Source organism: Thermoanaerobaculia bacterium (assembly GCA_018057705.1).
Lineage (GTDB): Bacteria > Acidobacteriota > Thermoanaerobaculia > Multivoradales > JAGPDF01 > JAGPDF01.
In genome coordinates, this window is record JAGPDF010000014.1 from 1 (window position 1) to 84,262 (window position 84,262).

At 69.7% G+C, this 84,262-nt stretch carries 73 protein-coding genes; 41 read left to right on the forward strand and 32 right to left on the reverse strand.

Annotated features, from left to right (window positions below; all coding sequences use genetic code 11):
- Nucleotides 1–1,388 (forward strand): hypothetical protein (locus tag KBI44_06490; protein MBP9144112.1); only part of this gene is annotated, 1,388 nt, incomplete at its 5' end.
- A gap of 9 nt (nucleotides 1,389–1,397) precedes the next feature.
- Here the strand turns inward: KBI44_06490 and KBI44_06495 are convergent.
- A complete protein-coding gene (locus KBI44_06495) occupies nucleotides 1,398–3,881 on the reverse strand; it encodes an immune inhibitor A (protein ID MBP9144113.1) in 2,484 nt (827 codons plus the stop codon).
- Nucleotides 3,882–3,924: 43 nt separating this feature from the next.
- The gene (locus tag KBI44_06500; GenBank protein MBP9144114.1) at nucleotides 3,925–4,650 is read right to left on the reverse strand and encodes a sensor domain-containing protein; all 726 of its coding nucleotides are present in this window, start codon (nucleotides 4,648–4,650) and stop codon (nucleotides 3,925–3,927) included.
- 227 nt (nucleotides 4,651–4,877) lie between these two features.
- Between KBI44_06500 and KBI44_06505 the strand changes: the two genes are divergently transcribed.
- On the forward strand, nucleotides 4,878–5,858 hold the full coding sequence (locus KBI44_06505) for a malate dehydrogenase (protein MBP9144115.1): 981 nt from the start codon (nucleotides 4,878–4,880) through the stop codon (nucleotides 5,856–5,858).
- A 60-nt stretch (nucleotides 5,859–5,918) separates the two neighbouring features.
- Nucleotides 5,919–6,488, forward strand: coding sequence for a hypothetical protein (locus KBI44_06510; protein MBP9144116.1), 570 nt, complete (start codon nucleotides 5,919–5,921; stop codon nucleotides 6,486–6,488).
- A gap of 42 nt (nucleotides 6,489–6,530) precedes the next feature.
- Here the strand turns inward: KBI44_06510 and KBI44_06515 are convergent, their stop codons facing one another.
- Genes KBI44_06515 through KBI44_06540 form a run of 6 tightly spaced genes read right to left on the reverse strand, consistent with a single transcriptional unit; the run spans nucleotide 6,531 to nucleotide 14,249 of the window.
- The gene (locus KBI44_06515) at nucleotides 6,531–9,017 is read right to left on the reverse strand and encodes a serine/threonine protein kinase (GenBank protein MBP9144117.1); all 2,487 of its coding nucleotides are present in this window, start codon (nucleotides 9,015–9,017) and stop codon (nucleotides 6,531–6,533) included.
- 20 nt (nucleotides 9,018–9,037) lie between these two features.
- Nucleotides 9,038–10,270 (reverse strand): carotenoid 1,2-hydratase, encoded by a 1,233-nt coding sequence (locus KBI44_06520; GenBank protein MBP9144118.1) that lies wholly within the window; start codon nucleotides 10,268–10,270, stop codon nucleotides 9,038–9,040.
- Between the two features lie 2 nt (nucleotides 10,271–10,272).
- The gene (locus KBI44_06525; protein ID MBP9144119.1) at nucleotides 10,273–12,903 is read right to left on the reverse strand and encodes an ABC transporter permease; all 2,631 of its coding nucleotides are present in this window, start codon (nucleotides 12,901–12,903) and stop codon (nucleotides 10,273–10,275) included.
- A 25-nt stretch (nucleotides 12,904–12,928) separates the two neighbouring features.
- The gene (locus KBI44_06530) at nucleotides 12,929–13,663 is read right to left on the reverse strand and encodes an ABC transporter ATP-binding protein (GenBank protein ID MBP9144120.1); all 735 of its coding nucleotides are present in this window, start codon (nucleotides 13,661–13,663) and stop codon (nucleotides 12,929–12,931) included.
- A 43-nt stretch (nucleotides 13,664–13,706) separates the two neighbouring features.
- Nucleotides 13,707–13,970, reverse strand: a complete 264-nt coding sequence (locus tag KBI44_06535) for a type II toxin-antitoxin system RelE/ParE family toxin (protein ID MBP9144121.1) — start codon at nucleotides 13,968–13,970, stop codon at nucleotides 13,707–13,709.
- A 6-nt stretch (nucleotides 13,971–13,976) separates the two neighbouring features.
- The gene (locus KBI44_06540) at nucleotides 13,977–14,249 is read right to left on the reverse strand and encodes a type II toxin-antitoxin system Phd/YefM family antitoxin (protein MBP9144122.1); all 273 of its coding nucleotides are present in this window, start codon (nucleotides 14,247–14,249) and stop codon (nucleotides 13,977–13,979) included.
- Nucleotides 14,250–14,447: 198 nt separating this feature from the next.
- On the opposite strand from KBI44_06540, the gene cyoE reads away from it, so the two are divergent.
- From cyoE to KBI44_06555, 3 genes are read left to right on the forward strand one after another with little or no spacing between them, the layout of a single operon-like run.
- A complete protein-coding gene (gene cyoE, locus KBI44_06545) occupies nucleotides 14,448–15,332 on the forward strand; it encodes a heme o synthase (protein MBP9144123.1) in 885 nt (294 codons plus the stop codon).
- Between the two features lie 8 nt (nucleotides 15,333–15,340).
- Nucleotides 15,341–15,952 carry an SCO family protein gene (locus KBI44_06550; protein MBP9144124.1) on the forward strand — a complete coding sequence of 204 codons (612 nt, stop codon included), beginning with the start codon at nucleotides 15,341–15,343 and terminating at the stop codon, nucleotides 15,950–15,952.
- 58 nt (nucleotides 15,953–16,010) lie between these two features.
- The gene (locus KBI44_06555; protein ID MBP9144125.1) at nucleotides 16,011–16,439 is read left to right on the forward strand and encodes a DUF420 domain-containing protein; all 429 of its coding nucleotides are present in this window, start codon (nucleotides 16,011–16,013) and stop codon (nucleotides 16,437–16,439) included.
- 268 nt (nucleotides 16,440–16,707) lie between these two features.
- Here the strand turns inward: KBI44_06555 and KBI44_06560 are convergent, their stop codons facing one another.
- Together KBI44_06560 and KBI44_06565 are read right to left on the reverse strand one after the other, a co-directional pair.
- Entirely contained in the window at nucleotides 16,708–17,082 is a 375-nt protein-coding gene (locus KBI44_06560; protein MBP9144126.1) for a hypothetical protein, read from the reverse strand.
- Between the two features lie 3 nt (nucleotides 17,083–17,085).
- Entirely contained in the window at nucleotides 17,086–18,138 is a 1,053-nt protein-coding gene (locus KBI44_06565; protein MBP9144127.1) for an HD domain-containing protein, read from the reverse strand.
- A gap of 112 nt (nucleotides 18,139–18,250) precedes the next feature.
- On the opposite strand from KBI44_06565, the gene KBI44_06570 reads away from it, so the two are divergent.
- Together KBI44_06570 and KBI44_06575 are read left to right on the forward strand one after the other, a co-directional pair.
- Complete coding sequence (locus tag KBI44_06570; GenBank protein ID MBP9144128.1) at nucleotides 18,251–20,896, forward strand: VWA domain-containing protein; 2,646 nt, start codon at nucleotides 18,251–18,253, stop codon at nucleotides 20,894–20,896.
- Nucleotides 20,897–20,900: 4 nt separating this feature from the next.
- Nucleotides 20,901–21,614 carry a hypothetical protein gene (locus tag KBI44_06575; GenBank protein ID MBP9144129.1) on the forward strand — a complete coding sequence of 238 codons (714 nt, stop codon included), beginning with the start codon at nucleotides 20,901–20,903 and terminating at the stop codon, nucleotides 21,612–21,614.
- A gap of 3 nt (nucleotides 21,615–21,617) precedes the next feature.
- Here the strand turns inward: KBI44_06575 and KBI44_06580 are convergent, their stop codons facing one another.
- On the reverse strand, nucleotides 21,618–24,563 hold the full coding sequence (locus KBI44_06580) for a tetratricopeptide repeat protein (protein ID MBP9144130.1): 2,946 nt from the start codon (nucleotides 24,561–24,563) through the stop codon (nucleotides 21,618–21,620).
- Between the two features lie 221 nt (nucleotides 24,564–24,784).
- Between KBI44_06580 and KBI44_06585 the strand changes: the two genes are divergently transcribed.
- Genes KBI44_06585 through xseB form a run of 3 tightly spaced genes read left to right on the forward strand, consistent with a single transcriptional unit; the run spans nucleotide 24,785 to nucleotide 26,839 of the window.
- Nucleotides 24,785–25,330, forward strand: a complete 546-nt coding sequence (locus KBI44_06585; protein MBP9144131.1) for a hypothetical protein — start codon at nucleotides 24,785–24,787, stop codon at nucleotides 25,328–25,330.
- Nucleotides 25,254–26,597: an exodeoxyribonuclease VII large subunit gene (gene xseA, locus KBI44_06590; protein ID MBP9144132.1), complete on the forward strand. Its 1,344-nt coding sequence runs from the start codon at nucleotides 25,254–25,256 to the stop codon at nucleotides 26,595–26,597. The genes KBI44_06585 and xseA overlap by 77 nt, the downstream gene beginning before the upstream one ends.
- Nucleotides 26,594–26,839, forward strand: a complete 246-nt coding sequence (gene xseB / locus KBI44_06595) for an exodeoxyribonuclease VII small subunit (GenBank protein ID MBP9144133.1) — start codon at nucleotides 26,594–26,596, stop codon at nucleotides 26,837–26,839. Before xseA ends, xseB begins: the two co-directional genes overlap by 4 nt.
- Nucleotides 26,840–26,853: 14 nt before the next feature.
- Here xseB and KBI44_06600 read toward each other — a convergent pair whose 3' ends face one another.
- Both KBI44_06600 and KBI44_06605 read right to left on the reverse strand, forming a co-directional pair.
- Nucleotides 26,854–27,480: a hypothetical protein gene (locus tag KBI44_06600; GenBank protein ID MBP9144134.1), complete on the reverse strand. Its 627-nt coding sequence runs from the start codon at nucleotides 27,478–27,480 to the stop codon at nucleotides 26,854–26,856.
- Between the two features lies 1 nt (nucleotide 27,481).
- A complete protein-coding gene (locus KBI44_06605) occupies nucleotides 27,482–27,781 on the reverse strand; it encodes a hypothetical protein (protein ID MBP9144135.1) in 300 nt (99 codons plus the stop codon).
- A 174-nt stretch (nucleotides 27,782–27,955) separates the two neighbouring features.
- On the opposite strand from KBI44_06605, the gene moeB reads away from it, so the two are divergent.
- From moeB to KBI44_06625, 4 genes are all read left to right on the forward strand, one after another.
- The gene (gene moeB, locus KBI44_06610; GenBank protein ID MBP9144136.1) at nucleotides 27,956–29,107 is read left to right on the forward strand and encodes a molybdopterin-synthase adenylyltransferase MoeB; all 1,152 of its coding nucleotides are present in this window, start codon (nucleotides 27,956–27,958) and stop codon (nucleotides 29,105–29,107) included.
- Nucleotides 29,108–29,288: 181 nt separating this feature from the next.
- Nucleotides 29,289–29,708 (forward strand): response regulator, encoded by a 420-nt coding sequence (locus KBI44_06615; protein ID MBP9144137.1) that lies wholly within the window; start codon nucleotides 29,289–29,291, stop codon nucleotides 29,706–29,708.
- On the forward strand, nucleotides 29,702–30,553 hold the full coding sequence (locus KBI44_06620) for an EAL domain-containing protein (GenBank protein MBP9144138.1): 852 nt from the start codon (nucleotides 29,702–29,704) through the stop codon (nucleotides 30,551–30,553). The genes KBI44_06615 and KBI44_06620 overlap by 7 nt, the downstream gene beginning before the upstream one ends.
- 48 nt (nucleotides 30,554–30,601) lie before the next feature.
- Complete coding sequence (locus KBI44_06625; GenBank protein MBP9144139.1) at nucleotides 30,602–31,618, forward strand: PAS domain-containing protein; 1,017 nt, start codon at nucleotides 30,602–30,604, stop codon at nucleotides 31,616–31,618.
- A gap of 6 nt (nucleotides 31,619–31,624) precedes the next feature.
- Here the strand turns inward: KBI44_06625 and KBI44_06630 are convergent, their stop codons facing one another.
- Nucleotides 31,625–32,776 (reverse strand): response regulator, encoded by a 1,152-nt coding sequence (locus tag KBI44_06630; protein ID MBP9144140.1) that lies wholly within the window; start codon nucleotides 32,774–32,776, stop codon nucleotides 31,625–31,627.
- The gene (locus tag KBI44_06635) at nucleotides 32,773–34,170 is read right to left on the reverse strand and encodes a sigma-54-dependent Fis family transcriptional regulator (GenBank protein MBP9144141.1); all 1,398 of its coding nucleotides are present in this window, start codon (nucleotides 34,168–34,170) and stop codon (nucleotides 32,773–32,775) included. Before KBI44_06635 ends, KBI44_06630 begins: the two co-directional genes overlap by 4 nt.
- 157 nt (nucleotides 34,171–34,327) lie before the next feature.
- On the opposite strand from KBI44_06635, the gene KBI44_06640 reads away from it, so the two are divergent.
- The 4 genes from KBI44_06640 to KBI44_06655 all read left to right on the forward strand — a co-directional run bounded on the left by KBI44_06640 (nucleotide 34,328) and on the right by KBI44_06655 (nucleotide 40,046).
- Nucleotides 34,328–36,139 (forward strand): insulinase family protein, encoded by a 1,812-nt coding sequence (locus tag KBI44_06640; protein MBP9144142.1) that lies wholly within the window; start codon nucleotides 34,328–34,330, stop codon nucleotides 36,137–36,139.
- Nucleotides 36,136–37,653 (forward strand): insulinase family protein, encoded by a 1,518-nt coding sequence (locus tag KBI44_06645; protein ID MBP9144143.1) that lies wholly within the window; start codon nucleotides 36,136–36,138, stop codon nucleotides 37,651–37,653. Before KBI44_06640 ends, KBI44_06645 begins: the two co-directional genes overlap by 4 nt.
- A 4-nt stretch (nucleotides 37,654–37,657) precedes the next feature.
- Nucleotides 37,658–38,815, forward strand: coding sequence for a hypothetical protein (locus KBI44_06650; GenBank protein ID MBP9144144.1), 1,158 nt, complete (start codon nucleotides 37,658–37,660; stop codon nucleotides 38,813–38,815).
- A 217-nt stretch (nucleotides 38,816–39,032) separates the two neighbouring features.
- On the forward strand, nucleotides 39,033–40,046 hold the full coding sequence (locus KBI44_06655; protein MBP9144145.1) for a hypothetical protein: 1,014 nt from the start codon (nucleotides 39,033–39,035) through the stop codon (nucleotides 40,044–40,046).
- Between the two features lie 11 nt (nucleotides 40,047–40,057).
- Here the strand turns inward: KBI44_06655 and KBI44_06660 are convergent, their stop codons facing one another.
- On the reverse strand, nucleotides 40,058–40,561 hold the full coding sequence (locus KBI44_06660) for a molybdenum cofactor biosynthesis protein MoaE (protein MBP9144146.1): 504 nt from the start codon (nucleotides 40,559–40,561) through the stop codon (nucleotides 40,058–40,060).
- A gap of 11 nt (nucleotides 40,562–40,572) precedes the next feature.
- Nucleotides 40,573–40,827 (reverse strand): MoaD/ThiS family protein, encoded by a 255-nt coding sequence (locus KBI44_06665; protein ID MBP9144147.1) that lies wholly within the window; start codon nucleotides 40,825–40,827, stop codon nucleotides 40,573–40,575.
- 76 nt (nucleotides 40,828–40,903) lie between these two features.
- On the opposite strand from KBI44_06665, the gene KBI44_06670 reads away from it, so the two are divergent.
- Both KBI44_06670 and KBI44_06675 read left to right on the forward strand, forming a co-directional pair.
- The gene (locus KBI44_06670; GenBank protein ID MBP9144148.1) at nucleotides 40,904–42,568 is read left to right on the forward strand and encodes an acyl-CoA carboxylase subunit beta; all 1,665 of its coding nucleotides are present in this window, start codon (nucleotides 40,904–40,906) and stop codon (nucleotides 42,566–42,568) included.
- A gap of 125 nt (nucleotides 42,569–42,693) precedes the next feature.
- Nucleotides 42,694–44,766 carry a hypothetical protein gene (locus KBI44_06675; protein ID MBP9144149.1) on the forward strand — a complete coding sequence of 691 codons (2,073 nt, stop codon included), beginning with the start codon at nucleotides 42,694–42,696 and terminating at the stop codon, nucleotides 44,764–44,766.
- Between the two features lie 35 nt (nucleotides 44,767–44,801).
- Here KBI44_06675 and KBI44_06680 read toward each other — a convergent pair whose 3' ends face one another.
- Nucleotides 44,802–45,404 (reverse strand): sigma-70 family RNA polymerase sigma factor, encoded by a 603-nt coding sequence (locus tag KBI44_06680; protein ID MBP9144150.1) that lies wholly within the window; start codon nucleotides 45,402–45,404, stop codon nucleotides 44,802–44,804.
- 74 nt (nucleotides 45,405–45,478) lie between these two features.
- Between KBI44_06680 and KBI44_06685 the strand changes: the two genes are divergently transcribed.
- The gene (locus KBI44_06685; GenBank protein MBP9144151.1) at nucleotides 45,479–48,253 is read left to right on the forward strand and encodes a serine/threonine protein kinase; all 2,775 of its coding nucleotides are present in this window, start codon (nucleotides 45,479–45,481) and stop codon (nucleotides 48,251–48,253) included.
- 25 nt (nucleotides 48,254–48,278) lie between these two features.
- A complete protein-coding gene (tsaA, locus tag KBI44_06690) occupies nucleotides 48,279–48,758 on the forward strand; it encodes a tRNA (N6-threonylcarbamoyladenosine(37)-N6)-methyltransferase TrmO (GenBank protein MBP9144152.1) in 480 nt (159 codons plus the stop codon).
- Here the strand turns inward: tsaA and KBI44_06695 are convergent.
- The 4 genes from KBI44_06695 to KBI44_06710 form a co-directional block, all read right to left on the reverse strand.
- On the reverse strand, nucleotides 48,755–50,137 hold the full coding sequence (locus KBI44_06695) for a hypothetical protein (GenBank protein ID MBP9144153.1): 1,383 nt from the start codon (nucleotides 50,135–50,137) through the stop codon (nucleotides 48,755–48,757). The two genes, tsaA and KBI44_06695, sit on opposite strands and share 4 nt — an antisense overlap.
- A 48-nt stretch (nucleotides 50,138–50,185) precedes the next feature.
- Complete coding sequence (locus tag KBI44_06700; protein ID MBP9144154.1) at nucleotides 50,186–51,832, reverse strand: hypothetical protein; 1,647 nt, start codon at nucleotides 51,830–51,832, stop codon at nucleotides 50,186–50,188.
- Nucleotides 51,833–51,947: 115 nt separating this feature from the next.
- The gene (locus KBI44_06705; GenBank protein ID MBP9144155.1) at nucleotides 51,948–53,144 is read right to left on the reverse strand and encodes a hypothetical protein; all 1,197 of its coding nucleotides are present in this window, start codon (nucleotides 53,142–53,144) and stop codon (nucleotides 51,948–51,950) included.
- 77 nt (nucleotides 53,145–53,221) lie between these two features.
- Nucleotides 53,222–53,836: a hypothetical protein gene (locus tag KBI44_06710; GenBank protein MBP9144156.1), complete on the reverse strand. Its 615-nt coding sequence runs from the start codon at nucleotides 53,834–53,836 to the stop codon at nucleotides 53,222–53,224.
- 179 nt (nucleotides 53,837–54,015) lie between these two features.
- Between KBI44_06710 and KBI44_06715 the strand changes: the two genes are divergently transcribed.
- Nucleotides 54,016–56,184 (forward strand): TlpA family protein disulfide reductase, encoded by a 2,169-nt coding sequence (locus KBI44_06715; protein ID MBP9144157.1) that lies wholly within the window; start codon nucleotides 54,016–54,018, stop codon nucleotides 56,182–56,184.
- A gap of 101 nt (nucleotides 56,185–56,285) precedes the next feature.
- Here the strand turns inward: KBI44_06715 and KBI44_06720 are convergent, their stop codons facing one another.
- Together KBI44_06720 and KBI44_06725 are read right to left on the reverse strand one after the other, a co-directional pair.
- Nucleotides 56,286–57,023 (reverse strand): SDR family oxidoreductase, encoded by a 738-nt coding sequence (locus KBI44_06720; GenBank protein ID MBP9144158.1) that lies wholly within the window; start codon nucleotides 57,021–57,023, stop codon nucleotides 56,286–56,288.
- The gene (locus KBI44_06725; protein ID MBP9144159.1) at nucleotides 57,020–57,775 is read right to left on the reverse strand and encodes an SDR family oxidoreductase; all 756 of its coding nucleotides are present in this window, start codon (nucleotides 57,773–57,775) and stop codon (nucleotides 57,020–57,022) included. Before KBI44_06725 ends, KBI44_06720 begins: the two co-directional genes overlap by 4 nt.
- 75 nt (nucleotides 57,776–57,850) lie before the next feature.
- Here KBI44_06725 and KBI44_06730 point away from each other — a divergent pair, with 75 nt between their 5' ends.
- From KBI44_06730 to KBI44_06750, 5 genes are all read left to right on the forward strand, one after another.
- Entirely contained in the window at nucleotides 57,851–58,858 is a 1,008-nt protein-coding gene (locus tag KBI44_06730; GenBank protein MBP9144160.1) for a DUF1028 domain-containing protein, read from the forward strand.
- A 144-nt stretch (nucleotides 58,859–59,002) separates the two neighbouring features.
- Complete coding sequence (locus KBI44_06735) at nucleotides 59,003–59,188, forward strand: hypothetical protein (protein MBP9144161.1); 186 nt, start codon at nucleotides 59,003–59,005, stop codon at nucleotides 59,186–59,188.
- Nucleotides 59,189–59,392: 204 nt separating this feature from the next.
- The gene (locus KBI44_06740; protein ID MBP9144162.1) at nucleotides 59,393–59,689 is read left to right on the forward strand and encodes a nucleotidyltransferase family protein; all 297 of its coding nucleotides are present in this window, start codon (nucleotides 59,393–59,395) and stop codon (nucleotides 59,687–59,689) included.
- A complete protein-coding gene (locus KBI44_06745) occupies nucleotides 59,676–60,020 on the forward strand; it encodes a DUF86 domain-containing protein (GenBank protein ID MBP9144163.1) in 345 nt (114 codons plus the stop codon). The genes KBI44_06740 and KBI44_06745 overlap by 14 nt, the downstream gene beginning before the upstream one ends.
- A gap of 23 nt (nucleotides 60,021–60,043) precedes the next feature.
- Entirely contained in the window at nucleotides 60,044–60,625 is a 582-nt protein-coding gene (locus KBI44_06750; GenBank protein MBP9144164.1) for a DNA-3-methyladenine glycosylase I, read from the forward strand.
- Nucleotides 60,626–60,647: 22 nt separating this feature from the next.
- Here the strand turns inward: KBI44_06750 and KBI44_06755 are convergent, their stop codons facing one another.
- The 3 genes from KBI44_06755 to KBI44_06765 form a co-directional block, all read right to left on the reverse strand.
- Complete coding sequence (locus KBI44_06755; protein ID MBP9144165.1) at nucleotides 60,648–62,303, reverse strand: PD40 domain-containing protein; 1,656 nt, start codon at nucleotides 62,301–62,303, stop codon at nucleotides 60,648–60,650.
- Between the two features lie 91 nt (nucleotides 62,304–62,394).
- Nucleotides 62,395–63,813 (reverse strand): hypothetical protein, encoded by a 1,419-nt coding sequence (locus KBI44_06760; protein ID MBP9144166.1) that lies wholly within the window; start codon nucleotides 63,811–63,813, stop codon nucleotides 62,395–62,397.
- Nucleotides 63,814–63,918: 105 nt separating this feature from the next.
- A complete protein-coding gene (locus KBI44_06765; protein MBP9144167.1) occupies nucleotides 63,919–64,809 on the reverse strand; it encodes a polyphosphate kinase 2 family protein in 891 nt (296 codons plus the stop codon).
- A gap of 123 nt (nucleotides 64,810–64,932) precedes the next feature.
- On the opposite strand from KBI44_06765, the gene KBI44_06770 reads away from it, so the two are divergent.
- Entirely contained in the window at nucleotides 64,933–68,025 is a 3,093-nt protein-coding gene (locus KBI44_06770) for a hypothetical protein (protein MBP9144168.1), read from the forward strand.
- 71 nt (nucleotides 68,026–68,096) lie between these two features.
- On the forward strand, nucleotides 68,097–70,019 hold the full coding sequence (locus tag KBI44_06775; GenBank protein MBP9144169.1) for a cytochrome b/b6 domain-containing protein: 1,923 nt from the start codon (nucleotides 68,097–68,099) through the stop codon (nucleotides 70,017–70,019).
- A gap of 128 nt (nucleotides 70,020–70,147) precedes the next feature.
- On the opposite strand, the gene KBI44_06780 is transcribed toward KBI44_06775, so the two are convergent.
- Nucleotides 70,148–71,662 carry a NapC/NirT family cytochrome c gene (locus KBI44_06780; GenBank protein ID MBP9144170.1) on the reverse strand — a complete coding sequence of 505 codons (1,515 nt, stop codon included), beginning with the start codon at nucleotides 71,660–71,662 and terminating at the stop codon, nucleotides 70,148–70,150.
- 129 nt (nucleotides 71,663–71,791) lie between these two features.
- On the opposite strand from KBI44_06780, the gene KBI44_06785 reads away from it, so the two are divergent.
- Complete coding sequence (locus tag KBI44_06785) at nucleotides 71,792–73,183, forward strand: NAD(P)/FAD-dependent oxidoreductase (GenBank protein MBP9144171.1); 1,392 nt, start codon at nucleotides 71,792–71,794, stop codon at nucleotides 73,181–73,183.
- Here the strand turns inward: KBI44_06785 and ada are convergent.
- The gene (gene ada / locus KBI44_06790; protein MBP9144172.1) at nucleotides 73,089–74,183 is read right to left on the reverse strand and encodes a bifunctional DNA-binding transcriptional regulator/O6-methylguanine-DNA methyltransferase Ada; all 1,095 of its coding nucleotides are present in this window, start codon (nucleotides 74,181–74,183) and stop codon (nucleotides 73,089–73,091) included. The genes KBI44_06785 and ada overlap by 95 nt on opposite strands.
- A gap of 267 nt (nucleotides 74,184–74,450) precedes the next feature.
- Here ada and KBI44_06795 point away from each other — a divergent pair, with 267 nt between their 5' ends.
- The 5 genes from KBI44_06795 to KBI44_06815 are packed head-to-tail and all read left to right on the forward strand — an operon-like array spanning nucleotide 74,451 to nucleotide 78,690.
- The gene (locus tag KBI44_06795; protein MBP9144173.1) at nucleotides 74,451–75,818 is read left to right on the forward strand and encodes a DUF1446 domain-containing protein; all 1,368 of its coding nucleotides are present in this window, start codon (nucleotides 74,451–74,453) and stop codon (nucleotides 75,816–75,818) included.
- A gap of 8 nt (nucleotides 75,819–75,826) precedes the next feature.
- Complete coding sequence (locus tag KBI44_06800) at nucleotides 75,827–76,156, forward strand: hypothetical protein (GenBank protein MBP9144174.1); 330 nt, start codon at nucleotides 75,827–75,829, stop codon at nucleotides 76,154–76,156.
- A complete protein-coding gene (locus KBI44_06805) occupies nucleotides 76,153–76,977 on the forward strand; it encodes an enoyl-CoA hydratase/isomerase family protein (protein MBP9144175.1) in 825 nt (274 codons plus the stop codon). The genes KBI44_06800 and KBI44_06805 overlap by 4 nt, the downstream gene beginning before the upstream one ends.
- 34 nt (nucleotides 76,978–77,011) lie before the next feature.
- A complete protein-coding gene (locus KBI44_06810) occupies nucleotides 77,012–77,695 on the forward strand; it encodes an HAD hydrolase-like protein (GenBank protein MBP9144176.1) in 684 nt (227 codons plus the stop codon).
- Nucleotides 77,692–78,690 (forward strand): folate-binding protein YgfZ, encoded by a 999-nt coding sequence (locus KBI44_06815; GenBank protein MBP9144177.1) that lies wholly within the window; start codon nucleotides 77,692–77,694, stop codon nucleotides 78,688–78,690. The genes KBI44_06810 and KBI44_06815 overlap by 4 nt, the downstream gene beginning before the upstream one ends.
- A gap of 40 nt (nucleotides 78,691–78,730) precedes the next feature.
- Here the strand turns inward: KBI44_06815 and KBI44_06820 are convergent, their stop codons facing one another.
- On the reverse strand, nucleotides 78,731–79,057 hold the full coding sequence (locus KBI44_06820; protein ID MBP9144178.1) for an iron-sulfur cluster assembly accessory protein: 327 nt from the start codon (nucleotides 79,055–79,057) through the stop codon (nucleotides 78,731–78,733).
- 196 nt (nucleotides 79,058–79,253) lie between these two features.
- Between KBI44_06820 and KBI44_06825 the strand changes: the two genes are divergently transcribed.
- Entirely contained in the window at nucleotides 79,254–79,952 is a 699-nt protein-coding gene (locus KBI44_06825) for an HAD family phosphatase (GenBank protein MBP9144179.1), read from the forward strand.
- A 27-nt stretch (nucleotides 79,953–79,979) separates the two neighbouring features.
- On the opposite strand, the gene KBI44_06830 is transcribed toward KBI44_06825, so the two are convergent.
- A complete protein-coding gene (locus KBI44_06830; GenBank protein MBP9144180.1) occupies nucleotides 79,980–80,327 on the reverse strand; it encodes a DUF2203 family protein in 348 nt (115 codons plus the stop codon).
- A gap of 68 nt (nucleotides 80,328–80,395) precedes the next feature.
- Here KBI44_06830 and KBI44_06835 point away from each other — a divergent pair, with 68 nt between their 5' ends.
- From KBI44_06835 to KBI44_06845, 3 genes are all read left to right on the forward strand, one after another.
- Nucleotides 80,396–80,950, forward strand: a complete 555-nt coding sequence (locus tag KBI44_06835; GenBank protein ID MBP9144181.1) for a thymidine kinase — start codon at nucleotides 80,396–80,398, stop codon at nucleotides 80,948–80,950.
- A gap of 151 nt (nucleotides 80,951–81,101) precedes the next feature.
- Nucleotides 81,102–82,262, forward strand: a complete 1,161-nt coding sequence (locus KBI44_06840; protein ID MBP9144182.1) for a hypothetical protein — start codon at nucleotides 81,102–81,104, stop codon at nucleotides 82,260–82,262.
- Between the two features lie 67 nt (nucleotides 82,263–82,329).
- Nucleotides 82,330–82,908 carry a sigma-70 family RNA polymerase sigma factor gene (locus tag KBI44_06845; GenBank protein MBP9144183.1) on the forward strand — a complete coding sequence of 193 codons (579 nt, stop codon included), beginning with the start codon at nucleotides 82,330–82,332 and terminating at the stop codon, nucleotides 82,906–82,908.
- A gap of 21 nt (nucleotides 82,909–82,929) precedes the next feature.
- Here KBI44_06845 and KBI44_06850 read toward each other — a convergent pair.
- Nucleotides 82,930–84,262 (reverse strand): hypothetical protein (locus tag KBI44_06850; GenBank protein ID MBP9144184.1); only part of this gene is annotated, 1,333 nt, incomplete at its 5' end.

The window sequence follows — 84,262 nt, forward strand, 5'->3', positions numbered from 1 at the left end:
CGCGCGCCCAGCGCGACTCTGCCCTGACCAAGCTCGAGCAGGCCCAGCTTCCCAACGGCGGCTTCCCCTGGTTCGCCGGCGGACCGGCCTCGCCCTACATGACGCTCTATCTCATGGGCGGCATGGCTCGCGCGGCGGAGTTTGCGGTTCCGGTGCCGAAAGAGATGGTGCAGCGCGGATGGCAGTATCTCGCCCGCGAGGCGAAGGAGGATTGGCTGCCGAGGGCGATCGCCGACGACTGCTGCTGGGAGCTGCTCACCTATCTCAACTACGTTGCGTCGTCCTATCCCGATCCCTCCTGGACGGGCGATTTCCTCTCGGCGGACGACCGCCGGACGATCCTCGACTTCTCGTTCAAGCACTGGCGCGAGCACCAGCCGCTGCTCAAGCTGCAGCTCGCCTCGACGCTCGAACGGATGGACCGGCACCAGGATGCGGTTCTGGTCCTCGCGAGCGTCATGGACTCGGCGCAGACGACGCGCGACGAGGGGACGTTCTGGCAGCCCGAGGACCGCGCCTGGCTCTGGTACAACGACCGCATCGAGAGCCACGCCTGGGCGCTGCGTACCCTCATGGAAGTGACCCCCGCCGACCCGCGCCGCGACGGGCTCGTGCAGTGGCTCTTCCTCAACAAGAAGCTCAATCACTGGAAGTCGACGCGCGCTACCGCCGAGGTCCTCTATTCGCTGGCGGCCTATCTCAAGGCCACCGGCACGCTCGCGGTGCGCGAGGAGGCGACCGTGAAGGTCGCCAACCAGACGACGACCTTCGTCTTCGAGCCCGACAGCTTCACCGGCAAGAAGAACCAGATCGTGGTTCCTGGAGGGAAGCTCGACGCCGAGCGGCGTCCGAAGGACGCTTCGGTCATCGTCGAGAAACAGACTCCGGGCCTCATGTTCGCCTCGGCCACCTGGCACTTTTCGACCGAGGAGCTGCCGGCCGAATCGCGCAGCGACCTCTTCGGCGTCGAGCGCCGCTACTTCAAGCGCGTCAAAACCGGGAGCGAAGTGACGCTGCTGCCGATCGGCGGGGGAACCACCCTCGCCGTCGGCGATGAGGTCGAAGTTCAGCTGTCACTACGCGCCAAGGCGGCAGCGGAATACGTACATCTGCGCGATCCCCGCCCGGCAGGGCTCGAGCCCGACCGGCCGGAGTCCGGCTGGAAGTGGGATCTCGGCATCTCGCGTTACGAAGAGACGCGCGACAGCGGTGCGAATTTCTTCTTCGAGAACCTGCCGGCCGGCGAGTACACCTTCAAGTACCGCCTGCGCGCCAACCTCGCCGGCGAGTTCCGGAGCGGCCCGGCCCAGGTGCAGTCGATCTACGCCCCGGAGTTCGTCGCCTACTCGGCGGGCGAACGGCTCGAGATCGAGGCCGCGCCGCGCTGACGCCGCCGGTCAAGGTGCCGAGGCGGACCACTGTCCGACGCCGCCGCTCTCGAAGCCGTCGGCAAAGAGCGCGGTCGGCGGCGGGAGGACCGCGCTGAGCACGATGTCGTCGAGATGCCAGCCGTCGAAGGTGGCCGAGACATCGGAGGTCAGCCGGAAACGCAGGCGGGCCTGACTGCTGCCGGCGAGAGCGGGGAGCGCGAGGTGGTTCGCCTCCCAGGTGACGTCGTGGTCCTCGCCGGCGGCCCGCGCGACCTCGGTCCAGCTCGTGCCGCCGTTGGTGGAGATCTCGACGCGGCCGTAGTCGTAGCCGTCCTCGAGGTCGTAGAGCTGCTTCCAGTCGAGAGCGACGTCGGTCGCCAGCGAGAGATCGAGCAGCGGCGAGGTGAGCGAGGTGTCGGCGAAGTTGCCGTAGGTCCCGCCGGGGCTGTCGGTCCACGAGTGCGTGGGGCTCGCGGCGCTCTCGGTCGTGCGGGCCCAGGGGCTCTGGGTGGTCCAGCCGGGGTTCGCGACCTCGGCGTCGTCGGCGAGCACGCTGGTGATTGCGGGCAGCGCGAAGTCCTGCGTCACGGTGGCAAACGGTGCCGCGACGACTCCCGCAACTGTGCGCGGCGCATGTCCGGCGGCGCTCGCCCGGATGTCGTAGGTGCCCGGCGGCACCTGCAGCGAGTAGGCGCCGGTCCCCGGCGTCGTGGCGACGGCGAACGGGCCGACGGTCACGGTCGCGGCGAGCGCCGCCGTCGTGCCGGCCTCGCGCACCACGCCTTCGACGAACGGCGCCGAACCCGGGTCGAGGACATCGAGGAAGTGCGCCGACACGGGGCCCCAGTCGCCGCCGGCATCCTGGCCGCGCACGTAGACGAGATGGCGGCCCGCAGCGAGAGCCGTGGTGTCGAGGGTCGCGCCCGCCACCTCGATCGAGCTGTTGAAGAGGCCGTCGTCGGCCGAAAGCGCCACCGCAGCGGCACCGGGTTGCCAGGGGGCGAGGTCGAGGTAGGCCTCGGCGGCGCTCACCGCCTGCACCGGCTCGCTGCCGTTGGCGTTCGAGAAGCGCGTGTCGTCGAGGGTGACGTGGAGCCCGGCCGGTTCGCCGGAAGCGACCACGGCTGGGGCCAGCGTCAGGTCGCGAGCCTCGGGCCCGCCGGGCGTCAGATAGGGTGTGCGCACGACTTTCGCGGCGTAACGCAGCGCCTGGAGATTCGCCGGCAGGATGGTGTTCTCGAACGCGGAGCAGGCCTCGAAGAAGTTGCTGCCGAGCTCGAAGGTGAAGCCGGCGACGCCGAGGTCGCCGTAGGCGAAGTCGTCGGTGGTGCCGTCGGTGGGATAGAGGCCGATCGATTGTTCCGGCCAATGTCCGTTGAGGAAGGCGAAGCGGCGACCGAGGGTGGTGAGCGCAGCGGAGTTGTCGCTGGGTGTCGAGGTCGCTCCCCACGGCCAGAGCACGAGCTCGCCGAAGCTGTGGAGGTCGATGTAGACGCCGGTCGCGTCGTCGGGAGCGGCGCCGCCGGGATAACTGTCGCCGCGCTGGTCTGGGAAATGGGCGCGCAGATAGTTCTGCACCGCCTGCACTTCGGGTTCCGAGGCCGGCTGAGGTCCGTGGTAGTCGAGAGCACAGGGGCTCGAGCTCGAGCCGCCGCAGCAGTTCCACTGGAAAGCGAAGTTGCGGTTGAGGTCGGCGCCGCGGCTGGTGGAGTTGGCGCAGTAGTTGTTGTCGACGTTCTTGCGCCACGAGACTCCGGCCTCGGCCTGCTTGCGCCCGTCCGGGTTGGTCTGCAGCAGGAGATGGATCTCGTGCTGGTCGAGGAGCCAGGTGGCGTCGGCGTCGACACCATGGCCGCCGACCAACTGCTCGGCGAAGCGCAGCGCGAGCTCCGCCGTGGCGTACTCGCGGGCATGGATCGCCGCCGTTACGAAGAGCCGTGGCTTCGGGCCGGGAACCGCCGAGTTGGTGAGCGCCAGGACCATCATGTCGTAGCCGGCGGGGCCGCCCGCGGCCGCTTTGTCCCAGCTGTCGCCGGCATCGCTCCAGGTGGCGAGAGCCGGGTGGGCCGCGACCATCGTCTGCGCCGCAGCGAAGGTCTCCTCGACCGTGCGGTAGCAGGGAAAGCTCGGAATGCCGGCTTCGGGCGCCTCGCCCCGGGCGCGGGCCTCGGCGGCACGCCGGCCGCCCTCTTCGGCCTGGCGCAGGAGCGCCGTCCCCGCGGCATCGACCTCGACGTAGAAGCCGAGGCCGCGCAGACGATCGACGGTTTCGGGGTCGGCGAACAGGCGCAGGAGGTTCTGTTTGCGGTCGTAGCCGAAATGGTCGCCCCACGAGGCGACCTCGCGCCGGGCTTCCTCGGTGCCGAACCAGGCGCGCACCATCCAGGGTCCGGAGCCGGTGAACGGATCGTCGGGAAGGCCGAGGCCGAAGGCGAGCGCGGCCTGGGCCGCGAGGAGGAAGAGGGCGATCAGCGGCAGGCGGCGGGAGAGATTCCGGACTTGGGTTTCCACAAAGGGAAGTATGAACCCCGCCCGCCGCGAGCGCCAGAACCGCTCAGGCGGCCGGCGTCGGCACCCCTGCCGGCTGCTGGACCGGCACCTCCAGGACCTCGCCCCCGGGCGCTCCGAGCGCGCTCGGCGCGCTCGGAGCGCCCGACCCGAGCATCCACTCCGCGAGGCGGGCCCAGAACCAGCCCATGCCGTTCTGCAGATGGAGGGCGACGAGGAGGCCAAGCACCCCGGCAATGCCGAACGGCAGGGTGCCGAGGAAGCTCTCCGGCTGCCAGAGGCCGATCCCGATATGGATCTCCTCCGGGTTCACCAGCCAGGCTACGGGCACGAGCACGAACGCCAGCGGCACGACGAGTGACACCAGCGAGACGACCCAGGTGGCGAGCGCGATGGGGAACTTGAAAAACAGGAAGGCCATCCCCTTCCAGAGCGCCGCAGAAGAGAGCAGAGCGCCGAGCCGGGGGAGCAGCCGGTCCGAGGCCGGGTGGGTCACCCGCTCCGGTACGTGGGCGCCGAGCAGGTGGATCGCGAGCTGCCGCTCGAGGCCAGCGGCACCCCAGGCGGCCAGGAAGGTGACGAGAAGCACCAAGAGACCGATCCAGATGATCGTGAGCGGCACCCCGGCCGAGATTCCGACCGTCAACCCGACGAAATAGGCGAGGCCGAGCGGGAACCCGAGCCAGAGGTAGAGGAGGCTGCCGTAAGTCCGCGGCCGCACCGCGACGGTGAAGAAATCGGTCCAGGAGAGCTGCCGGGTCGCGCTGTTCATGACGATCACCTCAGACCGTCCTACGACGGACGCGTCTGGCGGTTTCGCTTGCCGCGCGGCCGGCAGGTCGCCGTCAGCCTGTAATAGGCCGCGATCGGCTTACCCTGGAGGGCGTGGGCTGGAAGCGCCAGTCTCGGACACCCTCCAAGGCAGACCCGCCTCGCTTGGGGGCCCGGCCGAACGGGTAGCACGGACGATCTTTCCTTTCCCGTAGAATCCCGGATGCCATGAAAAAAGCCCAACATGTAGCCGTCACCGGCGCCGCCGGGAACATCGGATACGCGCTCCTCTTCCGCATCGCCGCGGGCGATCTCTTCGGACCGGACCAGCCGGTCGTCCTGCACCTCATCGAGATCGCGCCGGCCCTGCCGGCGCTCGAGGGGGTGGCGATGGAGCTCCGCGACTGCGCCTTCCCGTTGCTCGACGGGATCGTCGCCACGGCGGACATCGAAGAGGGCTTCAGCGACGTCGACGCCGCTTTCCTGGTCGGCGCGCGGCCGCGCGGTCCGGGGATGGAGAGGAAGGACCTGCTCTCCGCCAACGGCGCCATCTTCGGGCCGCAGGGCAAGGCCATCGCCGCACGCGCCGCGCGCGATGTGCGCGTGCTGGTGGTCGGGAATCCGGCCAACACGAACTGCCTGATCGCGGCCTCGAACGCCCACGGTCTCGATCGCCGGCAGTTCCATGCCATGACGCGCCTCGACCACAACCGGGCGCTGTCGCAGCTCGGCGAGAAGTGCGGCGCGCATGTCAACGACATCCGCCGGATGACGATCTGGGGCAACCACTCCTCGACCCAGTACCCCGACCTCGCAAATTGCACCGTGGGCGGGAAGCCGGCGCTCGGGCTGGTCGAAGAGAGCTGGTATCGCGAGACCTTCATCCCGACCGTGCAGCAGCGCGGGGCCGCGATCATCAAGGCGCGCGGCGCCTCCTCGGCGGCCTCCGCCGCCTCGTCGGCGCTCGACCACATGCGCGACTGGGTGCGCGGCAGCGCGGCCGGCGACTGGGTGTCGATGGCGGTGCCGTCGGACGGCAGCTACGGCATCCCGGAAGGAGTCGTCTACTCCTACCCCTGCGTCTGTAAGGGCGGCGACTACGAGATCGTGCAGGGCCTGGCGATCGACGAGTGGAGTCGCGGCAAAATGGACGCCAGCGATCGCGAGCTGCGCGAGGAGCGCCAGGCGGTCGAGGAGCTGCTCGGCTGAGCCTGCCGGCCTGCGGGCCGCGTTTTTGTCAAAACAGCATTTTTCCGCTAGACTCGCGACGTGCGCGGGCGACTCGGGACTTCTTCCGGCAGGGCTTCGGCGGGCGCGGTCGCGCTCGCCGGCTGCTGCCTGCTGAGTCTCCTGCACGCTCCTGCAGCGGCGGAAGCGACGGCAGCGCCCGGTTCGCCGGCCTCCCTGAACGGGCCCGGCAGCCTGCTCGAGATGCGGCTGGCGCTCGGCGATCTGACCCTCGGCGCGTCCACCGGCTGCTCGGTCGCCTACACGCTCCAGGTGCTCACCGAGGTGGCTCCGGGGAGCGACGACTTCGAGCTCCAGGTCTTCGATGATGGCGCCCTGACGCAGATCGTGGCGCTCAGCGCACCCTCGGACGGCCTCCTCCACAACCTCTCGGGGACGATCGTGCTCGGCCAGCCGGTCTCGCAGGCGAGCCCCGGGATCGGCGTCTATCTGGTCGACTCCGGGACGATTCTCGATTTCGTCGATCCGGTGCCGGTGACCTGCGGCGCCGTTGAGATCCCCACGCTGGGGTCGGTCGGCGCCTGGATCCTGGGCGGACTGCTCATGGCCAGCGCCTTCGCGGTCCTGCGCCGGCCGCGCCGCACCTTCTAGCTTCAGCCCAGCTTCAGGCCGAGCCGTTTTGCTCGCCAGATTTCAGATGCCCGCGCGCTCGCAGGCGGCCTCGATCCGCCGCGGCCGGTAGCCGATCGCGCGCAAGCGCTCGATGATCGCGCGGGCCTCCCCGGCGCGCCGGTCGGCGAGGAGGAGCATCGCGTACGCTGCCTGGAACCCCGGATTGGAGTCCGGGCCGGAGAACTCGACGAGCAGCGTTGCGGCGCGCCGACGCAACACTGCCGCCTCGGCGCTGCGCCCGTCGAGCTCGGCGATCGCGGCCGCACCGGTGAGGGACTCGCCGAGCCGCGCGACGATCGTCTCGTCGTCCGGCCTCTCGCGAGCCAGCTCATCGAGCAGGGCGAGAGAGCGCTCGTTCTCCCGTCGCGCCCGGCCGATCTCTCCTGCGGTGAGCGCGACGACGCCCAGGCGGAAGTGCGTGACCGCGAGCATCCGGTTCCACGTGCGGTGCGCGGGGTCGAGACGGCGGAGCTCTTCGAGACCGAGGCGACCCTGTTCGAGCTCGGCGATCGCGCCGGTCGGGTCGCCGACGTCGGCCAGGATCCAGCCGAGATTGAGGTGAGCCACGGCGGCGCTGCGGGCCCAGTCGCTGTTCTGCGGGTCGAGCCCGGCCAGTCGAACGAAGGTCTGCAATGCGAGCCGCTGCTGCACGGCGGCCTCCTCCGGTTGGCCCATCGAGAGCAGAAGGCGGGCCAGGAAGTCGCGCGCCGTGGCAAGGTCGTTGTGGGCCACGGGATCGTCGTTCTCTCGCGCCAGCCGCTCGAGCAGGAGGAGATTCTCGCGCCGCGCCGCGGTCGCTTCCGACAGCCGCCCCGACTCCTCGAGCGCCGAGCTCAACCAGGCGAGCGTCGTCGCGAGCTCCGAGACCGTCGCCGACTCGGCGGCGGTGTCGGCCGCAGCCGCGTGTGCCGCGAGCAGGCGCCGCAGATGGCTCTCGCCCTCGACGAAGCGCGCGATCGCTTCGTCCGGTCGGCCCAGCGCTTTGAGTCCGACGCCGGTGTCGCTCAGAGTGGCAGCGAGGAGACGCTCGAACTGCGGCTCGTCGGGAGCGAGCTCCACCGCGAGCCGCGCTGCGGACAGGGCCTCCGCGAAGGACTCGTAGGCCCTTTCCGGGGAGTCGAGATCGTTCCAGATGGCTGCGACCATCGTCGCTGCGAGCGCCCGCGCCTTTTCGTGCGCGGCCTGCGGGTGGTCGCTGGCGAGAATCCTCGCGAGCGCGAGGGCGCGCCCGGCGACCTGGCGGGCCGGCTCGAGCGCACCCTGGGCGAAGCGCACTTCGGCGACCTGCCGCAGCGCTTCGATGCGTCGCTCGAGCTCGAGGGGCGAGAGCTCACTCTCGGGCACGGCCTCGAAATGCTCCAGGGCTCGATCCCCGACGGCATCGAGGAGGTCGAGTCTTCCGACCTTCTCCAGTTTCGGACGGAGATCTTCGAGCATGAATCCGATGAGATCCTCGGCCTGCCCCTGACGGCGCTCGGCTTCGCGCCTCGCCCGGCGCGCCTCGAAGGCGAGAAAAGAGACCACCACCAGCCCGACGATCAGGCTCGCGACGCCCGTGGCGCCGGCTGCGATCCACCGCCGCCGGCGCGCCAGACGTGCCGGCTTGTCGATCAGCCCGGCGAGGCGCTGGGCGGCCTCTGCGGCGGTGGGGCGGGCGCTGGGCTCGAAGCTCTTGGCCTCTTCGATCAGCCGCGCCAACTCGGGGTCGAGTCCGGTCACGAGCTCCGTACGCCCGCGCTGCACGGCCTTCAGGAGATCGGCGAGGGGGGCGTCTGCATAGGCGGGTCGGCCGGTGAAGAGCTCCTGGAGCAGGATGCCGAACGAGAACAGGTCGCTCGCCGTGGAGACCGACCGTCCCAGCGCCTGCTCGGGGCTCATGTACTGCAGCGTTCCGACGATGGTGCCGAAGCGGGTCTGAAACTCGGGCAGGGCGAGCGTCGCGTCGTCGCGCTGGGCTTCGGCATTGCGGAGATAGGCGGCCGACGGGTCGTCCGCGTCGGTCTCTCCCGGCGAGCTCCGGTGGAGGAAGTCGGACTCGGCCACCCGGGCGATGCCGAAGTCGAGAATCCGGACCCGGTCGCCCTGGGCCACCATGACGTTCTCGGCCTTGAGGTCGCGATGGATCACCTTCGCGTGATGCGCCGCCTGAAGGCCATCGGCAATCTGTCGGGAGATGGCCAGCAGACGCTCGAAGGAGGGTCGCTGACGCATCAGTTGGCGAAGGGTCTGGCCCTCCACGTATTCGAGAACGAGGTAGTCCGCGCCCTCCTCTTCGATCAGGTCGTGGATCTGGCAGATCGACGGATGACCGAGCTTCGAGAGCAGGCGGGCCTCGCGCAGGAACCGGGCCTTGCCTTCGCGATCGAGAAGCTGGCTCGAGCGCAGCGTCTTGACGGCGACGCGGCGCTGGAGCTTCTCGTCGTAGCCGAGATAGACCTCGCCCATGCCGCCCTCTCCGATCGGGCGCTCGATCCGGATGCTGCCGATCTGGCGACCGACGAACGACATGGTTGCGCGGCAGTCTAGCCTCAGCGCGGAGGATTCGGGCTGTACCCGGTCATCTCCACGAAGCCGTGGCCGGCGAGGGGGTTCCCGCGACTCGTTCCTTTCACCGCGACCGCTCCTTCCCAGTAGCGGACGGTGACGGCGAGCTCCTGGCCGGCAACCCTTGGGGTGAGCACGAGGTCGAGGGCCTCGCCGGGGACGGTCAGGCGCCAGTTCGCGGGGTAGGTGGCGCCGGTCGGGCTGCGCCAGGTCGAGAGGACTTCGAGCCCGACCTCGGTCGCGGCGAGACTGCGCGACGTGCCGTCGGCGGCGACGAGGCTGCCGCGGCTCCACGGATCGGCGGCGCCGTCCTTCCTTCGCAGGCGGTAGAACATCAGCTCGCGGCCGTCGCCGAGCTGCAGGGCGAACCAGTCCCAGCCGGCGAGGTCGGGTCCGAGGGCGCTGGTCGACCACTCGCGGTCGAGCCAGGCTTCGCCGGTCACCGCGATCGTCTCGCCGTCGACGCTCACCGTGCCGCGCGTCGGCAGCCGGGTCATCGAGTAGTAGTAGGAGGCGTTGCCGGGTTCCGGACCTTTCTGCGAGAGGCCCCGTTCGCCCTGGAGGACCGGCGGCTTGCCGGCTTCGAGCGCCAGGTCGACCGCGAAGCCGTCCTCCCTCGCCCGCAGGCGCAAGGGCGAGAAATCGGCTGCGGAGGGGGCGGTCGAACCGATCGACCAGTCCTCGAGGGCGACGCGAAAGGACCCGTACGGGGGGGCGGTGCCGCCGGCGAGGCCGATGGCTTCGCGCGCGAAGCGTTCAGCGTACCGGAAGGTGCCCGCCGCGGAATCGGAGAGCGCGAAGTGCGCCATCCAGACGTGGGCACTCCGCCAGCGCGACGGGCTCGCTGCGGGAATCGCGGCTTCGGCGACCTCTGCGACGTCCGGGACTTCTGGGATCAGCGCGTTGCGGAAGAAGGTCAGCTGGACGCCGAAGGCCCGGCCGTCGGCGGCGAAGAGGTTGCCGGTGACGTACCACCACTCGGTGCGAAAGCCGTCGTGGGCACCGTGATCGGCGGGGAAGACGAACTCGCGCGGTGCGGTGGCGCGCGCGAAGCGCTCGTCGTCCTTGCCGAGTCCGCCGCCCAACGCCTCGGCGACGTCGAGCTCGGCGGAGATCTTCGCCGGCCGGCGGGCGCGGCGCTCGAGCGCGACCGCCAGGGCCGTCACTGCGATGACGCAGAGCAGCAGGGCGACAATGAGACGGCGCGGGGTGCGCATCTTCACTCCTGCTTCAGGGCGAGAGCCGGATCGGTCCGCCCGAGGCGCCAGGCGGGAATGAGCCCGGCGAGGAGCGCCGCACCGAGCGCGAGGACCATCGCCTCGACGAACGGCCGCGCCGTCCAGGCGATCTCCATCGACCAGCCGAACGAGCGCCGGTTGATGACGTGCACCATGAGGGCGGCGAGGAGCGCGCCGAGCGGCAGCGAAAAGAGCCCGGCAGCGAGCCCCATCCAGCCGGTCTCGGCGGCGACGAGCCGGAGGAGCTGCCGGCGCGTCAGGCCCTGGGCGCGCATCACGGCGAATTCCCGGCCGCGTTCGAGCTCGAGGGCCGCGAGCGCCGCCAGGATGCCGAGAAAGGCGACTGCGATCGCCAGCAAGCGCAGCACACCGGTAATACGGAAGGTGCGGTCGAAGATCTCGACCGACATCTGCTTGAGCAGGCGGCTCGACTGCGCGGCGAGCTCCCCTTCGGGTGCGGCCCCTTCGACCGCGGTCTTGAGCTGCTCGAGGTCGGCTCCGGCCTCGGCGAAGACCGCCAGCACCGCCACCCCGGGCTCATCGAAATGGGCGCGGAAAGTGTCCACCCCGAGCATCACGACGCCCTGGTCCGAGCCGTAGTCGTAGTCGATCCCGGCGACCCGGAACGACTGGCGGCCGTTCGCGGTCTCGAGCTCGAAGCGGTCGCCCAAGTGGAGGTTGCGGCGATAGGCGAACGGCTCGGCGAGGATCGCTGCGTCGGGAGTCGTCGTGAGCTCGCGCCAGACGCTCTCGAGGTCGCCCTCCTTCCAGTGCATGGCGGCGAGGCTCTTGCGGTCGAGGTCGATGCCGACCACCCGCGCCGGGAGCTCTCCGGGGCTCTCGACCTGGGTGATGCGCAGGGTGTTGATCCGTTCGACGCCGGGCAGGGCGCGAATGCGCTCGACCGCCTCGGGCGAGATGCGCAGGTGGGCGCGGCTCGGTACCTGCGTCGGCGTGCTGACGTAGAGGTCGCCGATGAGCGCCCCTTCGAGCCAGATCTGGACGGTGGTGCGGAAGCTCCCGATCATCACCGCGATGCTGATCGAGACGGCGACCGCGAGGGTCAGGGCGGCGACCGCGACCCCCGTGCGCGAGATCGACGCCGCCACCGCCCGCGCGCCCATCCGGCCGAAGAGGCCGATCGCGGCGTAGAGGCGCCGCCACCTCCGCGGCACGGCGGCGACGGCGCGCAGGCTGACGGCGAGGGCGCGCGGCACCAGCAGTGAAAAGCCGACCAGGACGAGAAAGAAACCGCCGAGCGAGAGGGGAAGGGAAGCGGTCGCCAGAGCGAGGAGGAGGCCGCCGGCAAGGCCGAAGAGAAGTCCGAGTCCGACCGCGCGCCCGGAGAGCCTCCCGGCCCGGCTCTCGAGCTCGGAGCGCAGGAGCGTCGCCCGCGGCGGGGCGTTGGCGGCCTCGAGCGCCGGCGGCAGCGCGGCGGCGAGCGACGCGCCGAGGCCGAGCAGGCCGCCCTTCAGGAGTGAAAGCGGCGAGAGCGCGAAATTGCCGGCGGCGAGCGTGAAGTAGAGGTCGCGGATCGTCTGCAGGACGAGCCCCATGAGTCCCCGGCCGAGCACGATGCCGACGAGCAGCCCGAGCGCGCTGCCGACGATGCCGAGGACGGCCGCCTCGGTGAGGACGAGGGTCAGGATCTCGCCGCGCCGGACGCCCAGGGCGCGCAGGCGCCCGAAGAGCTCGCGGCGCTGCACGACCGAGAAGGTCATCGTGTTGTAGATCAGGAAGGTGCCGCACAGCAGGGCGAGGAGCGACAGGGCGCGCAGGTTGAAACGGAACGCCCGCGTCATCTGCTCGAGCGCTTCGGGTCGCGCGCTCGCGCGCGCCAGATGGACGCCCGGCGGCAGCAGTGTCGCGATCTCCCGGCGGGCCCGCTCGCCCGCTTCGCCTTCGGGCAGGGCGAGGTCGATGCGGGTGAGCCGCCCTGGCAGATCGAGGATCTCCTGTGCGGTCGCGATATCGACGAGAGCGAGGTTCGCGAGCGCCTCGCGGGCGGCGGCGTCGGTCGGCTTCAGGATTCCGACCAGCAGAAGCCGTTCCTCTCGCGCCCCGACGCGGACGGGGAGCGTGTCGCCGATCTCGAGCCCCAGCCGCTCGGCGGTCGCGCTCTCGAGGAGTGCCGCGCCGGGGGTGGTGAGGAATCGGGTGAGGTCCTTGCCGGCGGCGAGCGCTCCGCCGAGATAGCCGCGGAACGGCGCCTCGCTCCACGGATCGAGGCCGAGGAGCCGCAGGACAGGGGCGGAGCGGGAGATCGACCCGCCGTTGGCGGGCGCTGCCGCTGCGGATTCCTGCGTTGGCGCGAGGACGACGAAGTCCTCGACCACCGGCGCCGCGGCGCGCAAGCCCGGGATCTCGTCGGTGCCGGAACGGAGGCGGGCGAAGAGCGTTTCGTCGAAGCCGTTCGAATCGCCGGTGATCTGATCGGTCGCAGCGCCGGCGGTCGCGTCGGTCGCCACCACGAAGGCACGCCGGGCGCTCTCGTTGGCGAGGTCGATCGCCACGACGACGGCGACGCCCAGCGCCACGCCGGCGAGCGCCAGCCCGAACTGCGCCGGATGGCGCAGGTGATAGCGGCGGCTGGCGCGCCCGAGAAGGCTCAAGCCGGACTCTCCACGGCGTCGGGCTTCAGTCCGCCGGTGCCGCCGCCGGTACCGGTGTCGGTGTCGGTGATGGCGAGCGCTCGACCAGCCGGCCGTGATCGAGGGTGAGCACGCGGTCGGCGATCCCCATGACCTCGGGGCTGTGGGTCACCATGAGCATGGTCTTCCCGGCCCTCCGCGTGAGCCGGTCGAGGAGCTCGAGCACCTCGAGCCCGGTCTCGATATCGAGATTTCCGGTCGGCTCGTCGGCGAGGACGAGCGCCGGATCGGCGGCCAGAGCGCGCGCCACGGCGACCCGCTGCTGCTCGCCACCCGAGAGCCGGTCGGGAAACTGCCCGCCACGGTCGGCGAGACCGACCTCCTCGAGCAGCGCCAGCGCCCGCTCGCGGTTCGCGCCGCTCGCCCGCCCGGCAAGCTCGAGCGGCAACAGGAGGTTCTCTTCGACGGTGAGGGTCGGGACGAGATTGAAGAACTGGAAGACGAAGCCGATCCGGTCCCGCCGCGCCACCGTCCGCTCGTCCTCGGTGAGCCGCCCGAACTCCCGCCCCTCGAGCAGCACCTCGCCCGAGGTCGGCAGGTCGATGCCGGCGATGAGATTCAGCAGCGTCGACTTCCCCGACCCGCTCCTGCCGAGAAGAACGACCAGCTCCCCCGGCGCAATCGCGCACGAAACCCCGTCCAGCACGACGCGCGGCCTCCCCGCCTCGACAAAACTCCGCCGCACCTCGCGCAGCTCGATGACGGGAACCGGATCGGACACCACTCCACTCTACGGCAGCGCTCGAAATTCCGATGAACCGGTCTCAGCGCTCGCGATAGGCCTCACGCCGATGCGCGACGCGGACCACGAGGACGACGAGTCGGCGGTCTTCTATCTCGTAGAGGACGCGGTAGTCGCCGACGCGGATGCGGTAGGCGTTCTCCGTCGCGGAGAGCTTCTTGCACCCGCTCGGCCGTGGCGTCTCGCCGAGAGCGTCGATCGCGAGACGGATCCTCCGCCGCGCTGCGGCCTCGAGCTTCTCGAGTTGACGCGCCGCCGCGGGGACGATGAAGACGTTGTGAGCCACCGCTCTCTACTTGGCGCGCAGCTTCGCCTGCACCTGGCGCCAGGGAATGGCAGCTTCGCCGCTCGCCTCGAACTCCAGCTTCGCGGCGCGGAAGGCCTCGAGATCCGCGGCGTCCTCGAGGCTCTCCAGGAGCGCCGCATCCTCGACCGAAACGACGTAGGCGATCGGCTTGCCATGCCGATGAATCGCCACCCGCTCCTTCGCGAACGCCGCGCGATTCAAGACCTCGGAAAAATTCTCCCGCGCGGATCGGGATGTCAGAAGTGCGTTGTCGGACATGGCGTCGTCTCCCATGGGGAAGGATACGCTAGGTACCTTGTGTACGCAAGCGCCGGAATGTCCGACTCGTCGGAGGACGATGAGGAGTGATCCGGAGTCGGGCCGTAAGGAAGAGTGCGCGTGGGTGCCGAGAGATGCTCCAGGGTGCGCAGGCATCCCCTCCGAGGGCGAGTTCGGAATTGGCGATAAACTTCGCCGGTGTCGTCGGAAGCAGTCGCCTTTCCCCGCCCGAGAGACTGGGTCGAGCTCACCAAGCCCCGGATTACGCTCCTCGTTACGTTGACGACGGCGGCGGGGTTCGCGCTGGCGAGTGAGCGGCCGCTCGATTGGCCGCGTTTTGTTGCGACGCTGATCGGGACGGCGCTGGTCGCGGCGGGGTCGGCGGCGTGGAACCAGTTCGTCGAGCGTGAGACCGACAAGCTGATGCGGCGCACGGCGACGCGGCCGTTGCCTGGCGGGCGGATGCACCCCGGGCAGGCGCTCGCCTTCGGCGGGCTATTGTCGGTCACCGGCCTCCTCGTGCTCTCCCTGCTGGTGAATCCGCTCACCGCGGCGATCGGCTTCGCGACGCTCGCGGCCTACGTCCTGGTCTATACCCCGATGAAGCGCCGGAGCTCGCTCGCGACCCTGGTCGGCGCGATCCCCGGCGCCGCGCCGCCGGTCATGGGCTGGACCGGCGCCTCGGGCGAGCTCGATCTCGGCGGCTGGCTCCTTTTCGCCATTCTCTTTCTCTGGCAGCTGCCGCACTTCCTCTCGATCGCCTGGCTCTATCGCGACGACTACCGGCGGGCGGGGATGCCGCTCCTCACGGTGAACGATCCCGACGGCCGGGCGACCGGCCAGCAGGCGGTGCTCTATGCGGTGGCGCTGGTGCCGGTGTCGCTCATGACCTCGGCCGTAGGCATCACCGGCGCGGTGCATCTCGCCGGCGCGCTGCTCTTCGGCCTCGCCTTCCTGACCAGCGCGGTGCTCTTCGCGCGCGAGCAATCCGTGACCACAGCGCGGCGGCTCCTGCTCACCTCCGTCTTCTATCTGCCGGCGGTCTTCGGGGTCGCCGTCGCCGACCATCTGTTCCTGCGATGAACGTCCGGATGCGCAGCGCGGCTGTTCGCCGGAGTGGTGGCGGCTGGCTCACCGGCTTCGCCGGGCTGGCGCTTCTTGCCGTCGTCGCCTGTCGTGCCCCAGAGCCGCTGCCGGTGCTCTCCGAGTTGCCGGAGTTCGCGCTCGTCGAACGCAGCGGGGCGACCCTCGACAAGGCAGCCCTGGCCGGCCGGCCGGCGATCGTCGACTTCATCTTCACGCGCTGTCCGGCCTCCTGTCCCATGCTCACCGCGCGGATGAAGGAGCTCGAGAAGCGCATCCCGGAAGGCTCGACCGTACGGCTGCTGTCGATCTCGGTCGACCCCGAGCACGACCGGCCGGAGGTGCTGACCCGCTACGCCGAAGGCTGGCAAGTGGGACCGCGCTGGCTCTTTGCGACCGGCGAGCGGGCGGCGATCTGGGAGCTCGTGCGCAAGGGGTTCCTTCTGGCGGTCGAGGCGACACCCGAAGACACCAGCTCGCCGATTCTGCACAGCAACCGGTTCGCTCTGATCGACGGCGAAGGCCGCATGCGCGGCACCTACCAGGCGCTCGAAGAGGATGCGCTCGACCGCATCCTGGAGGATCTCGCGGCGCTGGAAGCCAGCGCAGCAGGCGGCTGAAGCCTCGACAGGGCCGGATGCCGAAGCGACCGATGAGCCAGCAGCGGAGGACCCAGCGATGGAACTGACCGTACGCGACCTGCCGACCCTCAACGCGGCGCTGAACGCGACCTCGGGTGTACTCCTGGTGCTCGGCTGGCTGCTGATCCGGCTCCGGAAGATCGAAGCCCATCGGCGCGCCATGATTTCGGCGTTCGGCTGCTCGATCGTCTTCCTGGTGTCCTACCTCGTCTACCACTTCCAGGTCGGCTCGGTGAAGTTCCAGGGCACCGGCACGGTGCGGACCGTCTACCTCGCGATCCTCCTCACCCACACCGTACTCGCCGCCGCCGTGCCGTTTCTCGCGGTGATGACCCTCTCCCGCGCCCTCGCGCGGCGCTTCGACCGCCACAAGAAGATCGCCCGCTGGACCCTGCCCATCTGGCTCTACGTTTCGGTCACCGGTGTGGTGGTTTACTGGATGCTCTACCAGATGCGCTTTGGCTGAGTCGCGAGCTGGGGCCGGGAGCCTGGCTAGCCCGACCTTCTCACCAGCGTTAGCCGCGAGACGCCGCAGATGCCCATGGCTGCAAGGCGTCGCGACCGAGGCCCGCGCAGACGTACTTGCAGTACGTCGAGCAGGCCGACCGAGCGCAACGCAGCAGACGTGGGCGTATGTGGCGTCGTAGCCGAAGGTTGGTGAGAAGGTCGGGCTAGAGCCCCGGTGCGGTCGCCGTGTCCTCTGCCATGAGCGGAGGTGCCTAATCTGCTTCTCCCTAGACGAGGCGCATACCGCCTGGGCGGGGGCGGCTGGGAGGTGGGGAGGGCGTGGACGGGGCCGCCGGCGTCGCTCCTGGCACGTAGCCGCCCGGGAACTGAACGGCGACAATCCGGGTCCAGGGGATGCGCAGCTGGCGAAAGCCGCCCAGAAGACGGACGAAGGCGAGCTCTGCGGTGACGCCGAAGTCGTCCACGGTCGCGCCGGACTTGAGCTTCTCCGGGTCGAGGGCACAGACCAGCTCTTTGGGAAACTGCGCCAGGAGGTCCGGCGGGATCTCGTCCGGCGGCGCATCGACGGTCGAAACGACCAGCACAACCGGCCAGCCGGCTTCGATCAGTCCGGCGAGCGCGTCGCGCAGAGCGGCGTACATCGTCTAGAAGATGGTCCGCTGATCGCTGTTGGCCGGCGCATCGTCGAGCGGCGCAGCGCTCGCTCCGCGGTTCTCCCCCTCTTCGCCGGCCGCGGGCGCCGCCGCCTCGCCCAGCCAGACGAAGCGTTCGAGGCTCCTTGCCCAGACGAAGCCCTGGCCGCTCTCTTTCATGCCGCGCAGCACGGCGAGCTTCGAGTCGATGTCGTCGATGGCGTGGAGGACGAACGCTTCGGCGGTCATCGGTTCGACCGGGGAGGAGAACTCCTTGCGCCCCTGATGCGAGAGAACGAGGTGCTCGAGCTGCAATCTCAGGTCGGGCGGAAAACCGGGGATCGCGGCGGTGCGCTCACGGACGAGGTCGCGGCCGATGACGATGTGGCCGACGAGACGCCCGACCGGGGTGTACTCGTTGTCGGGCATCGCGCCCAATTCCTGGAGCTTGCCGAGGTCGTGGAAGAGGACACCCAGGACCAGCAGGTCGCGGTCGAGCTCGGGGTAGTTGTCGGCGAAGCGCACCGCGAGCTCCATCATCGAGACCACATGCTCGAGCAGGCCGCCGCGGAAGGCGTGGTGGATCGCCTTCGCCGCCGGATGCACCCGCAGGGCCGCGCCGTAGACCGCCATCGTCTCGGACGCCAGGCGGCGCATCTCCGGCCGCTTCACTTCGCGGTCGAGTGTCCCCTCCAGGCGACGCATGAGGTCGTCGATGTCGAACTTCGTGGTCGGGACGAGCAGGCTCTCGTCGAAGCCCTCCCGGGCGTCGTCGGGGACGATCGCCCGGCACTGGTCGACCTTGATCTGCAGCTGGTCGCGGTAGCTCTGCACCTGGCCGCGGAACTTGACGAAGCCGCGGGCCGCGAAATCGTTGGCGAGGGCCGAGCTGTCCGACCAGGCGCGGCCGGTGATCGCGCCCGAAGCGTCGGCGAGCTCGAGGTCGAGATAGTCCTTGCCGCTCTTGTCCTGACGCAGCTCCTTGCGCTTCAGAAAAGCGAAGCCCTGCACGGAGTCGCCGGCGTTCCAGGTGGCGATCGGCTGATTCTTGACGATTGGAGACATAGTCTGGGGCACCCGCCGTTGAGAAGAGGGCCGAGTATAGTCGCCGGGCGCCGGGCTGGTACACGGCTTGCTGCTGGTCGTTCCGAAGATGGTCGAAGCCCGAGGACTGCTCATGCGCCCGAACGTCGTCTGCTGCACCCTGATGCTGGCCTTCGGCGGCGCCCTGGCGGGCCCGGCGGGCGCCGCCCCAACTCCCGATCCGGCCCCCGTGGCCGCGGCGATCCCTTCGACTTCGCCGGCTCCGGCGCCCTCGCCGGCTCCGGTTCCAGCGGCCCCCGCGCCGCCAGCGCCGCCGACAGCCAGCGAAACCGAAGAGGCGGAGCGCGAGCTGCTGCGCAAGTTCCTGGAGGAGGGCCCGGCGCTGCTGCTGCCGGCCGAGGAGCGCGCGCGCATTGCGGCGCTGCCGCTCGCCGGGGCGCTCGCCGAGGCGCGCGAGTTCCTGGCGCGGGACCCCCTGCCCGACACGCCCGAGAACGAGCTCGCGATCGGCCTCGATCGCCGGCAGCGCCTCGTCTGGAGCGAGAGTCTGTCGCTGCGCGATGCCCGCGGCCGGATGCTCTTCCTGCTCGGCGCACCTCGCGAGAGGCAGAAGATCGACTGCGGCGACACCTTCCATCCGCTCGAGATCTGGAGCTACGGCACGGTGGAGGCGCCGCGGCACGCCGTCCTCTATCGTCCGCGCGCCGACGGCTACTTCCTGCTCTGGCGGCCGACCGAGTCCAAACGGGCGCTCTACATGCCCGAGATGGAGTACTACCTCGAGCAGTGGGAAGAGCTCAAGGGCTTCGTTTCGGGCAAGCGCCCGGACCGGGTGATGTGCAAGTCGAGCGAGACCGTGGACGAGGTCACCGGCGTCACGGGACTTTTCGGCTTCAAACAGAATCGGCCGACCGACGCCATGATGGACGCCCTGGTCGCCCCGCCGGCCGAGCTCGCCCCGTGGGCGCGCGTGGCGGCGGCCACGAAGCTCGACCAGCTCGCCCCGGAGTTGGCGATCGAGTCGGCGCGCGTGACCTTTCCGGAGCGCCGCGACCAGCGCCTGCTCGCGCGGCTGCGCATCGTGCTGCCGGCCGGCGTCGGGCTGGCGGTCGCCGGCGACGAAAAGGCACCCGAGTCCCGACTCACCGTGGCCGGCCGGCTCGAGGTCGCGGGGGCGCCGTTCGAAGAGTTCCGCAACCGCTTCGTGCTGCCGCCGCCCGCGGCGACGACGCCGGTCGTGCTGGTCGCCGAGCGCCTGCTGCGCCCCGGCGGGCCCTACGTCGTGCAGCTCGAGCTGCGGGACGAAGTCTCCGGGCGGACCAGTTGGCTCTCGCTCGGCTTCACGGTTCCGAAGCAGGCCGTGCCCGAGCCCGAGTCGATTCCCGCTGGGGCCCAGGTGGTCGTCGGCAAGGAGACCGGAATCACCCGGATGGGCGGGCGCGACGCCCTCGTCCTCATGCCGCCGCTCGCCGATGTCGTCTTCGGGCTCTGGCGCGCCGAGGCGATCGTGGTCGGCGAGCGCATCCGCAAGGTCGCCTTCTACGTCAACGGCCAGCGCCAGCTGGTGCGCGCCGCCGCCCCCTGGACGGCCGAGCTCCGCCTGCCGAACATTCCGGCGGAGCTCGTCGTGCGGGCGGAGGGTCTGGACGAGAACGACGCCGTCGTCGTCGCCGACGAGGTCTTCCTCAACGAACCGCAGGGCGAGGCCAAGGTTCGCCTCCTCTCGCCGCCGCGCGGCAAGCGGGTCGTCGGCCCCACCGTGGCGCGCGCCGCGGTCATGGTGCCCGAGGGCAAGCGGGTCGAGTCGGTCGAGTTCCGCTTGAACGAGGAGGTGCTCGCGACCCTCACCCAGCCACCGTGGGAAACCTCGTTCGTCGCGCCGTCGGGCAGTGAGCCGGTCTATCTCACGGTCTCGGCGATCTACGTCGATGGCACGCGCGTCGAGGACTTCCGCGTCCTGAACGGCGGTTCGACGTTTCTCGAGCAGCTCGAGGTCGACCTGGTCGAGATCTTCGCCACCGCCTACGACAGGAACGGGGCGCTCAGCGAAAACCTGACCGAGAGCGATTTCGAGCTCTTCGACCGCGGCAAGCGGCAGAAGATCGAACGGTTCGAGCTCGTGAAGGACCTGCCGCTCGCCGTCGGTCTCGTGCTCGACACCTCCGGGTCGATGCGCGAGTCGATCGGCGAGGCGAAGCACGCCGCGAGCGACTTCCTGGCCGAAGTCGTGCGTCCGACCGACCGCTGTTTCGCGGTCGGTTTCTCGGATCGGCCGCGGCTGCTCATGCAGCTCACTCCCGACGTCCAGGCGGTGCAGATCGCCTTCCGCGAGCTGCCGGCGGTCGGCAACACGGCGCTCCACGACGCGATGGTCTTCGCGCTCTACCAGCTGCGGGGCGTCCGCGGCAGGAAGGCGATCGTCCTGCTCTCCGACGGCGACGACACTTCGAGCCTGGTCTCCTACGATGACGCTCTGGAGTTCGCCCGGCGCAGCGGCGCGGCGGTCTACGCCATCGGCCTCGATGTCGGCTCGACGAAGATGTCGATCCGCAACAAGCTCGAGAAGCTCGCCTCGGAAACCGGCGGGCGCTCCTACTTCGTCTCGAAGGCCGACGAGCTCGACGGCGTCTACAGCGAGATCTCGCGCGAGCTGCGCAGTCAGTACCTGCTCGCCTTCGCGCCGGACCCGCCGGGAACCGAGGGCGTCTTCTCGACGGTCGAAGTCAAGGCGAAGGGGGGCAAGCTGAAGACACGAGCCCCCCGGGGGTACTATCCATGACACCATGGCGGACGTGAAGAACCTCGTGCCCCCATCCGGATCCCACTCGGTGATCGCTGCCGCCCTGGCTCTTGCGGTGTTCCTCAGCCTGCCGGCCGGTCTCGCCGCCGCTGGAGCGCCCGAGGCGTTTCGCTTCGAGAAGCTCAACCGCGCCTACAGCGATTTCGTGGAGGAGTTGGCGCCGATCGGCGAGGAGGGGATGTCGATCCAACTGACCTCGCCGTCGCAAACGATGATCCTGCGCGATCACCGGATCCGGCTGAGCCCCCTCGGTCCCGCGAAGGACGGCGCCTTCTCCGGCGAGGTCGAGCTCGACATCCAGGGCAAGGGGGCGCTGATCGCCGATGTGGTCATGGGCCCGATCGTGCGCCAGTTGACCGACGAGATCGTCGTGCCGCCGCAGACCCTGCGGCTGGCCGGCAAGGTCCGCATTCGACGGGTCGCCGACGGCTACGAGATCACGCCCGATCAGCTGCCGTCGCGAATCGAAGTCGCGGTGCAGTCGCGCACCATCAACCAGATCCTGGCGCTCTGCGACCAGGCGGCCACGCTGTCGCTCGGTGCCGTCGACTGTTCGGGCCTCGATCGCGCCCTGACGAAGCCGGCGGTGCCGATTCCGGGCGGCGGCGCAGCGATCTTCCTCGGCGACGAGAACCTGAGCGGCGACGACCGCGTCCGGCTCGACGCTCTGCTTCCCCCGCCCGCCGCCGCGCCCTGAAGGTCAGGTCGTCGGCAGCGAGAGGCCGTGACGTGTCGCGGCCTCGACGATCGCCGAATGGAGCGGCACCTGGAAGAGGAACCGCTGGCGCATCGCCGGCGCGAGAAACCCGGTCTGGCGCATGAGCTCGCTGTAGCTGCGCTGCAGGGGAACGAGCGGTTCGCATCTGCGGGCTTTGCGCTCCTCGAGCCACAGGCCGCCCAGGTAGAGATGGTAGTCCGACAGTTCGCGCAGCGGTGCCGTGTCGAGCAGCGGACGCTCCGCGGCGAGGGTCTCGTAGGCGGTGAGAACGGTGTCGGCGCGGCCGCGCGCGATCTCCACCTCGATGCGATAGGCCAGGTCGGCGAGCAGGCTCGCGCCCTTACCGAGCTCGCGATGCAGGCGCGCCGCATCTTCGAGGTTGGCGAGCGCGGCGTCGTGGCGGCGCAGGCGAAGCTGAATGCGGCCCATCAACTGCTCGGCGTCGGCGCGCGCCTCCCCGGGCGGGACCAGACTGAGCGCGAAATGAGCCTTGCGGGCTTCGATCAGCGCCTGGTCGGGTTGGTCGAGCTGCAGGAGATTCTCGGCCACCGACAGGCGCGCGATCGCTTCGCCCACGGTGTCGTCGCGGCCTTCGCGCAGCGCGAGCGCCCGGCGCAGCATCGGCGCGGCGCCGGCAAAGTCTCCCAGCCGGCTCATTGCCTTGCCGACGCCGACCAGCGCGTAGGCCTCTTCGGCTTCGGACTTGTCCCGGGCGAGGATCTCGCGTGCCTCTTCGAAATAAGCGAGGCTGACGGGGAAGTTGCCCTGCGCCAGCGCCACGGCGCCCAACGCCGAGAGCGACGTCGTGACCTGGGTGCCCTTCTCGCGACGCACCGCCAGGGCTTGCAGATGCAGTGCCGTCGCGTCGTCGAGCCGGAACTCGTGAAAGGCGATGTTGCCGAGGAAGTAGCGGCAGTTCGCGGCCAGGCCTCTCCTGCCCTGGTGCTCGGCCACGGTGAGCGTCCTCGAGAAGAGCTCGCCGGCCTCGGTGGTCTTGCCCTGGCGGACGAGGACGCGCCCGAGCTCGAGCAGGAGCATCTCCTTGCGGCGCGGGTCGCCGCCCTTCTGACCCGCCAACGCCTGGCGGAGAACCCACTCCGCTTCGGTGTGGCGCCCGGCCATCTGGGCGAGCTCGGCGCGCAGGGCGGCGATGGCGAGGAAGCGCTGCGGGTTCTCCCGCGAGAGCTCGAAGCCGCGTTCGAGCGCCCCCGAGAGCTCGTTCAGCCGCCCCATCCGCCGGGCGAGCGGCAGCAGGATCCAGAGCAGGTCGATCTCGAGCTGCGTGTTGGCGGAGCCGTCCGCGGCATCGGAGCGATCGGAGGGTTCGGCGCGCTCGCGCAGCGCGGCGAGCTCATGGCGCAGCGCCGTGAAGAGCTGCTCGCGCGGGATCTTCGCTGCGGTCGCTGCGGCGCCGAGCAGCGCGCGGGCGCCGGGCTCGGTGCCGCGCAGCAGTTCGTAGGAGGCCCAGAGCTCGTCCACCGAGCTCGAACGCGCCGCCAGGAGCTCGCCCAGCACGCTGCGCAGAGTCGCCGCCGCATCGGGGCGCAGCGTGTCGGAGAAGGCCGTGCGTAGCGCCAGGGAAGCGAAGGTGAGTCCTTCGCCCCAGGGGCCGTCGGCGTCGACGATGAGGCCGGCTTCGCGAAAAGGCTCCTCCCACTGGCGCGGCGGACTCTCGCCGCCCAGGGCGAGCGCCGCCGACCGCAACTCTCCAGCCGGCACCGGGGCCTCGATCTGCGCCAGGAGGCGCAGCGGCAGCGCCGTTCCGAGTCGCATCGCCTCGGACTCGGCGTGGGCGAGAAAGCGCCGGCTCGGTTGAAAGCGGGTCTCGGTTCCTTCGCTGCCGCTGAAGAAGAACGAACCAAAGACCTGCCTCAGTCTCCGGTCGCGGACCAGGAAGTGCAGGGCCTCTTCGAGCGCGAACGGGTTCCCGCCGGCGCCGGTGGCGAGCGTCTCGGCGACCGCCTCGGGGAGCGAGAGCCCGCGGAAGAGCTGCGAAGCGCAGCGGCTCCAGGCTTCGCCGGCGAGCGCGTCCACCTCGATCTGCGGCGTGGTCGAGAGCTCCTCGGGCCAGGGCGTCGCCGGCCGGGCGAGCAGCAGCAGACGGATCTCGTCGCCGAGGCGCGGGTGCTTCTGCAGCTCTTCGATCTCCGACCAGATCTGCGGCGGAGCGGCATCCAGATGGTCGTAGACGATCCAGACCGGTCGCGCCGGCTCGGCGGCCAGTTCGCCGACCAGCGGCGCCAGCATCGAGCCGTTCTGCAGCCGGGCGAGCGCCGCGTTCCGCCAGACTGCCGGCTCGCCGCTGGCGCGCATGACCTCCCAGGCGAGGCGCGTCTTGCCGACGCCCAGGGGGCCCGTCAACCGGACGACCGGCTCGGCGAGCCGTTCCGAGAGCCGATCCTCGAGCTCCGGCCTGGGAACCCACTTCGCAGACCGCGAGAGGACCTCAGGGTTGCGCCAGGTGGGCATGGCGACGGCGCGCGGCTGCACGGCCGCGAGGGGGATCAGCCGCCCGCCGCCGAAGGAGAGATTGCCGGCCGGCTCAACCGTCCAGAAGGCCTCCAGGTGGTGCACGGCATGGGTCGTGAGCAGCACCCTGCCGGCTTCGATCGTCGGCCGCCGTTGGGCGATCTCCTCGAGGAGCGGCTCCTCGAGCAGGGTGACCAACTCGCCCACCGCCGCTGCGGCGGGCGTGATCAACACGCAGGCGGCGCTCGCGGGGCGGCCCTTGGGCGTGGCGTCGAGCACCGCTCGACCCAGCGCGACGGCGCGGTCGAAGATCGCGGCGTCGCCGGCGAGTGGCAGGACGAGCCACCGGTTCGGACCTGCCGGAAAGATGCCTTCGGCCCGGGCTGCGGCGGCTTCGAGGCGCGCCGTCGCCGCCGGGTCCTTCTCCGCCCAGAGATGCAGGAGCGCGGCCGGTAGCACTCGTTCGATCGGCTCTGGAGGCGGAAACGGGCGCATGGAGGGGGGCGGGTGCGGGATGGGAAGGTGCAAACGGGGGTCGGCGCTGCCTATGGTGTTGAATCTACTACTTCGCGGGCGAGGAGTGGGCACTTGCAGGTCGTCCCGGGGCGCCCTGAGACGGGGTGGCAGGGGGGAAACGGCCCCGATTTTGATATAAGGGTCCGTTCGGAGGGACGAAAACCATGGCATCACGCCGCCTGTTGAATCGGATCTACTACTTCACGGTCGAGGATGAGGGCATCCTCGGCGAGGCCTTTCCCAAGTTCGAGCAGCAGAGCTTCTGCCTCGCCTACAAGGTCCTGGGCACGGACGACGTCTTCGTGACCTCGTCCGAGACCAAGGAGGCGATGGACCGCCACGACGTGCCGTACAACCTCCTGGCGGAGGAGGAGGCGGGGAAGATCGCCCTGCTGCACACGCCCCAGTCGAAAGAAGAGCTGGCCGACCACGAGGACGCGCTGAAGGCGCTGATCCTCGCCCATCGGTCGATCGCCGCGGCCTGTGTCGGCGTCAACGGGGACCTCGACCTCGGGTTCAACCTCTCGACCGGCGCCCAGGACTTCACCTACTTCACGGCTCCAGCCGGGCACACCTTCATCTTCAGGCTCTTCGGCGACCGCAAGGAGGCCGTGCAGTTCATGAAGAAGCGCGGTGCCGACAAGAAGAGCGTGGAATGGGCGGAGACCCTCCCGCTCGCCTCCGCCAAGGAGTTGCAGAGCTATCACTGAGCCGACCTACTCCGTCTCCCAGCTGGGCAGGGAGATCAAGGATCTTCTGGCCGAGGCCTTCGCGTCGGTGTGGGTGGTCGGCGAGATCCAGCGCCTCCGGCCGAGCGCCGCCGGGCACCAGTACTTCGATCTCGTCGAGAAGGGCGAGGGCGGGGCGCGCGACCAGGTGGTCGGCGTAATCTCGGCGGTGATCTGGAAGGGCGAGTTTCTGCGCCTTCGCCCCGTGCTCGAGCGCGCCGGCGAGTGCCTCGCGGACGGGCTGCGCATCCGTTGCCGGGTGAGCGTCGACTTCTACCCCCCGGGAGGCCGTCTGCAGGTCCAGATCCGGGAGATCGACCCGACGTTCACGCTGGGCGACCTGGCGTTGCGCCGGCAGGAGACCCTGCAGGCCCTCGCCGCGGCCGGTCTGCTCGAGCGCAACCGGTCCCTCCCGCTGCCTGCCCTGCCGCTCGCGATCGCCCTTGTGACCTCGGCCGGAAGCGCCGCCTACCACGACTTCCTCGCCACCCTGAAGGAGAGCGGCTACGCTTTCCGGGTCTTCGCCGTGCACTCCGCCGTGCAGGGGGCGGAGGCCGAGCGTTCGTTGCCGACGGCGCTGGCGCTCGCCGCCGCCACCGACTGCGACTGCATCGTGCTCATTCGCGGCGGCGGGTCGAAGAGCGATCTCGCCGTTTTCGACAGCCAGGCCGTGGCCGAAGCGGTGGCGCGCGCGGCGAAGCCGGTCTGGACCGGCCTCGGCCACGAGATCGACGAATCGGTCGCCGACCTGGTGGCGCATCAGTCCTTCAAGACGCCGACCAAGGTCGCCGAAGAGCTCGTCGCCCGGATCGCCAATTCCGAAATCGCCGTCGCCCGGCTGCGCGAACAGCTGACGCGTCAGGCGCGGCTCGCCATCGCCGAGGCCGGCGGCCGTCTGGCGCGTGCCGAGCGCCGCGCGGTGGCCGCCCGGGTGCGGCTGGCCCAGGTTTCCCTGCGACTCGCCGCGCTCGCTGAAGGCCTGCGGCGCGTCGCAGTGCATCGCCTGCGCTCCGCCGACCAGCAGCTGGCGGGCTGGGCGCGGCTGGTGGGCGAGCTCGCGCCCGCGCGCACGCTGCGCCGCGGTTTCAGTATCACGCGCGATCCGGCCGGCGTGGTGCTCCGCGACCCGGCCGCCGTCGCGCCCGGGACGGCGATCGAGACCGAGCTCGCCGGGGGTCCGCTGTGCAGCAGGGTCGAGACCGCAAGCCGCCCGCCATCCGGCGCGCTGCCGGTCGGGGAGAAGCGATGAGCCAGAAGAAGACGGAGCGTGAGAGCGGCCCGGAAGTCGGGGCGGAGGCCGAGCCGGGATTCACGGTCGCGATGCGTGAGCTCGAGACGATCCTGCACCGAATCGAAGGAGACGAGCTCGACATCGACCGGCTTGCCGAGGAGCTGAAGCGCGCCACAACGCTGCTCGAGCTCTGCCGCGGCAAGATCCGCCGCGCCGAGCTCGAAGTCACCGAGATCGTGCAGAAACTCGAACAGACCTGAGGGCAGGCGGCGCCTCAGCCGTGAACGGTCGGGGCGACGCCGGCGTGTGCGGCGAGCTCGCGGTCGAGCTCGAGCCAGGCGGCGAAACGCTCGACGAGTGCGGCTTCGTCGACGTCCCGGCCGGCGAGGCGATAGAACAGCTCCCAGTGGCGCTTCTCGGCCGGCCCCAGATCGGCGAGCAGGCGCGCGACTTCCGGGTCGCTCTCGTGCACGATCTCGAGCAACCGGGTGAATCGTTCGCAGCTGCGGGCCTCGACGATCGCCCCGAAGAGGAGTCGATCGACCTTGGTCCAGGGCCCCTGTCGGGGCTCGATCCGGGCGCGCAGAGCCTGCACCCAGCGGTTGGTGCGCCGGCCGCCGGTCGGCAGCTGGCGACGGTTCAGAATGGCCACGACGCGCCGGAAGTGCTGGATCTCCTCGGCGGCGAGGTTGGCCGCCGCCTCGACGAGCTCGAAGTCGTCCGGATACCAGCCGGCGAGCGCCAGGGCGTACTGCGCCACCTGCTGTTCGCAGACGGCGTGGTCGGCGAGGAAGACCGGGAGGTTGGCGGCGGCGAGGCGGGCCCAGTCCGGAGAGGTCGCCACCAGCAGCGGGAGGTCGCGCGCCACCTCGTCGTAGCTGACCCTCGGAACGGGGCGCAAATCAGTTCTTTCTGGCCGCATCGACTTCGAAGGCGACCGGCCTCATCGGCTTGGCGTCCGGGCGCGCGACGCCATCCTCACGCAGGTCCTCGCGGATCAGGAGCTCGAGGAAGAGCTCCCGCACACCGGTCCGGCCGCGCTGTTTGAAGACCCGGCGAATCTCGCGCGGCGTCACCGCGATGCCGGTCATGGCACGCAGGTACTGGCTGAACACCCGGGGCCGCGAAGCGAAGCTCACCACGAGCAGAAGCAGCAGGACCACGGCGCAGCCGAGCAGGATGAAGGTCGGATTCCAGAGCATGAGTCATTGCATCCTAACGCTTTCCCGCGCCCGCGAAGGGACGCCCCCCTGGCCCACGCGGGATCGACCGGGGCAGCCGGTGGCGGCGCTGGCAGCGGTGCCAGGTGCGGCCGCGGGGCGTGCCGTGGCTTCGGTGCCTGCGAGCGAACGCCTCGACGGGGTAGCATCGCGCCGATGAACGGCCTCTCGACCGAGCAGCTGCGCCGCTACGCCCGGCATCTTTCGCTCCCCGAGGTCGGCGTCGCCGGCCAGGAGAGGTTGGCGGCGGGGAGCGTCCTCATCGTCGGGATGGGAGGCCTGGGCTCTCCGGCTGCGCTCTACCTCGCGGCGGCGGGAGTCGGGCGGCTGGGCCTGGTCGATTTCGACGTCGTCGACCGTTCGAACCTGCAGCGCCAGATTCTCTACTCGGAGTCCGATGTCGGGCGGGGCAAGCTCGAGGCTGCGGCCGAGAGGTTGCAGGCTGCCAATCCCGGAGTCGTGCTCGACCTGCACGGCACCCGCCTCGACCGGACGAACGCCAGCGGGTTGGTGGCCGGCTACGACGTGGTGGTCGACGGTACCGACAACTTTCCGACGCGCTATCTGGTGCACGACGCCTGCTATTTCGGCGGCCGGCCCTACGTCTACGGCTCGATCTTCCGCTTCGAGGGTCAGGCTTCGGTCTTCGCGCGCGGCCGCGGACCCTGCTACCGCTGTCTGTTCCCGGAGCCGCCGCCGCCCGGCTCCGTGCCGTCGTGCGCCGAGGCCGGGGTTTTGGGCGTGCTGCCCGGCATCATCGGATCGATCCAGGCCAACGAAGCCCTCAAACTGCTGCTCGGCGCCGGCGAGCCGCTGCTCGGCCGCCTGCTGCTGTTCGACGCCTTGGGCATGCGCTTCCGCGAGCTCGCGCTCCGCCGCGATGCCCGCTGCCCGCTGTGCGGCGACCAGCCGACGCAGCACGAGCTGGTCGAGTACGACGACGCCTGCGCGCTGCCGGCGGCGGACCCGCCAGCTGGCGGCAGCGAGAGCGCTTTCGAGATCGCAGCGACCGAAGTCGCGCGGCGGCGCGCCGCGGGCGAGAGGTTCACCCTGCTCGACGTGCGGCTCGAACACGAGCTGCGTCTGGCGCGGCTTCCCGACATTCTCTGGATCCCGCTGCACGAGCTGCCGCAGCGTCTGGGCGAGGTCCCGCGTGACCGCCCGGTCTACGCCCTCTGTCACAGCGGAATCCGCTCGGCCGCGGCCACGACACTGTTGCGCGAGCAGGGTTTCGCCGCGGCCCGCAACCTCGCCGGCGGTATCGACGCCTGGAGCCGCGAGGTCGACTCCAGCCTGCCGCGCTACTGAGCGGGGCTTTTCCACCACCGGCTCCTGCTTCGTCCAGACCCCGGACGGACTCCAGGAGTCAGACCCGGACGAGCGCGCAACCGCGCCGCCGCGGAATGACCTAAGTCAAGCAGCTACAGTTCTTTAGGCCGCTCCTCCTGGATCGGGATGGATTGGCAGCGGGCTTGCGATAGTGCCTGGCATGACCCAGGCAACCGCCCTTCACGCAGCCGCCGCTCCGCTACCGAACGTTCTGGTCGTCGACGACGATCAGGCGACCCGGGAGCTTCTGGCGACGGTACTCTCCCGTAGCGGTTGCCGGGTCACTTGTGCCGAAGAGCTCGAGGAGGCGGCCGCCATCCTCGAGTACCGCGACTACGACGCACTCTGTGTCGACCTCGACCTGCGCGGCCTCTCCGGCCTCGAAGGACTCGAGCTGGTCGGGCAGGCGCACCACCGCTGGCCCCAGCTCAACATCGTGGTCCAGACCGGCAACGGCGACCCCGAGGTTCATCGCGCCTGCTTCCGCTTCGGCGCGCGTTCCGTCTTCGTCAAGGGCCGCCCGATCGTCGAGTTCCTGCACCTGATCCAACCACAGAAGGAGGAGGTCGCGTCATGTTGAAGTCGCTGATGGAGCGTGTCATCGAGCCCGGAGCGATCACGGCGTTGTTCCAGCCGATCGTACGCATCCTCGAGGGCGACTCGAAGATCGTCGCCGTCGAGGGCCTGGCGCGCGGACCGAGGGGTTCGACGCTCGAGGCGCCCGACATTCTCTTCGAGTTCGCCCGGCGCAAGAACGAAGAGTCGGTCGTCGATCGGGCCGCGATCTCGTCCATCCTGCGCGAGGCGCGAAAGCTCCCCTCCGACCTCGCCCTGCACCTGAACGTCCACGCTTCGACGCTCGGTCGCGACGGGCGTTTCGTCGATTTCCTGATCAAGACCAGCTCGAGCCTCGGGATCGAGCTCAAGCGCCTCACGCTCGAGATCGTCGAGCACTCGAACTTCGTGGAGGAGGACAACTTCCTCGCCGCGCTCGCCGAGCTGCGCGCCGCCGGATGCAGTGTCGCCCTCGACGACGTCGGAATCGGTACCTCGAACTTCCGCATGATGCTGATCACGCGTCCGACGATGCTGAAGATCGACCGCTATCTGGTCACCGGCATCGCGAACGACACCTACCAGCAGGCGACGATGCGCGCCATTCGCCTGCTCGCCGATCAGGTGCACGCCGACCTGGTGGCCGAGGGTGTCGAGACCGAAGAGGACCTCAAGGCACTGCGCACCCTCGGCATCGAGTTCGCCCAGGGCTACCTGTTCTCGCGCCCGCGCGCCGCCGAAGACCTGATGGCGACCCTTCTGCGACCGCTCCAGGCGGTGGCCCCTGCGGCCGCGATCCCGGCGAGCGCTCCGCGCGCCGCGGCGTGGTCCAGCCATGGCGGCCTCTCTCTGGTGGCGCAGGCGAGCTGAGCCCGATCTCGAATTCCTCATGAAAGACCGCACCGACGGGAGCCGACAATGATCGAAAGTCTCTGGGCGCGCCGCAGCAAGACCTCCGAATCCTCCAGCGAGAGTCGACAACGAAGATCTGGCGCGGCGCAGAAAGTCCGGCCCGGACAGGGCCGCAAGGAGCCGGCGGACCCGACGGCCTGCCTCCAGGCGATGTTCGCCTCCCGCAACCTCCTGGTCGCGATCAAGGATCTCGACGGGCGCTACCTCGAGGTCAACGAAGCCTACGCCGGCGCCCTGGGGCTCGACCCGGTGGCGGTACGTGGCCGGCTCGATCGCGACCTGCTCACTCCGGACGTCGCCGGCGAGATGGCCCAGCGCGAGCGTCTGGCGATGCGCGGCGTGGCGCTCAAGCCCGGTCTCGAGGCGTTTGCCGCCGACGCTCCCGTCTACCTGGTCGAGCGTCTGCCGATTCTCGACAGCCGGGGCGGGCTGGCTGCCGTCTGCCTGATCGCGATGGCATCTCCGGTGGTGATCGGGGATGCCGCAGTGGTGGAGAGGATGCCTGCCGTGGAGGCAGAAGCCCCATCCGGGCCGCTTCCCGGCAACCCGCCGTCACCCGAAGGCTGCGCAGCGGAGACGCCGCCGCCCGGCGGCTGGCTAAGGGTCTCCTCGGCTTCGAACCAGCTGGAGTGGGATGCTGCCCTCTACCGGTCGCTCCTGTCCCTGTTCTGCCAGCGCTACGAAGGCTTCGGCGTGCGGCTCGCCGAGCGCCTCGCCGCGGGCGAGATCGGAGATCTGGCGAAGGACCTCGGCCGGCTCGCCTCGGGAGCGCGCAACCTCGGCGCGATTCCTCTCGCCGGACTCGCGGCCGGGCTGCTGGCGATCGTCGAACGGGGCGAGATCGAAACCCTCGCCGGGCAACTCGGCCAGTTTCGCCGCGCTCTCGACGCGACGATCCTCGTCATCGAGTGCCGGATCCGCTCGACCGCCGAGCCTTTCGAGTGGCCGGCGGCCAGGGAGGCCGCCAGCGGAAACGGGGCGTTCAGCGCGACGACCCTGGTGTCCGCGCTCGCGGTCGCCTGACGGCGCTCAGGCGGGAGCGGCCGCCGACTCTGGGGTCGGCAGCTCGATCCAGAAGGTCGAACCGCCGGCGCCCGAGTCGAAGCCGATCGTGCCACCGTGAGCCTCCACCGCCAGACGGCAGAAGGGAAGGCCCAGGCCGACCGCGCGCCGATGCGGGCCGCGGTCGCCGGCGCGGGTGGCGTACTTCTCGAACACCCGCGGTCGAAAGTCGTCGGGAATGGCCGAGCCGGTGTCGTGTACCTCGAGTCGCGCGCGGGCGCCATGCGTCGAAGCGACGATGCGCACCTTGGCGTCGTCCTCGGAGTTGCGCAGCGCGTTGGCAACCAGGTTGGCGATGACGCGGCGCAGAACCTCGCTGTCGGCATGCACGACGATGCGTCCTGGCGTTGCCGTTTCGAGGACCAGCCGGCGGACGCTCGCCGGGCCGAGTGAAGCGAGCGCCAGGTCGAGGATGGCACGCAGGTCCCGGTCGGCGAGCTGAAGCGGGAGCTTGCCCGACTCCAGGCGATCGGTGTCGAGCATCGCGTCGACCAGGCGAACCAGGCTGCGGGCGCCGTCGAGCGCCTGTGCCACGTAGTCGCGATGGTCCTCGCCGAGCCGGTCGCCGTCGAGATCGAGAAGTTCGAGGTAGCCGCTCACGGCCATGAGAGGCGACCGCATGTCGTGGGCCACCATGTGCACGAGGTCGTGCCGGAAGTGCTCGACCTCGTGCAGTCGCGCGAGGTTCGCGTCGAGCTCGCGCAGGTGCAGCTCGGCCGCCCGGCGCAGGCGCTCGATCTCGAGGTGGGTTGCGACACGCACCCGAACCTCCTCGAGGAAGAACGGCTTGGTCACGTAGTCGACGCCGCCGGCGGCGAAGGCCTTCATCTTGCCTTCGATGTCGCCGAGGCCGGACAGGAAAATGACCGGGGTGGAGGCGAACCGCTCTTGCTCCTTCAGCCGGCGGCAGGTCTCGTAGCCGTCGATGCCCGGCATGTCGATGTCGAGGAGCACCAGGTCGGGAGGACGCAGGTTCGCCGCGGCAATCGCCTCGAGGCCGCCCGCCGCCTCCTCGACCTCGAAGCCCGCTTCCTGCAGCGCGCGGGCGAGCATCTTCCGGTGGGCGGGCTCGTCGTCGACGACGAGCAGGCGGTTACCGGCCGCGGGGGGTTCGTTCACAGGGGCTCCGAAGCGGACTCTTCGCGCTCGCTGCGGTAGTCCGTAGGTCGCAACCCCCAGGATTTCAGGCGCTGGTAGAGCGTGCTGCGCGGAATCCCGAGCCGGTCCGCGGCGCGATCGACCTGGCCGTTCTCGAGCCGCAGGATCTGCTCGACGTAGCGCCGCTCGACCTCATCGAGCGATCCCTGGTAGATCTCTCCCGCGGATCGTGCCTCCGGTCGGGTGCCGGACCGGCGCTCGAGGGTCAGCTGGCCGGCCTCGATCTTCCCGGTGCGGGCGAGGAGCAGCGCCCGTTCGAGAACGTTGTGGAGCTCCCGGATGTTCCCCGGCCAATCGTAGCGGCGCAACTCATCGACGGCGCCTGGGGCGAGCTTGAGGTGCTTTCCGGTCTCGAAGCCGAGACGGTCGAGAATCGACTCGGCAAGCGCGGGAATGTCCTCCGGACGCTGGCGCAGCGGGGGCAGGTGGAGCGTGAGCGTATTGATCCGGTAGTAGAGGTCGGCGCGAAAGCGCTTGTCGGCGACCGCCTCGGCGAGATTCATGTTGCTGGCCGCCACCAGACGGATGTCGACGCGCCGCTCGACGACCTCGCCGAGGCGGCGAAAACGCTTCTCCTCGACGACCTTGAGGATCTTCGGTTGCAGGGTGACTTCCGTATCGCCGATCTCGTCGAGAAAGAACGTTCCGCGGTCGGCGGTCTCGAAGAGGCCGGGCTTGGCGGCGAGCGCGCCGGTGAAGGCGCCTTTGGCGTGGCCGAAGAGCTCGCTGTCCAGGAGCTCGCGCGACAGGCCGGCGCAGTTCAGGTCGACGAAGGCCTGTTTGGCCCGGGGGCTGTTGGCGTGCAGCCATCGCGCCAGGAGGCCTTTTCCCGTTCCGGTCTCGCCCTGCAGCAGCACCGGACTCTCGGCGCCGGCGACGGTCTTCGCCTCGCGCTCGAGGTTGCGAATCAAGGCCGACTCGCCGAGGAAGGGCTCCGGTTCGTAGCGTGCGCGACGCACTTCGCCGGCGCGATCCCGGCGCACGAAGAGCCGCTGCTCGATGAGCCGCCGCACCATCGTGCGCAACGCCGCGAGCTCGATCGGCTTGGTCAGGAACTGCTCGGCACCGGCCTTGATCGAGGCCACCGCGACGTCGATCTCGCGATGCCCCGTCAGCACGAGGACGGGAACATCGGGCGCCCCCTCCTTGAGGTAGGGAAGCAGGTCGAGAGCGGTGCCGTCGGGGAGCTCGTAATCGAGGAGAACGATCTCGGGCCGGAAGTCGACGAAAACAGCTCGCGCGGCGGCCAGGCTCGAGGCGTCCTGGACTTCGCAATGGTCCGCCTCGAGCAGATGCCGCAACTGCGAGCGGATCATCGGATCGTCATCGACGACGAGAATGCGGGAACCTTCCATGCGCCGGCCAGTGTAGCGCAGCCCGGACCGCATCCCTCGCCGCGCCCTCGCGGGCGCCGCTCCGGGAACTTTCCCGGGCTTCCCGTCGTATCCTTGGCAGATCGGGCGCCGGAGCACCTCTCATCCGGACGCTTTCTCTTCGAGGATGGTGCAGATCATGAAGCAACGAAGCAACCCGCCGCGACCCGCCGGACGCCCAAGCTCCATCGCGATTCTGACGCTGTTTCTGCTGGTGATCGGCGTGCCGGTTCTGGGCGCCTCCGGGCAGAAGGCCGAGGTGCCGGTAGCCGAGTTCACCCTCGCCAATGGCATGAAGTTCCTGGTCGTCACCCGGCCGGCGCAGGCCACCGTCATGGGCGGCTGGGTGGCGCACGTCGGCTCGGCCAACGAGCGCCCGGGCATCACCGGCGTCGCCCACTTCTTCGAGCACATGATGTTCAAGGGCAGCCGCGTCATCGGGACCCGGGACGCAATGCGCGATCAGGAGATCATCGCGGACCAGGAGAGGCTCCAGGAGCAGATCCGCACCGAGTACTCCCGCCAGCGGGAGCGCTACCGCAAGGGCGAGATCGACGATCCGTTCTCCCCCGCGAACCGGACGCCCGAGCTCGAGAAGCTCGAGGCCGAGTTCCAGAAGCTGGTCGAAGAGCAGCGTGGCCTGATGGTGAAGGACGAGTTCGACAAGATCTACACCGAGGCCGGGGCGTCGGGCATGAATGCGACCACCAACTCGGATTCGACGATCTACTTCATCACCGTGCCGGCCAACAAGATCGAGCTCTGGTTCTGGATGGAGTCCGAACGCCTCCTGCAGCCGGTCTTCCGCGAGTTCTACTCCGAGCGCGACGTCGTCCAGGAGGAGCGCCGGATGCGCGTCGAGTCCACCCCGACCGGGCGCTTCGACGAGCAGCTGAACGCGATGTTCTGGACCGCGCATCCCTACAAGTGGGATGCGATCGGCTGGATGTCCGACCTGAAGACGCTGTCGATGGCCGACGCGCAGGACTTCTTCAGCACCTACTACGCCCCCGGCAACCTCACCGCGGCGCTGGTCGGCAACATCACGGTGGACGAGGCGAAGGCGCTGGCCGAGAAGTACTTCGGCCGGATTCCGCCTTCGGCGAGACCGGTGCCCGACATCGTGACGCTCGAAGAGCGGCAGCTCGCCGAAAAGCGCATGAACGCCGAGTGCGACTGCCAGCCGCAGGTCTCGGTGCAGTTCCACACCGTGCCCTTCGAGCACAAGGACCAGTACGCGCTCGACGTCGTGCAGAGCCTGCTCAACGGCCAGACCGGGCGCCTGCGCAAGAGCCTCGTGCTCGACCGTCAGATCGCGTCGTCGGCCTCCGCCGGGCAGCAGTCCCTGCGCTGGAACGGTTCGTTCTACCTCCAGGCGGAGACCAAGGGGGAGTCGACGCCGGCCATCCTCGAGGCGGCGCTCTCGGCGGAGCTCGCGAGGCTCCAGAACGAGCCGGTGCCTGCCGACGAGCTCGCCAAGGTCAAGAACCAGATCGTCGCCGAGTCGTACCGCAACCTGGAGAGTCCGTTCTATCTCCTGTTGCAGCTGCTCTTCTACGACGGCTGGGGAAACTGGAAGTATCTGAACCAGTGGTCCGAGAAGACGCTCGCGGTGACCGCCGAGGATGTGCAGCGGGTCGCGAAGCAGTACTTCACCACCGAGAACCGCACGGTCGCCTCCTACCAGCGCAAGGCCGGCACCGCGGCCGAGGAGATCCCCGCGGAGCTCGCCGGACTGCCGCCCGAGATGCAGCAGCAGGTGCTCTCGCAGCTCCGCCAGATCCGCCAGATCGAGGATCCGGCGATGCTCGAGCAGCTTCTCGCCGGCGTCGAGCAGCAGGCGGGGCAGGTCCCGCCCGAGGTCAAGCCGGCGCTCGACGCGATCGTCGAAGCGGCGCGGGAACAGCTCGAAAAACTGAAGAGCCGCGCCAGCGCGGGAGGTGGACGATGAGAATCATGCACCCGATCGCAGGGGTCGCAGGCGCGGCCGCACTCACCGTGGCGTTCGCCCTTCCCTTTCCGGCCCTGGCTGAGGCCAGCGGGATTCCGGCGCGTCCCGAGCAGCTCTCCTACAAGCCGTTCGTTTTCGACGCGCCCGACGGCGACAAGTACCGGCACGAGCTGCCGGGAGGCGTCGTGGCCTACGTGGTCGAGGACCACGCCCTGCCGCTGGTCAAGCTCCAGGCCACCTTCCGCACCGGCGCCTTCCGTGAAGGAGCGAACGAGACCGGTTTGGCTGCGATGACCGCCGCGATGATGCGTCAGGGCGGCACCGCGAAGCTCACCCCCGAGGAGTTCGACCAGAAGGCCGACTTCCTCGCCGCGATGGTCTCGAGCTCCGCCGGGCCGACTTCGGCGACGGCGGCGCTCGACGTCATCACGCCGGCCCTGGGCGAGGGACTCGACCTCTTCTTCGACATGCTGCGCAATCCGCGCTTCGACGCCGCGCGGCTCGACGTCCAGAAGAGCACCGCGCTCGAGGAGATGAAGCAGAGAAACGACGACGCCGAGGACATCGCAGGCCGCGAGTGGAGCTTCCTCACCCGCGGCGAGACGCATTACTCGTCGCGCCGCATGACGCAAAGCAGTCTCGAGGCGATCTCGCGCGAGAAGCTGATCGAGTTCCATCGCCGGACCTGGGGGCCGGAGCACCTCGTTCTCGCTGTTTCCGGCGACGTCGACACGGCGAAGATTCTCGGCGAGCTCCGCAAACGGCTTGCCGGCTGGAAGTCCGGAGACCCGAACGCCCCCTGGCCGCCTGCCGGACCGGGGGTCACCCCGCCGTCCGGGCTGTTCCATGTCGAGAAGGATATTCCGCAGGGCAAGGTGACGATCGGCGAGCTCGGCATCCAGTGGAAGAGCTACTCCGATCCGGAGCCCTATGCCCTCATGGTGATGAACGACATCCTCGGCGGCGGCGGCTTCACCGCCCGGCTCATGAAGCGGGTGCGCTCGGACGAAGGGCTGGCCTACGGCGTCTATTCGCAGTTCGGCATCGGTACCTTCTGGCCCGGGCTGTTCGAGATCGGCTTCGCTTCGAAGAACCCCACCGTCGCCCTGGCGACCCGGATCGTGCTCGAGGAGGTGGACAAGATCCGCACCGGAACGGTGTCGGAAGAGGAGCTCAGGGTCTCGAAGAGCTCGTTCATCGACACCTTCCCCCGCACCTTCGAGTCGCCGGCGGCCACCGCCCGGACGTTCGCCAACGACGAGGTGATCGGCCGCCCACACAGCTACTGGACCGACTACCGTCGGCAGATCGAAGCGGTGACGGCCGGCAATGTGCGCGCGGCGGCGGCGAAGCACCTGGATCCCGCGCAGCTCGCCATGCTGGTGGTCGGAAAGTGGAGCGAGATCGAGCCGGGCGACGCCGATGGGCGGGCGAAGATGGCGGAGCTCTTCGACGGCAAGGTGACGCACCTGCCACTGCGCGACCCGCTGACGCTGGTGCCACTCGCCAAGTGAGGCCGTGTCGCTGCCGGCGCCCGCCCGAAGGCGTCCTGCCGCCCGCGTCCTGGCGTTTCTGACGGCGCTGGCCGCAGGTGCGCCGGCTGGGGGCGCGCCCGACCGCCTCGCGGCCTCCTGGTTCTCCGGGGCTTCGGCGGCGTCGGCGGCGTCGGCGGAGGGCCCGGAGGTCACCCAGAACGACCCGCCGCTCGGCCGGGCCGTCGTGCCTCCGGTACCGCTGCTGGCGCGGTCTCCCGATCCACTCCGCCTCGCAGAGGCGCGGGCGATTCTCGCCGGCTCGTCCGCAGCGGGCGGAGTGGCCGGGGGGAGCGCCGGGGGCGTCGGGCGCAGCGTTGGCGATCCCTATCTGGGCGGATATCTCTTTCTGAGCGATCTCGAGGAGCCCGCGCTGGTCGAGCGCGCCGGGCGACTCGTGGAGGCCCTCGAAGCGCTCTACTTCGAACGCTTCGGCCGCCGTCCCGTCGGGGTACCCGGCGAGGCGATCGTGATCTTCTCCGCCGAGGCGGACTACCGGGAGTTTCAGGCCGGAGATTCCCGGCTGGCCGGGCTGGCCGGTTCGACAGGGTTGGCGGCGCGGGGGATCGTGGCGACCTACCGCGGCGGGCGCTCCGATGACGAGCTCCTCGGCACCCTGGTGCACGAGCTCGCTCACCTGCTCAACCGGCGGGCCCTTGGACCGTCTCTGCCTTCCTGGCTGGACGAGGGGATCTGCGACGACCTGGGAGCGAGCCGGATCACCCTCGACGGCCGTCTTCTGCCGGGAACCTGGTCGCGCAACCTCGACCCGCGCCCCGGGGAGGTCCGCATCTCCGGCGGCGAGGCGGCGCTGCGCAACCTCGCCGCCGTTTACGGGCCCGATGGCAGCGCACGGGGGCGTCTCGACCTGGGCGCGATCCTGGCCCTGGAGTGGGAGGAGTTCGTCGCTCCACAGGGAGCCGAGATCCACTATGCCGCAGCGGCGGCCTTCATTCGCATGCTGCTCGCCGCGCCGGCGAGGAGTGCGGTGTTTCGCGGCTGGCTCGCTCAGGTTTCCGAGGGCGGCTCGCCGGCCGCGGAGGCGCTTCGCGCGGCGCTCGACCGGCCCTGGGAGGAGCTCGACCACGACCTTGCGCTCTGGACGCGCGGCGAGCTCGCCCGCCTGCCGCCGCTCGGCCCCTGAACCTCGCCGATCCGAGCGGGCGACGCCTGCGTGGCCTTCGAGGGCCGACCGCCGGGTCAACGGGTGACATTTTTCGGCAGAGACCGAAGGGGACGGCGGTCGCAAGAAGGAGAATTTTTGCCAGTCGCGGAGTGCCGTGGGCAGGCACCGGCTGTGTGCGACGCGCGTCCCGAGCCCCTCGGCCGTGTGGCGCGAAAGGTGCAAGAGTCTCAGGCGCGTGATTCCGCGGTCCTCTCCTCCGTCTTCCCTGGAGCTCTTCGACGTTCTGGGCGACCTGCTGATCGCCGTGCAGGAGCCCGGCCTCTGGCCGGTGGCGCTGTCGCGCATCGCCGGCATCCTGGGCTGCCAGCAGGTGATGATCCTGCGCGGAGACGGTCCGCGCCGGGCCGTCCTCGCCACCAACAGCCTCGATCCGGTGGCGATCCGCCGCCTCGCCGGGCGGCGCAGCGACCTCGATGCCACCTGGCCGGCCTGTCCGCCCGAGTATCGCGAGTTCGCGCTGCCGGGGGAGGGGCGCCTGTCCCTGCTGCTCGATCGCTCGGACCTCGACAGCGAAACGATGCCGATCGTCGAGAAGATCGCTCCCCTCCTCGGCCGCGCCTGGCGCCTCACCGACGCGCTGGCGGCCTCCGAGCGCCAGCAGGCCTGGAGCTCGCGGGTGCTCGAGCCGCTCGCCACCGGCACGCTCATCCTCGGGCGCGACGGCACGGTCCTGCAGACGAACGCCGCCGCGCGTGCCAAGCTCGCGGCGCAGAGTGAGCTCAAGATCGACGCCGGCCGGCTGCGCGGCGCGAGCCAGGCGCTGGATCGCATGCTCGCGGCCTTGCTCGCTGCAGGCAACCCGTTGGACGAACGCCGTGTGGCGACGGAGTCGATCCTGATCTCCCGCGGCGGAGACGGCGCGCTCGAAGCGCTGGTCATCGCTTCGCCGCGTTTCGCCGACTCCATGCCGACGGCGGTCGCGGTGATCCTGCTGTTCGATCCCCATGCCGACGGCGAAGATCCGGCGGTGGCTCTCGCGGCGCGCTACGATCTGTCGTTCGAGCAGACCCAGGTCGTCGGGCACCTGCTGCGCGGGCGGAGCATCCCGGAGGTTGCGACCGAGCTGGGGGTGCCCACGGCGGTGATCTCCTCCTGTCTCGGCGGGATCTACCAGCAGGTCGGCACCACCCGCCAGGTCGAGCTCGTCAAGCTCCTGCTCGCCGGTCCAACCCGGCTGCCTGCGGCCTGAGCTCTTGCGGTTCAGCCCGCGCCGGGCTCCGGCGGGCGCGGCGCGAGCGGCTCGATCTCCCGCCAGCCCGTAGTGCCATCGGCGTAGATCTCGCGCTTCCAGATCGGGGCTTCGGATTTCACCCGCTCGAGCGCCGCACGGATCGCGCCGAGCGCGCCGTCGCGTCGCGGCGACGCCGCGACGATGGCGATCGCTGCCTCGCCGACCGCGAGCTCGCCAAGCCGGTGGCGGAGGACGACGCGGAGGTCCGGCGTCGCCCTCTCGAGCTCGTGCACGATCCGCTGCAGCACGCGCTCGGCCATGGTGGGGTAGGCGCTGTAGTCGATTGCGACCACTTGCCGGCCGTCGTTGTGGTTGCGCACCGTGCCGAGAAAGACCGCCTGCGCGCCACAGGCCGGATCGGCGACCGCGGCGAGGAGCGGCGCGAGGTCGAGCGGCGCGCGGGTGAGGAAGCGTCCTTCAGGCGGTGCCGCAGGCACACCGGGTGACGCGGGGAGCTCGGGAATCGCCGGCATCTCGGGCTGCCTCAGCCACCGGAGACCGGCGGCAGCAGGGCGATCTCGGCGCCGGGGGTGAGCTCGCGGTCGCCCGCGACGATCTCCCCGTCGACGGCGATGGCGAGCCGCGGCAGGAGCGCTGCGAGCCCCGCGTGGCGCGCCAGAAGCGCGCGGCGCAGATCGCCCAAGCGGGCGCCCGGAGGGAGATCGAGAAAGCTCTCGGCGGCGCCCAGAGCGTCGCTGGCCGAGGCGAAGGCGAGGATCCGGAGGCGCATCGAAATCATGGTAGCACCCGGGCCCGGAGGGCGCCGCATCGGATAGATTCCGGAGGCAATTTCGCTACGCCCCAAGGAGGCCTCGTTGACGGTTCTGGAATCGGAGCTCAAGCAGGACGATCTGTTCGCGAGCCGGCGTGCTCACTGGCTCACCGAGCTCGAGAGACTCGCCGCTGACGAGGCGGCGCTGCGCAACGGCGGCGGTCCGAAGGCGCAGGCCCGCCAGCGCGAGCAGAACAAGTACACGGCCCGGGAGCGGGTCGCAGCACTCTGTGATCCGCAGAGCCCCTTCCTCGAGATCGGCCTCTGGGCGGCCTACGGCATGTATGCGGAGTGGGGTGGGGCGCCCGGCGGCGGCGTCGTTGCCGGGGTCGGCCGGATTCACGGTCGCGATGTCCTGGTCGTCGCCGATGACGCCACGGTGAAGGCCGGCGCGAAGTTCCCGCTCGGCATCAAGAAGGTGTTGCGCGCGCAGGAGATCGCGCTCGAGAACCGCCTCCCCGTGATCTACCTCGTCGACTCCGCCGGAGTCTTCCTGCCGATGCAGGACGAGATCTTCCCTGACCGCGAGCACTACGGGCGGATCTTCTACAACAACGCCCGGCTCTCGGCGGCCGGCGTCTTCCAGATGGCGGCGATCGTCGGCTCCTGTGTCGCCGGGGGCGCCTATCTGCCGATCATGAGCGACGAGACCCATATCGTCGAGGGCACCGGCTCGATCTTCCTCGCCGGCTCGCATCTGGTGGCCGCGGCGATCGGCGAACGCATCGAGAACGAGGCCCTGGGCGGCGCTGTCGTGCAGGCCGACATCTCGGGGGTCGTCGACCATCGTCACCCCGACGAGGCCGCCTGCTTCGCGAAGCTCCGTTCGCAGTTCGAACAGTTGGCCAGGGGCGAGCGGGCGCCGTTCGCGCGGCGGGCGCTGCGGGCGCCGCTCCACGACCCGGAGGAGCTCCTCGGCATCCTGCCGGTCGAGCGCACGCGGCCGTACGACGCCCACGAGCTCCTCGCCCGGCTCCTCGACGGCTCGGAGTTCGACGAGTTCAAGGAGACCTACGGCCGGACGCTGGTCTGCGGCACCGGCTGGATCGGCGGGCACGCGGTCGGCATCGTCGCCAACCAGCGTTCGGTGGTGGACCGGCGGACCGGCCTCGAGCCGCGCGACAAGGAGCTCCAGATCGGCGGCGTGATCTACAGCGACTCGGCCGACAAGGGGGCGCGTTTCGTCGAGTTGTGCAACCAGAAGAAGATCCCGCTGCTGTTCCTGCAGGACGTCACCGGGTTCATGGTCGGCTCGCGCTCGGAGCGCGGCGGCATCATCAAGGACGGCGCCAAGATGGTGAACGCGGTGGCGAACTCCGTGGTGCCGAAGATCACGATCTTCGTCGGCAACAGCTACGGCGCCGGCAACTACGCGATGTGCGGCAAGGCCTACGGCGCGCGTTTCCTCTTTGCCTGGCCGTCGGCGTCGATCGCTGTGATGGGCGGCGAACAGGCGTCGAAGACCCTGCTTTCGATCCAGCTCAAAAATCGCGGCGAAGAGGTCTCGGAAGAGGAGAAAAAAGAGCGTCTCGCCGACATCCAGAAGCGCTACGCCGACGCCATGAACCCGCGCTACGCCGCGGCCCGCCTCTGGGTGGACGGCATCATCGATCCCCGCCAGACCCGCGAGGTCGTCGCCCACGCCCTCGAAGCCTGCGCCAACAACCCGGAGGTTCCCGAGTTCAAGACCGGCGTCCTGCAGACCTGAGGGTCGTCGACGTCGGCTGGGCCGGTCTCCGGCCGTGGCGCCCTTGCGAGCTCAAATCCGTTCTCCCATGGGAAGTGTCCCCGCTCCGTCGCCGGTGCGGGGGTCCACGACTGCCGGGGAGAGTGATGAGCGACCCGCTTCCGACCCTTCTCACGCCTGGGCGCCGGCTCGCCGGCGGCGCGCTGTTGCTCCTGCTCGTCGCCCTGGGCGTGTTGCGGTCGGCGGTGGGCACGAAACTCGACAGTCTCACTGCCGACGAACCCTGGCACATCGTCGCCGGCACGGAGTACGCGCGGGCGGGAGAGTTCCAGCTCAACCCCGAGCATCCCCCATTGGTGAAGCTCTGGGTCGGCGCGGCGATGCCGGCCGATTTCCGGATCCAGCCGGCAGCGGCGCTGCGTGAAAAGGCGCAGGAACGCAAGTGGGCCGAAGAGACGCTGTTCAAGGAGAACGATCCACAGAGGGCGCAGACGAGGGCGCGCAGGGCGATGTGGGTCTTGAACGGGCTTCTCCTGTGGCTGCTGGGACTGGTCGTCTGGCGTGCCTGCGGGTGGGCGTGGGCGGCGGGTACGCTCGCCTTCCTGGCGATCGAGCCGACCGTGGGTGCGCATATGCCAGTGGTCATGACCGACCTGCCCCTGGCTCTCACCCTGATGATCGCCCTCGTCACATCGGGTCTGCTCGCAGCGACCTGGAGCTGGGGCTGGGTCGTGGGCGCCGGCGTCGCGATCGGGCTCGCCCTCGCGGCCAAGCACTCGGCGCTGCCGGGCCTCGTCGGTCTCGCCGCAGTCCTGTTCCTCGCCGCCGCGCTCGGCTGGCGCGAGGGGCGTTGGCGCGGCTTACTCGGTCGTTTCGGCAAGCTGAGCGTCGCCGCGGTCCTGGCGCTCGTCGTGCTCTGGTCGCTCTACGGCTTGCGCTTCCATGCCGGGCGGGAAGGCGGCGATGCCTTCAATCGCCCGATGGCCGACAAGATCGCGGAGCTCAAACTCGGTCCCTGGCGCGAAGGCATCGCTTTCGCGGACCGTTGGCACCTCCTGCCACGGGCCTACCTCTGGGGCCTCGCCGACACGGTGCGCACCGGCGTCGAAGGCCGCGGAATCAGCCAGCACTTCATCTGGGGGGAGACGTACTTCGGCAGGGCGCCGTGGTTTGCCTGGCCCGCGATCGTCCTGTCCAAGTTGCCGCTGGCCCTGATGGGGCTCGCGGCGCTCGGGCTGGCGCTGCTCTGGCGCTCGCGCCTGCCGGCAGGCGCGAGTTGGACGCTTCGGATGCTCCTCGGCGTGGGCGCCTGCCATCTCCTGGCGCTCGCGGGTTCGGGGGGCGTGTGGGGTGGCGTACGACATGCCACTCCGTTGCTGACGGCGGCGGCGATCCTCGCCGGCCTCGCCGTCAGCCAGGGCTGGCAGCGACGATCCCGTGTCGCGCTCGCCGGCGTCACCGCGCTCCTCGTCGCAGCGCTCGCGATGACCGTCCGTGAGCCGCGGCTCTGGGAGTACCACAACGAGCTCGTCGGCGGCAGCGAGGGTGCCTATCGCTACTTCGCCAACGAGGGCCTCGACCTGGGTCAGCGCTTCGCCGAGATCCGCGCCTTCCATGACCGCGAGATCGCGCCCAGCGGACTGCCTCTCTTTGCGTCGTACTGGATGATCGAGGAGCAGGTGCGCGGGGCGCGGCTCAACTACCGCCGGCGCGTCGAGAGTCTCGACGACGCCAACGTCGAAGGGCGCTTCGACGGCTACTTCGTCTACACCATGTCCGACACCCTGCCCTGGCCGAGCTGGGACTGGGATCCCGAGGAGGTCTTTCGCGAGCTCGAGCTCGTGGCGCGCTTCGGCTATATCGGTATCTGGAAGGGCGTGCAGGTGCGACCGCAGACCCGCGCCAGCAGCCTTTCCGCGAAAGTCATGGACTACATCTACGAAGAGGGCGGCAGCGATTGGGCGCTCGTGGCCCGGAGGCTGGAAGAGGTCGCCGCGTTGCTGCCGCAGAAAGTCGATACGGGTGTCGAGCTGGGCAACGCCTACCTGCGCCTAGGAGAGGGTGGACGAGCGGTCGCGGCCTATCGCCGGTTGCTCGAGCAGGACAAAGTGCCGCTCGACGCTCTGATTCGCCAACAGGTCGAGACGCAGATCGAGAGCATCGAGACGGCCACCCATCTCGCGGCGGTCGAGCCCATGCGCAATCCGTGGCTGGAGTAGCCCGCGCTGCCGGCTGCCTGCAGGAGCTTGCGCTTCTACGCTTCGGTCGAGGCGAGCTCGAGGTGGAGGAGGGCGCGGGCGGCGCGCCAGTCGCGCTGCACGGTGCGGCGGGAGACATCGGTCGCGTCGGCGATCTCGGCGAAGGTGAGGCCGCCGAAGAAGTGCCATTCGACGGTCTGGGCGAGTCGGGGCGCCTCGCTCTCGAGGCGCGAAAGCGCGTCGTCCAGAGCGAGCAGGTCCTCGACGGGCGCTGATGCCGCCGGCGCCGCTACCTGAATGGCCTCGAAGTCGACATCGGCCTGGCCGCCGCCGCGCTTCGAGGCCTTCCGACCGCGGGCGTCGTCGATCACGATCTGGCGCATGGCGCGCGAGGCGACCGCGAAGAAGTGGGTGCGGTCGTGGTACGGCAGGTCGCCGCGCTTGGCGATGCGCAGGAACGCCTCGTGCACCAGCGAGGTCGCCGACGGCCCGGAGTTGCGCGCTCCTCGCACGTGGCGCCCGGCCAGCGCGCGCAGATCGTCGTAGACGATCTCGAAGAGTTTCCCCGGGGCGGCGCTGTCGCCGCCGCGTGCCGCGGCCAGCAGGCGCGTGACGGCGCCGGCGGCGGGCGCCTCGTCGGACGGGTCGAAAGCGGACATTTCCTTGCACATTGTAGCGCCCGTTCGGAAAGCCGGGCACCCGGGAGAGCGGCGTGGCAGAATCGCGCCTCGCGATGAGAGCGCCCGAGACTCCGGTCGAACGCCGCGCCCGCCTCTTCACCGAGCTCTGCGAGCTGGGCGAGCCGGAGCGGCGCGCGGCGCTCGCGCGTCTCGCCTCCGAGGACCCCGCGCTCGCCGCCGACGTCGAGCGCATGCTGGCGCTGGATCGCGAGTCGCAGGGACCGATCGAAGGGTTGCGCGGCGAGGTGGCGGAGGCGGCCGGCAGGCAGCTCCTCGCCAGCGAGATCGCCGAGCCCCCGCCGCCCGAACGGCTCGGCGCCTGGCGGCTGGGCGAGAAGCTGGGCGCGGGAGGGATGGGCGAGGTCTGGGCCGCCGAGCGTGTCGAGGGCGGTTTCACCCAGCGCGCGGCGGTGAAGCTGGTGCGCTCCGGCATGGCGAGCCGCGAGGTCGTCGCGCGCTTCGCCGTCGAGCGCCAGCTCCTCGCCCGCCTCGAGCACCCCGCCATCGCTCGCCTCCTCGACGGCGGCATCGCGCCCGACGGTCGCCCCTGGTTCGCGATGGAGCGCGTCGACGGGCGGTCGGTGACGCGCTTCGCCGAGGATCGTGGCCTCGACGTCGACGCCCGACTGCGCCTGTTCCTCGCGATCTGCGAGGCCGTCGACTTCGCGCACCGCTCGCTGGTCGTCCATCGCGATCTCAAGCCGTCGAACATCCTGGTGACCGGGGAAGGGAAACCGAAACTGCTCGATTTCGGTCTCGCCAAGCTACTCGAGCCAGCGCTCGAAGACGGCGCGGATGGCGGCGCCACGCGCACCGAGCTGCGCGCGCTGACCCCTGCCTACGCCGCGCCCGAGCAGATTCTCGGCGAACCGGTCACCACGACGACCGACGTGTATTCTCTGGGAGTCATCCTCTTCGAGCTGCTGACCGGCGTTCTGCCCCACCGCCGGCGGTCGAGCAGCTCGGCCAGCACGCTCGCAGCCGATGTGGCGCACGAAACGATCGAGCGCCCGTCGCTGCGCCTGCGCCGGCTCGCCTCGGGGAGGCCGGGCGAGACTCGCCTGCGCCAACGGCTCGAGGGCGATCTCGACACCGTCGTTCTCAAGGCGCTTTCGCGCGAGCCTGAGCGGCGCTACGTCTCGGTGGCGGCCCTGTCGGCGGATCTCCTCGCGCATCTCGCCGGTCGGCCGATCGCCGCCCGCCCGGATACGGCCGGCTACCGCCTTTCGAAGTTCGTCCGCCGGCATCGACTTGCCGTCGCGGCAGCAGGACTCGTGGTGGCGTCCCTCGTCGGCGGCCTGACGGTTTCGCTCGTCCAGACGAAGCGGGCGAACGCCGCGGCGGCGAAGGCCGAGCTCGAAGCCCGGCGCGCCGGGCGCGTCAAGGACTTCCTCATCTCGGTCTTCGAACAGGCGGATCCGAACCAGTCGAGGGGAGCCGAGATGCCCGCCCGCCAGATCCTCACCGAAGGAGTGGAGCGGCTGACGACTGACCTGCGCGACGAGCCCGAGGTTCGCGCCGAGCTCTACGATGCGGTGGCGCACATCCAGGGAGGCCTGGGACTGCTCGACGAGGGGCTGGCGAGTGCGGAGCTCGCCGCAGCGGAGCGTGCGCGGCTCTTCGGCCCGCGCTCGCGCGAGCATGCGCTGAGCCTGGTGACGATGGGAAGAGCGCTGCTCGCCCTGGGGCGCGTCGAGGAGGCAGGCAAGCGCTTCGAGGAGGCGGTAGCGCATTTCGAGAGCGCGGGCGAAGCGCGCTCCATCGATTGCGCCGCCGCCCTTTCGGGCCGCGCCGAGGTGCACATGTTGACGGAGAACCTCCCGGGTGCAATCGCCGACGAGCGCCTCGCTTTCGAGATCACAGCTGCGACGCTGGGCGAGACCGATCCCGAGACCCTCGAGCATCTCTCCAACATCGCCGTGCTGCAGACCGAGTCCGGAACCTTTGCCGAAGCGGTGAGGACCTTTCGGGAGATCCTCGCCGTACTCGAGCCCGCCGAAGGCGCCGATTCTCCGAAAGTCCTGAACGTCGTGCTCAATCTCGCCACGGCGCTCGACTCGGCGGGCGAGACCACGGAGGCGCTGCCCTACTTCGAGCGCGTGGTCGATGGGCGTCGGCGGATCTACGGCACGCGGCATCCGGCGCTCGGCGAGGCCCTGGTCATCACGAGCTTGCGCCTTTCGCGCGCCGGACGCAGCGACCAGGCGCTCGCCGCGCTCGCCGAGGCGCGGGCCATCTACCAGCCGCTCGACCATCCGGAGCTCGGATCGGTCGACAACTACACCGGTCTCGCGCTCACCGACCTGGGCCGTTTCGTCGAGGCCGAGCGCGCCTTCGAGCACGCTGCGGCGCGCTTCGCGAAGAACCTGGGCGCCGACAGCATCCTGGCTGTGAATGCGCTGGCGAACGAGGCCTTCACGGTGAGCGAGCAGGGGCGCATCGTGGAGGCGCAGGCAATGTTCGAGCGCGCCATTGCCGCTACGCGCACGCTGGGAGAGTTCGACAACCCGCGCCTCCTGCGAAGCCGCCTCTCCTGGGGCGCGAACCTGCGCAAGCTCGGCCGCTTCACCGCTGCGCGCACGGTGCTCGAAGAGGCCTGGGAGCTCGCCCGCGCCAAGCTCGACGCCGGTCACCTGCGCATCGCCGAAGCGGAGGTCGAGCTCGCGCGCCTCGAGCTCGCCGAAGGTGGCTCCGGCGCCGCCGGCCGCGCTCGTGAGCGGCTCGCCGCCGCCGAAGCGATCGCTGCGAAGAAGGCCCCCAGCCCCGTCTTCGCCCGCAATCTCGCCGCTGCGCGGGCCGAGCTCGCGGCCCGAGCGGGGACCGGATGAAGCTTCCCGGAGGAAGACAAACACGATGACGGTCGAGGCGCCTGCAGCTCCGATTCTTCTGCATCCGATTGGCGTCGTGCATTCGCCCTACCGGACGAAGGACGATGTGCCCAAGGGGCTTGGCGCGAAGCACGCGGCTCCCGGCGCGATCGAGATCTTCCCCGAGTTCGCCGCCGGGCTCGCCGACATCGAGGGTTTCTCCCACCTCTACGTGCTGTGGATCTTCGACCGCGCCGGCGACTACGAGCTCCTGGGCACCAACCCGACCGACGGCCGCGAGCACGGCGTCTTCGCCACACGCTCGCCGCGGCGGCCGAATCCGCTGGCGCTGTCCGTGCTGGAGCTCCTGGGCCGCGACGGAGCGACGCTATCGGTGCGCGGCGTCGACATGCTCGACGGTTCGCCGGTCGTCGATCTCAAGCCCTACCTCTCGAGCATCCCGCCGGAGAAGCTCCGCCGCGGCTGGCTCGACGCCGCTGAGGCGGCCGCGAAGACTCCAGACTAGAGCGTGCTCGCCGACCAGAGCAGGGTGTGCCCAGCCTCGAAGCCGTCGGCGAAGATGTAGGAGTTCTGGATCCGCAGGAGCGCCATATCGCGCTCGTCGTTGCCATCGACGGCAAAGCCGGCCCCGACCGGCTTGCCCCCCGAAAGCGTCAACGCCAGGGCGTGATCGTCGCCGTTCGTCGCGCGGTCGAATTCGTAGCGCGCGACACCGTTGCCGTCGAAGGAGGCGTCGGGAAGTCCCTCCCCATCGAGCCGGGCGAGGAAGAAGCCGCCCGCCTGCGCGCCCGTGGCGTTCATCTTGCCGGCGACGATGAGCTTGCCGTCGCCCTGCAGGAGGGCGTCCTCGAGCTCGATCCCCTCCTCGAGAATGAAGCTCGCGATGCCCTCCACGCCGTAGCTTCCGTCCTCGGTGCCGAAGGTCGAAATTCGCATGACGTAGGCGAGCTCGAGGGTGGAGAAGGTGCCGGAGAAGACGACATGGATCTTGCGCGTCGCCGGGTCGATCGCGAGCGCCGTGATGTCGTAGAGGCCCAACTCGGTGACGAGATCGACGAAGCCGTCGCCGCCGAAGGCGCTGTCCAGACCGCCCATCGCATTGAGCCGCGCCAGCCGGACGTTGTCATCGGCGTTGAAGGCGATCACGATCCTGCCCTGACTGTCCGGCGCGAACGCAGTCAGCGAGTCGTTGGTGGTGCCACCGTCGCTCACGACCGCCCAGCCGTCGAACGACCAGCTCGCATCCGGTGAGCCGTTCTCGAGGAGCCGGAGCACGAAGGGGTTGTAGTGCGTCGTGTTCGATGGGCAGCGCAGGCAGTGTCCGGCGAGCAGGAGCCTGCCGTCGAGCTGGCGCTCGGCGGCGACGAACTGGAGCTGCGGATCGGTCCAGGGGGTGCCGAGGTAGAGATGGCCGACGTCGCCGAACGCCGGATCGCCGTCGCCGCTGGGCAGCAGGCGCACGACTGCCGGTACCTGCGTCGCACCGTCGTAGGTCGAGCCGATGGCGAAGATCGACCCGTCCGGGTCGGCGAAGACGCCGTAGAGAACATCTCCTCCTCCTTCCACCAGATCGAAAGCGATCCGTTTGCGGCCGCTTTCGCCCCACGATGTATCGAGAATGCCGGTCCGGGTGAGTTTGGCCAGCACCCAATCGAACGTGAACGGCGCAGCCGGGGGGGTCCAGATCATCGTCCCGCCGACCACGAGCGAGCCGTCCGCGAGCGCCGCGACGGCGCTCGCTTCGGCCTGGGTCGTCCCCGACTCCTGCCAAAGCACCGTCGCCCTGCCGTCGGCGGAGAAGGTCGGGTCGAGGTCGCCGTCGGCGGCGAGAAGCGGCGCTGCAAGCAGGCAGGCGCAGACGGCGGGAAGCCCGAGCGGTCTCATGACCCTAAGAACGGCAAGCACCGCCGAAAGTCGACAGGCGGTCGGCGGCTACGGCGCGTCGGGCCAGGCGGCGGTCGTGCCCTCCTCGAAGCCGTCGCCGAAGATCCGGCTGTCGACGGTGAACAGGTGCCAGCGCTCATCGATGAGCTCGTCGGAGAAGTAGATCGTGCCGGCGCTGTCGGGGAAAACCGCGAAGGAGAAGATCCGCCCCCCGGCGACCGGGTCGCCGTTCAGCTGCGCATCCTGGATATAGCGCGGCGACAGGCGCTGCTCGCCCAGGCCGCGCGAGTCGCCCGGAGCGCTTTCGTCGAAGATGTAGGCGACGCGCGCGCCGTCGGGATGGAGGCGCCAGGAAGAACCCACGGCACGGATCGGGCCCGGAACCGAGCTGTCGTTGGTGATCTGATCCTGGAATGCCGAACCGTCGGCGGGAACCGAGTAGAGGTCGAACCGCTCGTCCTCGGCGAAGTCGGCGCGGAAGACGACGGTGGCGGAGTCGGGCGTGAACTCGAGACTGGTCACGTCGCGGTTCAGGGGGAGGATGCCGCTCACCAGCGAAGTTGCGGAGCCTGATGGGCCGGAGATCGGTACCGACCAGGCGCGAAAGGTCTCGTCCGTAGTCTGGTCGGCGACGTAAGCGACGCGCGACGAGTCGGGCGAGATTGTGTAGCGTGAGGTAACGTCGCCACTTCCGACGAGCAACGGGTTCAGGCGGACGAGCTCGGCCAGCGGCCCGGCGAGCGGGACGCTCCAGAGGTCGAACTGGTCGTCGACCGACTTGTCGGCGCGGAAGACGAAGAACTCGCCGTCGGAAGAGAACGCCGCCGACGCGATCGCGCCGCCGGCGACGAAGCTCCCGGCGAGCGAGACAGCGGCGGCCGCCGGTCCGGCGAGCGGCACGCTCCAGGCCTGGTTGATGCGGTTCCCCGAAGGCGTGTCGCAGCTGAGGAGATAGAAGAAGCGGCTGGATCCGGACGGTACCGCGCCGCCGGTGGCGAAACAGCTGGTCGAGCTCTCGTCGAAGAGAAAGAGTCCCGATCCGATCGGTCCGTCGATGGGTGCGCTCCAGATGCGCGAGGTCTGGCCGGCGATGTCGCCGAGGACGAGGAAGGCGCGCGCGCCTTCCGGGCTGATCGCCGTGCCGACGAAGCTCTCGCCCGGAGTGAGACCCGGGTCCAGGCGCACGCTCGCGGCGGCAGGTCCGGCGAGCGGCACGCTCCAGAAGCCGTATTCCTCGACGCCTTCCGCGGCGTAGACGAGACGTTCTCCGGACGCCGGCACGGACCAGTGCTCGACGCCTTGGCCCTGGACGGCGACGTTGAGCTTGACCGCACTTGCCGGAGTTCCCGGGATCGGAGCGCTCCAGAGCTCGTTCCGGCCGTCGGTCTCGAGGTCGCCGAGGTAGAAGACGCGGCGCCCGTCGCCGCTCAGCAGCAGCTCCGCGATCGATCCCGGCGCCCCGTAGGCCGAAAGGCGATGGAGGGCCGCTCCGTTCCGGCGCATGGCATAGACCGCCTCGGCGCCGGCGTTCTCGACGTCGCCCACGAAGACCACCCATTCGCCGCGTGGATCGATCTTCCAGAGGGAGCGCACCGAAGAGCCCACTTCGCCGGGCGGCGAGAGCTGCCGCCAGGCGTAGTCCGGCGGCAGGGAGAGTTGGGCGCGGGCGGCTCCGACAGTGAGGAGAAGCAGCATCGCGAGCGCCAGAGGCGCACCTGCAGCGCAAGGCTTCGATCCCGGGGAGTAGGGGGTGCTCATGCCCAAGAGAACGCAAAGGCGCGGCGAGGGGTGACAGCCGACAGCGGTTGTGTCAGGGAAGATCGGGCCAGGCGGCGGTTGAACCCTCTTCGAAACCGTCGCCGAAACGGCGCAGGTCGGCGGTGAACAGCTCGAACTTCTCGTCCACGATCTCGTCGGCGCGGTAGACGAGTCCGGCGCCGTCCGGGAAGAGCTCGAAGAAGGTCACTTTGCCGCCGGCGACCGGGACACCGTTCAGGCGTGCATCCGCAATGTACGGTCCGACGAGGCGCTGCTCGCCGATGCCGCGCTCGTCGAGCGCTGCAAACTCGTCGAACTGGTAGAGCACGCGCTCGCCGTCGGGGTGAACGTACCAACGGAAGGCGACCGAACGTTCCGGCGCCGGGTTCGAGCCGCGATTGGTGATGCGCGACTGCGCGGCCGATCCGTCGGCGGGGGCCCAGTAGAGGTCGAAGCGTTGGTCGACGGCCAAGTCCATGCGAAAGACGACGCGCGCGCTGTCGGGCGTGAAGGCGAGGTCGAGGGCGTCGCCGCCGGTCATGAGGATGCCCTGGTAGAGCGTCACCGCCTCGGTGGACGGGCCTGCGATCGGCACGGAGTAGGGGAAGAAGCGTTCGTCGGAGATCTGGTCGGCGATGTAGGCGACCCGCGTCGAATCGGGCGAGATCCTGAAGCTGTTCTTGACGTCGCCGTTCGTGACCAGCGACGGATGGAGCTGCACGAGCGCCGCCGCCGGACCCAGGATCGGTACGCTCCACAGATCGATGCGCTCATCCACGAGCCGATCGGCGCTGAACACCACCCGCTGGCTGTCAGGAGAGATCGCCAGTCCCTGAACCGTTCCGCCGGTGGTGAAGCTGCCGGCGAGCGACACCGCGGCGGTGGCGGGACCGGTCGCCGGCACGCTCCAGAGCTGGGTGAACACCGATCCGGGCGGGCAGAATCCGGCATAGAGAAGGCGGGTCGAATCGGGAGTGAGATCGGCGGCGAATGCCGTGCAGCCGCCGGGTGTCTCGTCGGCGAGCAGGATGGCCGCGGTCGCCGGGCCCGCGACAGGTACCGTGAAGGCCCGGGCGGTAGTCGCGACCTGGTCGAGGAACTGGATGAGGAGGTGCTCACCGTCCGGCCTGAGGAAGGCGTTCAGGATCGTCTCGTCTCCTGCCGCGGGCGGATCGAGCCGCACGCCGAGCGGGCTGGGACCGGCGACGACCAGAACCACGGCGCCACCGACGGTGCGGAAGATTCGCATGACTTCCCCCTCACCCTTCTACCGGCTTTTCCGGACTCCGGGGGACAGGCGAAGCCGTGCACGAAGCTCGACCTTCCCTACCGCGCACCTTTGTACAGCAGGTATTCGATCAGGGCGGCGTTCTCTCTGCGACGGGCGGCTTCGAGGACGCTCACCTCGCCGAAGCGGTTGCCGCCCGGTTGCGACCAGCCGTTGACGTCGGCGCCTGCTTCGATGAGGAGGCGCGCCATCGGCTCGTCGTCTTCTGCGATGGCGTAGACCAGGGCGTTGGTCACCCCCTGGCTCCGCAGGTCGAGTCCGGCGTCGATCAGCACCTTCAAAGCTTCGACGCTGCGCTGTCGAGCGACATGCTCGGCCGTTGTGGGGGCGTAGCAGGGGGTGCGCCGGCAGTTGAGGGAGAAGGTCTGATGCAGGAAGGCGGGGCGGTCCGGCGCGGCGGCGACGAGCAGCCGGAGGATCTCGACCGACTCCGGCGACGAGGCGCTGACGTGCACGATCGCCAGCTTCCCAGGCGGCAGGAGCTCGGACCAGGAGCTTCCGAGAGAGACCCCAGCCGCCAGCAGCCGCTCGACCGCTGCGGCATCGTGGGCCTTGATGGATCTCTGCAACTCCGTCTCGAAGAGGGCGCCACAGGCGGGGAGCGTCGCCGCCGAAAACGCCAGGAGGAGAGCGCGCAGAGAGGCCGGTCTCATACCCTGGAAGAACGCTAAGCGGCGCTGCGGAGCGCCAGAGGAGCACTGCGGCACGAAGCTCCGATCCCGGGAACGGGGCGCACTCTGCCCCCGAGAGCACCCGGGGGCGATGAGAGGCGACAGCCCTGACTGGCGAGGCGTGCGGGAGCCGGGCGCGGGCTGACATATTCTGCGGCGCGATGAGAAACGGCCTGAGAGAGCTCCGAGCTGCACCCGCATTGGTCGTCCTGATCCTCCTCGCCGGCTGCGGTGGCAAACCGATCCGGAATCTGGGCTGCGAAGGCCCCCCTGCGGTCGAAGAGGGCCTGCGAGCCGCAGAGGGGCTGCGGGATCGGTGCTTTCTGGACGAGGCCTGCTGGGAGAGGGGGCTCGCCGAGGCGCGAGCCCTGCGGGATCGCTTCCCGGAGGAGCTCGCCGCGCACCGCGCCTATGTGCTCTCGCGCTTTCGCGGGCCGCGCGGTGAATACGGAGTCTCGGGGCAGGCGGTGGCGGAAGAGTATCGGCATCGCCTCGAGCGCCAGCCCGACGACGCCGGCCTGCTCTATCTGAACGCCCTGCTGACCGAGAATCGGATCGAGCGCCGCGACCTCCTCCGGCAGTCGATCGCGCGCGCGGACGCGTTTCCCTGGTCGCGCTACGCCCTGGCGCTCGAGTACGGGTGGAATCCGGACGTGGAGGATAGAGCGGTGGCGCGGGCGGAGGGCGCCCGATTCGTTGCCGCCTGTTCGGATCGGCTCGGGGAGATCCAGCGCCTGGCGGGCGCGCTCGACGACGCCGCGCTCTTCGACCGCTACCGCGATCGCTTCGTCGAGGGCTTCGAGCCGGTTCGCGAGCGCTTCTCCGAGCTCGCAACGCTCTGGCACCAGATGTTCCAGTTCGCGAAGCCCGACCGGCACCCGGAGATCCGCGCCGAGGTCGCGGCGGCGGTGGCGAGGACGGCGGCGCTCGAGCGCGGCACGGATCGCGCCTGGCTGCGCGCCCTCGAGGTCGGCTACCGCATGACGGGGGATAGCGCCGGCAGTTCTCGCGTCGAGGAGCTCGTCCTGGCTGCCTTCCCCTGCGAGACGCAAGCGATGTCGATCCACGAACGGCGCTTCCGTATGTCGCGTCCGAAGCCGAAGCGCGACGAGGCGGCCTTCGACGATTGGCGCCGGGCACAGATCGCTTCGATCGACGCGCTGCTCGCATCCTGTCCCGCGAGCGGGTTGCTCCGGATGCGGGAAATGAGCGCGCTCGCGGAGCTCGACGTGCTGCCGGCGGCGCGGTTCATCGAGGCCGGAAGAGTCCTCGCCGCGGCGCGGGACATCTATGCCCCACCGTCGAATCCGGCGGCGGTCGCGAAGCGCTTTCTCGAACAGAAAGTGGGCCTCGAGGAGGTTGCCGCGCTCGTCGAGCAGGATCGCGAAGAGATGGAGCTCACGCACGCGCGTGCCCTCCTGTTCGTCCTCGACGACGAGGACCGGCAGCGTGTCCGGGTCGAACGGCTCCTGCGGAGTGCGAGCCATCTGGCTCTGCAAAGCGAGCTCGCGCTCCGCGAGCTCCGGATCGAGGAGGCCGGGCGGCTGCTGGGGGAGAGCCACGCCCAGATCGCGGCCGTCGCCGGTGCCGGCGAGGTACGCGACGACGTGCAGAGGCAGAACGTGGCCGCGGTGCGCGCCGATGCCTGGCGGCTCTCCGCGGAGCTCGCGGAGGCGAATGAGGATTCCGCCGCCGCGCTCGCCGCGTACGGACAGGCGATTGCCAGCGCGCCGCCCAGCGAAGCTCTCAGGAAGGCGGCCGCGGCGGCCTATCTGCGGTTCTACGGCAACGAGCTCGAGTTCCCGGCCTGGATCGCCGGCGCGGAACGGGCCCGCGAGGCGGCGCTCGCGGCCGCTGCCGCGCAGGCGACGGGCGCGGTGCAGGCGAGCGGTGGCCTGCCGGACTTTCGCTGGACCGATCTCTCCGGCCGCGAGTGGACGCCTTCCGACCTCGCGGGCAAAGCTGTCCTGTTGAACTTCTGGGCGACCTGGTGCGGCCCGTGCGTCGCCGAGATGCCCTACCTGACGAAGCTCGCGCGGCGCTTCCGCGACGATCCGCGTATCCTGATCCTCGGCGTGAGCGTCGACGAGAGCCCGGGGCCCGTGCAGCCGTTCGTCGAAAGGCTCGGCTGCGACTACCCGATTCTCCTGGGCGGCGCCGCGGTCTGGACGCAGTGGCGGCTCGCCGCCATCCCCAAGAACCTGATCCTCGACCCGTCGGGGAGCATCGTCACGAGCGAGGTCGCCTTCAGCGCGGACGGCGACCGCTGGATGGAGACGATGGCCGCGCGCCTCCTCGAGGCGGCGGGTCCGGCGCCGACGAACCGCTAGCGCGACGGGAGGTGGGGCGGGTCTCGCGCCGCGGGCGAAGGTGAAGCGCGCTCCGTCCGTGACCGCGGCGCTCCCCGGGCGACTCGGGCGGCGGGAGTCTTCTAGCCGACGAGGCCGCCGTCGACCGGGACCGCCGCGCCGGTGACGAAGGCGGCGTCGTCGGAGGCGAGGAAGAGGCAGACGCGAGCGACGTCGTCGGCCGTCCCCAGGCGGCGGAGCGCCGTCCGCGCGACGATCGCCTTCCGGAACTCGACCGCGGCGGCGCTGTTCATCGCCGTGTCGATGTAGCCCGGAACGACGGCGTTGACGGTGATGCCGGCCGGCCCCAACTCGCGCGCCCAGACCCGGGTGAGACCGAGGAGCCCGGCCTTGGCGGCGGCGTAGGCGGTCTGGCCGGGGAAGCCGGCGACGGCGAGGATCGAGGAGAAGTTGACGATCCGTCCGCCGCCGCGCCGGCGCAGGAGGGGCAGGAGGGACTGGGTGCAGTGCAGCGCGCCGGAGAGATTGACGTCGAGCACGCGGCGCCACTCCTCGGCTGTCACGTCCCCGACCGCCGGCGAACGGGCGAGATTGATCCCCGCGTTGTTGATCAGGATGTCGACGCCCGGCAGTCGCTCTCCGAGCGCCGCCGCTGCTGCCGCGACGGCGAGCGCGTCGGCGACATCGACACGTTCGATGCAATTTGCGCCATCGGCCGGATTCTCCGCCGATCCGGCATCGAGGTCCCAGACGACGACCTCGGCCCCTTCGGCGCGAAAGCGTTCGACCGTCGCGCGACCGATACCGCGCGCGCCGCCGGTGACGACGGCGATCTTGCCGGCGAGCCGTCCGTCACTCATCCGTTCGCTCCCGGAGGAGTCGCCTGAGCCGGTCGCTTCGCCGGAAGCAGGTCGAGCTCGGCGAGGTCGGCTCCTGGCGGCAGCTCGAGCGCGAAACGGACCGTCGCCGCCACTTCCTCGGCCTCGAGCATCGCTTCGCGCCCCGAGAGCGCGACGCCGGAGGCGGCGAAGAAGCCGGTGGCGGTGAGATCGGGGCAGACCAGAACGACGCGCACGCCGCTCTCGCGCATCTCCTGGCGCAGGCATTCTGTGAAGCCGCGCAGGGCGAACTTCGACGCGACGTAGGGCGTCCCCTGTGCCCAGCCGCGTTTCGAGGAGACCGAGCCGATGTTGACGATGGCACCGTGCCCCTGGCCGGCGAGGATCGGCACGACGTGCTTCGCCATGAGGATCGCGCCGCGCACGTTGACCGCCCACACCCGGTCGAGGAGCGCCGCGTCGAGCTTGTGTACCAGCCCGAAACCGCCGATGCCGGCGGCGTTGACCAGAATGTCGAGCCGGCCGAAGGCGCCGATGGCGCGAGCGACGAGCCGCTCGATCGCCCTTTCGTCGGCGACATCGGTGGGCACCGCGATGGCGCTGCCCGGGCGATCCGCGAGCTCCGCTGTCGCGGCCTCGAGCTCCGCGGGGCGCCGGGCCGCGAGCACGACGTGCGCTCCGGCGCCGACGAGCTCGCGGGCGACCGCCCGTCCGATCCCGGAGCTCGCGCCGGTGACGATCGCGACCTGGCCCGCGAGGGAAGCGGTTCGCATTCGGCGCAGTCTATGCGAGGGAACCTCTCCGGGTATGCATAAGATGACCATCGTTGTTCGAGGAGGTCGATCCAGATGAGGATTCGGGAAAGTCGTAACCGTCTCGCGTGGGTGGGGTGTGCGTTCCTCGTCGTGGCGTCAGCCTGGCAAGCCGCAAACGTGCCGCCCGCTTTCGCTGAGCCGCCTCGCCCGTCGACCTTCTCGATCGTCGCCGCCGATCCGGCGACAGGCGAGGTCGGCGTTGCCGTGGCGAGCCGGTTCTTCGCCGTCGGTTCGGTGGTGCCGTACGCGCGCGCCGGCGTCGGCGCCGTGGCGACCCAGGCCTCGGCCAACACCGCCTATGGCCCGGGAGCGCTCGAGCTCCTGGCGCGCGGCGCTTCGCCTTCCGAGGCGCTCGCCATCCTCACCCGCGCCGATTCCGGCCAGGGTCAGCGCCAGGCCGGCGTCGTCGCCGCCGACGGCAGCGCGGCGACGTTCACCGGCCCGGGCTGCAACGCCTGGGCCGGCGGACGCAGCGGTCCGGGTTACGCCGTGCAGGGCAACATCCTCACCGGCGAACCGGTCGTGGCCGCGATGGAGCAGGCTTTCCTCGCGAGCGCCGGGAAGCCGCTCGCCGAGCGCCTGTACGCCGCGCTCGCGGCCGGCGACGCCGCGGGCGGCGACAGCCGCGGCAAGCAGTCGGCGGTGCTCCTCGTCTCGCGCGCCGGCGGCGGCTACGGCGCATTCGACGACCGGGCGATCGACATCCGGGTGGACGACCACAAGGAGCCGATCGTCGAGCTCGGCCGGCTGGTCGGCCTCGCCCTGGTCAACGATCTCTGGAACCGCGGTTGGGCGGCGTTCCGCAATGGCCAGCGCGGCGAGGATCTGAAATGGCAGGAGATGACCCTCGCCCGGGCCGAGGCGACCCGGGCCGAGATCCTCCCCGAGGTCCTCTACGACACCGCCGTCATCCGCCTCGCGAACGGCGACCTGCCGGGCGCCCTCGCCGCCCTCGCCCGCGCCCTCTCCCTGAACCCCAAACTCGCCCAGCAGGCCGCGGCCGACACCGATCTCGCCGGGTTGCGGGAAGCGAAGCCGTAGATTCCTCGTCCGAATCCCATTCGGCGCGCGGGAAGCACACCGGCGCTCGCCCGCGCGAAGGGAGGTTGCCCCGCCAAAAGGGAGGTTGACCCGCCCGAAGGGCGGTTGAAAAACCCGCAAGGGCCGGCCACGATGCGAAGCACCATGACCCCGACCTGTCTCGCCTGTGGCCGCAGCGACCAAGAAACTCCGCTCGTGCGACTCCTCCATCGCGGCGTCGAGCGCTACATTTGCCCGCAACACCTGCCGATCCTGATCCACAACCCGGCCGAGCTCGTGGGCAAGCTCGAAGGGGCCGAACAGTTGCGACCCGCCGATCATCACGACTGACGGCAAGGGCGCGGTGGTGGCGGTCGACTCGACTCGCCCGCCTCCTGCGGCATCTCGGAGTCGCGCCGGAAAGAGCTCCGACCTCCGTTGGGCCTCGTCGTCGCCTCCGGCGCAGGCTCGACCCGGAGTTGGTCGAAGGCACGGTAGCGGGCCGTGCGTGCGACAATCTCTCCCGGAGGCAAGACCGTGAGCCCCAAGATCGCTATCGACCAGCCTCGGATCGCCGCCTTTTGCCGCGAGTGGAGAATCGCCAAGCTCGAGCTTTTCGGCTCGGTGCTGCGGGACGACTTCGGGCCCGAAAGCGATGTCGATGTCCTGGTCAGCTTCGAGCGTGGATCGACATGGTCCTACCTGGATCTCGTCCGCATGGAAAACGAGCTGTCGGAGAAGCTGGGTCGCCGGGTGGACCTCGTAGAACGCGCGGCAGTCGAAGCGAGCGACAACTACATTCGACGCAGAGAGATCCTGCGATCTGCGGAGGCGCTCTATGCGGCGGGATGAATCCTACCTGCTCGACATGCTCCTGCGATCGCGGGATGCGCTTCGGTTTGCGAAGGAAGCCGAGCCGCTCGGGCTCGGTGAGAACACCATGGCGCAGTTCGCTGTGCTGCACGCGCTTCAGATTGTCGGCGAGGCAGCTGGAGGCGTCTCCGAAGAGGCCCGGAGTGCCAACCCCGGTATTCCCTGGGTGGAGATCGTCGGCATGCGCCATCGCATCGTCCACGACTACGGTCGGGTCAACATGGAAGTCGTGCGACAGGTCCTCGAACGCGATCTTCCGGCCCTGATCCTGCAGCTCGAGGACCTCGTCCCGCCGGACGACGAAGCCTAGTGCCAGCTGAGCTCGAAGGCGTCATCCGCTGCGCCTGGGCGGGGAGTGATCCGCTCTATCAGGCGTACCACGACACCGAGTGGGGCGTCCCCTCGTTCGACGAGCGCCACCTCTTCGAGATGCTGAACCTCGAGGGGGCACAGGCGGGGCTGTCCTGGATCACGATCCTGAAGAAGCGTGAGAACTACCGCGCGGCGTTCGATGGCTTCGATCCGGAGAGAGTGGCGCGCTACGACGAGGCGAAGGTCGCCTCCCTGCTCGCGGATGCCGGCATCGTGCGCAACCGGTTGAAGGTCGCGGCGACGATCGGCAACGCCAAGGCTTATCTGGCGTTGCGCGAGAGCGGCCGGACCCTCGCCGACGTCGTCTGGAAGCCCTACGGCGGCAAGCCGCGGCAGAACCGGATTGCGTCGATGGGCAAGGTGCCGGTGAAGACGGCGGAGTCCGACCGGTTGTCGAAGGAGCTCGCGAAACTGGGCTTCAAGTTCGTCGGCTCGACGATCGTCTACGCCTACCTACAGGCGGTCGGCTGCGTGAACGACCATCTGATGACCTGCTTCCGGCACGACGAGGTCGCCCGTCTCGCCTTGCGGCCGGCGCGCTGAGCGGGCGCCCTGAATGGGCGCCCTACGGCACGCTGGACGACCAGGCCGAGCGGTCGCCCGACCCGAAACCGTCGACGAAGAGCGCCTCGTCGACGAGGTGGACCTCCCGCCGGTCACCGGCCGCAAGTACCGCGTCGCCCACGAGGCCCCGCGAGTCGGACGCATAGCTCAGGAAGTAGTCCCCCTCGTCCGCGCCGGCGACCTCGAGCAAGGTCTCGGCCGTCGTCAGCGGATCGAGGAGCCGCTGCTCCATGGCAACGCCGTCCCAATTGGCGTCCGGTGTGACGATGAAGGCGACCCGCTGAGAGTCCGGAGAGACGACGTAGGCGCGGACGCTGTAAGGGTTCGGCGCCAGGATATTCCGGTTGGTCAGCTGGACGTGGCTGGTGAGGCCGAATGTGGTGGTCGTGTGAAGGTCGTAGCGGTCCACGGGTCCGAGGTTGGCGCGATAGACGAGGCGGCTCCCAGAGGGGGTGAACCGGAAGCTCGTCACGTCCCGGCCGGCGGGAACGGTGTCGGATCGCCGGGTCGGCGCCGCGTGCCCGTCGGCCGGCACGCTCCACAGCTCGTCCCGGGCATCGACCGCCGCGTCGGCGATGTAGGCGGCCCAGTCGCCGGCGACGCGGAGACCCCGGACGTCGCCGCCGGAAACGAGCGTTCCGGAGAGCTTGACCGGTTCCGCGCTGTCATCGATCGGGGCGCTCCAGAGCTCGAAGCGCTCGTCGACCTGGGCGTCGGCCAGAAAGACGGCGCGGCCGTCGCTCGAGAGCTCGAAATCCACCACGTTGCCGCCGCCGACCAGCGCCTGGTTGAGCTTGTGGAAGCTGTTGGCGCTGTCGGTTCGAATCGACCAGAGCTCGTCGACCTCGTCGGCCTGAATGTCGGCCTCGAGCACGACCGTGTCGCCGTCGGGCGCGAACGTGAGCGAGCCGATGTTCGTCCAGGTCGGGAGCTCTCCGGCCCAGAGCGGAAAGGGGAGTGTCGACGAGAGGTAGATCGTCAGGGTCTCCAGCTGATCGTCGCCGTCGGTGTCGATGAAATAGAGCAGGCGCGGATTGCCGCTCGCCGCCGGAAAGAGATAGGGCCGAATCGAGTCGCCCTCGTCGAGATTCGAGACGCCGCCGACGCCGTCGATCGCGACCCGCAGCAAGACGTCGGCACCTGGACGGGTGAGCTCGATGACGACCTGCTGGCCATCGTCGGTGACCAGGTAGTCGTTGATCGATTCGTTGGTCAGAAGGGCCGGGTTGAGGCGCACCGGTGCGGACGAACCATCGATCGCCACCGACCAGAGGTCGTTCGGGGCATCGGGCTCGGTCGACGCCTCGTAGACCACGCGCCGGCTGTCGCCGGTGATCTCGAAGTCGATGCCGGCTCCGAGGAAACTGAAGCCGTGTACCGGACCGGCGAGCTCGAGAGGCGGATCGCCGGGCTCGCCGAACCGGCGGCTGCTGGCCAGCCAACACTCGTCGGAACTCTCGCAGGCGACGAAGACGATCCACCGGCCATCGGGAGAGACCTCGGGCCCGGATTCGTCCGAGACGCTGCCGGCCGAGAGGAAGTCCGCCGAGATCACTTTCGCGCGGTGCTCTGCAACGGCCGGCGAAGCGCCGGCGAGGAGGGTCAGCAGGGCGAGGCTCGCCGCGCTCCGCGGGCAAGAGCCAGGGAATGGAACCACGCACGGAGCTCTCAGGGTGAAGTGTCTGGCCATCGTCGATCTCCCTCTGCTACAGGAGAACGACGCAACCGATCCGGTGGCGACATCCGCCTCAGAATCCCGACCAGCGCGCGCGATTGCCGCCCTCGAAGCCGTCGGCGAAGAGGTAGGCGTTCTCGGTGCGCATGAGGAAACCCGAGGCGTCGCCACCGCTGTCGAAGGCGTGGCCGACGAGGACCGGCCGGCCGCCCCAAAGGACGAGATCGGCGACCTGCTGGCCCGTGCCACCGCCGAGGTCGATGTCGTAGGCCTCGCCGCCGCCGGTTTCGGAGCCGAAGGTAGGGTCGCTGTTGTAGCTGCCGGGAAACAGAGCGTACCGGCGCATGCGCAGGGTGTCGAACGACAGACCCTCGCGGGCAGAGAGGAAGCGCTCGTCCCCCTGAAAGACCAGTTGGCCGACGCTCTCGGGGGGCGAGGCCGAGGTCGAGAAGACGCCGTCGTCGTCGAAGTGGATCAGCAGCCAGTCGCTGCCTCTCTGGACGGAGGCGAGGGATGTCCCCGTACCCGGGAGCGTCAGCAGGTCGCCCGCGATGGTATCGGTCGCGTCATCGATGCCGGAGTCCTGGATCGTCATGAGGCCATTCGCGCCGAAGGCGGCGTCGAGCGCGCCGGCGGCCGTGTAGCGGAGCGCCATCACGTCGAGATCGCTCGTCGTGCCGGCCTCGCGCCGGGTCATCAGGAGGAGAATCCGGCCCTGGTCGTCGACCGTCATCGTGGCGCCGGACTGGAGCGTTCCCAGAGCCGCCGACGTGACCTCGCGAATTCCGGTGCCCGGCGCGCCGAAGTTGGGGTCGAGGGAGCCCGCGGCCGTCAGTCCGAGGAGGAAGTAGCGATAGTTCGAGATCGCCACCGTGGCGCGCAGGAGGGCGACGATCCGGGGAGCGCCGACGGCTCCGGTTTCGGGCCGGATCTCGGCCAGCGCGGCGATGAGACAGCTCTCCGGATTGCAGTAGGCCTGTGTGTCGAAGAGTTGGAAGCCGTCGGTGGAGAAGTCCTCGTCGAGCGTGCAGCCGGGCTGGTCGATCTCGTAGCGCGCCACCAGGGCGTGCAGGCGCGAAGCGGCGCCCTGGAAGTTCACCCAGCCGCCAACGAGGAGGTTCCCGGAGGAATCGACGATCGCGGCCTCTCCGCCGGATTCGTCGGTGAAGGCGCCGTAGGCGCTCGTCGAGTCCAGGCAGACGCGATCGCTGCGGAGCTCGCCGTCCCCGTCCACGGCCTGGAAGTGGAGGCTCCGCGTGCCGGCCGGAAAGTCGTAGTCGCCGACGCCGTAGAGCAGGTCGCTGGTCGCGACGGCGGTCTCCAGGAAGACCCGGCCCGACCCCTGCCAGGTGGCGAAGCCATCGCCTTCGCCCCAGGCGGTGGCGAGCGCGCCGTCGTATTGGGCGGCAATCGGGCTCGCGCCCGAGGCTGCCAGTAGAGCGATCGTCCACAGCGGGAGTGACTTCGCGAGCGGCATAGGGTTGGACCTCACCCTGCTACCGCGATTCGACCGCCGCAGGGGACAGGCCGCAAAGGACAAGCAAGTCCGGGAGGGCGCTCCCTCGCCCGGGCGCCTCGCCGGTGAGCCGTCGCCGGGTCAGTCTTGTGCGAGTGCCCGCCTCGCCGCAGCAAGGTCGGCAGGGACGAGAACCGGCTTCGGCCAGGCGAGGTCGAGGCCTTCGATCGCCGCGACGAGGGTCTGCGAGATGACCAGGCGGGTGAACCACTTGTGGTCGGCGGGTACGACGAACCAGGGGGCGTGCGGCGCGGCGGTGGCGCGGATCGCCGCCTCGTAGGATTTCATGTAGGCGTCCCAGTGCTCGCGCTCGCGGACGTCGCCGAGGGCGAACTTCCAGTTCTTCTCCGGCTCGTCCAGCCGGGCGAGGAATCGCGCCTTCTGCTCCTCCTTCGAAATGTGGAGGAAGAACTTGAGGATGAGATAGCCCTGGCGGGCGAAGTAGCGCTCGAACGCGGCGATGTCCTCGAGGCGCTCCTCCCAGATCGACTTCGTGACCAGCTCCTTCGGCAGGTGCTGGCCGGCGAGAATCGGCGGGTGCACGCGCACGACCAGCGTCTCCTCGTAGTAGGAGCGGTTGAAGATACCGATGCGGCCGCGCTCGGGGAGGCACTTCGACGTCCGCCAGAGGAAGTCGTGATCGAGCTCTTCGGCCGAGGGCGCCTTGAAGGAGAAGACCTGGCAGCCCTGCGGGTTGATGCCCGACATCACATGCTCGATCGCGCCGTCCTTGCCGGCCGCGTCCATCGCCTGAAAGATCAGCAGCACGCCCCACTGGTCCTGGGCGTAGAGCATCTCCTGCAGCTCGTCCAGGCGCGCGACGTCTTTCGCGAGTGCGGCCCGGGCCTCCTTCTCCTTGAGCCCGAGGGTGTCCTGCGGGTCGATGCCGCGCAGCTTGAAGCCCTTGCTGGAGGTGACGGCGTAGCGCTTTAGCATCCTCCGGGTCAACGTCTCCTGCTTCGATTTCGCCATCGATACTCCGGGCTTCTCCCCAGGCGGGCTGCGGTGGCTGGACAATTGCGGGGAGTATCCTACCGGGATACCGCCCTCCAATCGGGTAGTGACCGGATGGCGTGCCTGAAGTAGTTTTCCGACATGGCACTCTCGCCCAGATTCCGCTTCGGCGCGCTCTCCGGCGCCTGCTTCCTTCTTCTCGCAGCCGGGCTCATCGGTGGCTCCGCAGCGCCGGCTGTCGCGCAGGAATCCCCCTGCGCCGAGTGCCACGACGACGTTCCTCTCGACGCCACCCCGCACGCCGAGCTCGCCTGCCTCGACTGCCACCCCGGTTTCGACGCCGATCCGCATCCGGAAGCGCTGCCGGCCAAGCCCTACGCAGTCTGCGCCGAGTGCCACGATGCCGGCGAGAAGCTCGCAGCGAGTGTCCACGGTGGGGCCGGAAAAGCTGCGCCCTCCTGTCGCGAGTGCCACGGCGCCGGACACAAGATCCTGCCGGCCGAGAACGCCGCTTCCCTCGCGGGCCCGGGCCACATCACGGCGACCTGTGCACAATGCCACCAGGCGGAGGCAAAGACGGCGGCGCGTGGCATCCACGCCGTCCTGCAGGGAGACCGCCCCAACGCGACTTGCGTCGACTGCCACAGCGCGCCGCACGAGATCGCCAAAGCCGCGAGCTCCGCGAGCGCCGCGAAGGCGCTGGCCTCCTGCAGCACCTGTCACGCCGCGGTCGCCACGGAGCAGCACGCCAGCCTCCACGGCAAGGCGGCGGCGCGCGGCGACGCGCTCGCTCCGACCTGTCTCACCTGCCACGGCGGCCACGGCATCCTCTCGCACAAGGACGCGAAGTCGCCGGTCGCGGTGATGAACATCCCGCTCCTGTGCGGCAAGTGCCACCGGGAGGGCAGCGAGGTCTCGCTGACGCACGACATTCCCCAGGAGAACATCCTCGAGAACTACGCCGACTCGATCCACGGCGAGGGGCTCTTCCAGAAGGGCCTGACGGTCACCGCGGTCTGCACCTCCTGCCACTCGGCGCACAACATCCTGCCGCACGGCGACCCCAAGTCGACGATCAACGCCAAGAACGTGGTTGCGACCTGCACCCAGTGCCACGCCCAGATCGAGCTCGTGCATCGCAAGGTCATCGAGGGTCATCTCTGGGAGAGCGCGCCGAACCAGATTCCGGTCTGCGTCGACTGCCACGAGCCGCACAAAGTGCGCCGTGTCTTCTACAGCGCCGGAATGGCGAACCAGGACTGCCTCACCTGCCACGCCAAACCCGACCTCGCGGTCGAGCGCGACGGCAAGCAGGTCTCGCTCTACACCGATCCGGACGCCTACGCCGCCTCGACGCATGCCAAGACCGCCTGCGCGCAGTGCCACACCGAGGTGACACCGTCGCACACGCGGCCTTGCGAGACCATCACCAGGAAGGTCGACTGCGGCGTCTGCCATGCGGCGCAGGTGGAGCAGTACCAGATCAGCATCCACGGCACGCTCGCCGCGAAGAACGATCCGGACGCCCCGGGGTGCCTCGACTGCCATTCGCCGCACGCCACCAAGTCCAAGAACGAGCCGCTCTCGCCGACCTTCGCCCGCAACGTCCCGACGCTCTGCGCGCGCTGTCACCGGGTGGGTGCGCAGGCGGCGGTCCGCATCCACGGGGAGACCGCGGACATCGTCGGCAGCTACGCCGACTCGATTCACGGCCAGGGACTCACCGAGTCCGGCCTCGTCGTCACCGCGACCTGCGTCAACTGCCATTCGTCGCACGGCGAGCTGCCGCCCGACGATCCACGCTCGACCGTCAACCGGGCGAATCTCCCGGACACCTGCGGCAAGTGCCACTACGGGGTCAAGGAAGCGTTCGCCACGAGCATCCACGCCACCGGCGAACCGAAAGACGGTGAGCACCTGCCGGTCTGCGAGGACTGCCACAGCTCGCACAACATCTCGCGCCTCGATCTTCCCGGCGCCCGCACGAAGATGCTCAGCCAGTGCGGCGGCTGTCACAAGGAGCAGGCCGAGACCTTCTTCGAGACCTTCCACGGCAAGGTCTCCCAGCTGGGTGGCGAGTCTTCGGCGAAGTGCTCCGACTGCCACGGCAAGCACAACATTCTCAAGCCCACCGACCCGGCCTCGACTCTGTCGCGCGACAACGTCGTCGCGACCTGCGCCCAGTGCCACCCCGGTGCCAATCGGCGCTTCGCGGGCTACCTGACCCACGCCACGCACCATGACCGCGACAAGTACCCCTGGCTCTATTGGGTCTTCCGCGCCATGACCGCGCTGCTCGTCGGCACCCTGACCTTCGCGGTCTTCCACACGGTCGCCTGGCTCGTCCGGCTCTTCCTGTCGCGCGACCAGTGGCGGCACATGAAGGCCGCCTCGCGGCTCGAGGGCCAGGCGAAGCTCTACCAGCGCTTCACCGCCTTCCAGCGCCTGCAGCACGTCGCGATGATGATCTCGTTCTTCACCCTGGCGATCACCGGCATGGCGCTCAAGTTCTCCTACGCCGCCTGGGCCCAGGGCTTCTCGCGGGCCTTCGGCGGCTTCGAGGCGATGGGCATCGTGCACCGGCTCGGGGCGGTCGCCCTGATCATCGTCTTCTGCGTGCACGTCTGGGATGTGCGGCGCCAGAAGATCGCCTCGGGACGGACTTGGCTGCAGACGATTCTCGGTCCGGGCTCGATCCTCTTCACGCCGCGCGATCTCAAGGAGTTCATCGGCTCGATCAAGTGGTTCTTCGGCCTCGGGCCGCGGCCGAACTACGGGCGCTTCACCTACTGGGAGAAGTTCGACTACTTCGCGGTCTTCTGGGGCGTGCTGGTGATCGGCTCGACCGGCTTCGCGCTCTGGTTCCCCGAGCTCTTCACCCGGGTCATGCCGGGTTGGACGATCAACGTCGCGACGATCATCCATAGCGACGAGGCGCTGCTCGCCGTGGGGTTCATCTTCACGATCCACTTCTTCAACACGCACTTCCGGCCGGACAAGTTCCCGATGGACCCGGTCATCTTCACCGGTCGTGTGCCGCTCGAGGAGCTGAAGCACGACAAGCCGGACGAATACGCCCAGATGGTGGCGAGCGGCGAGCTCGAGGAGCACATGGTCGGTCCGATCGCGAAGCCCGTCGAGCGCATCTTCCGGATCTTCGGCTTCATCGCTCTCACGATCGGTCTGACGCTGATCGGACTGATCATCTACGCCATGTTGTTCAGTTATCAATGAGTCGAATCTGAAGTCGCTGAGTTCACGGCGCCTTTTCGAGCCCGAGGACTCCGGCACTTCTGGAGGTCATCATGCGCTCTGGATCCTCTGTAGCTGGTTACCTGTCGGTCTTCGCCGCGCTGGCCCTGGCCCTCGGTGGAGCGGGAGCGGCTCGTGCCGCGGAGGAGTGCCTCGAGTGCCACAGTACGGTCGACAACGTCGGCGAGGAGCGTCTGGTCGTCGACGAGACGAGGTGGACGGCGACCGTGCACGGCGCGGCCGGGGCGAGCTGCGCCGATTGTCACGCCGGGAAGGCCGAGTATCCGCACGCCGCCGACGAGCCGCGCGCGGCCTGCACGAACTGCCACAGTGACGCCGAGGAGGCGCTCGCCGCGAGCGTCCACCACAAGGCCGACCCGGCGGGAGCCAAGCGGCCCGACTGCCTGAGCTGCCACGGCGAGCTGCATAGGATGGCTCCGGTCTCCGACGAAGCCTCCCTGGTGCATCCCAAGCGGCTCGCCCAGACCTGCGGCAAGTGCCATGCGGACCCCGAGCTGGGGGCCCAGGCGGGGGTCAAGCTGGTGCAGCCACTCGCGGCCTACGAGGCGAGCGTGCACGCCGGTGGCGTCGCCCGCGGTGAGCACGCTGCGACCTGCAGCGACTGCCACGGCAGCCATGGCATCCTGCCGGCCGACGACGCGCAGTCGCAGGTGAACCGCAAGAACGTTCCCGCGACCTGCGCCGCCTGCCATGCCGACGTCGCCAAGGCGTACGGCGAGAGCGTCCACGGCGTTGCGGCGGCGGCGGGAATCGGCGAGTCGCCGGTCTGCACCGACTGCCACGGCGAGCACCGCATCCTCGGGCCGGGCGACCAGGGCTCGCCGGTCTACGCCTCGAACGTCCCCAAGATGACCTGCGGGCGCTGCCACGGCGACCTGCGCGTGACCGAGAAGTTCGGCATGAAGAACACGGCGGTCGAGGCGTTCGACGACAGCTTCCACGGTCTTGCCGGACGATCGGGCGACATCAAGGTGGCCAACTGCGCCTCCTGCCACGGCGTGCACGACATCCTGCCGTCGAGCGATCCGCGTTCGCACATCCACCCGGACAGGATCGCCGCCACCTGCGGCAGCTGCCATCCCGGCGCCGGCGCGAGCTTCGCGATCGGCGCCGTACACGTGCTGCCGGGCGACAAGGAGGAGAGCCATCCGTCGGTCTACTGGACGCGGATCGTCTACCTCTGGCTGATCGGTCTGACCATCGGCGGGATGCTCCTTCACAACGGCCTCGACTTCTACCGCAAGGCGAGGGGCGCCCGCTTCCTGCGCAATCTGCCGCTTCTCGACGACGCGCCGGTGCGGATGAGCGGCTGGTTCCGGATCTCGCACGGGCTCCTCGCCTCGAGCTTCATCGTGCTGGTCTATTCGGGCTTCGCCTTGAAATACCCGGAGGCCTGGTGGTCGCGCCTCGCGACCTTCGGCAATCCTCTGGTCGACCTGCGCGGCGGCATCCATCGGATCGCCGGCGTGATCATGCTCGGAGTCGGCGTGATGCACGTCGTGCACCTCTTCCTGTCGCGCGGCGCGCGCGCCTGCATCAGCGCGATGGTGCGGCCGGGGATGGCCGATATCCACGAGCTCAAGGAGAAGGTCGCCTATCTCGCCGGCCGCCACCCGGAGCCGCCCGAGACCCCGTGGGTCGGCTACCCCGAGAAGATGGAGTACCTGGCGGTCGTCTGGGGCACCTTCGTCATGGGCGCCACCGGCTTCATCCTCTGGTTCCCGGACATCGTCCTGCGGGTCGCGCCGAAGTGGGTGACCGACCTCGCGACGGTGATCCACCTCTACGAGGCGATCCTCGCGGCACTCGCCATCCTGGTCTGGCACTTCTACCTGGTGATCTTCGACCCGATGGTCTACCCGCTCGACACCGCGGCGATCGACGGCCGCCAGACCCCCGGCCGCGCCTGGGAACGCCGGAACGCCAAGGTGCCGGGCAAGAGCGACAAGGCGTAGCGCCTCCGCAAGTCCAGGATGCGTTTCGCTTCGCTTCCCGCATCCTACGGGCTCGCCAATGCGAATGCCGTTCGGGAAAACCGTGCCTGTCCCTCTTTTTTCGCCCGCTCCGCGGCCCCTCGTCTACCTCAGGGCTTCACGCCCGTGTGGCACTCGTAGCAGCCGGTCGACTGCCACTCGTCTCCGATGTCTTCCGGGTGCTCGAAGGGGAGGCCGTCCTGGGTGGCCGCGATGGCGGCGCGCTCGCCGCTGCCCTGGGTGAGGATGGTGTGGCAGGCGGTGCACTCGCGGGTCAGTGCGACGCCATCTTCCGAGGCGTGGTTGCCGTCGTGGCAGCGCATGCAGCCGGGGCTGGTGAAGTGGCCGATGTTGACCGGGTAAGCGGCCCAGTTCGCCTTCATCGCCGGGAAGATGTTCTGGCTGTAGGCGTTCTGGGTGGCGACGACCGCGCGATCGATCGCCACCTGGTGCCTGGCATACTCCTCCGGACGATCCTTGCGGTAGCCGTCGGTGATCCGGGAAGCGATCTGCTGCATCGCCTCGTCCTTGGTCGCATACTCCGCGGCCATCGCCTCGACCGCGGCGGCCTTGATGCCGGGAATCGCCGGGTCGATTTCGCGCGTCAGCATCGCTTCGTTGATCGCAACCTCCGGCGACCGGAAGATGTGGCTCGGCCGGTTGTGGCAGTCCATGCAGTCCATCACTCGCGGCTCGGCAGCGGTGACTTCGGCATCGGTGATCGGATCCGTCGAGTCCTTGTAAACGGTGACGCGGCCGGTCTTGCGATCCGTGACGCGGATCCAGGGGATCTCCTGCCGCTCCTCGTCGCGCGCGATGTACTCCACCTTGACGCCGATGTTCATGTGCCAGTGGATGCCCGCGGCCTGACCGGATGCGGGGTCACCGCCGCCGACCTTGATCAGCATGTTGACCGGCCAGTGGGTGTTCGCCTCGTCGTACATGTAGTGATTGAACTGGCGGGTCACGCCGCCGTAGATGTGCTCGGGCCAGTGGCACTGCTCGCAGGTATCCTGCGCCGGGCGCAGGCTGTGAACCGGGGTCGGAATCGGGCGCGGGTACTTGTTCGCTGCCACGGAGTAGATCTGGTAAGCGCCCGAGAGCTTCGACTTGACGAACCAGCCGGCGCCCTCGCCGACGTGGCACTGGGCGCAGGCAACGCGCGCGTGCGGACTGTTCTGGTAAGTCGTGTACTCGGGCTCCATCACCTCGTGGCAGGTGACGCCGCAGAACTCGACCGACTCGCTGTGGTGGTAGGCGCCGTAGCTGCCCATCGCGGAGAGGACGAGGAAGACCAGGGTGCTGATGGAGAAGATCAGGACCGCGTGGCGGTGTTTGACGTTGTTCAGGTCGAGGATCGGGAAGCGGGCCGCCTGGGGGGCGCCTTCACGCTTCCAGAGGCGGGCCGTCCTCCACATGCCCAGAGGCACCAGGAGGAGGCCGGTGATCATGATCCCCGGCAGGACCATGTAGAGGAAGATGCCGAAGTACGGGTTCGACCCGGTTTCGATGAACAGGCTCGAGGCGAGCAGCAGCACCAGCGTCAACGCCGAAATCAGCGCCAGGGCCATGCCGAGGGCGCTGATCCAGTTGTAGGCCAGCCGGGGAACTCTCATCTTCATCATGGTCTCTCCTGCGGAAGCATAGACGCAGCCTGGGTCCAAAGGAACTTACCCGTGGGAGCCAGGGCCGGGTCGGAAGTGCGCAGCCTACCGGGATCGCTGTAGGCTTGCCCCGCCTGAAAGGGCGAGGCGATGCGAGCGAACCCCGGGAATGTGCCGCCACCAGCCGCCGCCTCCCCTGGCAGCGCTCCCACCCTGCCTCATGTCGTCGTTCTGGGAGGTGGATTCGGCGGGATTGCGACCGCGCGCGCCCTGGCCCGGGCCCCCGTCCGGATCACCCTCATCGACCGCAAGAACCACCACCTCTTCCAGCCGCTGCTCTATCAGGTGGCGACCGCCGGACTCGCGCCGGGCGACATTGCGGCGTCGATCCGGCAGATCTTCCGGAGGCAAAAGAATGTCACGGTGGCGATGGCCGAGATCCAGGGGGTGGATCCCATCCATCGCCAGGTCCATCTCGCCGTGCCGGAGCGCGGCGACGTCTTCGTCGGCTACGACTTCCTGGTGGTCGCGACCGGTGTCGGCCCGAGCTACTTCGGGCATGACGAGTTCGCGCCCTTCGCGCCTTGTCTGAAGACCATCGAAGACGCCACCGCGGTGCGCGCCGCGGTGCTCGGGGCCTTCGAGCGCGCCGAGCTCCAGGTCTCTCCCGCCGACCGTACCGACCTCCTGACGTTCGTCCTGGTCGGGGCCGGTCCCACCGGAGTCGAGATGGCTGGCGCCCTCGTCGAACTGGCGCGCGCCACGCTGGCCGAGGATTTTCGCCGCATCGATCCCCGGCGCTCGCGCATTGTTCTCGTCGAGGCCGGACCGCGGATCCTGCCGACCTTTCACCAGCACCTCGCGGCGGGGGTCCATCGCCGGCTGGAGCAAATGGGTGTCGAGGTCCGATGTGGCGCGCCGGTCGAGCTCGTCGACGGCCGCGGCGTCCGCATTGGCGGCGAGAGAATCGACGCCGGAGTCGTGCTGTGGACGGCGGGAGTGCAGCCGTCACCCGCCGCCTCCTGGCTGGGCGCGACGGCGGATCGCGCGGGCCGGGTTCGGGTCGAGGCGGACCTGTCGCTACCCGGGCGCCCAGAGGTCTTCGTGATCGGCGACGTCGCAGCCAAGGAGCAGGACGGCCGGCAGCTTCCCGGAGTCGCACAGGTCGCCATCCAGGGCGGGCAGCATGCCGGCCGGACGATCGCAGCGCGCGTCTCCGCACGCCGGGCGCCCGGTTCGTTTCGCTACTTCAACAAGGGGGACATGGCGGTCGTCGGCCGCAACTTCGCCATCCTGGAACGGGGTGGCTGGCGTGTCGCCGGCCTTTTCGCCTGGCTCGCCTGGGCGTTCGTGCACGTCGTCTCGCTGGCGCTGTTCAACAACAAGCTGATCGTCTTCACCCAGTGGCTTTGGTCCTACTTCACCTTCGAGCGCGGCTCGCGCCTGATCACGGTCGCGCCTTCATCTGCTCCCCCTTCACCGCCAGCGCCTCCCGGTGGAGGAGGGCCCTCTTCCTCTCGACCCCCCAGCGATAGCCGGTGAGCGCGCCGTCCCTGCCCACGACGCGGTGGCAGGGGACGACCAGAGCCACCGGGTTCGCCGCGCAGGCGCCGGCGACCGCGCGGACCGCCTTCGGCCGTCCAATGGCACGCGCCAACTCGCCGTAGCTCACCGTCTCGCCGCGCGGAATCTGCTGCAGCGCCTGCCAGACCCGGGCCTGGAAAGGGGTCGCCTGGATGTCGAGCGGCGGTGCGGTCGACTCGCCCCGGAGCAGTGCTTCGACGGCCTCGAAATGGGGCGCCAGCGCGGCGCGATCCTCTTCCAGCTGCGCGCGGGGGAACTCCGCTGCGAGCTCGCCCTGCACCGCGGCGGCGCTCGCGCCGAGGCGCACCGCGCACAGCCCGCGGTCGGTGGCGGCGAGCAACAGCCAGCCGATTCCCGTCTTGCGGTGGGCGAAGGCGATCCGCACTCCGCGCCCGCCGTCGCGGAAGCGGCCGGGCGTCATCCCGAGGTTCTTCACCGCCTCGTCGTAGAGACGTGACGCCGAGCCGTAGCCGGCCTCGAAGCCGGCGTCGAGCACCGACCGGCCGGTGCCGAGGCCGCGCCGCAGGCGCTCGGCGCGGTGGGCGAGCGCGTACTGCTTGGGCGAGAGGCCCATGCGGCGCCGAAATTCGCGCTGCAGGTGCGCCGGAGAGAGTGCGACCGCGGAGGCGAGCTCGGCGAGTGCGACCGCTTCGCCCTCTGCGGCGTCGAGGATCCGGCGGACCTCGGCGACGGCGCGCTCGATCGCCGGCACCTCGTCCGGACGGCAGCGCCGGCAGGCGCGGAAGCCGGCGGCGCGCGCGGCGGCCCCGTCGGCGAAGAAGTCGACATTCTCGGGCCGCGGACGTCGCGCCGGACAGGACGGCCGGCAGTAGACGCCAGTCGTCCTCACCGCGAACACGAAGCTGCCGTCCTCGGCAGCGTCGCGTTGGAGAACCGCGCGCCAGCGCGCGGTGGCGAGATCTTCGTCGGCGCTGCTTCTTTTTCCGTAAAGGGGCATTGGAGCTTCGGCCACAGGGGTGCCGACCTCGAGCGTTCCCGACATCGGCGACGTTAGCATTTCAGGCGCCTTTGGTCGCGAAGCGGCTGCGGCAGTCAGTGCGGTGTGCGAGGCGAGATCGGGCACGGTCGGCTCCATGTCGTAAGGGCGTTGAAAAGGGGTCCCTTTACCGAGAAGAAACGTAGCGGATCGCGACGCGGCGGGACTACCGGTTTCTTGTGGTCAAACCGAACCGTCACGGGCGCGCGTGTTAGCCTTCGCAGGCCAATGAAAACCGTTCGAATCGCCAATGGGCAGGGGTTCTGGGGAGACAGTGTCGACGCGCCGCTCCACCTCATCGAGGGGGGGCCGATCGACTATCTCGGCATGGACTACCTCGCCGAAGTCACGCTCTCGATCATGATGCGGCAGAAGCTCAGGAATCCTGCCGCCGGCTACGCCACCGATTTCATCGACTTCATCCGACGCGCGCTGCCGCAACTGGTGGAGAAGCGGATCCGGGTGGTCACCAACGCCGGCGGCCTCAACCCGAAGGCCTGCCGGGCGAAGATCTTCGAGGTCGCGCGGGAGCTCGGTCTTCAGGGCTTCAAGGTCGGCGTCGTCGAAGGCGACGACCTGCTGGGCCGGCTGCCGGATCTGCTGGGGCGCGGCCACGAGCTGCGCAACATGGACTCGGGAGAGCCGCTCGCGCCACGAGTCTCCCAGGTCACCTCCGCCAACGCCTACATCGGCGCCCGTCCGGTCGCCGAGGCGCTGGACGGAGGGGCGCTCATCGTGCTCTGCGGCCGGGTCACCGACACGGCTCTGGCGCTCGGTCCCCTGGTGCACGAGTTCGGTTGGGCGGAGGACGACTGGGACCGCCTCGCCGCGGGGACGATCTGCGGGCATATCCTCGAATGCGGCGCGCAGGCGACCGGCGGCAACTTCACCCGCTGGTGGGAGGTCCCCGAACTCTGGAAGGTCGGCTATCCGATCGCCGAGGTCGAGGCCTCGGGCGACTTCGTCGTGACCAAGCACCCCGCTACCGGCGGAATGGTGACGGTCGACACCGTCTCCGAGCAGCTGGTCTACGAGATGGGCGATCCGAAGAGCTACATCACGCCCGATGTCACTGCCGATTTCACCTCGATCCGGCTGACGCAGGAGGGCGCCGATCGAGTTCGCGTCTCCGGCATCACCGGCCGGGCGAAGACGCCGTTTCTCAAGATCTCGGCCTCGTACCTCGACGGCTACAAGGCGGCTGGCCAGGTCACGGTCTCCGGCCCGCGTGCCATCGAAAAAGCACGCCTCGCAGCGGAGATCGTCTGGAAGCGCCTCGAGCGCGCCGGCGTCACCTTCGCGGAGGACGACCGGGTGACCGAGTTGCTCGGCGTCTCCGCGGTCCTCCCGGGCATCCTCGCCGCGCCCTCCGATCCGCCGGAGGTCGTGTTGCGCCTCGCGGTGCGCGACGGCGACCGCGCCAAGGTTGATCGTTTCGGCAAGGAGATCGCCCCGCTCGTCACCGCCGGACCGCCGGGTGTCACGGGCTTCGCCGGTGGCCGTCCGAAGGGTCAGGAGGTCGTCGCCTACTGGCCGGCGCTCCTCGCGCGCGAGGAGATCGAGCGCACCCTCGAAGTCTCGGTGGAGGCGATCTGATGGCCAGGATGGCAATCGTCCCGCTTTCGCGCATCGCCCACGCCCGCTCCGGGGACAAGGGGGATGCCTCCAACGTCGGCCTGGTGGCGCTCTCGGCGGCCTTCTACGAGGTCCTCGTGCGCGAGGTGACCGTCGAACGCGTGCGCCGCCACTTCGCGGCGATCTGCCGCGGCGAGGTCGAGCGCTTCGAAGTTCCCAACCTCCTGGCGCTCAACTTCCTGCTCCACGACGCGTTGGGCGGCGGTGGCACGGCGAGCCTGCTGACCGACGCCCAGGGCAAGACCCACGGCCAGGGAATGCTCGAAATGGAGATCGAGGTCCCCGGGGAGCTGTTGTGAGCCTTCTCGAGGTTCGGCGCTCGGGGGTCGCCGGTACGGCCGGTCCCGCTGACCAGAGCGGCGATCTCCTCTTCGTCACCCTCAACGATCCGGCGCGAGCCAACGCCCTTCAACCGGCCCTCGCCGCCGAGCTCACAGCGCTCTACCGCCGCGACCTGCGCGGCGAAGGCGTGCGTGCGGTCCTGCTCGCGGGTGCCGGGAAGCACTTCTGCGCCGGCGCCGATCTCGAACACCTGCAATCGCTCCAGAGTGCCTCGGGGCTCGACAACCGGCTCGACTCCGGGCGCCTGCGGGATCTCTTCGAAGCCATCCTCCGGCAAGAGGCGCTGACTCTCGCGCTCGTGCAAGGCTCGTGCGTCGCCGGTGGTTGCGGCCTCGCGACCGCGTGCGACTTCGTGGTTGCTGCCGACGATGCTCGCTTCCTCTACAGCGAAGTGCGGATCGGCTTCGTCGCCGCGATCGTCGCCACCTATCTGCCGATGCGCGTGCGCGGCAGCGACCTCCGGGAGCTGCTGCTCAACCCGGAGTTCCTCTCCGCCGAACGCGCCCTCGCCATCGGCCTGGCGAATCGCGTCGTGCCGAAGGCCGAGCTCGCGGCCGCCGGCGAGAGGCTGGCCGGCGAGATCCTCGCCAAGGCGAGCTCGGAGTCGATCGCGCGCACCAAGCGACTGCTCCTCGAGCTGCCCGGACTGAGGCTGGACGAGCGCCTCGCCGCCGCCGCGGAGGCGAACGCCGCGGCGCGCTCGACCGCCGACTGCCAGCGCGGCATCGCCACCTTCCTCGCGGAGAAGAAGACTCCCGACTGGCGTGGTGTCGCATGAGGCACGCTCTCGAGATTGCTCCGGGGCGGGTCGCTTGAAGCTCCTGCTGTTCGACATCGACGGCACGCTGGTGGACTGCGGCGGGCAGCCGAAGCCGCTCTTCGGAGAGGCGCTGGAGGAGATCTACGGCGCGCGTGGCGATCTGCCCGGCTACGACTTCTCGGGCAAGACCGACCCGCGCATCGTCGTGGATCTGATGACCGCGGCGGGTATACCGGCCCCGGTGATCTACGAGCGCATGTCGGAGCTGCGGGACGCCTACCTCGGCAGGCTGGCGGCGCGCCTCGAGCCGGAACACGTGCGCATCCTGCCCGGGGTGGTGGAGCTCCTGACGGTGCTCGCGGAGCGCGAGGAGATCGTGCTCGCGCTGCTCACCGGCAACTGGGAGCGCGGCGCCGGCATCAAGCTGGGCAGTGTCGGACTGCAGCGCTTCTTCGAGTTCGGCAGCTTCGGTGACGGCCAGACCGACCGTCGCGATCTGCCGCCGGTCGCCTGGGCACGCGCCGCCGAGCACTGTGGGCGCGACTTTCTTCCCGAGGAGACCTGGATCATCGGCGATTCGCTGCTCGACGTGGACTGCGCCCGTGCGCACGGCATCCCGTGCCTCGCCGTGGCGACCGGGCGCACGGAGTTCGCGGCGCTCGCCGCCGCCGGTGCCGAACGTGTGATCACCGACCTGACACCGGCCGACGAGATCGTCGCGGCGCTGCTCGCGTGAGCGCACAGGGCCCCCTTTCGCCGCCGTCGGCCGAAGCTCTCGCGGCCGATCTCGCCGCGTTACGGGAGGGAGCGGCGGTCGTCGAGCGCGCCGCGGACCTGCTCGAGCTCACGGGGCCCGACCGCCTGCGGCTGCTCAACGGACTGGTCACGGCGGATGTCAAAACCCTCGCCCCGGGAACTCTCGCGAGAGGTTTCTTCACCACCGGGCAGGGGAAGATCCTTGCCGACTTTCGCCTCCTGGCCCTCGAGGAGCGCTGCGTGCTGGTCCTTCCTGTGGGTTCCGGCGAGGCGATCCGGGTCCATCTCGAGAAATACAAGGTCGCCTCGCGGGTGGAGATGGCCCCGGTCAGGGATCGCCGCCTCTTCGAGCTGCGCGGACCGAAGGCCGGCGAGGTCATGGCGGCGGCAACCGGGCTCCTCGCCGCGGAGATCGACCTGACGATCGACGCGCCAAGCGGCCGTTCTTTTCTTTTACCGGAAGCTTCTACGTCCGGCGAGATGCTGATGCTTCGGTTGCGCGCCGGAACGGATTGCGCGCTCCGAGAGGTGAGCCCTGCGGCGGTCGAGATCGACCGCGTCGAGAACGGTGAGCTCCTCTTCGGCGTCGATTTCTCGGGTGAGAACTTCCCGCAGGAGACCGGCCGCGAGGCCGACGTGTCCTACACCAAAGGCTGCTACCTCGGGCAAGAGGTGGTGGCGCGGATCCATTACCGCGGCGGCGTCCAGCGCCTGCCGCGCGGCCTGCGCTTCGGCGCCGGCAGACCGCCGGCCGCCGGAACCGAGCTTCTCCTCGACGGGCGCGCCGTCGGCCGGGCGACGAGTGTCGCCTCCTCGCCGGACTTCGGTGCGATCGGGCTCGGATTGCTGCACCAGCGCGGCGCCGCGCCGGGAACACTGCTGGAGGTCGCCGGGGGCGGCGGGAGCGACGCGGCGGCCGTGGCCGAGGTGGTGGAGCTGCCCTTCGGACCGGCGCAAAAAGACGAGGCCGGCTGAGGCCGGCTACGGTCCTGCCAGGTCGGTCTCCAGGCAGCCGTCAGACGGCGAACGACGAGCCGCAGCCGCAGGTGCCGGTGGCCTTCGGGTTGTTGAACTTGAACCCGGCGCCGTTCATGCCGAAGACGTAGTCGATGACGACGTCTTCGAGATAGCGCGCGCTCACCGGATCGACGAAGACGCGGAGGCCGTCGACCTCGAAGCTCTCGTCGGTCTCGCGCGCCTCCTGCTCGAAGTCGAGGGCGTACTGGAAGCCGCTGCAGCCGCCGCCCATCACGGCAACGCGCAGGCCGTAGGACTCGTCCATCCCCTCCTGGGAACGGGTGAGCTTGATCATCTCGACCGCCTTGGCGGTGAGGACGACGATCGGGGCCGGGGTCGCGGCATTGGACTCAGGGGACTCAGGGGACTCGGGAGTGCTCGGATCGGGCTGCGGGATCGGCTGGGTATCGAGGCTCATCGGAGGTGCTCCTTTCAGGTTCCTTAACCGGATGGGGCGGCCCTTTGTTCCAGGACCGCGGCCGCCGTGACCGCGATTCTAGTCCAGCCGCTATCATTCGGAGGTGCTCCGCGCCCTGCTCTTCGACTTCAACGGCATTCTGGTCAACGACGAACCGCTGCATCTCGCTCTCTTTCAGCGGGTCCTGGCCGAAGAGGGGCTCGACCTTTCGCGCGACGACTACTACGGCCTCTACCTCGGCTACGACGACCGGGACTGCTTCGCGGCGGTGTTCGCGGCTGCAGGAGAGCCCTGTCCCCAGGAGCGTCTCGTACGCCTGATCGCGCGCAAGGCGGCCTACTACCGGGACGAGATCCGGCGCGCGGGCTATCCGCTTTTCGCCGGCGGCGCCGAGCTGGCCCGCGAAGCGGCCGCGGCCGGCCTCACTCTGGCTCTGGTGAGCGGTGCCCTGCGGGAAGAGGTCGTCGGGGGCCTCGAGCAGGCGGGTATCGCCGGGCTCTTCAAGCTGCTGGTGACCGCCGACGACGTCGAGCGCGGCAAGCCCGACCCGGAAGGCTACGCACAAGCCCTCGCGGCCCTGAACGCCCGTCCGCCGCTGCCGGCGCGCCTGATCCACCCCCACGAGTGCGTGGCGATCGAGGACAGCCCGGCGGGACTCGCGGCCGCGGCGGCCTGCGGCCTGCGGACCCTCGGCGTGGCGCACACCTATCCCGCGGCAGCGCTCGCGGGCGCCGACACCGTCATCGAGAGACTGGACGGTTTCCGGCTGAAGGATCTCGCAGCCTGTTTTGTCGAAGGCTGAGCCGGCGGACCCGCGCCGGCGGTCGTCTCAATTGATCGGAACGCGGTTCGCGAAGCCCTCTTCGTACCCGTGGAAGTGCGCCAGGCTCGCTTCCGGGTAGCGCCAGCAGTAGTAGCCATCGCCGCAGTCCCAGTCCACCAGCCAGAGGCCCTTGACGGCCAGTCCGAGACCTTCGATCTCCCGGCTCCACTGCTCGACGATCGCCTGATGGGAGGTCTCGAGCTCCTCCCGGTGGGTGGAACCGGCCTCCGTGTTCTCGATCTCGCGAGCGAGTGCCTCGACCTGCTGGACGGCGTCCGCGGTCAGGTCGCGGACGACCGGGAAGATCGCCAGGGCCTCTTCGTAGCTCCAGTGTCGGGGAGTCTTCAGTCGCACCGCCATATGCCAACTTTAGCATCGCGGCAACATTGCTCCGGCCGCTCGCGCTCGATATCTTGGCGCCCATGGATGGCGGCAACGGTCGTATCGAAGTGATCGCCGGCGGGATGTTCTCCGGCAAGAGTGAAGAGCTGGTGCGGCGCTTGCGACGGGCGGCGATCGCCCGGCAGCGCGTTCAGGTCTTCAAGCCCTCGACCGACATCCGGCACGAGCCCGACCGGCTGATCACTCGTGACCAGCGGGAGCTTGCGGCGGTATCGGTCGCGAGCTCCCGGGAGCTCAAGGCGGCGCTCGAGTTCGGGGTGAAGGTCGTGGGGGTGGACGAGGCACAGTTCTTCGACGATGGCCTCGCCGATCTCGCCACCGAGCTCGCCGACGCCGGCGTTCGGGTGATCGTTGCCGGACTCGATCAGGATTTCTCGCGCCAGCCGTTCGGGCCGATGCCGAAGCTCCTGGCGTTGGCCGAGATGGTCGACAAGATGCACGCCGTCTGCGTGCGCTGCGGCGGCCCGGCGCACTACAGCCAGCGGATCGCCGGCGGCGCCGAGCAGGTCCAGGTCGGCGACACCGACGCCTACGAAGCCCGCTGCCGGGCCTGCTACCAGATCTACCGCGCCTGAGAGGCGGCCGCGAGGGCCCGGCGCGGCGGAGTCGTCCACCCGTCGCCGCGCCGTCACGGCACCGACGCCAGGCCGGTGGCGAACTGCCATAGGCTTGTCTCGCGCCGCCTTGCTGTCGCTGCGGAGGCGCCGTTCTTTGGAGGAATTCTCTGTGCCCCGCACTCGCCCCGCCCGCCGCCGTGCCGCCCTGCTCTTCCTGTTCGTGCTTCCTGCCGCCGGACTCCTCCTGCTGGCTGCGCCTCTCGACGCGGCTTCGCCGGAGTCCGCCGGGGATCTCGCCGGGGAGCCCATCGGCGGGGCAGCGCCAGCACCGGACCCCGTCGTCGCAGAGGTCCTCCGCTTGCTCGAGTCGGGGATCGGCGAACCGGTCGTGCTGCGCTGGCTCGCCGAGGAGAGCCGGCCGCCGGGGCGCCCGACCGCAGACGAGCTGATCGCTCTCAAGCGGGCTGGCGCTACGGACGACCTGATCGCGGCGCTGCTCGATCGCGCCGCCCGGGTCGACGCACCCACCGCGGTCGTGCCCGTTGCCGCGCCGACGCCCGCTTCGAAGTCCGATACCGCGCCCTCCCAGGCCACGCCGGCTTCGGCGACGGCTCCTGCGGCGGCTCCTGCGGCCGCGCCGACTCCGGCGCCGGAGGCGCCTCAGGGGCGGGCTGCGGCTTTGGCGCCGGCGGCCCATCCGGCCGCCACTCCCCCGGCGGCTATCGAGCCCGAGGCCCACGGGACCGTTTCCCTTGCGCTCTCGGCGCTCTACGTCCACTGGCCCGAGGAGGGCGAGCCCTGGGATCTCGTCGTCTATCTCGACGGAGAGCCTTTCGCTCCCCTCCCGGCCGCCCTCACCGAAAGGAGCGCCGAGCGGCGCCAGGCCCGCCGCGACGTCGCCCCGGGCCTCCACGTGCTGCGCTGGTCCCAGGAACGCCACGGTGAGCGGGCGGGCGAGCGGGGTCTTCACGCCGCGCGCTTCGACCCCGAGTCGCTCCCCTTCACCCTGGCGGCCGGCACGAACGCCGAGGTTGCTTTCGAGTTCCGCGACCCTTCGGGCATCCCGTTCACGACCGCCGCGGGACCGATCACCGTCCGCGTCGCGCAAGGGGGCAAGGAGATCGCCGCCCGCGTCGAGGGGGGCGGCGACGCGGCGCGCTGGCCCGATCTCTGCGAGGAGATCGAGGCGAATGTCGAAGGCGGCAAACCGTCCTTCCAGGAGCGCCAGCTGCTGAAGCGCTGCCTGCGCTGGGCCGACCTCTGGAGCGCCCTGCCGCCGGGGTCCGTGCCCGACCGCAGCGCAGTCCGGCGGCTTCTCACGACGCCCTGAAGCCGGGACCCGCCCCCAGGGCATTCGGCTCCGCTCCGGTATGCTGATCGGCGTTGCAACGCGGACCATGAGAATCGAACCTGGCGCCATCACGGTAGCGCTCGGCCGGCTTCGCGGCGGCGAGGCGGCGGCCCTGGACGAGCTCGTCGAGCTGCTGTATCGCGACCTGCGTCTCGCCGCTCATCGGCAGCGCGGCAAGCTGGGCCGGGCGGCCGGCTTCGACACCACCGCGCTGGTCAGCGAGGCCTATATCCGCCTGGCGAAGGCCGAGGCCCTGCCGCTCGCCGATCGTGAGCATTTTCTCGCGGTCGCCAGCCGCGCCATGCGCCAGGTGCTGATCGACGAGCTGCGGCGCCGGCGGCGACAGCGGCGCGGCGGGGGGATGGATCCGGTGACACTCGGGGCCGCCGAGGAGGCGGTGGTGACCGGCACCTCGCCCGAAGCGCTCCTCGACCTCGACGACGCCCTGGTCGAGCTCGAGGAGATCGAGCCGCGGCTGGTGCGCGTGCTCGAGTGCCGCGTCTTCGGCGGCATGAGCGAGGAGGAGATCGGCGTCGCGCTCGGTATCTCCTGGCGCACCGTCCACCGTGACTGGGTGAAGGCCCGCGGCTGGCTCGCTCTCAAGCTCTCGCCGCAGGCGATCTGACGTCGCGAGAATGGCATCCGGTCAGGGCGCAGCGCTCGACCACCGGGTAGTTCCCGCCGATTCGAAGCCGTCGTGGAAGATGTCCGGGCGCCACTCGTCGGCGCCGAGGTCATAGGGGCCGATGACGCCCGTCACAGTGGGGTCGTCCCAGCCGCGCGGCTGATTGTCGATGTCGTCGTCCCCGGGAGTGTAGGAGAAGGTGTCGCAGTAGTCCGCAGCGATCGAGCCGCGCTTCAATCGATAGTCGAACGGGACCGAGCTCTGGAAGAGGAACGTGGGATCGGTCACCGTGGTCAACAGGGTCCCGCCGGCGGGAAACGAGGCCTGCTCGCGGGTGATGACACAGTCGATGGCGGTGGCGAAGGCGGGCGAGTGGAAGGTCTGGTCCGCCTGCACAATGCTCGAGAGCAGGCGGAAGGTCGCCCCGCTCGTCGTCCAAAAGACGTCGGAGAATTCGGTTGGCTCGACGATGGTCGAGAACGCGATCGTCGCCGACCCGACGACGTAGAAGCGGCTCACGTCGTCGAAAACCGAGGAATCGTTGGAGAAGATCTCGCAACCCTCGATCACCAGCGTGCCGAACACGATCGCGACGGCACCGATCCCGTCCGAGGCTCGGTTAAAACTGATCTCGGTCTGTCGAATCGTCGCCGAGGATCCGGTGGTCACGTTGATCGCACCGGCGCCGGCGCTCCCGCCGGAGTTCGATTGCAGCAAGGAGCACTTCCGCCCGTTCGAGCAGGTAGCAGGGTCGACATCCATGATGAAGGTCGCTCCGCCGGCCACGACGACGCCTCCACCGGTGACTTCGCTGTGGTTGACCTCGATTGTGGCGTTGCGGGCCATGGCGGTCGTCCCGATGCCCTGCAGATAGAGGCCTCCGCCGTCCAACCCGGCCCGGTTGCTGCGCATCGCGCCGAGATCGCCCGGTCCCTGACTCGCCAACAGGACCGACGAGCCACCGGTGGCGTAGATTCCGCCGCCGTCCCCGGAGGTGACGTTGAGATGAATCCAGCCGCGGATTTCGAGCGTGCAGCCCTGGGCGAAGATGCCACCGCCGAAGTTGCCGGACTTGTTCTCCTGCAGGACCGAGCTGCCGTCGACCAGGACAGTACCGCCGCCCGCGCAATAGATGCCTCCGCCGGAGCCTTGGGCCTCCCCCAGCTCGATCGTCGAGCGGATCAGGGCGAGGGTGGCGTCGCCGCCCATCCACACGTTGCCCCCGTCTTCGCCGAGCGGCGCCTGGCCGTCGGTGAGGACCGAATCGATGAGAAGGGCCTGGACGTCGCCTGCGAGTCGCAGTGCGCGTTTGGCGCTCACGCCCATTTCGATGGTGATCCTCTCGAGCGAGAGG

Coding starts and splice junctions, on each gene's coding strand:
- KBI44_06500 (MBP9144114.1), bottom strand. CDS start 4,650: ATGAACAGCGCGACCCGGCAGCTCTCCTGGACCGATTTCTTCACCGTC.
- KBI44_06505 (MBP9144115.1), top strand. CDS start 4,878: ATGAAAAAAGCCCAACATGTAGCCGTCACCGGCGCCGCCGGGAACATC.
- KBI44_06515 (MBP9144117.1), bottom strand. CDS start 9,017: ATGTCGTTCGTCGGTCGCCAGATCGGCAGCATCCGGATCGAGCGCCCG.
- KBI44_06520 (MBP9144118.1), bottom strand. CDS start 10,270: ATGCGCACCCCGCGCCGTCTCATTGTCGCCCTGCTGCTCTGCGTCATC.
- KBI44_06540 (MBP9144122.1), bottom strand. CDS start 14,249: ATGTCCGACAACGCACTTCTGACATCCCGATCCGCGCGGGAGAATTTT.
- KBI44_06550 (MBP9144124.1), top strand. CDS start 15,341: ATGCGCAGCGCGGCTGTTCGCCGGAGTGGTGGCGGCTGGCTCACCGGC.
- KBI44_06555 (MBP9144125.1), top strand. CDS start 16,011: ATGGAACTGACCGTACGCGACCTGCCGACCCTCAACGCGGCGCTGAAC.
- KBI44_06560 (MBP9144126.1), bottom strand. CDS start 17,082: ATGTACGCCGCTCTGCGCGACGCGCTCGCCGGACTGATCGAAGCCGGC.
- KBI44_06565 (MBP9144127.1), bottom strand. CDS start 18,138: ATGTCTCCAATCGTCAAGAATCAGCCGATCGCCACCTGGAACGCCGGC.
- KBI44_06570 (MBP9144128.1), top strand. CDS start 18,251: ATGCGCCCGAACGTCGTCTGCTGCACCCTGATGCTGGCCTTCGGCGGC.
- KBI44_06575 (MBP9144129.1), top strand. CDS start 20,901: ATGGCGGACGTGAAGAACCTCGTGCCCCCATCCGGATCCCACTCGGTG.
- KBI44_06585 (MBP9144131.1), top strand. CDS start 24,785: ATGGCATCACGCCGCCTGTTGAATCGGATCTACTACTTCACGGTCGAG.
- xseB (MBP9144133.1), top strand. CDS start 26,594: ATGAGCCAGAAGAAGACGGAGCGTGAGAGCGGCCCGGAAGTCGGGGCG.
- KBI44_06605 (MBP9144135.1), bottom strand. CDS start 27,781: ATGCTCTGGAATCCGACCTTCATCCTGCTCGGCTGCGCCGTGGTCCTG.
- moeB (MBP9144136.1), top strand. CDS start 27,956: ATGAACGGCCTCTCGACCGAGCAGCTGCGCCGCTACGCCCGGCATCTT.
- KBI44_06615 (MBP9144137.1), top strand. CDS start 29,289: ATGACCCAGGCAACCGCCCTTCACGCAGCCGCCGCTCCGCTACCGAAC.
- KBI44_06620 (MBP9144138.1), top strand. CDS start 29,702: ATGTTGAAGTCGCTGATGGAGCGTGTCATCGAGCCCGGAGCGATCACG.
- KBI44_06625 (MBP9144139.1), top strand. CDS start 30,602: ATGATCGAAAGTCTCTGGGCGCGCCGCAGCAAGACCTCCGAATCCTCC.
- KBI44_06635 (MBP9144141.1), bottom strand. CDS start 34,170: ATGGAAGGTTCCCGCATTCTCGTCGTCGATGACGATCCGATGATCCGC.
- KBI44_06640 (MBP9144142.1), top strand. CDS start 34,328: ATGAAGCAACGAAGCAACCCGCCGCGACCCGCCGGACGCCCAAGCTCC.
- KBI44_06645 (MBP9144143.1), top strand. CDS start 36,136: ATGAGAATCATGCACCCGATCGCAGGGGTCGCAGGCGCGGCCGCACTC.
- KBI44_06660 (MBP9144146.1), bottom strand. CDS start 40,561: ATGCCGGCGATTCCCGAGCTCCCCGCGTCACCCGGTGTGCCTGCGGCA.
- KBI44_06665 (MBP9144147.1), bottom strand. CDS start 40,827: ATGATTTCGATGCGCCTCCGGATCCTCGCCTTCGCCTCGGCCAGCGAC.
- KBI44_06675 (MBP9144149.1), top strand. CDS start 42,694: ATGAGCGACCCGCTTCCGACCCTTCTCACGCCTGGGCGCCGGCTCGCC.
- KBI44_06680 (MBP9144150.1), bottom strand. CDS start 45,404: ATGTCCGCTTTCGACCCGTCCGACGAGGCGCCCGCCGCCGGCGCCGTC.
- KBI44_06685 (MBP9144151.1), top strand. CDS start 45,479: ATGAGAGCGCCCGAGACTCCGGTCGAACGCCGCGCCCGCCTCTTCACC.
- tsaA (MBP9144152.1), top strand. CDS start 48,279: ATGACGGTCGAGGCGCCTGCAGCTCCGATTCTTCTGCATCCGATTGGC.
- KBI44_06695 (MBP9144153.1), bottom strand. CDS start 50,137: ATGAGACCGCTCGGGCTTCCCGCCGTCTGCGCCTGCCTGCTTGCAGCG.
- KBI44_06700 (MBP9144154.1), bottom strand. CDS start 51,832: ATGCTGCTTCTCCTCACTGTCGGAGCCGCCCGCGCCCAACTCTCCCTG.
- KBI44_06705 (MBP9144155.1), bottom strand. CDS start 53,144: ATGCGAATCTTCCGCACCGTCGGTGGCGCCGTGGTTCTGGTCGTCGCC.
- KBI44_06710 (MBP9144156.1), bottom strand. CDS start 53,836: ATGAGACCGGCCTCTCTGCGCGCTCTCCTCCTGGCGTTTTCGGCGGCG.
- KBI44_06715 (MBP9144157.1), top strand. CDS start 54,016: ATGAGAAACGGCCTGAGAGAGCTCCGAGCTGCACCCGCATTGGTCGTC.
- KBI44_06720 (MBP9144158.1), bottom strand. CDS start 57,023: ATGAGTGACGGACGGCTCGCCGGCAAGATCGCCGTCGTCACCGGCGGC.
- KBI44_06725 (MBP9144159.1), bottom strand. CDS start 57,775: ATGCGAACCGCTTCCCTCGCGGGCCAGGTCGCGATCGTCACCGGCGCG.
- KBI44_06730 (MBP9144160.1), top strand. CDS start 57,851: ATGAGGATTCGGGAAAGTCGTAACCGTCTCGCGTGGGTGGGGTGTGCG.
- KBI44_06735 (MBP9144161.1), top strand. CDS start 59,003: ATGACCCCGACCTGTCTCGCCTGTGGCCGCAGCGACCAAGAAACTCCG.
- KBI44_06745 (MBP9144163.1), top strand. CDS start 59,676: ATGCGGCGGGATGAATCCTACCTGCTCGACATGCTCCTGCGATCGCGG.
- KBI44_06765 (MBP9144167.1), bottom strand. CDS start 64,809: ATGGCGAAATCGAAGCAGGAGACGTTGACCCGGAGGATGCTAAAGCGC.
- KBI44_06770 (MBP9144168.1), top strand. CDS start 64,933: ATGGCACTCTCGCCCAGATTCCGCTTCGGCGCGCTCTCCGGCGCCTGC.
- KBI44_06775 (MBP9144169.1), top strand. CDS start 68,097: ATGCGCTCTGGATCCTCTGTAGCTGGTTACCTGTCGGTCTTCGCCGCG.
- KBI44_06780 (MBP9144170.1), bottom strand. CDS start 71,662: ATGATGAAGATGAGAGTTCCCCGGCTGGCCTACAACTGGATCAGCGCC.
- KBI44_06785 (MBP9144171.1), top strand. CDS start 71,792: ATGCGAGCGAACCCCGGGAATGTGCCGCCACCAGCCGCCGCCTCCCCT.
- ada (MBP9144172.1), bottom strand. CDS start 74,183: ATGCCCCTTTACGGAAAAAGAAGCAGCGCCGACGAAGATCTCGCCACC.
- KBI44_06795 (MBP9144173.1), top strand. CDS start 74,451: ATGAAAACCGTTCGAATCGCCAATGGGCAGGGGTTCTGGGGAGACAGT.
- KBI44_06800 (MBP9144174.1), top strand. CDS start 75,827: ATGGCAATCGTCCCGCTTTCGCGCATCGCCCACGCCCGCTCCGGGGAC.
- KBI44_06835 (MBP9144181.1), top strand. CDS start 80,396: ATGGATGGCGGCAACGGTCGTATCGAAGTGATCGCCGGCGGGATGTTC.
- KBI44_06845 (MBP9144183.1), top strand. CDS start 82,330: ATGAGAATCGAACCTGGCGCCATCACGGTAGCGCTCGGCCGGCTTCGC.